Annotated in this window: 98 protein-coding genes, 4 tRNA genes and 1 other annotated feature (1 of these 103 running past the window's edge); of the genes, 46 read left to right on the forward strand and 56 right to left on the reverse strand. The window is 44.3% G+C overall.

The window, feature by feature from the left end; translation table 11 throughout:
* Window positions 1-67: 67 nt before the first annotated feature.
* A protein-coding gene (locus WJM94_RS15605) for an IS3 family transposase (protein WP_444492974.1) occupies window positions 68-1,227 on the forward strand; the annotation gives its coding sequence in 2 pieces (ribosomal slippage) (window positions 68-326 and window positions 326-1,227; 1,161 coding nt in all).
* Here WJM94_RS15605 and WJM94_RS15610 read toward each other — a convergent pair.
* The 3 genes from WJM94_RS15610 to WJM94_RS15620 all read right to left on the reverse strand — a co-directional run bounded on the left by WJM94_RS15610 (window position 1,158) and on the right by WJM94_RS15620 (window position 4,681).
* Window positions 1,158-1,976: a hypothetical protein gene (locus WJM94_RS15610; protein WP_444495120.1), complete on the reverse strand. Its 819-nt coding sequence runs from the start codon at window positions 1,974-1,976 to the stop codon at window positions 1,158-1,160. The genes WJM94_RS15605 and WJM94_RS15610 overlap by 70 nt on opposite strands.
* A 779-nt stretch (window positions 1,977-2,755) precedes the next feature.
* A complete protein-coding gene (locus WJM94_RS15615; RefSeq protein ID WP_444495121.1) occupies window positions 2,756-3,313 on the reverse strand; it encodes a hypothetical protein in 558 nt (185 codons plus the stop codon).
* Between the two features lie 180 nt (window positions 3,314-3,493).
* Entirely contained in the window at window positions 3,494-4,681 is a 1,188-nt protein-coding gene (locus WJM94_RS15620) for a hypothetical protein (protein WP_444495122.1), read from the reverse strand.
* 267 nt (window positions 4,682-4,948) lie between these two features.
* Here WJM94_RS15620 and WJM94_RS15625 point away from each other — a divergent pair, with 267 nt between their 5' ends.
* Window positions 4,949-5,911: an integron integrase gene (locus WJM94_RS15625; protein WP_444495123.1), complete on the forward strand. Its 963-nt coding sequence runs from the start codon at window positions 4,949-4,951 to the stop codon at window positions 5,909-5,911.
* 52 nt (window positions 5,912-5,963) lie between these two features.
* Here the strand turns inward: WJM94_RS15625 and WJM94_RS15630 are convergent, their stop codons facing one another.
* The 8 genes from WJM94_RS15630 to WJM94_RS15665 form a co-directional block, all read right to left on the reverse strand.
* Window positions 5,964-6,437 (reverse strand): DUF2947 domain-containing protein, encoded by a 474-nt coding sequence (locus WJM94_RS15630; protein ID WP_444495124.1) that lies wholly within the window; start codon window positions 6,435-6,437, stop codon window positions 5,964-5,966.
* A 13-nt stretch (window positions 6,438-6,450) separates the two neighbouring features.
* Window positions 6,451-7,038, reverse strand: a complete 588-nt coding sequence (locus tag WJM94_RS15635; protein ID WP_444495125.1) for an HD domain-containing protein — start codon at window positions 7,036-7,038, stop codon at window positions 6,451-6,453.
* A 4-nt stretch (window positions 7,039-7,042) separates the two neighbouring features.
* Window positions 7,043-7,624 (reverse strand): ribosomal protein S5-alanine N-acetyltransferase, encoded by a 582-nt coding sequence (rimJ, locus tag WJM94_RS15640; RefSeq protein ID WP_444495353.1) that lies wholly within the window; start codon window positions 7,622-7,624, stop codon window positions 7,043-7,045.
* A gap of 34 nt (window positions 7,625-7,658) precedes the next feature.
* Window positions 7,659-9,200: a transcriptional regulator TyrR gene (gene tyrR / locus WJM94_RS15645; protein WP_444495126.1), complete on the reverse strand. Its 1,542-nt coding sequence runs from the start codon at window positions 9,198-9,200 to the stop codon at window positions 7,659-7,661.
* Between the two features lie 101 nt (window positions 9,201-9,301).
* Complete coding sequence (locus WJM94_RS15650; protein ID WP_444495127.1) at window positions 9,302-10,342, reverse strand: YcjF family protein; 1,041 nt, start codon at window positions 10,340-10,342, stop codon at window positions 9,302-9,304.
* Entirely contained in the window at window positions 10,339-11,715 is a 1,377-nt protein-coding gene (locus WJM94_RS15655) for a YcjX family protein (RefSeq protein ID WP_444495128.1), read from the reverse strand. Before WJM94_RS15655 ends, WJM94_RS15650 begins: the two co-directional genes overlap by 4 nt.
* A 178-nt stretch (window positions 11,716-11,893) precedes the next feature.
* Window positions 11,894-12,079, reverse strand: coding sequence for a hypothetical protein (locus WJM94_RS15660; protein ID WP_014232347.1), 186 nt, complete (start codon window positions 12,077-12,079; stop codon window positions 11,894-11,896).
* Window positions 12,080-12,255: 176 nt separating this feature from the next.
* Window positions 12,256-13,773 carry a fumarate hydratase gene (locus WJM94_RS15665; RefSeq protein WP_444495129.1) on the reverse strand — a complete coding sequence of 506 codons (1,518 nt, stop codon included), beginning with the start codon at window positions 13,771-13,773 and terminating at the stop codon, window positions 12,256-12,258.
* A gap of 289 nt (window positions 13,774-14,062) precedes the next feature.
* On the opposite strand from WJM94_RS15665, the gene pabB reads away from it, so the two are divergent.
* The 4 genes from pabB (at window position 14,063) to WJM94_RS15685 (ending at window position 19,254) form a co-directional block, all read left to right on the forward strand.
* Complete coding sequence (pabB, locus tag WJM94_RS15670; RefSeq protein WP_444495130.1) at window positions 14,063-15,424, forward strand: aminodeoxychorismate synthase component I; 1,362 nt, start codon at window positions 14,063-14,065, stop codon at window positions 15,422-15,424.
* Between the two features lie 185 nt (window positions 15,425-15,609).
* On the forward strand, window positions 15,610-16,209 hold the full coding sequence (locus WJM94_RS15675; RefSeq protein ID WP_444495131.1) for a CoA pyrophosphatase: 600 nt from the start codon (window positions 15,610-15,612) through the stop codon (window positions 16,207-16,209).
* Window positions 16,210-16,540: 331 nt separating this feature from the next.
* Window positions 16,541-17,794: an aromatic amino acid transport family protein gene (locus tag WJM94_RS15680; protein ID WP_444495132.1), complete on the forward strand. Its 1,254-nt coding sequence runs from the start codon at window positions 16,541-16,543 to the stop codon at window positions 17,792-17,794.
* A gap of 98 nt (window positions 17,795-17,892) precedes the next feature.
* Window positions 17,893-19,254 (forward strand): L-serine ammonia-lyase, encoded by a 1,362-nt coding sequence (locus WJM94_RS15685; RefSeq protein ID WP_444495133.1) that lies wholly within the window; start codon window positions 17,893-17,895, stop codon window positions 19,252-19,254.
* Between the two features lie 133 nt (window positions 19,255-19,387).
* Here the strand turns inward: WJM94_RS15685 and queD are convergent, their stop codons facing one another.
* Window positions 19,388-19,750: a 6-carboxytetrahydropterin synthase QueD gene (gene queD, locus WJM94_RS15690; protein WP_444495134.1), complete on the reverse strand. Its 363-nt coding sequence runs from the start codon at window positions 19,748-19,750 to the stop codon at window positions 19,388-19,390.
* Between the two features lie 525 nt (window positions 19,751-20,275).
* Here queD and asnS point away from each other — a divergent pair.
* Window positions 20,276-21,676: an asparagine--tRNA ligase gene (gene asnS, locus WJM94_RS15695; RefSeq protein WP_444495135.1), complete on the forward strand. Its 1,401-nt coding sequence runs from the start codon at window positions 20,276-20,278 to the stop codon at window positions 21,674-21,676.
* A 66-nt stretch (window positions 21,677-21,742) separates the two neighbouring features.
* Here asnS and WJM94_RS15700 read toward each other — a convergent pair whose 3' ends face one another.
* Window positions 21,743-21,970, reverse strand: coding sequence for a hypothetical protein (locus tag WJM94_RS15700; protein ID WP_444495136.1), 228 nt, complete (start codon window positions 21,968-21,970; stop codon window positions 21,743-21,745).
* Window positions 21,971-22,056: 86 nt separating this feature from the next.
* Window positions 22,057-23,454 carry an aminotransferase-like domain-containing protein gene (locus WJM94_RS15705; RefSeq protein WP_444495137.1) on the reverse strand — a complete coding sequence of 466 codons (1,398 nt, stop codon included), beginning with the start codon at window positions 23,452-23,454 and terminating at the stop codon, window positions 22,057-22,059.
* A gap of 174 nt (window positions 23,455-23,628) precedes the next feature.
* On the opposite strand from WJM94_RS15705, the gene WJM94_RS15710 reads away from it, so the two are divergent.
* The 3 genes from WJM94_RS15710 (at window position 23,629) to WJM94_RS15720 (ending at window position 25,748) form a co-directional block, all read left to right on the forward strand.
* Window positions 23,629-23,889: a hypothetical protein gene (locus WJM94_RS15710; protein WP_444495138.1), complete on the forward strand. Its 261-nt coding sequence runs from the start codon at window positions 23,629-23,631 to the stop codon at window positions 23,887-23,889.
* 81 nt (window positions 23,890-23,970) lie between these two features.
* Complete coding sequence (locus WJM94_RS15715) at window positions 23,971-24,156, forward strand: hypothetical protein (RefSeq protein WP_444495139.1); 186 nt, start codon at window positions 23,971-23,973, stop codon at window positions 24,154-24,156.
* A 401-nt stretch (window positions 24,157-24,557) separates the two neighbouring features.
* Window positions 24,558-25,748 carry an amino acid aminotransferase gene (locus tag WJM94_RS15720; RefSeq protein WP_444495140.1) on the forward strand — a complete coding sequence of 397 codons (1,191 nt, stop codon included), beginning with the start codon at window positions 24,558-24,560 and terminating at the stop codon, window positions 25,746-25,748.
* 77 nt (window positions 25,749-25,825) lie between these two features.
* On the opposite strand, the gene WJM94_RS15725 is transcribed toward WJM94_RS15720, so the two are convergent.
* On the reverse strand, window positions 25,826-26,467 hold the full coding sequence (locus tag WJM94_RS15725; protein WP_444495141.1) for an outer membrane beta-barrel protein: 642 nt from the start codon (window positions 26,465-26,467) through the stop codon (window positions 25,826-25,828).
* A 194-nt stretch (window positions 26,468-26,661) separates the two neighbouring features.
* Here WJM94_RS15725 and WJM94_RS15730 point away from each other — a divergent pair, with 194 nt between their 5' ends.
* The gene (locus WJM94_RS15730; protein WP_444495142.1) at window positions 26,662-28,551 is read left to right on the forward strand and encodes a putative nucleotidyltransferase substrate binding domain-containing protein; all 1,890 of its coding nucleotides are present in this window, start codon (window positions 26,662-26,664) and stop codon (window positions 28,549-28,551) included.
* A gap of 8 nt (window positions 28,552-28,559) precedes the next feature.
* Complete coding sequence (locus tag WJM94_RS15735) at window positions 28,560-29,279, forward strand: 3'-5' exonuclease (RefSeq protein ID WP_444495143.1); 720 nt, start codon at window positions 28,560-28,562, stop codon at window positions 29,277-29,279.
* A 67-nt stretch (window positions 29,280-29,346) separates the two neighbouring features.
* Here the strand turns inward: WJM94_RS15735 and WJM94_RS15740 are convergent, their stop codons facing one another.
* Together WJM94_RS15740 and WJM94_RS15745 are read right to left on the reverse strand one after the other, a co-directional pair.
* The gene (locus WJM94_RS15740; RefSeq protein ID WP_444495144.1) at window positions 29,347-31,230 is read right to left on the reverse strand and encodes a methyl-accepting chemotaxis protein; all 1,884 of its coding nucleotides are present in this window, start codon (window positions 31,228-31,230) and stop codon (window positions 29,347-29,349) included.
* Between the two features lie 207 nt (window positions 31,231-31,437).
* The gene (locus WJM94_RS15745) at window positions 31,438-33,009 is read right to left on the reverse strand and encodes a BCCT family transporter (protein WP_444495145.1); all 1,572 of its coding nucleotides are present in this window, start codon (window positions 33,007-33,009) and stop codon (window positions 31,438-31,440) included.
* Window positions 33,010-33,401: 392 nt separating this feature from the next.
* Here WJM94_RS15745 and WJM94_RS15750 point away from each other — a divergent pair, with 392 nt between their 5' ends.
* Entirely contained in the window at window positions 33,402-33,878 is a 477-nt protein-coding gene (locus WJM94_RS15750; RefSeq protein WP_444495354.1) for a MarR family winged helix-turn-helix transcriptional regulator, read from the forward strand.
* Window positions 33,879-33,929: 51 nt separating this feature from the next.
* Here WJM94_RS15750 and WJM94_RS15755 read toward each other — a convergent pair whose 3' ends face one another.
* From WJM94_RS15755 to WJM94_RS15780, 6 genes are all read right to left on the reverse strand, one after another.
* Window positions 33,930-34,565, reverse strand: coding sequence for a response regulator (locus tag WJM94_RS15755; protein ID WP_444495146.1), 636 nt, complete (start codon window positions 34,563-34,565; stop codon window positions 33,930-33,932).
* The gene (locus WJM94_RS15760; RefSeq protein ID WP_444495147.1) at window positions 34,558-35,913 is read right to left on the reverse strand and encodes a cache domain-containing protein; all 1,356 of its coding nucleotides are present in this window, start codon (window positions 35,911-35,913) and stop codon (window positions 34,558-34,560) included. The genes WJM94_RS15755 and WJM94_RS15760 overlap by 8 nt, the downstream gene beginning before the upstream one ends.
* A gap of 98 nt (window positions 35,914-36,011) precedes the next feature.
* A complete protein-coding gene (locus WJM94_RS15765; RefSeq protein ID WP_444495148.1) occupies window positions 36,012-37,298 on the reverse strand; it encodes a TRAP transporter large permease in 1,287 nt (428 codons plus the stop codon).
* Between the two features lie 12 nt (window positions 37,299-37,310).
* The gene (locus WJM94_RS15770; RefSeq protein ID WP_444495149.1) at window positions 37,311-37,850 is read right to left on the reverse strand and encodes a TRAP transporter small permease subunit; all 540 of its coding nucleotides are present in this window, start codon (window positions 37,848-37,850) and stop codon (window positions 37,311-37,313) included.
* A 116-nt stretch (window positions 37,851-37,966) separates the two neighbouring features.
* Window positions 37,967-39,055, reverse strand: coding sequence for a TRAP transporter substrate-binding protein (locus WJM94_RS15775; RefSeq protein WP_444495150.1), 1,089 nt, complete (start codon window positions 39,053-39,055; stop codon window positions 37,967-37,969).
* Between the two features lie 535 nt (window positions 39,056-39,590).
* The gene (locus tag WJM94_RS15780; protein WP_444495151.1) at window positions 39,591-40,004 is read right to left on the reverse strand and encodes a MarR family transcriptional regulator; all 414 of its coding nucleotides are present in this window, start codon (window positions 40,002-40,004) and stop codon (window positions 39,591-39,593) included.
* A gap of 259 nt (window positions 40,005-40,263) precedes the next feature.
* Between WJM94_RS15780 and WJM94_RS15785 the strand changes: the two genes are divergently transcribed.
* The gene (locus WJM94_RS15785) at window positions 40,264-40,929 is read left to right on the forward strand and encodes a DUF2982 domain-containing protein (protein WP_444495152.1); all 666 of its coding nucleotides are present in this window, start codon (window positions 40,264-40,266) and stop codon (window positions 40,927-40,929) included.
* 17 nt (window positions 40,930-40,946) lie between these two features.
* Here WJM94_RS15785 and WJM94_RS15790 read toward each other — a convergent pair whose 3' ends face one another.
* The 9 genes from WJM94_RS15790 to gyrA form a co-directional block, all read right to left on the reverse strand.
* Window positions 40,947-41,603, reverse strand: coding sequence for an MBL fold metallo-hydrolase (locus WJM94_RS15790; protein ID WP_444495153.1), 657 nt, complete (start codon window positions 41,601-41,603; stop codon window positions 40,947-40,949).
* Window positions 41,604-41,692: 89 nt separating this feature from the next.
* Window positions 41,693-42,241, reverse strand: coding sequence for a DUF882 domain-containing protein (locus WJM94_RS15795; protein WP_444495355.1), 549 nt, complete (start codon window positions 42,239-42,241; stop codon window positions 41,693-41,695).
* Window positions 42,242-42,552: 311 nt separating this feature from the next.
* The gene (locus WJM94_RS15800) at window positions 42,553-44,097 is read right to left on the reverse strand and encodes a L,D-transpeptidase family protein (protein ID WP_444495154.1); all 1,545 of its coding nucleotides are present in this window, start codon (window positions 44,095-44,097) and stop codon (window positions 42,553-42,555) included.
* A 150-nt stretch (window positions 44,098-44,247) separates the two neighbouring features.
* On the reverse strand, window positions 44,248-45,330 hold the full coding sequence (locus WJM94_RS15805) for a DUF1513 domain-containing protein (protein WP_444495155.1): 1,083 nt from the start codon (window positions 45,328-45,330) through the stop codon (window positions 44,248-44,250).
* A complete protein-coding gene (locus WJM94_RS15810) occupies window positions 45,311-46,348 on the reverse strand; it encodes an imelysin family protein (protein ID WP_444495156.1) in 1,038 nt (345 codons plus the stop codon). The genes WJM94_RS15805 and WJM94_RS15810 overlap by 20 nt, the downstream gene beginning before the upstream one ends.
* 10 nt (window positions 46,349-46,358) lie before the next feature.
* Window positions 46,359-47,756 carry a di-heme oxidoreductase family protein gene (locus WJM94_RS15815; protein WP_444495157.1) on the reverse strand — a complete coding sequence of 466 codons (1,398 nt, stop codon included), beginning with the start codon at window positions 47,754-47,756 and terminating at the stop codon, window positions 46,359-46,361.
* Between the two features lie 83 nt (window positions 47,757-47,839).
* Entirely contained in the window at window positions 47,840-49,102 is a 1,263-nt protein-coding gene (locus WJM94_RS15820; RefSeq protein ID WP_444495158.1) for an imelysin family protein, read from the reverse strand.
* A 175-nt stretch (window positions 49,103-49,277) separates the two neighbouring features.
* Window positions 49,278-49,925 carry a GTP cyclohydrolase II gene (locus WJM94_RS15825; RefSeq protein WP_444495159.1) on the reverse strand — a complete coding sequence of 216 codons (648 nt, stop codon included), beginning with the start codon at window positions 49,923-49,925 and terminating at the stop codon, window positions 49,278-49,280.
* A gap of 1,126 nt (window positions 49,926-51,051) precedes the next feature.
* Entirely contained in the window at window positions 51,052-53,757 is a 2,706-nt protein-coding gene (gene gyrA, locus WJM94_RS15830) for a DNA gyrase subunit A (protein ID WP_444495160.1), read from the reverse strand.
* 298 nt (window positions 53,758-54,055) lie between these two features.
* Here gyrA and ubiG point away from each other — a divergent pair, with 298 nt between their 5' ends.
* The 4 genes from ubiG to WJM94_RS15850 all read left to right on the forward strand — a co-directional run bounded on the left by ubiG (window position 54,056) and on the right by WJM94_RS15850 (window position 59,031).
* Window positions 54,056-54,763 (forward strand): bifunctional 2-polyprenyl-6-hydroxyphenol methylase/3-demethylubiquinol 3-O-methyltransferase UbiG, encoded by a 708-nt coding sequence (gene ubiG, locus WJM94_RS15835; protein WP_444495161.1) that lies wholly within the window; start codon window positions 54,056-54,058, stop codon window positions 54,761-54,763.
* Window positions 54,764-55,252: 489 nt separating this feature from the next.
* Window positions 55,253-57,535, forward strand: a complete 2,283-nt coding sequence (gene nrdA / locus WJM94_RS15840; protein WP_444495162.1) for a class 1a ribonucleoside-diphosphate reductase subunit alpha — start codon at window positions 55,253-55,255, stop codon at window positions 57,533-57,535.
* Window positions 57,536-57,619: 84 nt separating this feature from the next.
* Window positions 57,620-58,753 (forward strand): class Ia ribonucleoside-diphosphate reductase subunit beta, encoded by a 1,134-nt coding sequence (nrdB, locus tag WJM94_RS15845; RefSeq protein WP_444495163.1) that lies wholly within the window; start codon window positions 57,620-57,622, stop codon window positions 58,751-58,753.
* Window positions 58,753-59,031: a 2Fe-2S iron-sulfur cluster-binding protein gene (locus WJM94_RS15850; protein ID WP_444495164.1), complete on the forward strand. Its 279-nt coding sequence runs from the start codon at window positions 58,753-58,755 to the stop codon at window positions 59,029-59,031. The genes nrdB and WJM94_RS15850 overlap by 1 nt, the downstream gene beginning before the upstream one ends.
* Window positions 59,032-59,124: 93 nt before the next feature.
* Here WJM94_RS15850 and WJM94_RS15855 read toward each other — a convergent pair whose 3' ends face one another.
* Window positions 59,125-60,357, reverse strand: coding sequence for a CinA family nicotinamide mononucleotide deamidase-related protein (locus tag WJM94_RS15855; RefSeq protein WP_444495165.1), 1,233 nt, complete (start codon window positions 60,355-60,357; stop codon window positions 59,125-59,127).
* Between the two features lie 290 nt (window positions 60,358-60,647).
* Here WJM94_RS15855 and WJM94_RS15860 point away from each other — a divergent pair, with 290 nt between their 5' ends.
* Together WJM94_RS15860 and WJM94_RS15865 are read left to right on the forward strand one after the other, a co-directional pair.
* On the forward strand, window positions 60,648-61,550 hold the full coding sequence (locus tag WJM94_RS15860) for a DUF3943 domain-containing protein (protein WP_444495356.1): 903 nt from the start codon (window positions 60,648-60,650) through the stop codon (window positions 61,548-61,550).
* Between the two features lie 209 nt (window positions 61,551-61,759).
* Complete coding sequence (locus WJM94_RS15865; protein ID WP_444495166.1) at window positions 61,760-62,272, forward strand: glycine cleavage system protein R; 513 nt, start codon at window positions 61,760-61,762, stop codon at window positions 62,270-62,272.
* A gap of 92 nt (window positions 62,273-62,364) precedes the next feature.
* On the opposite strand, the gene nspC is transcribed toward WJM94_RS15865, so the two are convergent.
* The 10 genes from nspC to uvrY all read right to left on the reverse strand — a co-directional run bounded on the left by nspC (window position 62,365) and on the right by uvrY (window position 72,466).
* Window positions 62,365-63,498 carry a carboxynorspermidine decarboxylase gene (nspC, locus tag WJM94_RS15870; RefSeq protein ID WP_444495167.1) on the reverse strand — a complete coding sequence of 378 codons (1,134 nt, stop codon included), beginning with the start codon at window positions 63,496-63,498 and terminating at the stop codon, window positions 62,365-62,367.
* Between the two features lie 188 nt (window positions 63,499-63,686).
* Window positions 63,687-64,931, reverse strand: coding sequence for a carboxynorspermidine synthase (locus WJM94_RS15875; RefSeq protein ID WP_444495168.1), 1,245 nt, complete (start codon window positions 64,929-64,931; stop codon window positions 63,687-63,689).
* Window positions 64,932-64,950: 19 nt separating this feature from the next.
* The gene (locus tag WJM94_RS15880) at window positions 64,951-67,827 is read right to left on the reverse strand and encodes a pyridoxal phosphate-dependent class III aminotransferase (protein WP_444495169.1); all 2,877 of its coding nucleotides are present in this window, start codon (window positions 67,825-67,827) and stop codon (window positions 64,951-64,953) included.
* 748 nt (window positions 67,828-68,575) lie between these two features.
* A tRNA-Gly gene (locus WJM94_RS15885) sits at window positions 68,576-68,651 on the reverse strand.
* A gap of 10 nt (window positions 68,652-68,661) precedes the next feature.
* Window positions 68,662-68,748 (reverse strand) — tRNA-Leu (locus WJM94_RS15890).
* A 77-nt stretch (window positions 68,749-68,825) separates the two neighbouring features.
* Window positions 68,826-68,901: transfer RNA gene (locus tag WJM94_RS15895), tRNA-Gly, on the reverse strand.
* 3 nt (window positions 68,902-68,904) lie between these two features.
* Window positions 68,905-68,978: transfer RNA gene (locus WJM94_RS15900), tRNA-Cys, on the reverse strand.
* A 405-nt stretch (window positions 68,979-69,383) separates the two neighbouring features.
* Window positions 69,384-69,941, reverse strand: a complete 558-nt coding sequence (gene pgsA / locus WJM94_RS15905; RefSeq protein WP_444495170.1) for a CDP-diacylglycerol--glycerol-3-phosphate 3-phosphatidyltransferase — start codon at window positions 69,939-69,941, stop codon at window positions 69,384-69,386.
* Window positions 69,942-69,987: 46 nt separating this feature from the next.
* The gene (uvrC, locus tag WJM94_RS15910) at window positions 69,988-71,820 is read right to left on the reverse strand and encodes an excinuclease ABC subunit UvrC (RefSeq protein WP_444495171.1); all 1,833 of its coding nucleotides are present in this window, start codon (window positions 71,818-71,820) and stop codon (window positions 69,988-69,990) included.
* 1 nt (window position 71,821) lies between these two features.
* Window positions 71,822-72,466 (reverse strand): UvrY/SirA/GacA family response regulator transcription factor, encoded by a 645-nt coding sequence (uvrY, locus tag WJM94_RS15915; protein ID WP_444495172.1) that lies wholly within the window; start codon window positions 72,464-72,466, stop codon window positions 71,822-71,824.
* Between the two features lie 470 nt (window positions 72,467-72,936).
* Between uvrY and WJM94_RS15920 the strand changes: the two genes are divergently transcribed.
* A complete protein-coding gene (locus WJM94_RS15920; RefSeq protein WP_444495173.1) occupies window positions 72,937-75,300 on the forward strand; it encodes a DNA polymerase II in 2,364 nt (787 codons plus the stop codon).
* A gap of 13 nt (window positions 75,301-75,313) precedes the next feature.
* Here WJM94_RS15920 and WJM94_RS15925 read toward each other — a convergent pair whose 3' ends face one another.
* The gene (locus WJM94_RS15925) at window positions 75,314-76,081 is read right to left on the reverse strand and encodes a nucleotidyltransferase domain-containing protein (RefSeq protein ID WP_444495357.1); all 768 of its coding nucleotides are present in this window, start codon (window positions 76,079-76,081) and stop codon (window positions 75,314-75,316) included.
* Between the two features lie 192 nt (window positions 76,082-76,273).
* Here WJM94_RS15925 and efpL point away from each other — a divergent pair, with 192 nt between their 5' ends.
* Both efpL and WJM94_RS15935 read left to right on the forward strand, forming a co-directional pair.
* Entirely contained in the window at window positions 76,274-76,840 is a 567-nt protein-coding gene (efpL, locus tag WJM94_RS15930; RefSeq protein WP_444495174.1) for an elongation factor P-like protein EfpL, read from the forward strand.
* Between the two features lie 2 nt (window positions 76,841-76,842).
* Window positions 76,843-77,163: an HI1450 family dsDNA-mimic protein gene (locus WJM94_RS15935; protein WP_263837078.1), complete on the forward strand. Its 321-nt coding sequence runs from the start codon at window positions 76,843-76,845 to the stop codon at window positions 77,161-77,163.
* 135 nt (window positions 77,164-77,298) lie between these two features.
* On the opposite strand, the gene rluB is transcribed toward WJM94_RS15935, so the two are convergent.
* The 3 genes from rluB to rnm form a co-directional block, all read right to left on the reverse strand.
* Complete coding sequence (rluB, locus tag WJM94_RS15940; RefSeq protein ID WP_444495175.1) at window positions 77,299-78,237, reverse strand: 23S rRNA pseudouridine(2605) synthase RluB; 939 nt, start codon at window positions 78,235-78,237, stop codon at window positions 77,299-77,301.
* 264 nt (window positions 78,238-78,501) lie between these two features.
* Window positions 78,502-79,122 carry an L-threonylcarbamoyladenylate synthase gene (locus WJM94_RS15945; RefSeq protein ID WP_444495176.1) on the reverse strand — a complete coding sequence of 207 codons (621 nt, stop codon included), beginning with the start codon at window positions 79,120-79,122 and terminating at the stop codon, window positions 78,502-78,504.
* Between the two features lie 38 nt (window positions 79,123-79,160).
* A complete protein-coding gene (gene rnm / locus WJM94_RS15950; protein ID WP_444495177.1) occupies window positions 79,161-80,039 on the reverse strand; it encodes an RNase RNM in 879 nt (292 codons plus the stop codon).
* Between the two features lie 96 nt (window positions 80,040-80,135).
* On the opposite strand from rnm, the gene WJM94_RS15955 reads away from it, so the two are divergent.
* The 8 genes from WJM94_RS15955 (at window position 80,136) to WJM94_RS15990 (ending at window position 88,330) form a co-directional block, all read left to right on the forward strand.
* On the forward strand, window positions 80,136-80,261 hold the full coding sequence (locus tag WJM94_RS15955; protein ID WP_444495178.1) for a Trp operon leader peptide: 126 nt from the start codon (window positions 80,136-80,138) through the stop codon (window positions 80,259-80,261).
* Window positions 80,208-80,311 (forward strand) — a sequence feature (Trp leader region). (Overlaps the previous gene by 54 nt.)
* Before the next feature lie 125 nt (window positions 80,312-80,436).
* Window positions 80,437-82,017 (forward strand): anthranilate synthase component 1, encoded by a 1,581-nt coding sequence (locus WJM94_RS15960; protein WP_444495179.1) that lies wholly within the window; start codon window positions 80,437-80,439, stop codon window positions 82,015-82,017.
* A 6-nt stretch (window positions 82,018-82,023) separates the two neighbouring features.
* Window positions 82,024-82,614, forward strand: a complete 591-nt coding sequence (locus WJM94_RS15965; RefSeq protein WP_444495180.1) for an aminodeoxychorismate/anthranilate synthase component II — start codon at window positions 82,024-82,026, stop codon at window positions 82,612-82,614.
* Between the two features lie 19 nt (window positions 82,615-82,633).
* Complete coding sequence (trpD, locus tag WJM94_RS15970) at window positions 82,634-83,632, forward strand: anthranilate phosphoribosyltransferase (RefSeq protein ID WP_444495181.1); 999 nt, start codon at window positions 82,634-82,636, stop codon at window positions 83,630-83,632.
* A 13-nt stretch (window positions 83,633-83,645) separates the two neighbouring features.
* On the forward strand, window positions 83,646-85,085 hold the full coding sequence (trpCF, locus tag WJM94_RS15975) for a bifunctional indole-3-glycerol-phosphate synthase TrpC/phosphoribosylanthranilate isomerase TrpF (RefSeq protein WP_444495182.1): 1,440 nt from the start codon (window positions 83,646-83,648) through the stop codon (window positions 85,083-85,085).
* A 39-nt stretch (window positions 85,086-85,124) separates the two neighbouring features.
* Window positions 85,125-86,315, forward strand: a complete 1,191-nt coding sequence (trpB, locus tag WJM94_RS15980; protein ID WP_444495183.1) for a tryptophan synthase subunit beta — start codon at window positions 85,125-85,127, stop codon at window positions 86,313-86,315.
* Entirely contained in the window at window positions 86,315-87,121 is an 807-nt protein-coding gene (gene trpA, locus WJM94_RS15985; RefSeq protein WP_444495184.1) for a tryptophan synthase subunit alpha, read from the forward strand. The genes trpB and trpA overlap by 1 nt, the downstream gene beginning before the upstream one ends.
* Window positions 87,122-87,637: 516 nt before the next feature.
* Window positions 87,638-88,330 (forward strand): Crp/Fnr family transcriptional regulator, encoded by a 693-nt coding sequence (locus WJM94_RS15990; RefSeq protein WP_444495185.1) that lies wholly within the window; start codon window positions 87,638-87,640, stop codon window positions 88,328-88,330.
* Between the two features lie 101 nt (window positions 88,331-88,431).
* On the opposite strand, the gene WJM94_RS15995 is transcribed toward WJM94_RS15990, so the two are convergent.
* On the reverse strand, window positions 88,432-89,973 hold the full coding sequence (locus WJM94_RS15995; RefSeq protein ID WP_444495186.1) for a long-chain-fatty-acid--CoA ligase: 1,542 nt from the start codon (window positions 89,971-89,973) through the stop codon (window positions 88,432-88,434).
* 543 nt (window positions 89,974-90,516) lie between these two features.
* On the opposite strand from WJM94_RS15995, the gene WJM94_RS16000 reads away from it, so the two are divergent.
* The 7 genes from WJM94_RS16000 to WJM94_RS16030 all read left to right on the forward strand — a co-directional run bounded on the left by WJM94_RS16000 (window position 90,517) and on the right by WJM94_RS16030 (window position 97,120).
* Window positions 90,517-91,782 carry a dicarboxylate/amino acid:cation symporter gene (locus WJM94_RS16000; RefSeq protein WP_444495187.1) on the forward strand — a complete coding sequence of 422 codons (1,266 nt, stop codon included), beginning with the start codon at window positions 90,517-90,519 and terminating at the stop codon, window positions 91,780-91,782.
* Window positions 91,783-92,201: 419 nt separating this feature from the next.
* Entirely contained in the window at window positions 92,202-94,739 is a 2,538-nt protein-coding gene (locus WJM94_RS16005) for a hybrid sensor histidine kinase/response regulator (RefSeq protein WP_444495188.1), read from the forward strand.
* A 121-nt stretch (window positions 94,740-94,860) separates the two neighbouring features.
* A complete protein-coding gene (locus tag WJM94_RS16010) occupies window positions 94,861-95,103 on the forward strand; it encodes a hypothetical protein (protein ID WP_444495189.1) in 243 nt (80 codons plus the stop codon).
* A 132-nt stretch (window positions 95,104-95,235) separates the two neighbouring features.
* Entirely contained in the window at window positions 95,236-95,799 is a 564-nt protein-coding gene (locus WJM94_RS16015) for a septation protein A (RefSeq protein WP_444495190.1), read from the forward strand.
* A gap of 125 nt (window positions 95,800-95,924) precedes the next feature.
* Entirely contained in the window at window positions 95,925-96,320 is a 396-nt protein-coding gene (yciA, locus tag WJM94_RS16020) for an acyl-CoA thioester hydrolase YciA (RefSeq protein WP_444495191.1), read from the forward strand.
* Window positions 96,321-96,433: 113 nt separating this feature from the next.
* Entirely contained in the window at window positions 96,434-96,730 is a 297-nt protein-coding gene (locus WJM94_RS16025) for a YciI family protein (protein WP_444495192.1), read from the forward strand.
* Window positions 96,731-96,733: 3 nt separating this feature from the next.
* Window positions 96,734-97,120 carry a GspS/AspS pilotin family protein gene (locus WJM94_RS16030; protein ID WP_444495193.1) on the forward strand — a complete coding sequence of 129 codons (387 nt, stop codon included), beginning with the start codon at window positions 96,734-96,736 and terminating at the stop codon, window positions 97,118-97,120.
* Window positions 97,121-97,237: 117 nt separating this feature from the next.
* Here the strand turns inward: WJM94_RS16030 and metE are convergent, their stop codons facing one another.
* A complete protein-coding gene (metE, locus tag WJM94_RS16035) occupies window positions 97,238-99,520 on the reverse strand; it encodes a 5-methyltetrahydropteroyltriglutamate--homocysteine S-methyltransferase (protein ID WP_444495194.1) in 2,283 nt (760 codons plus the stop codon).
* 258 nt (window positions 99,521-99,778) lie between these two features.
* On the opposite strand from metE, the gene WJM94_RS16040 reads away from it, so the two are divergent.
* The gene (locus WJM94_RS16040; protein WP_444495195.1) at window positions 99,779-100,690 is read left to right on the forward strand and encodes a LysR substrate-binding domain-containing protein; all 912 of its coding nucleotides are present in this window, start codon (window positions 99,779-99,781) and stop codon (window positions 100,688-100,690) included.
* A gap of 55 nt (window positions 100,691-100,745) precedes the next feature.
* Here the strand turns inward: WJM94_RS16040 and WJM94_RS16045 are convergent, their stop codons facing one another.
* The 3 genes from WJM94_RS16045 to WJM94_RS16055 all read right to left on the reverse strand — a co-directional run bounded on the left by WJM94_RS16045 (window position 100,746) and on the right by WJM94_RS16055 (window position 103,579).
* Window positions 100,746-100,946 (reverse strand): DUF4250 domain-containing protein, encoded by a 201-nt coding sequence (locus WJM94_RS16045; RefSeq protein WP_014232424.1) that lies wholly within the window; start codon window positions 100,944-100,946, stop codon window positions 100,746-100,748.
* A 98-nt stretch (window positions 100,947-101,044) separates the two neighbouring features.
* On the reverse strand, window positions 101,045-101,731 hold the full coding sequence (locus WJM94_RS16050) for a hypothetical protein (RefSeq protein WP_444495196.1): 687 nt from the start codon (window positions 101,729-101,731) through the stop codon (window positions 101,045-101,047).
* Window positions 101,732-101,818: 87 nt separating this feature from the next.
* The gene (locus WJM94_RS16055; RefSeq protein WP_444495197.1) at window positions 101,819-103,579 is read right to left on the reverse strand and encodes an EAL domain-containing protein; all 1,761 of its coding nucleotides are present in this window, start codon (window positions 103,577-103,579) and stop codon (window positions 101,819-101,821) included.
* 350 nt (window positions 103,580-103,929) lie between these two features.
* Between WJM94_RS16055 and WJM94_RS16060 the strand changes: the two genes are divergently transcribed.
* The 4 genes from WJM94_RS16060 (at window position 103,930) to WJM94_RS16075 (ending at window position 109,461) form a co-directional block, all read left to right on the forward strand.
* On the forward strand, window positions 103,930-106,278 hold the full coding sequence (locus WJM94_RS16060) for a YgiQ family radical SAM protein (protein ID WP_444495198.1): 2,349 nt from the start codon (window positions 103,930-103,932) through the stop codon (window positions 106,276-106,278).
* Between the two features lie 199 nt (window positions 106,279-106,477).
* The gene (locus WJM94_RS16065; RefSeq protein WP_444495199.1) at window positions 106,478-107,155 is read left to right on the forward strand and encodes a response regulator transcription factor; all 678 of its coding nucleotides are present in this window, start codon (window positions 106,478-106,480) and stop codon (window positions 107,153-107,155) included.
* Window positions 107,152-108,432 (forward strand): sensor histidine kinase, encoded by a 1,281-nt coding sequence (locus tag WJM94_RS16070; protein WP_444495200.1) that lies wholly within the window; start codon window positions 107,152-107,154, stop codon window positions 108,430-108,432. The genes WJM94_RS16065 and WJM94_RS16070 overlap by 4 nt, the downstream gene beginning before the upstream one ends.
* A gap of 132 nt (window positions 108,433-108,564) precedes the next feature.
* Window positions 108,565-109,461, forward strand: a complete 897-nt coding sequence (locus tag WJM94_RS16075) for a 1-aminocyclopropane-1-carboxylate deaminase/D-cysteine desulfhydrase (protein ID WP_444495201.1) — start codon at window positions 108,565-108,567, stop codon at window positions 109,459-109,461.
* Window positions 109,462-109,479: 18 nt separating this feature from the next.
* Here WJM94_RS16075 and WJM94_RS16080 read toward each other — a convergent pair whose 3' ends face one another.
* Together WJM94_RS16080 and WJM94_RS16085 are read right to left on the reverse strand one after the other, a co-directional pair.
* Window positions 109,480-110,022: an isochorismatase family protein gene (locus WJM94_RS16080; RefSeq protein ID WP_444495202.1), complete on the reverse strand. Its 543-nt coding sequence runs from the start codon at window positions 110,020-110,022 to the stop codon at window positions 109,480-109,482.
* 127 nt (window positions 110,023-110,149) lie between these two features.
* On the reverse strand, window positions 110,150-111,010 hold the full coding sequence (locus WJM94_RS16085; RefSeq protein WP_444495203.1) for a LysR family transcriptional regulator: 861 nt from the start codon (window positions 111,008-111,010) through the stop codon (window positions 110,150-110,152).
* A 100-nt stretch (window positions 111,011-111,110) separates the two neighbouring features.
* Between WJM94_RS16085 and WJM94_RS16090 the strand changes: the two genes are divergently transcribed.
* The 3 genes from WJM94_RS16090 to WJM94_RS16100 all read left to right on the forward strand — a co-directional run bounded on the left by WJM94_RS16090 (window position 111,111) and on the right by WJM94_RS16100 (window position 114,104).
* Window positions 111,111-112,175, forward strand: a complete 1,065-nt coding sequence (locus WJM94_RS16090) for an HlyD family secretion protein (RefSeq protein WP_444495204.1) — start codon at window positions 111,111-111,113, stop codon at window positions 112,173-112,175.
* Between the two features lie 8 nt (window positions 112,176-112,183).
* Window positions 112,184-113,203: a DUF2955 domain-containing protein gene (locus WJM94_RS16095; RefSeq protein WP_444495205.1), complete on the forward strand. Its 1,020-nt coding sequence runs from the start codon at window positions 112,184-112,186 to the stop codon at window positions 113,201-113,203.
* 367 nt (window positions 113,204-113,570) lie between these two features.
* Window positions 113,571-114,104, forward strand: coding sequence for a hypothetical protein (locus WJM94_RS16100; RefSeq protein WP_444495206.1), 534 nt, complete (start codon window positions 113,571-113,573; stop codon window positions 114,102-114,104).
* Window positions 114,105-114,159: 55 nt separating this feature from the next.
* Here WJM94_RS16100 and WJM94_RS16105 read toward each other — a convergent pair whose 3' ends face one another.
* Window positions 114,160-114,675 (reverse strand): protein disulfide oxidoreductase, encoded by a 516-nt coding sequence (locus WJM94_RS16105; protein WP_444495207.1) that lies wholly within the window; start codon window positions 114,673-114,675, stop codon window positions 114,160-114,162.
* Window positions 114,675-115,343, reverse strand: partial view of a protein-disulfide reductase DsbD family protein gene (locus WJM94_RS16110; RefSeq protein WP_444495208.1) — the 3' portion only. It continues 1,440 nt past the right edge of the window; the window shows 669 of its 2,109 coding nt (coding positions 1,441-2,109); its start codon lies beyond the right edge, outside the window — the gene reads right to left on this strand; the stop codon is at window positions 114,675-114,677. Before WJM94_RS16110 ends, WJM94_RS16105 begins: the two co-directional genes overlap by 1 nt.

Below are 115,343 nucleotides of genomic sequence, written 5' to 3' on the forward strand. Positions count from 1 at the left end.
TGTAGTGGTTTAATGATCCCGGACACCAAATTAGGTGGTAAAGTCTCCACCATAAATGAGGTGTTCCATGACAAAACGACAACGACGTACATTTTCTGCTGAATTCAAAATGGATGCTGCAAGCTTGGTGCTTGACCAAGGATATTCGGTACCTGAAGCAGCACGCTCCATGGATGTTGGTGAAACAGCTTTACGACGTTGGGTCGACCAACTCAAGATTGAGCGTGGTGGTACAACTCCGGCGGCCAAGGCCCTTACGCCTGAACAACAAAAAATCCAGGAATTAGAAGCCAGAATTAGTCGATTAGAAAGAGAGAAAGCCATACTAAAAAAGGCCACCGCTCTCTTAATGTCGGACGAACTCGAACGTTCTCGTTAATTGATCAGTTAAGGGAGCATGAGTCGGTCAAGATGCTTTGCGAACTGTTCAATGTGGCTTCTTCCTGTTACTACGAGTTTAAACAGAGAAAGCCGGACGCTAATCGCATTCGGCTAGCAAGCCGAATTAAAGAGCTCTTCAACATGAGCCGAGGTGCTGCTGGCAGTCGTGCCCTTGTATCCATGTTACGTTCAGAAAACATCGACATCGGGCGATTTAAGGTGCGGAAGATAATGCAAGAAGCCGGTCTGATGAGCAAACAGCCAGGCTCGCATCGATATAAGCAGGCCAAATCAGAGCGGTTGGATATCCCGAATCTGCTGAAGCGTGAATTCTCTGTGGTTGCTCCAAATCGAGTGTGGTGCGGTGACATTACTTATATCTGGTCAGGTTCTAAGTGGAGTTATCTCGCCGTGGTACTTGACCTCTTTAGCCGGCGCGTCGTGGGTTGGTCTCTATCGGATAAGCCTGATGCTAAATTAGCTTCTAAAGCCCTAGATATGGCCTGGGAGCAAAGGGGGCGGCCTCAGAACGTGATGTTCCATTCAGACCAGGGATGCCAGTACAGCAGTCGTAAGTTTCGTCAAAGACTTTGGCGATATCGCATAACCCAAAGCATGAGTCGTCGAGGTAACTGTTGGGACAACGCTCCAATGGAGAGGCTATTTAGAAGCCTAAAAACTGAATGGGTACCAGCAACGGGTTACTTGACCCAAACTCAAGCGAAGAAAGATATCAGCTACTATTTGATGGACTACTATAATCGGCAACGGCCTCATCAAGCCAATGATGGGCTGTCGCCAGTCAATGCCGAAAATCGGCTTAAATCTGTGTCCGGAATTTGTTGACCACTACAAAATGACTTTAATGCTTGGCTCTTACCTAGCCCATTCTTTCCTATTAAAACGTTTATTCTTTTGGGTATGATGCTTTGATGGTCGTATTTTAAAGGGATTGTATGTTGATTCTTAAACCCGTCTAAAGAAAAATTTAGATCCAACTCTTGTGATATCCCACCAAAGACTTCATCTTGAACACCTGCTAACAAGCTGTCTGCATTATTGAATGCAAAGAACCCTTCGGAATGTCGCATGAACCCTAGTTGGAACACTTCAGACCTTGTTGCAGCATCAACCCATTTATCAGATGAATCCTTATGGAGCACCATGTCGTTAATCGCTTGTAAAACAACTTTTAATTGCACTGAACCCAGAGCTTCAACAACCATCCGATAGTCAGCCATACTGGGTAGCATTGTAAAAAACTGCATACTATCGATATAGGAGTTAAACGCCTCAGGATCTTTTGAAAACCTCTTAGATAAGTTTCTCGACTCCTCATTCATTTCCTTGTGGGTTTTACTGTTTACTTGGTTTGAATCCAAAGACAGAAAGCCAATATAAGTACCAAAGGTAAATGTGCTATCAGTTAGCGTGTTGAATATAGAACAGGTACATTTGATCTTAAATCCAAAGTCATTCCAGTTATCAAATGACGGATAGATCAAAACTTCTCCAGGTAATACTGAAGCCCTCTTTAGACCAAATACTACTCTTAGTTTTTTATCACTTTCCATTTCAGAATATTCAAACTTCACAACCTACCAACAAGATGCATATTATGAATCAAATATACCACCTCAGTAAATATAACTTTTACAATTGGTTAAGAGTGGTAAGCCCCTTAATCCGCAGACTCACACAAAGTATGAGAAAACGTAGGTCAAGCCACCTCACAGAGGTTTGAAATGTTGAGTGTGGTTGGCACGAATTAGACAATTTGGTAAAACTCTATATCCTTAGATACTCCTAAGGTATGAGAAAAAATAGGGCAAAATTACCTCACCGTGGTTTGAAAGGTTGAGCGTCGCTAGCACGAAAAGGGGCAAAGACTTATAAGCTAGTGGCTTGCACATTTACCCACTACTCTAAATAAGTTGTTTCAATTAACCTATAGCCGTAAGGCAGTTAACTAGCTAGCTCATTTCGGGGCAGAGCTTGTCACAGTTACAGCGGACGCAACAACTAAAGAATTGCTTTGAATTGGAAAGCAACTGGTAAGGGTTTCTTACTTGTTGCCAGCACGAAATGGGGCAAGAGCTACCGCTTTAAAAAGCTTGGGCGCTATCTTAAAAAGTATCTCGAAGCCTGAGATTAGTTCCACAAACTTGAATTGCTCCTCTTGAGCACATTTTGCTCTGAGAGGCTATTCGGTGAAGAGCCGAAACAAAAATAAACAAAAATAGTGATTTAAATCACAATTAAGAGTTATTTTCCGCAGTTCCCCTCAATGTTCCCCCCAGGGGTGGCATCAAGAAAAAAGAACTTATAAAACAGCGCTTTATGGTAAAACTGAGAATCCCTCTTAAATGCTTTGTTATAAGCCGTTTTCTACTTGATAGTCGGCTATTAGCCCTACATTTTCTATCGGTGTTGGCATAATATCATCCAATGTATTAATTACTCCGTCTCTTCCATATGACCGAATATGATAGTGATTTTCATCAATAACAACATAGTAATACAGTGTCTCTCCGGAAATACTTACTTCTGCTGCATCGTTTAGAGATACCAAGCTGCCTTGTGGTAAAGAGTTTTGTAAAAGTTCTAATGATGTCGGGTATACACCATTTTGAACTTTGTATAATTCAATAGCTTGTACTGCACTTGTCAATTGTACTTTTACTAACTCAGATCGCAGATCATCGTACACTCCTCCTTCTTGTACAAAACCCAAGTACGCAAGCGTCCCATACAAGATAAAAGTACAACTAATACCGCAAAGACCCACTAATTTCAGCTTTGTACTTTTTGAGTTGAAACCCCAGATAATTGCTACAATTCCAAATACAACGCCAATCAAAGGAATGAACGACATTCCACCAATTACAAATCCAAGACAGCCAGGTCCTTTTTGTTTCTCTGTATTTTCCAATGTTCAATATCCTATGTAGTACTTTAAGGCTTGTAACGCCCAATTAAGGTGTGAAGCACGCGACCACGACACTTAATTTGACCACCGTAATCACTGAACTCAACCCAAACCAAAAATGCCAAGCGTGCTGAATCACTCTTAAATTGTTTGTTATGTTGTTGGTACGGTACACAGAGAATTTTACTTAACCATCATTATCAATTCATTGTTCTTTAAAGTCTCTGCTTTAAAGCCATTTTTCTCTATAAATAGAACACTTACATTTGAGTTGATATCTAAAGACTTTGGAATATCTTTAACATTTAAGTGTTGAAGGTATTTACTATAAAGTTTGTTGTAACTATCAAACTGATGAAACGATATCTGTTCACTACTTGGTCCGTAAGCGATATTTGCAGAACCTTGGACAACCTCACAGTAATCACTAGAAACTCCGCAGTATATTTTTGCATGAGATGCCTGTAATTTTGAAGCATTATCAACACTAGGAACCCCGAGAGCATATTCATTTAAAAAACTGTAATCATGAATTTGATTGCTAAATGCTTTCTTAAAAATGTTAAGTGTGGCTGTGCGGGTTATTATCTTTGATCTATCTGGGTTAAGCTGATTTATTATACTAAACCATGTGTCCAATAATTTTTCTTCTGGTAGATGTTGATAACCAAAGAATGGCGTAATTACATAAACTGAATCAAATAAAAAATCCCAACGGATAAGGCATTTCTTTAATATTTCCATACACTCAGTTTTAGACTTTGTACCATCAATATCATTATCAAGGGCGTCGCCACCAGTTATTGCACCTAACTTAAAGTCCGCTAATTCATAACCACTATGATCGTATTTCTTAAAGAAATAAGTATCATATTCTTTTTGACAAGAACACGTTATAGTGTTTGAAATTATGAATTTATCAGCGAAGTTAGCATAACCCTTAATTACTAAACTCGTATAATTATTCTCTTCTTTTATAACGGCTAAAAAGGACCCTTTTAACTTTATGAAAGCTAGTTCATCCAACCTATCTCCACAGCTACTACACGAATAAATGGGAGTTGTTGTTAAATTATATTCTGGCTTCGGAACATTTAGATTACTTTCGAATTGGATTATTTCTACTAAGTGAGCATGACTAGTAGGTTTAGAAATCTCGTAGTCAACATAATCCTCTTTGCTTGCACCAAGAGTTATATATGACTCCATAGGGTTTATAGTAGGTACTTTCAACTTTTTTTCGCATTTTGAACACTCTGCTATCATTTCTCCTCGATCATTATCAAGAGAGAACTGCACACTGTTATATTCGATTACATTTTTACAGCTAGGGCACTTTCCCCTAAAGACAAACTTTTGATGTGGAATCATAAATACAACCATAATAATTAAATTAAAAGTGAGAGTTGCTTATGCAACATAACGCTTTCTATACGGCTTTTTGCCGTCTTTCAGACGCACTACAGCCGTTTTTCTAACATAAACAAATATGAATACTAGCACTTATCTGTATGAAACATATAGAAACGAGGTATGGATGTGAGTGCTGACACGCGCAATTAGACGGCTAAAAGCAGGTTAATTAACTGTAGGGTGCTAAATTAATCAACCTGTATAAATAACCAGGCCACTACCACCATGAAATCCCAATTTTTACTTAGTGTAAAAGAACATATGATACTGCGTCACTATTCGAATAAAACGATCGAAAGCTACCTATTTTGGATCAAACGTTATATCGTTTTTCATGAGTTTGCTCACCCCTCTAAGTTATCAGAAGACGACGTGGTTCAGTTTCTTGGCCACCTTGCCATTAAAGATAAAGTCGCAGTAAAAACACAAGCTTTAGCACTCAATGCGATAGCCTTTCTATACAGAGATTTTTTCCAAACACCTCTATCGCTAGATATGAGGTTTCAAAAATCACTTACTGAGAGAAAACTCCCAGCCGTTTTAACTCGGGATGAGATCCGCAGATTTATTTTACATATCGATCCGAAATACAAACTACACACACTTCTACTCTATGGTTCTGGGCTTCGGGTGATGGAGTGCTTGAGATTAAGAATTCAGGACATCGATTATGATTATGGCGCTATTCGTGTTTGGCAAGGCAAAGGTGGTAAGAACCGTACAGTGACCTTGGCGAAAGAGCTATACGAACCACTTAAAATACAGATGAATATAGCAAGAAATTATTTTCTTAAAGATCGCCATGTAGCGGGCTATGCTGGTGTTTACATTTCAGAAGGTCTACAACGTAAATACCCTAATGCCCAGTTAGACTTTAATTGGCATTTTCTGTTTCCCTCAACAAAACTAAGTGTTGATCCGGAAACAAGCGAGTTGCGAAGGCACCATATCAACGAAAGTGCAATTCAAAGAGCAGTCAAACGCTCGGCTAAAGACGCGGGTATTGAAAAGTCGGTAACCTGCCACACTCTAAGACACAGCTTTGCGACACATCTGCTAGAATCGGGAGCCGATATAAGAACAGTACAGGAACAGTTAGGGCACTCAGATGTAAAAACCACTCAGATATACACCCATGTTATAGAAAGAGGAGCGAGTGGAGTTCTAAGTCCACTATCAAGCCTATGATAGACAAAAACCACCAAATCGGTGGTTTCAGATTTTATTCGCAGCATGTTACCTAGTTACGTTCGCCCAGCCTAACGTTGCCCTTTGAATCGAACCAAAGTGCTTGTGAACGGCGGCGGCCGATTAGCATAGGGCCATCGTCATAGAATAGGAAGTTCTTCCAATGCTTCTTGAAAATTGACCATTTGGTTTCGATGACGTTGTATTTCTCGTAGCAGAAATAAACGGTCACATCATCTTGCCAATCGATATGTGCTTCCACTTCCGCAGGCATTTCTGGCTCGTCCGATTCCCATGCTGCCATCCAGTCGACAGTATCTGACCAATTGGATTCATTCATCGGCCAATCTTGAGAGCTCAAACGATCCATATCAGGGCTTTGAGCACTGATATTTTCTTTCCAGAACTGAGCGGAACGTGCCTGACTCATCGGCTTTATCTGCACTAAGTCTTCTTCCGGCACTGGCATCGACTGGTGAGTAAAAATCCATTTTCTTTGGTATTCGTCCAAAGGCAAATAAGACATTCAGTCTCCTTTATTACGACTTCAGCCAACCTCTTTCGGTGGCATCTTCAATCATTTCTTTCGCTTTGTCCCACAACGTGACAGAGCCAAGTTCAATTCTTTTATTAATAGTAAGCGCTTGTTCGCGCGTTACGCCATGTTCTTTCCAGCTTTGACCGTTATTATGATAATTCAGAAGCATCGGTATTAAACGGTCGAGCGCTTTTGCATACTTTGCGTCGTCGGTCTGCGCGGCTTCGAATTCGTGCCACAACGCTAAAAGTTCTGTACCTTGCTCACTTGGCAACATACCGAATAAACGCTCTGCGGCTTTGATTTCTTTCTCTGCCTGCTCTTTAGAAGCGGCGGTATCATAAACAAAGGTGTCGCCCGCGTCGATCTCGACAACATCGTGGATCAACAACATTTTCATGACACGGCTAATATCGACAGGGGCATTCGCATGCTCTTCCATTAACACGGCCATTAAAGCAACGTGCCAGCTGTGCTCTCCACTGTTTTCCAGACGGCCATCCGCGCTTTTAATCCGAGTACGACGAAGGACACTTTTTAACTGATCCAGCTCTATCAATAACTTTAGCTGTTTTTCTAATCTGTCCATATCATCATGCCCTCGGTTGCCAGTTAGGTTTAGTCAGAGACATTAAGATATGATCTCGCCACTCTCCGTCTATCAAAAGATAGTCCTTCGCGTAGCCTTCTTTGTTAAATCCGACGTACTCCAGGACCGCTTCACTGCGTTTATTGTGCGGCATGTACCCTGCCTGAATACGATGCATGTTTTGCACATCAAACATGTATTCACAAGCCATTTTTAAGCCGCGACGCATGTACCCATTACCTTGCGCTGTTTGAGCAAGAGAATAACCAACACTGCATGAGTGGAATGGGAAGCGTACCAGACCGCTGAATGAAATCGTGCCTAACATACGCTGGGTTCGAGTATCGATGAGAAGGCAATAATAACCTAGCCCCTGACGATGGAGTTCATTGAGTTTGATAAGCTTTTGTAGCCAACCAGTTACAGTAAAAAAGCCCTCTTCACGTGTTGGCTCAAACGGCTTTAAGTACTCGCGATTCACCTGAAAGTATTCGGCGATCATATCTGCGTCAGCGATTTCAGCCGTGCGTAGAAGTAAGTCGCCGTCCAACTTGTGAACGGCGATGGATGAGCTTTTATCTTCCATTACAAATGACAATTCCGTTTTCCTTAGCTCCGTCTTAGTTCTTACGAATCCCGTAGTCACGCAATTTATTGGCAATCGATGTATGAGAAACATTCAGACGCTTTGCCAGCTTGCGGCTTGATGGGAATGATTGATACAAACGCTCAAGCACTTGTGACTCGTAATCACGCATGATCTCATCAAGTGAACCATCTATATTAATCGTCGTACTACCGCCTACCGATTGTGGCTGAGGTAAATTGAAGTGTTCAGCCTGTAGCAAATGGCCATCCATTTCAGTCAGTGCGCGCAGTACCATGTTGTCAAGCTGACGCATGTTACCCGGCCACTGGTAATTAGCTAAGGCATCCACCAGACCTTCGTCCAGTTCTGGCTTGTCGATACCTAATTTCTGCGAGTGCTTAGTAACAAACAGATCTAGCAGTGGGGCGACGTCATTAGAACGCTTACGCAGAGGAGGAATGCTCAACGTCAGCACGTTGAGGCGATAGTACAAATCTTCACGGAACTGGCCCGCTTCTGAGAGCTCAGCAAGATTGTGTTTGGTAGACGCAATAATGCGCACGTCAACGTGCATTTCATCTTCTGCGCCAACACGACGGAAATTACCATCTTGAAGGAAACGCAGTAGCTTGATTTGCAAGTGTGAGCTCATCTCACCGATTTCATCAAGAAATACGGTGCCGCCGTTCGCTTGCTCAAAAATACCCTTGTGCCCTTGCTCGTGATTAAATGACCCCGGAGCATGACCAAACAGCTCTGTCTCAGCAACATCATCAGGCATAGACGCACAACTCAATACCAAGAAAGGCTTACTCGCTCGCCCAGAACGGCTATGGCATGCTTTTGCCAGCATTTCTTTACCTGTGCCTGTTTCACCTTCAATTAGTAACGGCTGATCAAGAACGGACAACTTCTTGGCCTGATTCATCAGCGCCTTATGACGGTTAGATAAGCCGACAAAATGCTCAAAGCCAAGCGGATTATGCAGTGGCACGGTCTCTTCAATTTTTGAAACTTGCTGACTGGAGCGAATCGTGATTAACGTACTCGCTAATGTCGAGTTTTGCGCTTCATCTTTAATATAAACCGGCATTAACTCAAGAATGTAATCCAAGCCATCAATGACCAGATTTTCACGCGTTCTGGCGTTCACGCCTTCTGCCCAGCGGGAAAAGCGCATACTTGGTAGCAGCGTGCCAATTTGAGTGCCGATAACTTCTTGCTTATGCAAACCCAGCAAAGACAAAGCTGACATGTTTGCCATATCCACTGCGCCTTTCAGGTCGATAGCGAAGACTGGATCTGGCAAGTTATCCACCAATGAAAGAAGCTCTGTATTGTGGCGTTCCATTGGCATAAATTGAATTTTACGTACGTCTTTAACCCCCGAAATACGACGGATTTCGGCCATTAATTCACTAAAGGTATCAAAATCAATATCTGGGCAATTCAAGTAAATAATGCCACTGATATCGATCTCGATACCGCGCAAATCGATACTCTTAGACGCTAAAATATCGAGCAGCTCTCGGGTAAGACCGAGTCTATCTTCACATAAGACTTCAAGACGCACTGAAAATATCCCAATTAACAAACTGTCAGGAAAAGTTGACAGTAGTTTCTATCAACCTTGTTATGGCGTCAAGCAATCCTATCTTTCAAAGGTGATATTAGTTACGGTTTCATCGTGATTGATGCAACTTTAGCCGCTACAGCTTTGCGAATCGTACCCAGTTTGACTTGACGATCAGGATACCAAGGTAATGGCCGCAGCAGAGCCATGGCTTTCAAGCCCAAACGCGCAGTAAGAATACCGACACCAAGCCCCTGCCCAGCTCGCGCTGAGATCTTGCCCGCGAGATCCATCGACATCAAATCCATACCCGCATCGATGGCTAATTCGCTGGCACCAGCAGCAGCCATGTTCACAAATACTGCTTTCAGTAATTTAAGCCTCGACGCATAGCCCAACTCGACGCCATAGACTTTCGATAGGTTGTCGATCATTTTGAAATTACGCCACGCTACCAACATCATATCTGCAGCAGCAAGTGGGCTCACTGCCACCAATGCAGCACACTCGGTAGCATGCTGAGACACCACTTTAGTCGCGAGTTTGTCTTGCTGACTGACCACCATCGAGTCGTACATATCCAGAATTTCAGCGTCGCTGTGCGCTGGATTTACACTGTTTTTCCAACGGTCAAAGCCCGGATTTTCAGCCAACACCCCACTTTGTTCGGCCACTTTTTCACAAAATGCCTTACCCTTACCAACGCTGTCACTGTTAACAAGCAACTCGCTTTCTTCCTGAATGCTGAAGTGATTTCTTAGTTTACGCAGCTTCAATAACTCTTTACCAATCGCCCCCAAACCGAACGATGCGATTGTTGTGATAAAACCGACCCAGCCTAACGCTAGCCAGTCGGATGTTTGTACTGCAGTAACGAGCGAATCCACGGCCTGCCAACCAACAAGACCAGAAAACGTAGCCAGCATACCGGTCGCTAACCATTTACGGCTGGGTTTAGGTCGAATCACATGCTCAAGTTGTAACTCCTGCTCCGTTTCTGGCGGCTCTTCTTGTACCGCAACGGGCACAAAGGTTTCTTTATCAGTAAAGGCTTGTTGCGCGGTTAAATCTTCAAATTCCGTATCCTGTTCTTTCTCTAAAACCTTGTCGGAGAAAACTTGCTTTGGTTTGAATTCACTCATTTCAGCTTATCTCCGATCAGGTAATCCAGTGCTTTGTCTAAACGTATGTGTTTCATCGGCTCATCACTGGCGGACGGCATCGGGCGGAAAGAGGTAAAATCAAAACCGCTGTTTTGCCAGTATGCAGCATTAGGTAATTTCTTTGGTACCTCACCAGGGAACATCGTCATCGGTTCGCCCTCGAGCGTTGTCCCTTGCAGTGCCGGAATGGTCTTCTCACCAGAAGTAATAAACCCAGGCGTTGTAGCCTGAATCGATGCGATGCTCATACAGCTCATCTCGATATTCTCATACGCGGCCGTTTGCCATGCGGGATGCACCATCTGCTGCAGCAAAGAGACCAGATTCGAGTGTTGTTCTGGCGTAACATGATCCGCTTTGGTTGCAGCAAAGAGGACTTTGTCGATCTTTGGCGAGAAAAGTCGACGAATAAAACTGCTCCGTCCGTAGCGAAAGCTATGCATGATTTGCTCTAACGCCTGGCGCATATCGTAAAATGCCTCATCGCCGGCATTTAAAGGCTGTAAGCAGTCCACCAGCACGATCTGGCGATCAAAGGTCGCAAAGTGATGCTTATAAAACGCCTTCACCACTTTTTGCTGATATTCACGAAAACGGGTTTCCAGCATGGCTAAGTTACTGCCTTTAACTGGCTTAACATCCGCGTCAATACAACACGGGAAAAACTGCAGAACTGGCGCTCCGGCTAACTCACCCGGCAGAACAAAACGTCCCGGTTGTACCCAATGCAGACCTGACTCTTTACAAGCGTGAAGGTATTCTGTGTACGCATGTGCAACACTTTCGAGCTGCTTTTCATTCACACTTTCATTAAGGTCGAGGTTTTCCAGTTCTGTTAACCACAAATTTGCTAACTCACTGCGCTGGCCTTTTAGTGCATTAAACTGTGTTTGTGACCATGTCGCGAAATCCATATCCAACAGGGGTAAATCTAGAAGCCACTCGCCCGGATAATCGATAATATCCACGTTAAGCACCGCGGTTTTGCTCAATAACTTTTTGGTGGTTTTGTTAGGCTTATACTTAAGCGCCAAACGAATTTCACTCACATCTCGCGTCGGTACTGGCCATGCTGGCGGCGTTGCATGAATTTGATTTATTGCTTCATCATAAGCGAAACGCGGAACCATCATATTCGATTGCGGTTCCCGCTTGGCTCCAATAAGACGTTTATCTCTGGCTGCAGACAGTAATGGCAGATTGTCGTGTGTCGCCGTATAAAGCAGTTGATTAACCAGAGAAGTAATAAAAGCGGTTTTACCCGCTCGGGATAAGCCAGTAACGGCAATTCGGACATTAGAATCCATGCCACGGCTGATAAAGTCATTCACTTCTTTTGTTATTCTTTTCATGCTTTTTATTTATCTCATTAGTAAACGACAAAGGTATGAGTCTAATTTTACATACATTAATCCAAGATGAACAAAGTACTCTCAGCAAAAAGCACTGCCAAAAAACACAAAAGCCCCTGAGTATTCTCAGAGGCTTCGGTGTTCTAACTATCAATCAAACGATTTAAGCCTAAGCGGTCTAATCTTCTTCAATCAGTTTGTAGATAACGAATAGAGCAACCTCTAGAACTACCCACAATACACACGTAATCGTGACGTATTTTTCATCAAAGATACTGATACCGTGAAGAATCAAGTCATAGCCAACAAAGCCACCCACCACAACAGCAAGAATAATTTGTAGAATTTGAATAAAACGAGGCATGCCGTCTCCCAATTATTATTGTTCGCATAACGTCTGTTGCTATGCCCAAAGGTTTATATACCCTAGTATATAGACAAAAAGTGCAGTTTTCGCTGCACTTTTGTCAATTGTTTGCTAGGTAAATCAGCACCTTGTCACATTCTCATGGCTGAGACGTTCTTAAAGTGCCGTTTATATTAAGCTTCCATCTCTTGAATTTTCACTTTCCAAGTGTCAGGACCAATCTGGTGAGCATTCACACCGTTAGAGTCTACCGCAACAGTCACTGGCATGTCTTCTACTTCAAATTCGTAGATCGCTTCCATACCCAGATCTTCAAACGCTACCACGCGCGCTTTTTTGATTGCCTTAGCAACCAGATAAGCTGCTCCGCCAACCGCCATTAGATAAACCGCTTTGTGCTTCTTGATAGATTCTACCGTCGCAGGACCACGTTCCGCTTTACCGATCATGCCCATAATGCCTGTTTCATCAAGCATCATATCCGTGAACTTATCCATACGTGTTGACGTTGTTGGACCAGCAGGACCAACGGCTTCATCACCCACCGCGTCTACTGGGCCTACGTAGTAGATAAATTTACCTTTGAAATCGACTCCTTCAGGTAACCCCTCACCATTTTGCAACATCGTCTGGATGCGTTTGTGTGCCGCATCGCGACCAGTAAGAATCTTACCAGAAAGAAGAATTGTCTCGCCTGTCTTCCACTGCTCGACATCTGCTTGTGTCACTTCGTCTAAGTTAACACGACGGGCATTCGCGCCCGCTTCCCAGGTGATATCGGGCCACTCTTCAAGCTTAGGCGGCGTTAAGTCTGCCGGACCGGAGCCATCTAGCGTGAAGTGTACGTGACGAGTCGCTGCACAGTTCGGGATCAAACATACTGGCTTAGACGCAGCGTGCGTTGGCGCTGTTTTGATCTTAACGTCAACTACCGTAGTCAGGCCGCCAAGACCTTGCGCACCGATACCAAGTTTGTTCACGCGATTGAAGATATCAAGACGAAGCTCTTCTTCTGCGTTTTGTGGGCCGCGATCGATAAGTTCTTGAATATCGATATGTTCCATTAGCGATTCTTTTGCCAGTACCGCTGCTTTTTCAGCCGTACCGCCAATACCAATGCCAAGCATGCCCGGTGGACACCAACCAGCGCCCATTGTTGGTAGTGTTTTTTCTACCCATTCAGCAATATCGTCAGATGGATTTAACATCACCATCTTAGTTTTGTTTTCACTACCGCCGCCTTTTGCCGCGATCTGAATTTCAACTTTATCCCCCGGTACCATATTGATATGTACTACCGCTGGCGTGTTGTCTTTGGTGTTAATACGTTTACCAGCAGGATCCATCAGAACCGAGGCACGCAATGGGTTATCTGGATTCGTGTATGCTTGTCGAACGCCTTCATCTACCATTTGCTGAACAGTCATGTCCGTTGAGTCCCACTGAACACCCATGCCGATGTTGACAAAACAAGTCACGATACCTGTGTCCTGACAGATTGGGCGATGGCCTTCTGCTGACATACGGGAGTTAATTAAAATCTGCGCAATCGCGTCTTTCGCGGCTTGGCTCTGTTCGCGGTGGTAGGCTTTTTCAAGGGCTTGAACAAAGTCTAGCGGGTGGTAGTAAGAAATGTACTGTAGCGCATCAGCAACACTGCTGATGACATCCTGCTTGCGAATTACCGTCATTACATGCCTCGTTATAGTTATGCTTCCATTACTGGCTTGGCTTCAATCGTGTCTGTTGAGCTAATTGCTCTCTTGAGCTTCATTTTTTATAAACACATTTTATAAACCGATGTCGAATGGCTGATATCGACATACGAGTTACTGAAGTCGCCTTCTTGTATAGTAAAACTTCCTCAGGACCCTTTGTATAGAGGAAGTTTGGCTATACGGTGGAATATGATACTCTTGCTGCCCATGACATGCCATGCAGTGAACGATCTCTTTGTCACAAATTACACAAATGAACAACATGGATAATCAATTCATTGATTTTAAAGCGTTGGAATACGCACCAGACATAGCTCTTCGCCTTTTTTCTCGTATTCAGCACCAGCCATGGGCGATGTTGCTGCGCTCCGCATCTGAGACCCATATCGACAGCCGATTTGATATTCTCGTAGCGAATCCCGTAGCGACGATAGAAACTATTGCCGATAACACACACATTAAAACGCCTTCAGACGATTATGTATCGAATGAGGACCCGTTTGCCCTGCTCGACCAATTGCAACAGCAATGGCTACCGAGTGTAAACCTAAGCTCAGAATGGGACTTACCGTTTGTTGGCGGCGCACTGGGTTACTTTAGCTACGATTTAGGTCGCCGCGTTGAAACCATGCCGGAACTTGCCGAAAAAGATCTGCAGACAGCGGATATGGCTGTTGGCCTGTACGAGTGGGCGTTCGTTGTCGATCACAAGCTCAAAAAAGCGTGTATGGTTGGACAAAACATTGTGCAAGCCTGGGATTGGCTCAATAAACAAACGGAAGTGCAAGACACTGAGTTTAGTTTGACCGGGCCTTGGAAATCAAACATGACTGAACAGTCGTATGCCTCCCGCTTTGATAGCGTGCAGGAATACCTGTTAAGCGGTGATTGCTACCAGATCAACTTAGCCCAGCGTTTTAATGCGCCATATACCGGCAGCGAATGGCAAGCCTACCTAAAGCTGGAATCGGCCAACCAAGCGCCTTTTTCTGCGTTTATTCGTATGCCTGAGTCTTCAATTTTAAGCATCTCGCCAGAACGCTTTCTGGAACTAAAAGACCGGGGCATCGAGACCAAACCGATCAAAGGTACGCGCCCTCGCAGCCTCGATGCAGAGCAAGATCAAGCAAATGCACATGATTTGCAAACTGCAGAGAAAGATCAGGCTGAAAACTTGATGATTGTAGACCTGCTTCGTAATGACATTGGCCGCGTCGCATCACCGGGTAGCGTTCATGTTCCAAAGCTGTTCGATATTGAAAGCTTCCCGGCCGTTCATCATTTGGTAAGCACGATTCGAGCGGATTTGGACGAACAATACTCCCCAGCGGATTTATTGCGTGCGTGCTTCCCTGGTGGTTCAATCACTGGCGCACCAAAAGTGCGTGCCATGCAGATCATTGAAGAGTTAGAACCACACCGACGCAGTGCTTACTGTGGCAGTATTGGCTATATTTCGCGTCATGGCCGCATGGATACCAGTATCACCATTCGTACTCTGGTCGCAGAAAAAGGCAACCTCTATGCGTGGGCTGGTGGTGGTGTAGTCGCAGACAGTGAGTGTGCGGCCGAGTATCAGGAGACACTGGATAAACTATCGAAAATTCTACCGGCATTACAGTAACGACATCGGTACTCTTCAAACCATATCTCAACGCCTCCGCAATTTGGGGGCGTTTTTGCATTAGCGTTCTTACCCTAACGTCTGATTTACTCCCGGTGACTATCGGTATAATCTCAAAGAGACGTTTAGCGAGATGGCCGAGCCTCTCTATAATTATCAATAGGTGTTAGACAAAAGGACGCAATTTGGTCATCGACAAAACAAAATTACTGCAAAACTTTCAGTTGCAGTTACCTACCGGTTACCACCAGGAGTCACTTGCCCGCTTGAACTTTTTAAAAGGAAAGCCTTTGCGTGACGCTGCGGTATTGATAGGTTTTGTCGAACGTCCACAAGGACTACAGGTTATTTTGACTAAAAGAGCGGAGCACTTGCGCCATCATCCGGGGCAGATCAGCTTCCCCGGCGGCAAATTTGAACCTGAAGACATTCATCTGGTGAATACCGCGCTTCGTGAGACTCAAGAAGAAGTCGGCATCGAAAAACAATACATAAACATATTCGGTCAATTACCTAAACTGCCTACCATTAGCCGTTTTAATGTCACCCCTTTTCTGGCATTTGTGTCCCCAGATTACAAAACTCAAATTGATCCCAATGAAGTAGAGTATGTCTTCGAAGTTCCGGCCAATCATATTTTGAATCCGGATAAACTCTACAGTACGAAGTTCGAACTTAAGCAGACCAGTCATCGTGTGTTCGCTATCCCATACGGCCAACATTTCATTTGGGGCATGACCGCTCAAATCATTGAGTCGATGCAAAAGCACATCATTTCTAAGTAACACAGTGCCAGATTTGGCACATCGCCTTAGCTCTCTGCTCAGTAAAGCAACACTTCTTAACTAACCGTTCACATTAGCTTAATTTATTATTTTCAACGTAAGCGATTGCGTTGATAAAAATATATACAAACAATCCTATCAATTAGATTTTCTAATTCGAGACATTAGCAATAATCACTAGTAGCACATCATTTTCGTGATAAAAAACAGGTTTTTGACATATTGTTCAATAAGCCCAAGAAATACATGACCTAGATCTAATTTTATCAATGCAAAATTTTGCAAAATTGCACCCGACTTATTTCCTGTTCCCAAAATGAGTAAACAAAAAATGAATTCAGTTAATTCAGCGGTTACTACCGCACAATCGTCTAGTAAGTTTTCTTACAAAGACTTCACCTGGTGTCTGTCCCTGTTCGGTACAGCAGTAGGTGCAGGTGTACTATTCCTACCAATTAAAGCTGGTGCGGGTGGTTTCTGGCCATTAGTAATCCTAGCCCTAATTGCAGCACCAATGACTTGGTTTGCACACAAATCTCTGGCTCGCTTCGTTCTTTCAGCGAAGCACCCAGAAGCTGACATCACTGACACAGTAGAAGAGCACTTCGGTAAAACTGGCGCTAACCTTATTACTTTCGCTTACTTTTTCGCTATTTACCCTATCGTACTTATCTACGGTGTCGGCATTACAAACACGGTTGACTCATTCTTAGTGAACCAAATGGGCATGGAATCAATTCCTCGCTGGCTACTATCTGGTGCTCTTATTGCAGCAATGACAGCTGGCGTGGTATTTGGTAAAGAGCTAATGCTGAAAGCAACTTCAGCAATGGTTTACCCTCTGGTTTTCATCCTGCTAGCACTGTCTTTCTACCTAATTCCTGAATGGAATACATCAATGATGGAAGTCGCTCCAAACTGGGGTGAAATGCCGACTATCGTTTGGCTGGCAATTCCAATCATCGTATTCTCATTCAACCACAGCCCTATCATTTCTCAGTTCTCTAAAGAACAACGTCGCGTGTACGGTGAAAATGCAGTGAAGAAGACTGACGGTATCACTGGCGGCGCAGCAATGATGCTAATGGGCTTCGTTATGTTCTTCGTGTTCTCTGTAGTGCTTTCTCTGTCTCCAGAGCAACTAGCAACTGCACAGTCACAAAACATCTCTGTACTTTCTTACCTAGCGAACGTTCACGAGTCTCCACTGATCTCTTACTTAGGTCCACTGGTTGCGTTTGCAGCGATCACTTCTAGCTACTTCGGTCACTTCCTAGGTGCGCACGAAGGTCTGGTAGGTTTGGTCAAGTCTCGTTCTAACAGTAGCGTAAGCAAAATTGAAAAGACGTCTCTAATCTTCATCGTAGTAACCACTTGGATCGTTGCTATCGTGAACCCAAGTATCCTCGGCATGATTGAAACAATGGGTGCGCCAATGATTGCGGCAATCCTATTCCTGATGCCAGTTTTCGCTATGCAGAAAGTGCCAGCAATGGCGAAGTACAAAACTTCAGCACCTGTGCAAATTTTCACAGCAATCTGTGGTCTTGCAGCCATTAGTTCTGTAATCTACGGCGCTCTTTAATCACAGCTTAAAATCAAGCGTGATTAATTCAAAAATATAACGATAAAAATTAAGCCTCCCAGTACCCACTCGGGAGGCTTTCTTCTGAGGTAATCGATATGATTAGTGTTTTTGATATCTATAAAATCGGTGTTGGTCCTTCAAGCTCACACACTGTAGGCCCAATGAAAGCGGGTAAAGAGTTTATTGATGATCTTCGCGCAATGGGAAAATTACGCGACATCACTAAAATCACCGTTGACGTTTATGGATCGCTATCACTGACAGGGAAAGGTCACCACACGGATATTGCTATCATCATGGGTCTTGCGGGCAACACCCCTGAGAAAGTAGATATCGATTCTATTCCGGGCTTTATTGCTCGCGTAGAAGAAACTGAGCGTCTTCCTGTTGGCATGCACTGTCATACAGTATCTTTTCCTCGTGAAGGAGGGATGAATTTCCACAAGACTAACCTTGAACTTCACGAGAACGGTATGCAAATCCACGCTTGGATTGACGATGAAAAAGCATACTCAAAAACTTATTACTCTATCGGTGGTGGTTTTATCGTTGATGAGGAAAACTTCGGTAAAGAAATAGAGAACCCAATTAAGGTTCCTTACGAATTCATCTCAGCTGAAGAGCTTGTAAATCAATGTCGTGACAGTGGGCTTTCTGTTAGCGCATTGGTAATGAAGAACGAGAAAGCACTTCATTCTGACGAGGAAACTCGTACTTACTTTGCGAACATCTGGCGCACCATGCGCGAGTGTATGGATCGCGGCATGAATGAAGAAGGTATTCTACCGGGTCCATTGCGTGTGCCTCGTCGTGCAGCGGCACTTCGTCAGCAACTACTTACTTCAGAGAAAACCACCAACGACCCTATGTCTGTGGTTGACTGGGTAAACATGTTTGCTTTCGCAGTGAACGAAGAAAACGCAGCAGGTGGCCGTGTAGTTACAGCACCAACAAACGGTGCGTGTGGCATCATCCCTGCAGTACTGGCTTACTACGACAAGTTTATTCAAACCGTAACAGAGAAAGACTACATCCGTTACTTTGCAGCTTCTGGTGCAATCGGTGGTCTTTACAAACGCAACGCATCTATCTCTGGCGCTGAAGTTGGCTGTCAGGGCGAAGTTGGTGTGGCGTGTTCGATGGCAGCCGCGGGTCTTGCAGAGCTGATGGGTGGTAGCCCTGAACAAGTTTGTATGGCGGCGGAAATCGCAATGGAACATAACCTTGGTCTGACATGTGACCCTGTTGCAGGTCAGGTACAAGTGCCATGTATCGAGCGTAATGGTATCGCAGCAGTGAAAGCGATCAACTCAACTCGTATGGCGCTGCGCCGTTCGTCAGCTCCTACTGTATCTCTGGATAAGGTTATCGAAACCATGCTGGAGACAGGTAAGGACATGAACGCGAAATACCGCGAAACCTCACAAGGTGGCCTGGCCGTTAAAGTTATCTGCTAATCCCGATTCTATGTCTATCAAGCCTGAGCTAACTGCTCGGGCTTTTTTGTATTTGAGTCTTCTTTGTTTTTGATAGGTCAGATACAACAAAGGCAAGCGCTAGGCTTGCCTTTGTTCTCAACACTTGTCGCGATTACTCGCCTTTGTAGATACAACCTGCAGTGCAAGTCTCTTTGATCTCTACTTTGCTTAGTAACGGAAGGATTGGTTTCAGTTGCTGCCAAATCCATTTCGCTAGCACTTCGCTGGTTGGGTTCTCCAGACCTTCGATATCGTTTAGGTAGTAATGGTCTAAACGATTGTAAATTGGTTTGAAAGCCGCTTTGATTTCTGCAAAGTCCACAACCCAACCCGTATGCGGGTCTACCTCACCTTCTACATAAAGACGAACAAGGAAAGAGTGTCCGTGCAAACGACCACACTTGTGCCCTTCCGGTACGTGTGGCAAGTGGTGTGCCGCTTCGAACATAAACTCTTTGTACAATTCTGTTTTCATCTTGATTCTCAGGCTTTAAAAAAAACACGTAATACTAAGGAAATCACTGCCAAGAGACAAGTATTAGTCGGCTATTGAACGATATTTTCAGGTAGTTTACTTCACCATCGACTCTCCGAACGACGCATTTTTCTCACACACCAATCTTTTAACTACACAGCCCTCACATCACAATTACATATCCACAACAGACATGGTCACCCTATATGCATATAAGAGCTCTCAATCAACTTCCCATAAACGGAATAGCAGCGTTGACTTAGCATCGTTTTCAGAGCATTTAGATCATTTACCTAGCCAATTCACTCTTTCAGAACAACAAAGGAAGGCAAAATAGTCCATTTCTGACCGTCAAAGTGAATATAAAGGTTGAAGCTGACGAATTGACAGGTAATATGTCTCGTTGAATCTGTAAAATTCTACTCAACTCAGCGCTTTGCTTGTTTTTTAAACAATAACATTATGAAACAAGGACTTTTAAGAGTGTTGAGTTGAATTTTTACCTCTATGGAGAATATTGAAAACATGACTTACGCGCCTGTATCAGACGTTTTGAAAGGTCAGCTAGCAGTAGACAGTGAAGTTACTGTTCGTGGCTGGATCCGTTCACGTCGTGATTCCAAAGCTGGAATCTCTTTCCTTGCCATTTATGACGGCTCTTGTTTCGACCCGATTCAGGCCGTGGTCCCTAATAATCTTAATAATTACGACAACGAAGTATTAAAGCTAACAACTGGCTGCTCTGTTGAAGTAACTGGTAAGATTGTTGAGTCTCCTGCTTCTGGCCAAGATTTCGAGCTAGCAGCAACTGACGTTAAAGTTGTAGGCTGGGTTGAAGATGCTGAAACTTACCCAATGGCAAAAACTCGTCACTCAATCGAGTTCCTACGTGAAGTAGCACACCTTCGTCCACGCACTAACGTGATCGGCGCTGTAGCTCGTGTACGTAACTGCCTGTCTCAAGCAATTCACCGCTTCTACCATGAGCAAGGTTACTTCTGGGTATCTGCTCCGCTAATCACAGCTTCTGACGCAGAAGGTGCTGGTGAGATGTTCCGCGTTTCTACGCTAGACATGGAAAACCTACCTCGCACAGACGCTGGTAAAGTAGACTACAACGAAGACTTCTTCGGTAAAGAGACATTCCTGACGGTATCTGGTCAGCTAAACGCAGAAGCTTACGCTTGTGCACTAAGCAAGGTTTACACGTTCGGTCCTACATTCCGCGCTGAAAACTCAAACACAAGCCGCCACCTAGCGGAATTCTGGATGGTTGAGCCTGAAGTTGCGTTCGCAGAACTTGACGATGTAGCGAAGCTTGCTGAAGACATGCTTAAGTACGTATTCAAAGCGGTACTGGAAGAGCGTCGCGATGACCTAGAGTTCTTCGCACAACGCATCGACAAAGAAGCGATCACTCGCCTAGAGCAATTCGTTTCTTCTGATTTCGCACAAGTAGACTACACTGACGCGATCCAAATCCTTCTGGATTCGGGACGTGAGTTCGAGTTCCCAGTTGAATGGGGCATCGACATGTCTTCTGAGCACGAGCGTTTCCTAGCTGAAGAACACTTCAAAGCACCAGTAATCGTTAAAAACTACCCGAAAGACATCAAAGCGTTCTACATGCGTCTTAACGAAGACGGTAAGACTGTAGCGGCTATGGACGTTCTAGCACCTGGCATCGGTGAAATCATCGGTGGTTCGCAACGTGAAGAGCGTCTGGACGTTCTGGATTCACGTATGCGTGAGATGGGCATCGATCCAGAACACATGAACTGGTACCGCGACCTACGTCGTTACGGTACAGTACCACACGCAGGCTTCGGTCTAGGTTTCGAGCGTCTGGTTTCTTACGTAACAGGTATGGGCAACGTTCGTGACGTGATCCCATTCCCACGTACGCCTCGCTCAGCGAACTTCTAATCACTTTTTGGTGATACAGAATTGAAAAAGACCTCCCGAGTGGAGGTCTTTTATTTTGTCTTCTGATCATTTCAATTTAGTATTACTTTCTTCTTGATCTGCTTTCACAGCATACCTCACGCCCACAAAACACAGTCCAAAGATAACGAACGGGATCACCGCAGCGGTGTATTCGACCCATGCATAATGAGAGAACGATTTCGCCAAAATAAGGTGTGCAAACACCAATAAGAACGCGCTAAATATGGCCACAACGATCAGTTTTAATTCATGTTTTACCGACTGCTTGTCCATCAGTACTCCTAGCCAAGAGGTTGTTATCCCTAAGATTTAACCACGCTCTCACCGATGTGTACTGATACAGTTTTGATGAAAATCAGCTAAACAGTTGTCAATAAACCACCAATATTTTTGATTGCATTTTCTAGCTGAGCATCGACTGGCATGGAGGTATTGAGTCGCAAATAGTTTTCATATTTGTTATCGCTAGAGAATAGCTTGCCATATGCGACGGTTACTTGCTGTTGTAATAATGCCTGATAAATAGTCTTACTATTGGCGCCTTCTGGCAACTTCACCCATAAAAAGTAGCCGCCTTTTGGTACCGTATACTTCACTTGTTGGGGAAAATAGCGTTGTAACAAATCGACGAACAAGCTTTGGCGTTGTTGCATGATTTTACGCAGCTTTCTCAAGTGATTATCGTAGCTGTCATTTTGCAGATAGTGGGCGATACCTTGTTGAATCGGTGCACTTCCCGATAACGTAGAAATAAGCTGAAGCTTTTGAAGCTTCTCATTAAAGCGTTTGTTCACCACCCATCCAAGTCGATATCCCGGACAGAGACTCTTTGAAAATGATGAGCAATGAAGCACGCGTTCTTGCGTATCAAAGGTTTTCAGTGAAGTGGGCTTATTGGCAGAAAAATGCAGCTCAGAATACACATCATCTTCAATTAAAATTACATCATATTTATCAGCCAAACTGACTATGCGACTTTTTTGCGCATCAGAAAGCGATGTACCAGTAGGATTTTGAAAATTGACCATCAACCAGCAAGCGCGAACGTCATGGTCGGCAAAAATGGCTTCAAGCCTTTCAAGATCATGCCCTCTTTGTGCATCAACAGGTAATTCAATCGCTTTTAACCCGAGACGCTCAACAGCTTGCAGCGCGCCATAAAAGGTCGGAGATTCCACAACGACAGTATCTCCTGGCCGTGTAACCGCTTGTAAGCTCAGATTAAGCGCTTCCAACGCGCCAGAGGTAATTACGATATCTTCGTGCGTATTCGGAACTCCATGCTGAATGTAACGCTGAGCGATTAATCGACGTAAGGATTCGCTACCCGGAGGCAAGTTATTGAGTAAACTTTCCGGCCCCATCTTACGTCCGGAGCTAGCAAGGTTGCGGTTAAGCGCTTCCAGAGGGAACAACGCTGGATCAGGGAAAGCAGAGCCCAGACGAACAGCATCAGGTATGACTTGCTGTTTAAGATAATCATAAAGTTCATCATTGACAGTCGAATGGTAAATGTTCTTTGGCGCATCATTTGGCTCAAAGCGATCTAATTCAGCCGTGACGTAATAACCAGATTGAGGTTTCGCCATCACCCAACCTTGAGCCTCTAACAACTGGTACGCCTGCAATACCGTACCTGCACTTACAGAATGGTTACGGCCAGTGACGCGCACTGATGGAAGTTTCTCCCCTGCTCTCCACGTATTCTGCTGAATCTGTGATTTAAACAGTTCGGCTAATTGACGATATCGGTTCATCTGTCTCTCACTCTGATCTCGAGTCCACCTTAGCATACTTCAAGCCGACATTCTGGTAGCGTGTTTGTTGTTCTTGCAAGGTAATTAATCAAACTTGGTCATACGAATTCTTGATCCGAAATGGAGAATTATGTTCCATACTTTCAAAGGAATGACGATTTTTTGGAGGAAGTTATGAAAGTGTTTACTATGGATGACCTCTCATACCGAGGTGCACATAAAGGTGTCCATAGCTGGGATCACCCTGGTGCGGCTGATCCTTATTATTGGCATCCTGACTGGTTACATATTGCTGAAGACGCAATGGGTATGCACAAAATGGCAGATCTTGTTGTACCACCAGGTGAAGAAGCAACCGAAGAACATGCCAAAGAGGCAATTGTTAGACACCTAAACGAGGAAAACGCTAGCAAAGAAGAAAAGCAAGACGACTAGACGCACACATCGGTAATATTCTGTGCATCATCATTAGCTATCTGGCAAATTACCCGCCTCTCCTTTATTTGCTTAGTCAGTTTGAAAAATGATGATGCACTCCTCGATGTTCGTATCCCAGAAAAGAAACAACGCGCTTTTTGCTTTGGTCGAGATTTGGTCGAATTGCATCTTGATATCGCAATTTTGCTTCATATTGATGTTCGCGATATTGAAAAACAAGCATCAATTTTGATTTCGAGCCAAATAGAGCTAAACCCGCCATAAATGTGTAATCGTCTTATTTAACGATGAAGTAACAATTAGGACTTTAAACAACATTTATTAAATAACTTATTTGGGCTTTGGATTTTTGTTTTGTTAAGAGCCTGCTTGGGTTTTTGCTTAAAACGATCAAACCTATTTTTGAAACATTTTCATAACAATTCAATCCTACATTCCTCTTTTAGTAAACGATTGCATCCGATGAACAAAAGAGCATCATTTCGAGATAAAGCTCGCTTAGAACAGTAATTATAAGCACGGTTTGCATGGCAAAAGTCTGGCTTATCTTAGGTTTCCATTTCAAATCGCATCTTTTTTAAGTTTTCTTTTAAGTATGTGTTGTAACAAGTAATGCTGACAGGTATAAATACGAGCACACCCTTCGATTAACATGGATGAAGATTATGTTTGAAAAAGTAGTAGCCGCTCCGGCCGACCCTATTCTTGGTCTTACTGAAGAATTTAAAAAAGATCCTCGCACAGAAAAAATTAACCTTGGCGTAGGTATCTACAAGAACGAACAAGGCGAAACCCCTGTTCTTGCTACGGTAAAGAAAGCTGAAGCAGCTCTTATTGAGAGTGAAAAAACCAAATCTTACCTAACAATCGAAGGTACAGCGGAGTACGCCCTAGCAGTACAAAAACTTCTGTTCGGTGACGACGCAGAAATCGTTGCTGACAAGCGTGCAAAAACAGCTCAAGCGCCTGGTGGTACTGGTGCTCTACGTGTAGCAGGCGAATTCATTAAACGTCAGCTAGGCGATGTAAAAATCTGGATCAGTAACCCAACTTGGGCAAACCACAATGGTGTTTTCACTGCTGCAGGTCTTGAAACTGCTCAATACAGCTACTACAACGCTGACAACAAAGATAAAGACTTTGATGCGATGCTTAGTGATCTTCAAGCTGCATCTGAAGGCGACGTAGTTCTGCTGCACGGCTGCTGCCACAACCCAACTGGTATCGACCCTACTGCAGAAGAATGGGAAACGCTAGCTAAGCTGGTTGCTGAGAAAAAACTACTACCTCTATTCGACTTCGCATACCAAGGTTTCGCGAAAGGCGTTGAGGAAGACGCTTCTGGTCTTCGTACTTTTTCTAAGTACAACAAAGAGATCCTAGTTGCTAGTTCATTCTCTAAAAACTTCGGCCTATACAATGAGCGTGTAGGTGCGTTCACTCTTGTTGCTGAGTCTGAAGACATTGCGACAACTGCATTCTCTCAAGTAAAAGCAATCATTCGCTCTATTTACTCTAACCCACCAGCTCACGGTAGTGCTGTTGTAACACACATCCTAAACGATGCTGACCTTCGTGCAGAGTGGGAAGCGGAAGTAGCAGAAATGCGTGACCGTATTCAGGAAATGCGTGAGTTGTTTGTAGCAACGCTAAAAGAAGAAGGTGTAGACGCAGACTTTAGCTTCATCGAGCGTCAAAACGGCATGTTCTCTTTCTCTGGTCTATCTAAAGAGCAAGTAAACCGTCTGAAAGAAGAGTTTGCAATTTACATCGTAGGCTCAGGCCGAATCAGTGTGGCAGGTATGACGAAGTCAAACATGGGTCCACTGTGTAAAGGTATCGCAGCGGTTCTTTAACTTGCAACTATAAGATTGAGAAAAAGGTCAGCACACGCTGACCTTTTTGTTTTTCTAGCTGATTTCCGCTTATAAGATTAATAAACAAACTTAAGACTCAAACCCACTTCATTGATGTAATCTGAGCTTGCGTCCTTATAATCCGTATCCCGATACTGGTAGTAAAGTCCAGTACCAATGACATCATGCCATTGATAATTGAAACCTATTGTCATTTTGTTTTCATCGACGATATCACTGCGATTGGCTTCCAACTGGGTAATCAGAGTAAAGTTTTCACTCAACAGGTAGTTTACGCCCATTACAGCAGCGTGAAAAAATTCAGTTTCTGATACCAATGTTCTATCAGTGTCATTGTCAGTAGCCTTTACTTTGATGGCACCTAATCGGTATAAAGCGTACAGATCGAGTTGCTGAAGCAAGCCAAAACGGTAACCACCACCAAATGCTAAACGGTCAATTCGCAGCGTATAAGTGTCCGGGTGAAAAAATTGCGCCGAATAGTCACCATTCAATAACCAATTGTCCGTGAGTAAGTAGTTACCGCCCAAATCAATGGTAGTGACGTTAGAGTTCTCTAACCACTCTTCGTTAGTAGTGCCTGCGCCAACGTTCAGGTAGATATTCTCATACCCAAATTTTTCAGCTTGTTCCGCTTCAGAAGCACCGCTTACTGTAGAAGCAGCCAGGAGCGATACAAGTAATAAACTTCTCAACATTCGATATCCTTTCATGAGAATCAATAATAACTTAACACCCGTTTGATAAATTCGATATTAACTGAATGTCCTTACTTTTGTCGTGCGACACGTCGGAATCTTATGATTGACCGCCCAAATCCGTGATTGACTAAGACTCTGTTTTAAAACTAAGTTAAGATTACTTTATTACTTGAAAATCAAAAGGCAATCTCATGGAAGCAGAACTTATCGAGATTTATAACTTCCTCGCCAAGTACCCTCCTTTTAGCGAGCTACCTAAAGAAGCGCTGACCAAAGTAACAGAGAGTGTTGAGATCTCTTACTATCGACAAGATACCCCTATCATTCATTTCGGAGATGATGTTCAGGAGCTGTATGTCGTTCGTAGTGGCGTAGTAGAAGTCTACCGACGCAAAGGAGAACTCTATAGTCGGCTCGATAAAGGCGATATTTTCGGCCAGATGGGTCTACTCACCAATAACAAAGTTCATTTCCCAGTCAAAGCCATTGAAGACGCTTTGATCTACTGTATCCCCGGAGACGTCTTCCAAGAACTGTATGACAACTACGACTCATTCACGGAATTTGTTGAGGTTGGAAACAGTGCGCGTTTGCGCCAAGCGATTTCAGAAAACCAACACGCTAATGACCTTGCGACATCCAAAGTGATAACACTGCTGACGAGAGACGCGCCTACCATTGAACGCGGCCAGACTATTCAGCAAGCGGCACAAATCATGGCGCATGATAACGTGTCTTCTCTCCTAATCATCGACCCAAATTTTGTGCGAGACGAAGATGATCCGCAGTCTCCGGTATTAGGTATTATTACTGATAGAGACTTGTGCGCGCGCGTATTGGCTCAGGGGAAGTCGCCTCAAGACGACGTTGCCACTGTCATGACGACCGAAGTCATCTCACTCGATCACAACGCCTACATCTATGAAGCGATGATGAAAATGTTGCGCTACAACGTCCATCATCTTCCCGTGGTTAAAAACCAACAGCCCATCGGCATCATCGAAACTACAGATATTGTTCGTTATGAGTCGCAAAACTCATTGCTACTCGTAAGTAGCATCTTTCACCAACACACCATCGAAGAACTGGCTGTGGTCGCTGAAGAAGTGAAAAGCAGTTTTGTACGTCTGGTGAATGAAGACGCAAACTCTCACATGGTGGGGAGTGCAATGTCGGTGATAGGAAGAAGCTTTAAACAACGCCTGCTGGAATTGGCGGAAGAAGAACTTGGTTCCCCACCCATTCCGTATTGTTTCCTCGCACTAGGATCCATGGGGCGAGATGAGCAACTTCTCGTAACGGATCAGGACAATGCGATCATTCTAGACGAAAGCTACCGGGAAGAGAAACACGGCAAATATTTCGCAGATCTGGCTAAATTTGTCAGTGATGGTTTAGAAGCATGTGGCTATAAATACTGTACTGGCGACATCATGGCCACCAATCGTATGTGGCGTATGACACGTTCTGAATGGGAAGATTGTTTTGCCGATTGGATCGACAATCCGAACCCGAAAGCGCTGCTAAACGCGTCTATCTTCTTTGATTTGGATGGCGTATACGGCCGCTTGAAATGGGCAGAACAGCTTACCAGCTTTATTGTTCGCCGTGCTCGCAAAAATAATCGTTTCCTTGCCTGTCTGGCACGTAATGCACTTAACCGCACGCCTCCACTTGGCTTTTTCAAGAACTTTGTGGTTGAGAAAGACGGCCAGCACAAGAACTCGATAAACTTGAAACGTCGAGGCACTGCGCCTCTGGTTGACTTGATTCGCGTCCATGCACTTGCTGTTGGGTCACGCGCTCAAAACTCGTTTGAGCGTCTGGATGACATTATCGATGCTGGTATTTTGCCGAAAGGTCGCGCACAAGACCTTAAGGATGCTTTAGAGTTTATTTCGATGGTGAGGATTCAACATCAAGCTCACGATGTAGAAACGGGAATTGATCCTGACAACAGCATAGAGCCAGAAAAACTGTCTGACTTTGAGCGTAGAAACCTTAAGGATGCCTTCCAGATATTAAGTAATGGCCAGAACTTCCTTAAGTTTCGCTATCAAGCAAGCAAGAGCTTTAAGTGAGTCTCGACATGTTGAAAAAGCTCTTTCAGAAACCAACAATCCAGTGGCATGCAAAGTTTAAACAGAAGCGTGAGATGACATCCAATAAAAGTCTGGTTGCGTTTTATAGTACAGAACTCCCTGCCCCAGACACTCCGATATCCGACGTTGAATTTGTTGCACTGGATTTCGAGACTACTGGGTTAGATCCTGACAAAAACGATATCATTACCATCGGTCTTGTACCTTTTAATCTCAAGCGTGTCTTTTTGAGAAGTTCTCGTCACTGGAAAGTCAGACCTAAAAAGAAGTTAGATGAACACTCCGTCATCATTCACGGTATTACTCACAGTGAGCTCATCGACGCACCTGATTTGGAAGATATCCTTGATGAGCTCTTACCATGTTTAAGTGGCAAGATCATTGTGGTGCACTATCGTCGTATTGAGCGCGAATTTCTCGATAGAGCACTTAGAGACCGAATTGGTGAAGGCATTGAGTTTCCGGTGTTAGATACTCTGCAAATCGAAGAGGTTATCCAAAAGAAGCATACCGGAACGCTATGGGAAAAACTCAAAGGGAAAAAACCTGAATCGGTACGGCTCGCGAATTCGCGCCGACGTTACGGGCTACCGGACTATACACCTCATCACGCTCTGACAGATGCGATTGCAACGGCAGAGCTACTTCAGGCTCAAATTGCCCATCACTTCAGCGACAAAACACCAATTAGCGAGTTTTGGTTGTAGTATTTGTCGAACATACATACAGAAAAGGAGCCAACACGGCTCCTTTATTTCTTTTTAAAACAGAATACTACAGCTTAAAGCGTTTGATTTCTTGTTCAAGTTCATGTGACAACTCAGATAGATGAGCGGCCTGCTCTGCAGCATTATGCGCTTCTGCCGAAAGCTCATTGGATACATCGCGAATGCCTTCAGTATTGCGAGTGATCTCAGTCGTTACTGAAGCCTGTTCTTCTGCTGCCGATGCAATTTGCGTCGCCATATCACTGATCTGCTCTACCGCACTATGAATTTGTGTCAAACTTGCCGCTGCAGCGTTCGCGTCGTCAACGCTGGTATCAGCCAAACGACGGCTGTCACCCATTATCCCAACGGCTTTCTTAGTGGTGCCTTGCAGCATCTCGATGGTTTCTTGAATCTCTTTCGTTGAAGCATGTGTACGTTGGCTCAATACACGAACTTCATCCGCTACAACAGCGAAACCACGACCTTGTTCGCCAGCACGTGCTGCTTCGATCGCGGCATTAAGTGCCAGTAAGTTAGTCTGCTCTGCGATATCTTGAATGGTTGAAAGGATTGTATTGATACTATTACCGTGCGCTTCCAGATCTTGAATCACATCAGTAGCAACCTGTACCTCTTTAGCAAGGTTCTGGATTGAACTTTGAGTCTGCGCAACCTGGCTAGAACCGTGGGCACAAGCCTGTACGGCCTCTTCCGAATTACTCGCAGTGCTTTCTGCATTGCCTGCAATTTCTTGCGTCGCAGCCGCCATTTCGTTAACTGCTGTAGCAACCATATTGATTTCATCTTGCTGATAAGAAATACGCTGGCTACGCTCTTCCGCCTGTTGAGCAGTGGTTCGAGCCTGTTCAGACAGGGAAGAAGACACGTGACTTAATTTAGTCACCATTGTGTGCATGTTACCCACGAAGCGGTTGAAGTTTTCTGCGAGTTTACCCACTTCATCGTCGCTGCGCGGCTCTAGACGTTGAGTTAGATCTCCTTCACCAGAAGCAATTTCTTCTAATGCATGAGAAACGCGATTCAAGTCGCGGAACAAGAAGCCCACTAACCAAGAAACCGCCACAATCACAGCAATGGTGATCATTACAGCAGTGATCAGCAAATCACGTAGTAAAACTGCATTTCCCGCCTCTTCTGTTGCTCGATCCATTTCAATAGCGAACATCCAGTGCGTTCCAGGTACTTTGTGGAAGTAGTAAAGTTTTTCTACCCCTTTGATCGTCGTACTCTCAATTTTGCCATCAATTGCAGCTCGCTCTATCGCCTGTTTGGAAAAGTCGCTAGACAAGCTGGTGATTGGCTTAAGCGTTAAACTTTTATCAGGGTGCGCAAGGAAAGTACCTTCATTCATGTCAATTAACATGGCTTTTGCATTTTTACCCGCATCCAGGTTAATCACATCGCTGATAAGCTGATCGATAAGAACATCAGCACCCACTACACCAATAAACTGACCATTTTTCATAACTGGCTCAGCAATCGTGACTAAGAGTGCATTTGTAATCGCGTCCTGATAAGCCTCAGTGATAATCTGTTTACCCGCGACATTGGCATCTTTGTACCAAGGACGAGTCCGTGGGTCATAATCAGCACGGTTACGCTCAGGATGAGAACGGTACATTTCACCTTTAGGTGTACCAAGGAAGATATCATCAAAGCCGCCGGCTTTGCGGGCTTGCTGCAAGAATGGAACAACATCTTGCTCAGTCGAATAATCATTAAATGCAGTCGCAATTTCTTTCCGGATAGTAACCCAGTCAGAAATCCCTTCTGATGCAACCGTACTCAGGCTTTGTGCTCGTGCATAGACACCTGAAGAAGTCTGATCAAACAATTGACCAGCCGACAGCCAAGTCAGTGCTGCTGCCATAACAACAACGGCAGAAAGACTCGCGCCGATAAGTTTTTGTTTTAGTGAAAGTTTCATAATTATATTTGATTTGGAAAGACAACCTAGGAGCGTGGATATTACACATTTTTTTTCGACTATTCACTAAGTTTTAAACATCTAAATATCAGTCTAACTTATTGTAAAAACTACATTTTATAGTGTCATTATTTTGTCTAACGTCAGAAAAATCGCACAAAAAAAGCCAGCTAAGCTGGCTTCTTAATAACGTGTCGTTTAGCAGAGCTATTGACGTTCCGTTTTCATTCCCATCAGTAAGCTCACACACATTGCAAGTAAGATAATGGTGAATGGCAATGCCGTTGATATAGCCCCGGCTTGTAACGCCTGAACTGCCTCCGAGCCACCAACCCAAAGTAACGCAACCGCAATTGCACCTTCCATCACTGCCCAGAAAATTCGCTGCGGTACTGGTGCATCAACTTTACCACCAGCGGTGATACTGTCGATAACCAAAGAGCCTGAATCTGATGAGGTAATAAAGAATACCAGCACCAAAATAATCGCAATGAACGACAAGATTGTGCCATATGGCAGGACGTCAAACATTTCGAACATTGCGAGCGAGACATCGGTTAAACCATTCGCACCTAACTCACCCACTTTATTAACTACCTGATCGATAGCAAGACCACCAAATACAGACATCCAAACCACCGTAACCGCTGTAGGAACAAGCAGAACAGCGATAATGAATTGACGTACAGTTCGGCCACGCGATACACGCGCAATAAACATACCTACAAATGGTGACCATGAAATCCACCAAGCCCAGTAGAATACTGTCCAACCCTGGAACCATGCTTCGTCAGTACGACCAAACGGATTACTCAGAGGCAAAATGTTTTCTGCATACGCCATAATCGTAGTCGGGATTGAGCCTAAACTTGCAGCCCAACCAATCAAACCAACAAGAATAAGCAATAAGAAGGCCACGACCATGTTGATATTACTGATGACTTTTACACCACCATCAATACCACGAACTACGGATATGACGGCCAGTAATGTAACCACGGTAATAACGATCACCTGCAGCCCGATACCCGCTTCAACCCCAAACACATGGTGAATACCACTTGCAGCTTGCTGCGCACCCAGGCCTAACGATGTCGCCAGACCAAACAGCGTTGCTAGTACCGCTAAAATATCTACAACGTGACCTGCCCAGCCCCATGCTCGATCGCCCAATAATGGGTAGAAGATCGAACGCATCGACAGCGGGAGACCTTTGTTATAGGTAAAAAATGCCAAAGAAAGAGCGACAACCCCATAAATTGCCCAAGGGTGAAGACCCCAGTGGAACATGGTTGCACCAAGCGCAAGCTTCGCCGCTTCCGGAGTATTCGCTTCCACACCAAGTGGTGTTTCGTACCAACCAGTGAAGTAAGCTACAGGCTCTGCCACACTCCAGAACATCAGGCCTATCCCCATCCCCGCGGCAAAGAGCATTGAAAGCCAAGACATGAATGAGTAATCCGCTACGGCATCTTTACCTCCTAAGCGAATTTTCCCCAAAGGAGACACAATCAGAGCCAGACAGAAAATAACAAAAATGTTACCCGAGATAATGAATAGCCAATCAAATGAACCGATGATCTGCCACTTAATACCATCAAGTACCGTTTTAGCAGTATGCGAATCCAGTACTAACGCGGCGACAAGAAACAGTGCTATTAAACCCGCACTGATGCCAAACACAGGGTTATGAACATCAAACCCCCATTTTTGAACATTATCTTGACCAACCGTATAGTCGGTACTGTCGATACTGTACTTATCTATACCTTTTGTCATTTTTCCCCTCTATATCTTGTAATTTTTATGCATCAAACAGAAAAATAATTTGAACACGATGCATTTTACATTCTGTGAAAAACCCAAGATCCTAACATTTGAGGCCATTTTGTCTAGGTTTACCATAAATAAATCCATGTATTTAGTTTAAAAACAGAAACTTTCTCCTATAAATATTCAAATAACCGCATCAATCATTAGACAACAAACAATTCTTACTATAATAATTTTAGGAGGTTCTGCTTTACTTGCACGTCGTAAAGGAAAGAATTTCGCAAAGCCAAACAATTTGTGAGCAAATGCCGAGGTAATTTTGGATACACCCCTTTAACTAGACGTACTTTTGGGTTAGTGTCGCCCCGTTAATTGTTCCTACAGACTGGATGAATAAATTGGAAAAGTACGAAGAAGTATTGGTCTCGATTCGTCAGATCATCCGCGCTATTGATTTACATTCTAAAAAGTTAAATAAAGAGTCCGGCCTGACGGCCCCTCAGCTTATTTTAATGCGTGCAATCGATGAACTAGATAACGTCACTATCAAACAGTTATCTAGCCATACCAATATGAGTCAGGCAACGGCGACGACCATTCTTGACAGATTAGAACGCAATCAGTTTGTAGAACGTCGTCGTAGTAGTGAGGATAAGCGTAAAGTCCACGCGGTGCTGACAGAGAAGGGACAAGAAGTCTTAAAACAAGCACCCACACCACTTCAAGAACACTTCATTAACCGATTCCAAAAGTTGGAAGAATGGGAACAATCCCTGCTTTTGTCTTCAGTGCAGCGCATCTCAACCATGATGAATGCTGAAGACATTGATGTAGCTCCAATGCTTGAAATTGGTAGCATCACAAAGCCGGACTAATCATTAGGTTAAGTGCCTGTATCGGACAGGCACTCCTAACAGATACAACGCTTAGGTTAACCCTGTCTCAAAAGCATATTTCGCCAGTTCAGCTGTCGAATGCAGATCCAGTTTGTGTTTAATGTTATGACGATGAGTCTCAACGGTTCGATAACTGATATCCAATAACGTAGCAATTTTTTTGCTGCTGTGACCTTGTGCGACTAACTTCAGCACTGCTTCTTCTCTTCGGCTAAGAGGGTTTGGCCTTTGAGTTACCGGAACGATATCCTGAGTAAACAGTGTTTGCGTGACGGACTCACAAAAATACGTCGATCCCTGATTAACAGTTTTAATCGCTTGTACCATTTTCTCTGCTGAAATTTCTTTCAGCATGTATCCAACGGCTCCCGCTTGCATGACCTTCATGATGTACTCGCGATTATCATGCATCGTTAACATAAGAATTCGACTGTCAGGTAATTCTTCTTTGATAATTCCCGTGGCTTCAATACCATTCATAATTGGCATACTAATGTCCATTAGAATGACATCCGGATGAAGGTGTTTGGCCACTTCTATCGCCTCAACCCCATTACTGGCGGTACCAATAACCTCAATATCAGGCTCTAGTTCCAGACGTGCCATAAATCCATCTATTACAACCTGATGATCGTCGACGATCAGCACCCTAATCGCTTTATCCATAAATTATTTCATCCAAATTCAGCAGCACCGTAATCTCAGTCCCTAACCCAGGTTCGCTTATGAGTTCAAACTCGCCACCAATAAACTCGACGCGCTCCTGCATGTTACGAAGCCCAATGCCTTGACGATGTACTGCCTGATTGACGACAAATCCTATTCCATCATCACGAATGAGCAATTGCAGCATATTGCCCATTTTCTGCAAATTTACCGTTACTTTTTTGGCTTTTGCGTGCTTTTCAATATTGTTCAAGGATTCTTGAGCAACACGATAAAGTGTCGTGGCAAAGTCAGAGCTCAACCGCTGTTGTTGGGTATCAAAATGACTGTCGATATCTATACCGGAATGAGAGTGAAAATCCTGAAGTAAAGTGGCAAGCGCGGCTTCTAAACCAATGTCGTCCAGAGCACTTGGGCGCAGCTGATGAGAAATATGCCTGACTTCGTTAATCGCTGTGGTTAACGAGCGCTGGGACTTGTCTAAATGAAGCTTAAGCTTTTCGTCTTCCAAGCGATGACTCATCAAGTCTAAATGACATTTGCTTGAGACCAACAATTGATTGATGCCGTCATGTAATTCGCGGGCGAGGTATTTTTTCTCATCTTCCTGAAACATAACGGTTTTGTGAGCGAGTTCTTTGAGGTTTTTGTCGGCAAGACGATGTTCGTGCAAATTGATAGCAAGCGTTAAAACAATGATAACGGCCACCGTCACAACCAGAATTACTACGACAGAGAAGAAAGTCGTTTCGATATTTTTATTAACTGCGGCACGCATACTGGCCACTTCGTGACTGACATCTTCAATATAAAGCCCCGTACCTACCATCCACTCCCACTTATCTAACCAGCCTGAGTAGCTGAGTTTGGGAACAACTTCACCCGTCGAAGGTTTTCGCCACAAATACTGGTGAAAACCGCCGCCAGACTGAGCCTGATACAATAACGCTTCGATAAGCCGGTCACCATTCTCATCTTGAAGATCGAGTAAGTTCTTACCCACCAGTTCTGGTTGGACAGGATGGACAAGGTTAGTGCCAAATTTATCGTACGCGAAGAAGTACCCATCCGAGCCATAAGTTAAGCTATTCAATATCGCCTTTACCTGAGCTTTAGCCGTACGTTCTTCAATTGAAGGATCATTATAGATGTGAGCGATCGAATCAAAAGCTACATCCACAGTATCTTTTAACGAGGCTTCTTTTGACTGAATAAGATTGTTTTGGAAGATTTCTACCTCTCGCTGACCTAGCGTTTTAGCCTGATAGATAGAAATCCAACTGATACTTGCTGACACTAATACCACAGGTATCAGTGTCAGCAGAATTAACTTCGCTTTAAGAGGCATCCCTTCCCTCCAAGAAACCGCTGCCCAAATGGTCAGTTTATAGGCAGCTTATCAACTTGTTTCAAAAGGGGGAAACTCTCAGCTCACAAAATCTCGTTTTACCCCATTCCGTAGAAACTTGGCAAGAACAGTAGTGACGCCAGTACAAGAATCTGAATGGCGATAAACGGCATTACACCTTTATAGATATCTCGTGTTGTGACGCCTGCAGGAGCAACGCCTTTCAAGTAAAACAAACTAAACCCGAACGGAGGCGTCAAGAAGGAAGTTTGTAAGTTCATCGCAACAAGTATCGCAAACCAAGTCATGTTGATGCCAAGAGTTTCTGCAACTGGCGCAATAATAGGAACGATGATAAAACAGATTTCCACAAAGTCGATAAAGAAGCCCAGAACCAAGATCACAAGCATGGTGATGATGAGGAATCCCCACTTCTCCCCTGGTATCTTAAGCATCCATTCTTCAACTAAATAGTCGCCACCTGTATAGGTAAAGGCCATAGAAAACGCAGTAGCACCAAGCAGAATAGCAAAAACCATGGCGGTCACTTTTACTGTCTCTTTCGACGCATCGTAAACCATTGACCAACTAAATTGCTTGTACAGTAACGCAAGAACAATTGCACCTGCACCACCCAATGCCGCGGATTCTGTTGGTGTCGCAACACCGGCGAATATTGAGCCTAATACAACAATGATCAAAGCAAGTGGTGGCAATACTGCTTTCAGAGCACTAATCACTTCCTCTTTACGGCTGACAGACTCATCTCGCGCAATAGACTGAGCAGCGTGCGGGTTAACTTTCGCGTAGATAAGGATATAAATCACATATGCCACTACCAATGTGATTCCCGGCCAAACCGCCGCCTGGAAAAGATCGCCAACAGGAACGCCTAATACGTCACCAAGCAGAATCAACACTATTGATGGTGGAATAATTTGCCCTAACGTGCCTGATGCACAGATAGTCCCGCACGCAAGTCCTTTATCATAGTTGTACTTCAGCATCACTGGCAGTGAGATTAAACCCATCGCCACAACAGATGCTCCGACAACGCCTGTCGATGCTGCAAGCAACGCACCAACCAAAACCGTAGAAATCGCAATGCCACCTCGTGTTCCACCGAATAAACGCCCCATGGACTCGAGTAACTGTTCAGCAAGTTTCGTCTTTTGCAGAACCAACCCCATAAAAACGAACAGAGGTACAGCCATCAATACCGTATTTTGCATGATGGACTGGATGCGGTATGGCATAAAGGCAAACATATCAATGCCTTCTGCCCACACACCAAATATCAGAGCAATACCACCGAAAGTGAAAGCAACGGGAAACCCCAGAAGTAGCGCAAACAAGGCGACAAAAAACATCACTATACCGATCATAATAACTTCCTTTTACGACTTACCGTTGTTACCGGCATAGATGAGATGAGAATTAACAATCTTGTTGATAGAGTGCAGCAACAAACCGATGCCGCTTACTGCCATGAAAAAGAACGATACTGGGATCATGGCTTTAATAATCCAACGATAAGGAAGTCCACCCGGGTCGCCGGATGTTTCACCTAAGGCGTAACTCTCTTTGGCAAAATCAATACCGAACCATGCAACCAATAAACAAAATGGAAAGAGGAAAAGTAGCGTGCATATGATGTCGATGATGGATTGAGCTTTATACGACAAACGCTCATAAAAAATATCGACCCTCACATGAGCGCCGGATTTGATTGCATATGGCACACCAAGCAGGAATACCGAAGCAAAGAGGTGCCATTCCATCTCTTGGAAGGCAATCGAAACATCGTTAAATGCATAACGCATGATAACGTCATAAACCACGTTCAATAACAACACAATAAATAGGATGCTGGACAACCACCCTAAAAAGTCACTGAAGCGGTTAAACATTCGCTCAATATAAATTAGGCTTCTCATTCCTGACTCCGTGGAACGTGTGCATGGGCTCCGCTAATTTGCGGAGCATTATTGTTAAGTTATTCTTGGGCTTTATAACTGACCAAACCCATCGATTTGGCCAGTTTTATGGAGTATTAATCAGCTTGGCTGTTTAGGTAAGCTCGTTGTGAGATATTCGTCCATGGACGAACTTGTTTTAAGTAAGCGGCTTGTGACTCTTGGATTTCTTTCGCCAATGGATCTTCTTCCGCATTTTTTTTCAGAAGACGATCATTTGCATCTTTCATTGCTGCCATTACTTCTGGTGGGAAATCTTTCACTTCCACATTAGGGTATTCCGATTTGATTGACGCCCAGTTTTTACCATTTTCATGTTTAGACTGAGTGTACATATCGTAAGCAGCTGTTTTCATCGCCACTTGTAAGATTGCTCTTAGATCGTCAGGTAATCCTTCCCAAGTGCGCTTGTTTACCAGGAACTGAAGCTCCGTCGCTGGCTCATGCCAACCTGTATAGTAGTAAGGTGCGATTTTGTGGAAGCCCATGCGTAAGTCCAGAGAAGGTCCAACCCACTCCAGCGCATCAATGGTGCGACGCTCGAGCGAGGTGTACAGTTCGCCCGGAGCAATGTTGGTTGGTTTTGCTCCCAGCTCAGCAAGAATTTCACCAGCAAAGCCCGGAATACGCATTTTCAGACCTTTAAGATCCTCCAGCGTTTTGATTTCTTTTTGGAACCAGCCACCCATCTGCGTATCGGTGTTTCCGCCAGGGAAAGACAGCATATTATGCGGTGAGTACACTTTTTCCATCAGCTCCATACCACCACCGTAGTAAAACCACGCGTACTGCTCTGTAGGCAACATACCAAAAGGCATAGAAGAAAAGTAAAGAGTGTTAGGTACTTTGCCTTTCCAGTAATAAGACGCTGAATGCCCTAAGTCGTACTGGCCTGATTTTACCATGTCAAACACACCGAAAGGCGCTTTATGCTTGTTAGCAGAGTCAATACGGATTTGAAGACGTCCGTTCGACATCTCCTCGGCCATTTTCGCCATATTTTTAGTTGCATCACCGAAGATTGGGAAGTTAGGTCCCCAGGTTTCTGCAAGTTTCAGACGGTATACTTTCTCAGCTGCATTCGCAGAACTTGCTGCGAACGCCACTGCGGCAACCATAGCAGTCGCCTTAAGCACTCGTTTCAAAGATTGTTGGATTAGAATCATCGTTCACGTCCTTTGTCACCAAGGTTATTGTTATCATCCATTTCACTAGGATTTGTATTACTTCTAAGTAATCACAAAATGTGCATTGTCACTTCTGCTCTCGGGTCTCTTGTGACAACGACTCTTTGAGTTACTTTACGCAACTTGGTGGTAAAGATGTAACAATAATGTTGAATTCGAAATGGGCATGAACACGCAACTTTATCTGGACTAAAACGAACCACTAGCCTTAGGTATTACATATTTATACGTAGGATAATTTTCTTCCTATAATTTCTTTCTATAAAAATCATAAAATTAGAAAACGGCTCTCAAATAGGGTTATAAAAAACTACGTATGTATTAATCTTCCAAAAAATTTACAAAGTATTTAAAGAAATGTGACAAAAGCCTTTTTGCTAGGGTTAGAATCAGTGATGTGATAGAAGCGTATCGTCAACAGCGGATAAAAAAATACCCCGACAACAGTCGAGGTATAGGTGATTAGTATTAAGGTCTATTGACCCTAATAAAGCGTTCAGATTACAAGCAATACTTAAACTGCTTTGTAGATAACTTTGTTACCTGCTAACTGCTCTTTTTGAACCAGATTTTCTTCAAGTAGCTTTTTCAGTGCGCCAGTAGCCCAAGATGCCGCTTTTGTGTCCTCTTGACCAGCAGCCAGACCAATACCTTTAGGGTTGATGCCTTCAGCATTTGCCACAACGATGTCTAGCACTTGTTGCTGCTTAGGAGTAAGCGCGATATCAACTGTTTTCACTGCAGCCACTTTCTTCTCAGCTACTACTTTCTCTGCAACAGATTTTTCAGTAACAGAAGGTGCCACTGCTTTTGCAACAACAGGCTTCGCTGCTTTCTGTGCGTTCTGTACTGCAGCAATGTTTGCTACTGTCGCTTTAATGCGTTTTTGCAGTTTCATTTGCACTTTACGCTTATGAGCAAGTCTCATTGAATATTTCTCCAGTTCACTGCATCTCAGCAGGGATGAAAATTTGAAGCGCGTTTTATACCAAAATTCCCAAGCAATTTGTAGGTTTTAGCGGCTAAACGAGACGAAAAATGCGTTCATAGCGCAAAGCGTCTACTATTTAACCAGATAGTTTGTGAACAGATTTATTGAATACTGGGTATAAAAACAGAGGTTGCTGATTCACTAAACGCAATTTGTTTCACAGTAGAAAAGTCTGATATTCACTGAGGTTAACTGTATGGAAACTCTTCATCTGACTAACTCGCATTTTAAGTCTGATTCTCCTATCACTAGAATAACGCTAATGCTCGTTGCACTAATCACCTTGTTTCTGGTTCTGATAGCACCGGGGTGGAAGCAAGCCATGTTGTCCGTGATATTGATGTCTATCATCGTTGGCTTTGCCATATTGATGATAAAAAAAAGCCAGGTCGCCTTCACCCTAACCTCTACTCACTTTCAACAACACTTATTTAAAGGTGGATGGGTGGTTCGATGGCGCAACGTCGAATCGATTGGTATTTGTAGCTATGAGCAAGATGGATGGTACCAGCCACTACCTTGGATTGGAGTGCGATTAAAACACTACTCTCCTTACCTCAACGCGATTTGTCCCCGAATAGCGACAGAAATACTACTTAGTCAACGCGCATTGCTTTACTTAGGAGCAAGACAAAATAAGTGTGAAGAAAAATTTGAGGACATGGTGTTGGATCCCAGCCCCTATATAAGCAGTACTGGCGTTCGTTATGACGGTTTGCTGGCGATGTTAGCTAATAGAATGAAGTACCAGCGAAACTTTTATGGATACGACATATTCATTTCTACCAGCGATTTAGACAGGGAAGCGGACGATTTTGTAGGATTGACTCGGCGGTACTTAGCTGCCGCCGAGCCAGATTAAAAAGTCAAAGACGCTTGTTAGTAAAGCGGCATCTCATCTGCAACAAATGGATTGGTTTTTCGCTCGTAACCAAAGGTGGATTGCGGGCCATGGCCAGGAACGAAAGTAACATCATTACCAAGAGGCCACAGTTTCTCTTTGATCGAACTGATCAACGTGTTGAAGTCGCCTTTTGGAAAATCTGTACGGCCAATACTACCGTTGAACAGAACATCACCCACAAATGCTAAACGCGCTTCTTCGCTGTACAACACAACGTGACCAGGCGTGTGACCCGGCGTGTGGATTACATTTAAAACTTGATTACCAAATGTGACAGTGTCACCCTCATCTAACCACTGATGTGGTTCAAAAGCTTTGGTCAGTGGAAAACCAAACATTTTGCTCTGGCCTTCTAAGCCTTGTAGCCAGAAATTATCCGCTTTATGTGGGCCAATAATTTCTTTCCCGCCAAGCAAAGCTGCTAATGGCTGAGTACCACCAACATGATCTAAGTGACCATGCGTTAATACCAAATTCACCACATCAACACCCAGCTCTTTGATTAAAGCTGCAAGCTGTTTTTCATCGCCACCTGGGTCAATCACGATGCCTTTCATCGTTTCATCACACCAGACAATAGAACAGTTTTGAGAAAAAGATGTCACCGGGACAATCTGGTATTTCAAAGCCATAGATAACCTATTACCACGTAAATTTGCGTTAAAACTGCCGCAACTATGACACTAAGCCCAAGTGACTTCAAGACTTGGTTATACGTCTGCTACCAAGAGCGAACCGCACCCGTATCAATGTGGACAAAGTTACTGCCAGGGTAGTAACCGACACCACCTGCTTTCAAACTAAGTGCTGCGTCTCGAACGGTAGATAGCTTAACCCCGTCTAGACGGAAGTCTATTGCTTTGCCTTCCATATGAAGACTTTTTTTTGCGACACCAGAAGAGCCTTTGCGTAAAGATGAATTGGTAACCGGTGAACGATAACCCGAAATAACGATGACTTCGGATTCAGTACCAATAAGCTTTTGAATTTGAGTTATTTGATCAAACAAGCGTCGATCCATTGGAAAAGCTTCGTTACGTCGATGATCTCGACAGAACTGATTTAACCTTTGAAGCTCTTTCTTTACGTACCCTTCCCCGTCAAAGTAGCACGTTTCTAATTGTTCACCAGTATTGAGGTTATTCATCGCCAATACTCGAGGCTCATCAGGAAGAGAGGTCCACGAAAGGGTTGGCATAGCAGATGCTAAAACAACGCCCCCAGCAGTCATTTTAAGAAAATCACGACGAGAAAAATTACGGCTTACCATACAGAAATACTGCTCAAATACTACACGAGCAGCTGACATTAACCAAACTGGTGCATTTCGTCAAATGCATAAATCAGTCCGGAATGTTCGATTTGGTTACTTAATTTTGTTTACTTATTGAACAAAAAGAAGATTTTCAGAATTGTAAATTTATTTAAAGCTTTCGGCCCAATTAACATTCAAACACCAAAACCCGACGAACTTATACCGCCTCGCAGATTTGGTAACGATGATGAGATCCCGTGGTTCAAAATCTAAAATCGTTACCAGAGAATACAACTTCAGCTCCGAGTTAATCCCACCGATGATCTTTACCCTTGGTTATCGTAAGAGTAAATATCGTCACGGTAATAAAGCATCCCCTCTTCTAGCCATGCGGTCTGGTAGATGATATGCACCGGAATACGCTCTCCCAACGGCACCGAAGTGTTTGAGCGACGAGCACTTTCCCGTTTCTTTGCCAAACGCTCTTCCAGTCCCTGTGTTTTAAAGAGTAACTCTGCGAGTTGTTCAGCATTTTCCACTCGAACACAACCAGAACTATACGCACGACGGTCTTGCTCAAACAAGTTCTTGCTCGGTGTATCGTGCAAATATATCGCTTGAGGATTAGGCATATTGAACTTGTACAAACCTAGTGCATTTTGATCGCCCGAAGCTTGACGCATGCGATAAGGGAAAGTTCTCGGATTGACCTTTGCCCAATTTATCGTGGTAGGATCAATTATCTCCCTAGACGTCCATGAGCGAATAATCTGGATGTTGTTGTGAACCAAGTACATAGGGTTTTGTTTTACTTTAGGAATAATGTCTTTCACCATGATCTTCCATGGTACATTCCAGGTTGGATTCAAAATGACCGAATCCATTGTACTGGTCATGATAGGCGTCTTTCTCGAACTCTTCCCAACGACAACTTTCGACTCGAACAAAGGTTGGCCTTCGTGCCAGTATGTCACCTCATATCCCGGCACATTAACAAACACGACATTATCTCTTTCCTTCGCCCAAATTCTTGAACGCTCAGAATTCAACGCAAGTAGATGCAGGCGTTGCTTTGGAGAAAAATTAATCCAGCGAATAGTATTCGGTCCAATAACGCCATCTTGTTTCAAACCATGAATGCTTTGAAACTGTTTTACCGCCACTTCTAAATTTTCATCGTACAGCGGTTCGTCCAGAACAACATAGCTTACATCAACTCCCACGATCGCAATGCGGTCTACTAATGACGCTTTGTCGGCTATCGGATCACCTAAACGTAGTAACCCAGTTTGGTCATACAACGGATATTGGTGTTGAGAATGCTCCGACAAGGATGTAAATGCTGAACTAAAATAAGCATCCATTTGCAACGGGGAACGCAAACTTGCTAGGAAACTATCAAGCTTACCAACGGTGAGATCATCACTAAGCACAGTTAAGGCATCAATACTTGGAGGAGGGAGAGTTACCTTCGCTTTATTCGCAAACAACCAATTGACCCCTTCGTGAGGGAGTTGCTCAATATAGCTCATATACATCAGAAGTGAATCGGTCATAACCAAGTCAAAATCTAGGCTGTCCCCCTTCCATTTGATTTGATTAATTCGATGAAGCTGGTTATCAAACTCTTCGGTGACATCTGCAAGTGCTACGAGATTCAACTGAAAGATAAACTGCTCAACATCACTTTCATTTTGCCAATTCAAACGGTAATTGGTGCTCTGATACAACTGATCGATAACCGTTGGATAATGGATCATCTTTTCAACTGAGAGCTGTTTAACCGCCCCTTCCTGCTCCATTTGCGAGTCAGCATCGAGCGAGACCGTAGTAGAAAAGCTGCAAAACGGCACTAGAAGTGCCGTTATCATTAAAAACCTAGCAATCACTGAAACAACCCTTGTGCAACTTGCCAATATTAGAATTATGGCAAATATCTCACAGCTTGCTGGTTTAAAACTAAGAATCCGACAACATTATTTACGATAAGTTTCGCAAAAATTCGCCAGATTACTCACTTATTACACAACCCTAGCCCAATGATTGTCCCATTGTACGCCACTAGCGATTGTATTTTTAAATTCGTTTGGCATCTGTTCAACGATATTTCCTACACCAGAACTGACTCGGAACTCTTCTCCGTAGATAACCACTCCTGAAGCATCGGGCAAAGCATTAAGTTCCACCAGTTTACCCGTTTTCTTTGACCAAATACCGTAACAACTTCCTGGAGGTGAAGTGGCTAAGATCCAATCATCTGTTGCTGCAATACTTGCTACATAATGATTGAATCGAGCCCATTCTTCAGGTTCAGCGTGCAGCTGTTGCATTTCGCCGCCTCGCGTGTGCATCGCAATTAGGGCAGGATACTCGTCAGGCTCACCTCTGTATTGCTGGCCACAAAGCACCGTCTCAGAACCATCATGCGCCAAGTGACGGATACTGAGCTTGTGGTCTGGCAAAGATACTTTATCAAGCAACTCCCCATCTTGAGACAGGTAACTCAGACTAGGGGTCATAGTGTCAAGGTTTAAAGCTTCTCGCCCATTGGTGTGCACGCCCCCAACGCCAATCACTAAGGTACCGTCAGGCATCATTATCACTTCATGCGGCCCGATGCCAAAGCCAGTTAGTTCATCAACCTTCTGGTATCGCTTATGTACATCATAAACACCAATGATACCCCTGCTTGTTCCTCTTTCCCCTTCTGTTGCAAACAGATAGTTGCCATCGTGAGAGAAAACGCCATGGCCATAGAAATGGCGATCAGCTTGAGCAGGTTGTAGCTTGATGACTTGCTCTGTTCGATAATCGAACACCATAAGGAAGGTACCAGGACGGCGGCCAAAAACTACCGCATGGCCTTGTTGATTCGTCGCTACACCATGACCACGTTCGGGAATAGGCAGTTTGGAAATCGGCATACCATGCTCATCTGCAACAACAGCCGCGAACTTATCACGTCCAATAATAGAGCAACCAATTAAAGCTGGTGTACGCGGCTTAGTCGTCGCACAGCCAGACGGCAGCAGTGGCAGAGCCGTTCCAAACAGAGCGGCTTTGAGTAATGTACGTCTTGTTTTATCAGTCACCATCGGTCGCATTAAATCCTATTACTACACCAAGTTCGATCGCCACCTCTTCATGAATGAGGTACTTCAGTTGCTCTAACTTATTGTACTGAGCTAAAACCAAGCGATAGCCATCTACAGTTTGCAAGGCCGCAAATAAGCTTTGCTCATCAGGCCAAGTATCAAGAACCGTGTCAAACTGACGAGCGACTCGATCCGCTAGCGATTCCTTGCCCTGCTCTCTCAGAAGTGCGTCTAACCCCTTACCGTCTGCAAAGTACAATGCCTGCATGCTTTCAAGGTTTGCTTTTACATTCGCTAACGAAGTTTGTGAGCGCCAAGATTCAGAAAAGTACGGACGCGGATGACCAATACTAGAAAGAGGAAGACTCAATTTTTTCATGCTGTACTCAAGCTGGTTAGACAGCAATGAAATATACTCCGACTCCCATTCAGCCTTTTGCATCGACTTCCATGGGTTTTGTGCCCAAGAGTTAGCGATCACCTGAGCTTTGTTATTTAGATTTTGTGCGATGGCTACACTCGTAGAACAGGTAGTTGCATTGCTCTCTAACGTCGAAGTATTGTCGTAAAGCAGCCATTCAAGTGCGCCTAAACCTTGAACCGTCACACTTTGAATCGAAATTTGATCTGCATTCCAAGCATGATCCGCTTTGGTTAACACTGACATTTTTCGTCCTGTCGTATTCTTTTTATCAGGCCAAAATTGTACGTTCCAGCTCTGCTCTAAAGCTCCCGCTGGACCACGATCCTGACCTTGCAATGCCATCCAGGCACGCATTGTTTCGTGCCATTGCTGTTTAACCAAAACAGAGTTTTTAGTATCTGCTTTACAATAATCACTAAACGCTTGCACCAATTTATCGCTTTGATTTAACAAAGCGTGAGCATACTGATATTCCACTTCATATACGCTTTGCGAAATATGACTCGTTTGCTCTGCTTGGCTGGTTTCTGAACTCAAGGTTGACTGGCAACCAGTAAGACCGAGTGCAGTAACCACTGCACTTACTATTAATATTTTTTTCAATGTGAGTTCCTTATAAAGAATCCATGAAAGCAACCAGCGCATCGCGCTCTTTCTTGCTTAAAGCCAATACTTTTTGTTTAGAAGCTTCGGCTTCGCCACCGTGCCAAAGCACAGCTTCCATCACATTACGTGCACGACCATCATGAAGATAGTAGGTATGACCATTCACTTCCTCGGTATAGCCAATACCCCATAGCGGTGGTGTACGCCATTCACGACCATTCGCTAAATATTCAGGTCGATTATCGGCGAGCCCTTCGCCCATATCGTGTAGCAGGAGATCGGTGTATGGATGAATGTCTTGTTCTGAGAGTGCCGGTAATTCCGGACGCTTCGCTGTTTTAACATTGGTTTTGTGGCAACTTTCACAGCCAATTGAAGCGAAGAGCTGTTGGCCAAGTTGTACCTCTAAGTTCTCAACATTACGTCGGATTGGTACCGCTAAATGCTGACTATAAAACTCAACAAAATCAAGAATATTCTCGCTCACCTCAGGATCACCACCATTTGGAAGCTCGTTACATATTGATTGCTTAGATGTACAGTTTTCATCCGGAAACAAATGACTTGTCAGGCCAACATCACCATTAAAGGCGGCAGCATTCTGCTGCATCAACGTTGGTTGGCCCGCTTTCCAGCCAAATCGACCTAGAGCGAAAGCACCTGTTTCTATATTCCAAACTTTATTCACTTTTCCTGAAATACCATCGTTGTCATTGTCATTTTCATCAGACCACGCAAGCAACGTTTCATCGGGAATGCTTTCCAAAAGGCCCAAACCAATCATAGGCGGTGCGACACGGGCAGAAAACTCCGTATCGGGGTGCATAGGACCGTAACCTAAATTGGTAATACTAAGTGCTGGTTTTCGCAGCATTACAGTAGTGCCATCTTTAAATTGAACTGGCACTTCACTATACGTGATAGAAATTTTACCTTCTGGTTTTTGATCTTGAAGGGCAAAATCTTGCAACTGACCACCATATGTTGGTTCAGGAATACCTCCATCAATGATGTAAGCTTTTTTCTGCTCAGGCGTCACCGCCGGAATGCTTAGACGCACTAACATCGATACCGCGTGGATATCTCCATCTTCTGGAGGATGACCTCGGCCATCTTTTATATGGCAGTTTTGACAGCCATTGGTATTGAAAAGCGGGCCAAGTCCGTCACGAGCATCAGTAGACGCAGGCGCTTGTACCCAAGGATTTCTGAAAAAGCTATTACCAACGCTAAAATCTAATCGCTTACTCATTGGCAAGTTTGCAGCAGGAAGAGAGTACGCGTTAGCCCCGTCTTTATTGACACTGGTTTTACCGCCAGATCGAACATCATAAGCAAATGCAGTAGATGAAAATACAGCTGTAAGTGCTATCGCTAATTGGAAATGAGTAAAAGATGGCTTCATATCATTGCTCTTAAATGAATTACTAACCGCGAGCTCAAACAGTAAAGGGCTCAATCTAGGAGCCCTTGTTATAATAATTTTTCTTAGAACTCGTGGTCTGCGGTATCTGGGCTCAAACTGTCAATGCCCACGATGTTCGCAGCACGCTCAATCGCACCAGTTTGCGCGACTAGAGACATGATAGTTTCGTTGACTAAAGCGTTGCCTTGAATGTTATCCGCTGCAATAAGCTGATCGAAATGCTGGTTGTTTTGCTCTGCAGATTTAACAAGCTCACTGACCTGGCTGCGTGTTGCATCAAATTGCTTCTGAATTTCCTTCGCTGCTTGCTCATCTTTTTGAGCAACAAGGTCAGCAATACTCGGGCCAGTAATCAACGTGCCATCTTGACGATTGTACAAACCCATGTAGACGTTGTAGATGCCTTGCTCGTTGTAGAAATGAGAGTTGTGAGTGTTGTCAGAGAAGCAATCATGCTCGTCTTCCGTTGAGTTTGCTTCCAATGCGACCTTCATACGCTCACCAGCCAGTTCTCCTAGAGAAAGAGAACCCATGCCAAATAACATCTTGCGAAGACCATTGTCAGCAGAGTCAGCAAGTAGCTCTTGACGGTAGTTATCTTTCACGTCTGTAGACCACTGCTTTTCCATCCACTCTAGGTCTTGAACCAAAAGACCTGATGCCGCCTTTAAGTAATCACCACGACGGTCACAGTTGCCGTTAGTACAGCCAGAACCGACAACAAAGTCAGTGTAAGCACGTTGACCTGCTCCAGCATTCGTTCCATTAAGATCTTGGCCCCAAAGCAGGAATTCAATTGCATGGTAACCAGAAGCAACGTTCGCTTCAGAGCCCCCAACTTCGTTTAGGTCTGCAATCAGTTCTGGAGTAATTTTCGATACGTCCAGAGTAGTTGCACCGATGGTTAGGCTTGTGTTTGCTACGATGTTCGCAGCAGCGCCTTCGTTACCTAGTTCGTATTGATAATCGGAAGCAACGTAATCAATCAAACCTTCGTCTAAAGGCCAAGCATTTAGCTGGCCTTCCCAGTCGTCTACAACCGCGTTACCAAAACGGAATACTTCAGATTGTTGGTAAGGTACGCGTGAGTCGAGCCAAGCTTGTTTCACTTCCTCTAGCTTCACAGCTGAAGGCGCTTTTAAGAATTCTTCGATTTTAAAATTAAGAGTTTTTGCTGTTGTCAATGAGTCAGCAAATACTGCATGAGCCACATCTGCATAATGTTCGACAACTTGTTGTTTGGTTACTTGAGCAGCAACCGCTGTACCACTGGAAATCAATAGAGAAGCAGCAATAGCTTTAACTAAAACTGTTTTTGCGTTCATTCGAAGCATCCTTGTTGAGCAAATTATTTGTACATTCGTAGTGCTAATTATTCTTATTTGCACTACTAGTCGCGAAATAATACAAATTTACAATTTTTTTGCAACTTCAGATACGAAAAAAGCCTCATCAACGTGAGGCTTTTAACATGAATAGCTGATAATTTTATCTTTAGGTCTAAACCTTCAGATTGTGTTTGCCGTGAGACGCTTTTGCTTTGAGGTAATTCTCGTTGCCATCTTTAACATGAGCAGAAGTGTTTACGACTTCTACAATTTCAATACCGTACTCTGCCAACTCGCGAATTTTCTTAGGGTTGTTAGTCACAAGTCGAATCTTGTTTACATCCAAAGCTTGTAGCATCTGCGCTGCTTCGGTGAAATCACGCAAATCATCATCGAAGCCTAAATGATTATTAGCCTCGTAGGTGTTCATACCCTGGCTTTGTAATCGATAAGCATCAATCTTGTTGTAAAGGCCAATACCACGCCCTTCCTGACGCAGATAAAGAATGATGCCGCCAGACTCACCCATGATCTGTATCGTTTCTTCCAACTGCTCACCACAGTCACAACGAGAAGAGTGAAAAACATCGCCGGTAAGACACTCTGAATGCATACGTACTAGTGGCGTCTCTTGCACTTGGTCCGCTTGCTTAAAGATAACTGCTACATGCTCTTTATCTGTCTTCAAACCACGGAAAGACAGGATTTCAGCATCGATATCACTCTTAGCCCCGACTTTAAAGTCTACTCTGGCTCGTACTTCCGCCATATCTATACTCACTCGATTTAATTCTTGATGCGTTTTTGTTATTACATTCATGGGATGTTCTCATTGCCCTTCAACTATGGGGACTGATACTGAATTTTTCAATACGCAGATCACATTTAATCTGAATCTACTCCCCTAAAGCTTACAAAGCCAACCGTACCCTTAGTCACGCCAATGAAGTGTTATATTATAACATTTTCATGAAACTACAATAAAAAACCCCAGACAAATTTTGGCTGGGGTTGATAAGTACTGGCGCATAACAACAGAATCAGTGTGACTGGCGACTTTTCCAAACAGCAAATTCTATCCAAACAGCTTCGAGTTCTTGAATTTCCTCGTCGGTTAAAACTGAGAGAGTCGAAGTGACTTGTGGCATCATAGGTGCCTGCAATGCGCGAATGTGCGCATAAAAGTCCTTTCTTAACTGCGATATAATTGAATCCACTCGTTCACCTACTTAGATCTTTTATTACTCATCCAGCTCAAGTATTGTGATTTTAATTGCTGGAACCTTCATAAATTCCGAAAAATAATAACACCCTGTTTGTTATTTGCACAGTTTATTTCAAATTATGGAATAACAATCACACTAATGACATCTAACTAATTCTCAAAAAAATGGAGAGAAATATTAATGCGAATTCGAAATAAGCTGTCCTGATAATTTGTTAATATACTGTACAAAAATAAGCCAACTCACTGTCAACTGAACAGCGTATCAACTGTGTGTCCAAACGCAGTGCAACGCTAATTGGTTAATAAATAACAGCAATATATGCAAGTAGACTAGTAAAATCTATTTACAGATTTTGTAAATGCAACGAAGAGTTTCAGTCTATATCTCAATCTATATAAGCACACTCTATTGCAGTTCAACAATATGCTTTATATCGTTAGTGTGCAGTTTTATTTATTCCACGATATGAAGATAATATAAATTGGAAGTATAAAGTATTATCAACATTTATTTTAATGATGACAGAATTCAATTCGGTAAATATTACTTAACTATATTCACCTATATGGTTCTATACACTAACTATATTTATATTGATACACATCGCAATATTGAACCATAACCAACTAATGAAATCGATTACCTCTACAATATAAGCAAATAAAAAAGCCGGGCATTACGCTCGGCTTCTCTATTATACGGTTCAAGACTTAGAAATTACTCTTCGGTATCTTCTGCTGAATCATCCGCTTCAGGTGCTTCTGATGCTTGCTGTTCTGCATTTGATGATTCTGTTGCTTCACCTTCTGGCAAATCTACTTCTTCAACTTCATCAATGCGCTGCAGGCCAACCACTGATTCATCATCAGCAGTTCTGATCAAGGTTACACCCTGTGTATTACGACCAACCTGACTAACTTCAGCAACGCGTGTACGTACTAGGGTGCCAGCGTCGGTGATCATCATCATCTCGTCGCCTTCTTCTACTTGTACCGCGCCAACGACAGGACCGTTACGCTCAGAAACCTTGATAGATACTACACCCTGTGTACCACGACCTTTTGTCGGATACTCATTAAGCGTTGTACGTTTACCGTAACCGTTTTCTGTAACCGTTAGGATGTCACCTTCGTTTGATGGAACGATAAGTGATACAACCTGGTCGTTTTCAGCCAGTTTCATACCACGAACACCAGAGGCAGTACGACCCATAGGACGAACACCTTTAAACTTAATTTCTGGTTGACCGTTCTCATCAAGAACTGGATTACCATTTTCATCAAGTACTGGAATCTCTTCCGCTTCTTTAAAGCGAACCACTTTACCCGCTTTAGAGAACAGCATGATTTCGTTTTCGCCATTGGTGATATCCACCCCAATTAACGAATCATCTTCACGTAGGTTCACCGCAATCAGGCCATTTGAACGAACGTTTGCAAATTGGTTCAACGGAGTTTTCTTAACCGTACCGTCACCCGTCGCCATAAAGATAAACTTATCTTCTGAGAACTCATCTACACGCAGGATAGCCGTGATTCGTTCACCATCTTCCAGAGGAAGAATGTTAATGATAGGTTTACCACGAGCAGTACGGCTCGCTAACGGCAACTGGTAAACTTTCAGACGGTATGTCTTACCACGAGTTGAGAAACATAGAATGTTGTCGTGCGTATTCGCCACTAGAAGACGCTCAATGTAGTCTTCATCTTTCATTCGAGTGGCACTCTTACCTTTACCACCACGACGCTGAGCTTCGTAGTCGCTTAGGATTTGGTACTTAACGTAACCTTCGTGAGACAGTGTCACTACTACGTCTTCACGAGCAATCAGCTCTTCCATGTCGATGTCATGGCTAGCTGCAGTGATTTCAGTACGACGTTCATCACCGAAACCGTCGCGGACAGCTTCTAGTTCTTCACGAATCACTTCCATCAAACGTTCAGTGCTTGCAAGGATGTGCATTAACTCAGCGATTACGTCCAGAAGCTCTTTGTATTCACCAAGAATCTTCTCGTGTTCTAGACCAGTCAGTTTGTGTAGACGTAGATCTAGGATTGCTTGCGCTTGTTGTTCAGTCAGGAAGTACTGGCCGTCACGAATACCATATTGAGGCTCAAGCCACTCTGGGCGAGCCGCGTCAGTACCAGCACGCTCCAGCATTGCTGAAACGTTACCAAGATCCCAACCACGTGCGATAAGACCGGCTTTAGCTTCTGCTGGCGTCGGTGCTTTACGAATCAGGTCGATGATTTCATCGATGTTCGCAAGTGCAAGAGCAAGACCTTCAAGAATGTGCGCACGCTCGCGAGCTTTACGCAATTCAAAAATAGTACGACGAGTAACGACTTCACGACGGTGGTCCACGAAGCACTTCAACATATCTTTCAGGTTGAATAGCTGTGGCTGACCATTGTTCAGCGCAACCATGTTGATGCCGAAAGTCGTTTGTAGCTGAGTCTGAGCGTAAAGGTTGTTAAGAACCACTTCGCCTACAGCATCACGCTTACACTCAATAACGATACGCATACCATCTTTATCAGACTCGTCACGTAGCGCACTGATGCCTTCTACTTTCTTATCTTTAACCAGTTCCGCGATCTTCTCGATTAGACGAGCTTTGTTCACTTGGTACGGAATCTCGGTAACAACGATGGTTTCTTTACCGTTTTTCTCTGTTTCGATCTCCGCTTTTGAACGCATGTAGATCTTACCGCGACCAGTTTTGTACGCGTCTACAATGCCTTTACGGCCACTGATAAGTGCTGCCGTCGGGAAATCTGGGCCAGGGATGTAATCCATTAGTTCATCAATAGTGATCTCTTCATTATTGATGTATGCAAGACAGCCATCGATCACTTCACCAAGGTTATGTGGCGGGATGTTGGTTGCCATACCTACCGCGATACCAGAGGCACCGTTTACCAATAGGTTTGGAATTTTTGTTGGAAGAACCGCTGGAATCTGCTCAGTACCATCATAGTTAGGTACGTAGTCTACGGTTTCTTTATCTAGGTCAGCCAAAAGTTCGTGGGCAATTTTTGCCATACGTACTTCGGTGTAACGCATTGCCGCAGCAGAGTCGCCATCAATTGAGCCGAAGTTACCTTGACCATCGACCAGCATGTAACGAAGTGAGAACGGCTGAGCCATACGTACAATTGTGTCGTACACAGCACTATCACCGTGTGGGTGATATTTACCGATTACGTCGCCGACAACACGGGCTGATTTTTTATATGGTTTGTTCCAATCGTTGCCTAGTACGTTCATCGCGAATAAAACGCGGCGGTGTACTGGTTTTAGGCCATCACGCACATCCGGAAGAGCACGACCCACGATTACTGACATCGCGTAGTCTAGATATGAACCTCTAAGCTCGTCTTCAATGTTTACGGGCGTGATCTCTTTAGCTAAATCGCTCATAGAGCCATTATCCCTCTATTATCTGATCGTAATTACGATACGTTTAAGGTGAAAAAATATAACACATATTTCATCACTTCGGCATCCCTTTCCCTCTCCTTTTATCAGGTTGTGAGCTTTGTTGAGATTCAAACGTCGAGAATTTGCACACTCATCCGATATCCTTATGAAAAGTGACTACATTTCGGTCAATATTGAGCAAAAATAGAATTCTGGCGAACAAATCGGGGATTAATCGGTTTAATACTGATAAAATGCGCTATTCTAAAGGACTCAGATTGAATGCAGTACAACCATTATGACTAAATCACAAAACGTCGACCCTAGTGAAATTAAGAAATTCGAGGACATGGCTTCTCGTTGGTGGGATTTAGAAGGTGAATTCAAGCCACTTCACCAAATTAACCCGCTTCGTTTGAACTATGTGCTAGAAAAAGCGGATGGTTTATTTGGAAAACGAGCACTGGATGTCGGTTGTGGTGGTGGTATTCTGGCGGAAAGCATGGCGAAAGAAGGCGCTATCGTAACGGGTCTCGATATGGGTAAAGAACCCCTAGAAGTTGCACGTCTACATGCTCTGGAAACGGGTACTAAACTCACCTATATCCAAAGTACGATTGAAGACCATGCATTGGAAAACGTGGGGACTTACGATGTGGTGACTTGCATGGAAATGCTCGAGCATGTCCCAGACCCACTTTCAGTTATTCGCTCTTGCGCCGCCCTAGTTAAACCCGGTGGCCACGTGTTCTTTTCTACTCTGAACCGAAACGTTAAGTCTTACCTATTTGCAATCGTCGGTGCAGAGAAACTGCTTAAGATTGTGCCTGAAGGTACCCACGACCACGAGAAATTCATCAGACCAGCAGAAATGATGAAGATGATTGACCAAACAGACCTGACCGAACTGGGCATTACGGGTCTGCATTACAACCCACTTACTGACAGTTACAAACTCGGTCGTAACGTAGATGTAAACTACATCGTTCACACTACAAAATACTAAACGCTCTAACGCTAGAAAATCGTATTTCTATTGACCATTTAGTTAAGAAATTGACCAAAAGCGGTAGCACAAAGTTGCCGCTTTTGTGTATATGATTTGTGCTCTGGATTACATTTTGACCAACCTATTTTTGGCAAATAAAAATGGTCAAAGATCAAGAAAAATATTTTTCAGTGCGGTTATTTCTAAACCGATCTGAAAACTGCATTTTTAGCTATTCAAGTGTGCCCTTTTCTCATCGGTTAGTATCCACTTACTGATTTTTTTTATTTCGTAAGTTATCCACAAGTCATCCCAAACATGTACCTTGATCAATCCGAGCAATAGCACTATCTTGTAATCCGCAAACAATTGAACCCCTATATATTGTGTTTAAGCTACAATATGTAGATAGACTTCGATCACAAAGCCACCGCAAGATTTAAATGTTTTGCATATAAATAGACAAAAACACGGCTTTAATCAGTTTTCTTAGGGAAATAAAGCAGAATGAACCAACAACTCACTGTCACCAAGCGTGATGGCCGTAAAGAAATTATCGATCTGGACAAAATTCACCGCGTTATCACATGGGCTGCAGAAGGCCTAAGTAACGTTTCCGTCTCTCAGGTAGAATTGCGCGCTCACATCCAGTTTTACGATGGTATTACGACGTCAGACATCCACGAGACTATCATTAAATCTGCCGCTGACCTGATTTCAGAAGAGACGCCAGATTACCAATACCTAGCAGCTCGTTTAGCAGTATTCCATCTACGTAAAAAAGCTTACGGCCAATATGAGCCACCTAAGCTGTATGATCACGTAGCTCGACTTGTTGACATGGGTAAGTACGACAAACACCTGCTAGAAGACTACACAAAAGCAGATCTAGAATTACTTGATTCGTACATCGACCACAAGCGCGACCTAAACTTCTCATATGCTGCCGTAAAGCAGCTGGAAGGTAAGTACTTTGTACAGAACCGTGTGTCGGGTCAAATCTACGAGAGTGCTCAGTTCCTGTACATTCTTGTGGCAGCATGTCTATTTGCTAAGTACCCAAAAGAGACGCGTCTTGATTACATCAAGCGTTTCTACGATGCGACGTCTACATTCCAGATTTCGCTACCTACGCCAATTATGTCTGGTGTACGTACGCCTACCCGTCAGTTCAGCTCATGTGTACTGATTGAGTGTGGTGATAGCCTGGACTCTATCAACGCGACGGCGAGCTCAATTGTTCGTTACGTATCTCAACGCGCAGGTATCGGTATTAACGCGGGTCGTATCCGTGCTCTAGGTTCGGAAATCCGTGGTGGCGAAGCATTCCACACAGGTTGTATTCCGTTCTACAAGTACTTCCAAACTGCTGTTAAGTGCTGTTCACAAGGTGGCGTGCGTGGCGGTGCTGCGACTGTGTTCTACCCAATGTGGCACGGTGAAGCACGTTCCCTGATGGTACTTAAGAACAACCGTGGTGTTGAAGAAAACCGTGTTCGTCATATGGACTACGGTGTACAACTGAATAAACTGATGTACCAACGCCTTGTTGAAGGTGGCAACATCACGCTATTCTCACCTTCAGACGTACCAGGCCTATACGATGCATTCTTCGAAAACCAAGCGGAATTCGAACGCCTATACGTGAAGTACGAGAATGATCCTTCAATTAAGAAGGAAACGGTAAGAGCGGTCGAAATGTTCTCGCTACTGATGCAAGAACGCGCTTCAACAGGCCGTATTTACATTCAGAACGTTGATCACTGTAACACTCACAGCCCATTCGACTCTGAAGTAGCACCAGTTCGTCAGTCTAACCTATGTCTGGAAATTGCACTTCCAACAAAACCACTGACTAACGTTGAAGACGATTCAGGTGAAATAGCACTGTGTACGCTTTCTGCGTTTAACCTAGGTGCAATTACGTCTCTTGATGATTTCGAAGAGCTTTCTGATCTGGTTGTTCGTGCTCTGGATGCACTATTGGATTACCAAGATTACCCACTACCGGCAGCATACAAATCGACAATGAACCGTCGTACTTTGGGTGTTGGTGTTATCAACTTTGCTTACTACTTAGCGAAGAATGGTGTGAAATACTCTGATGGTAGCGCAAATGGTCTGACTCACCGTACGTTTGAAGCAATGCAGTACTACCTATTAAAGGCGTCGGTAGCATTAGCAAAAGAACAAGGTAAATGTCCTTTGTTCCATGAAACAAACTACGCGAAAGGCCTACTGCCAATCGATACGTACAAGAAAGACATCGACCTGATTTGTGACGAAGCGCTGCACTACGACTGGGACAGCCTACGTAAAGAGATCATGGAACATGGCCTACGTAACTCAACATTGACTGCGCTAATGCCTTCTGAGACCTCTTCTCAGATCTCTAACGCGACAAACGGTATTGAGCCACCACGTGGTTACGTGTCTGTAAAAGCGTCAAAAGACGGTATCCTGAAGCAAGTTGTGCCAGAATTTACTGAGCTGAAAGATAACTACGAGCTACTTTGGAACATCGGTTCCAACGACGGTTACCTTCACCTTGTCGGTATCATGCAGAAGTTCGTAGACCAAGCTATCTCAGCGAACACAAACTACGATCCATCGCGCTACGAGACAGGTAAGGTACCAATGAAGAAACTTCTGCAAGACCTACTTACTGCGTACAAGTTTGGTGTAAAAACCCTTTACTACCATAACACTCGTGATGGTGCTAAGGATGAACAGAAAGACGCAGTTCAGCCGGAAGAAGACGATTGTGCAGGCGGCGGTTGTAAGATTTAATTTTCACCACCCAGGCAACCCGTAGAAACAGAATATCGAACACCTCCCCTCCTTGTGGGGAGGTCTAAAAGGAATTGAGGCATCATGGCTTACAGTACTTTTAACCAGAACAAAAACGACCAACTAAAGGAACCAATGTTCTTGGGTCAATCCGTAAACGTTGCTCGTTACGACCAACAAAAATTCGAAATCTTCGAAAAGCTTATCGAAAAGCAGCTTTCTTTCTTCTGGCGTCCAGAAGAAGTTGACGTATCTAGCGACCGCATTGATTACAACAAGTTGCCAGATCATGAGAAGCATATCTTCATCTCTAACCTGAAGTACCAAACGCTTCTGGATTCAATCCAAGGACGCAGCCCGAACGTGGCATTGCTTCCTCTTGTTTCTCTGCCTGAGCTAGAAACGTGGATTGAAACTTGGTCGTTCTCTGAAACGATCCACTCTCGTTCGTACACGCACATTATTCGTAACATCGTGAACGACCCAGCTGTAGTATTTGATGACATCGTTGAAAACGAACACATCCTTAAGCGTGCAAAAGATATCGCGCACTACTACGACGATCTGATTCAAGCGACAAATGATTACCACCGCTACGGTGAGGGTGAGCACGTCATCAACGGTGAAATAGTTAAGGTAAGCCTTTACGATCTTAAGAAGAAACTGTACATCTGTCTGATGTCTGTGAATGCACTAGAAGCGATTCGTTTCTACGTAAGTTTCGCATGTTCATTCGCTTTCGCAGAGCGTGAGCTAATGGAAGGTAACGCGAAAATCATCAAACTGATTGCTCGTGATGAAGCGCTTCACTTAAACGGTACTCAACACATGATCAACCTGCTACGTAACGGTCAGGATGATTTCACTTTCATGCAAATCGCAGAAGAAGCAAAACAAGAGTGTTTTGAACTTTTCAAAGAAGCGGCAGAGCAAGAGAAAGAATGGGCAGAGTACCTGTTTAAAGACGGTTCAATGATCGGTCTAAACAAAGACATCCTGAGCCAATACGTAGAGTACATCACAAACATTCGTATGCAGGCTGTAGGTCTACCAGCCGCATACCCTAGCGCAACAAGCAACCCAATCCCATGGATTAATGCTTGGCTGTCTTCAGATAATGTTCAGGTTGCTCCTCAAGAGGCAGAAATTTCATCTTACTTAGTTGGTCAGATTGACAACGAAGTACACGAAGACGACTTTGAAGGATTTGAACTGTAATGCCGACAATTAAAATCAACAAACTCGTCAGCATTGAATCCAACCCTTCAAATACGATTTTGGAGACCATGGAAAAGGCAGGTCTGCTACCGGAATATAACTGTCGTGATGGCCACTGCGGGGCATGTCGCTGCACATTAGAATCTGGTGAGATTGAGTATGTTGGTTTTAAGATGGCTTACACGGAAGGCGATGAAATATTGCCTTGTATCTGTAAAGCAAAATCAAGTGTGACACTCAGTCGTGTCAACTATGCGATGAAAGAAAAGCGCGCATAACGTCAGTTGAAAGACAAAGTGTTCTCAAAGCCAAGGTAGATACCTTGGCTTTTTGTTTGTTGGGATTAACGCTTTAATACAATTAGCACACTCCTAAAGTGCGCTGCCTGGGATGTGCATCTCTTTGACTTTTTCTAAGAACATATAGTGAGCAAACATCGGTTTACGTTCCAGATAACGACGTAACAGATCAAGCGCTGCAGTACTAATAACTTTAACCTGATCATCTCGCTGATATTTTCGAGATAATTTGTATAAAACGCCCCATTCCCCCGCAGGCGTCGAAAGAGCAATAGAAAATACACCCTCTTCAATTTTACCGGTCACCAACGCCAAGTCTGCCCGACACTTTTCGCGGGTCGCACCAGCTAGGGCAAACGCAGCGGCCAGAGGGTCGCCATCGTCTTTAAGAGCTTCGCTTTTACCCGACAATACCCAGCTGTGACTAAGCTGCTGTTCAGCATTTTCGTCACCGTTCAGCCAGTAAGTCAAATACCCTGCACTGCTCTTTTCTGATACCGCCAGCGTTAGTTTCTCCGCCTTCAATAACTGACCAACATGCTCAACCATTGGCAGGTCTACACTAACTGTATTTGTCTCCAGATGTTGGTTCATCAACTGCATTATCTTTGATCGCTGCTCGAACTGGTCTGTCGGTCCAAACAGTTTCACTTCGATGAAAGGTAAATAGGATCGATAGCCAAGTTCATAACCTTGTGGCAACTTAATCGGGTCTAATTTGTCTGAAATTCCAGATTCTGAAAGGCCAAATGTGTAAATACGGCTACACGAGGAACCTTGAACGTCTGGAAAAGAACGTTTCAGATCAGGTAAAATCTGCGTTTCTGCCATCAGCTTAAATTCACTGGGTACACCAGGCGTAAAATAGAAAACCGCGTCGTTAATCAACATCTTAAAACCACAGGCAGTACCGATTGGGTTATCTAGTATTTGAGCAGTTTCAGGTAGCATAGCTTGTTTAAGGTTACTATCTGGCATAGGTTTGCCACGTCGCGCATACATGCTCTCTAACTGTTCCAGCCATTCCTTAAACAGCACCAACTTACAATCAGCTGCTTTTGCTGCTGCCGCGGCACTCAAGTCATCAGTTGTCGGGCCTAGGCCACCATTGACGATAACCACATCATTATTGAAACTGAGCATCAAGAACTCTTCAATCAAACTGGAAAGTTTATCTCCAACCGTCGAACGTTTTGTTAAGCCAAATCCTTGCTGATAAAACAAACTGGACAACCAAGCAGCATTTGTATCAACGATATCCCCGTGAAGGACTTCTTCTCCGGTACTAAGCATTGCTATTTTCACAACTGACTCCTGAACATGAACGCAATTCTATTTTTTGTACGCTGCGCCCACATCGTTTTCTGTTTATTGAATAAATCACTAATTTTATTTGGATAATACACAAATAGCTTCAAGGGAAGTGCTTCATAGAAATCTCTACGTTTGAACATACCGTAAGCCTCTGAATCCTTAACAATGAAACCATTTGTGTATAATTTAAGATCAAGTATTTAAATGGTTTTTCTTTTAGGGGATAATTGTGCACTAGATCATCAAACCTTTGATTCGGAGACCTTGTGTCAAAATCATCCATGTTTAAGAAGACTCTGGCTGGACTGTGTCTTGTGACGACAACGGTTGCAAACGCAAACCAATACGATATGACCAGCCATAGTGAGTTTTCTTACGCGCCAGATTGTCTTTCAGGTTACTGTGAAACGACTAACCTGTACACCTTCGAAGCACAAAATCGTAAGTTTGCTTTTGAAGAGAGTGAGGATGATTCTTTACAACTTGACGCAGGGCTTCAGCCTAAACATCTCATTGTTCCTAAGGACAAAGATTGGGATTACCTGATGGGTCAAACCTATACCATTCTTGGGTTAAGTATCGCGACTGTCGGTTTGATGACATTCCTGCCAGAAAGCATTACTAAGTGGGATGAAGAAGACCGCGATATGAGTAAGCTGGGCAAAAAATGGAAAGACAATGTCTCCGATGGCCCGGTTTGGGATCGAGATGAACATGTCCTTAACTATGTCATGCACCCCTATTTTGGTGGCGTATACTATACCGCTGCTCGCCATGCTGGTTACAACGAATTCGAGTCTTTCCTGTACTCCACCACTATGTCTGCATTCTTCTGGGAGTATGGCGTAGAAGCTTTCGCTGAAGTTCCATCCTGGCAAGATCTTTTCATCACTCCATTCTTTGGCGCGGTAGTTGGTGAAATGATGGTAACTGCAGAGCAAGACATCCTGGCAAACGGCGGGGAGGTATTAGGCTCAGAGATGGTAGGCGGGGTGTCACTGTTCTTCCTTAATCCTGTCGGCCATGTTCACTATTGGGTCTCAGAAGCATGGGGTGGTAGCGCTGAGCTTCAATTTAACTCATCACCTTGGTTTGGGAATCAAGACGTAGCCAAATTCGCAATGAATGCTGGAGCAGGTTACGACTCTCAGTTCTATGGCGTCGAATTAAAAGTTACGTTCTAAACTCAAGAAAATCTAAAGCAGCCGAATGGCTGTTTTTTTGTGGCTCAAAGTTGGTTTTAGATATTTGTGTCGAGAATAAGCTAGAAAAATTGACCTTCATCAAACTTATCCCTCCCCTAACACCTACACTAAATAAAAGGATTTATTCCAATAACTTAAGCGCTACGTAATCCCGTGCCGCGTCCAAACCTTTTTCAGGAGGGGACCATATGAACACTGTGTTTATCGTCAATTTTGTTGGTCAAGCATCGCCTGCGACCATTAAAGAACTCGCTGCCATTACCCATGAAAATGGCGGTAAATGGTTAATCAGTAAAGTCAATTTTATTGAAGACCAAGTCGCAGGTGTGATTAAAATTGAGTTACCAAAAGAAAAAGCCGACATCGTCAAAGAGGCATTCTCTACTTGTCAGACTCTTGTCGTTAAGTTCGTAGATTCAGAGCCGTATTCTCATAGTGCAGACACTATCTTCCAGCTAAGGCTTGATGCCAATGACAGAGCAGGTATCGTCAATGAGATAACTCATGTGCTTGATGCTCAGGGAATTTCTATTTTAGATATGGATTGCCAACGCGTGTTTATCGCTGGCGGTGGCGGCGTCAGCTCAAGCCTGTTTAGCGCAAAAATCGCGATTAAACTACCTAGTGAAATGGAAATAGAAGATGTCGCGAATGAGCTTGAAGCATTGAGCGAAGACACACGCGTAATCATAGAAGAATAAATGCCATCATTTTCTCATGTTAAAAGAGCAGCCTTAGCTGCTCTTTTTTCGATGAGGTGAAGTTAAATCACTCGCTTAATTTAGCGGCACGCTTATTTAACCGACCATTGTGACAATGAACGTTTAAAGTCTGAGTAATCAAACTCGTTTAGCTTTTGAATCTCACCGTTTGAACGCTCGCAATAAACAGATGGCATACGCAGGCCGTTAAACCAGTTTAGTTTCACCATCGTGTAACCCGCACTGTCCAGAATATGCAGACGCTGACCAATTTCTAATGGCTGTTCAAAGGTCGCCACGCAGAATTGGTCGCCAGCAAGACATGAACATGAACCGACTACGTATTCGTGCTCGCCTTTTTCTGAAGCTTCAAGAATAGAAGCAGGTTCATTGTAAATTAGCGTGTCTAGACGGTGTGCTTCGGTCGCCGAGTCAACAATTGCCGTTTTCTTCACGTTCTCTACGATATCTACCACAGTTACGACCAGGTCAGTCGTCTTCGTGATGATCGCTTCGCCAGGCTCAAGGTACATTTGTACACCGTGCTTTTCAGAGAAAGCTTTTAGTGCAAGGCCTAGCTTTTCAATATCGTAACCAGGCCAAGTGAAGAACACGCCACCGCCCATGCTAACCCAATCTAGCTTATTCAGATATTCACCGAACTGTTCAGAGATTGCATCCAACAGACTAATAAACGCGTCTACATCTTTGTTCTCACAGTTCATGTGGAACATCACACCATCAATACCGTCAAAGACTTCTGGTTTGATGTGATCTGCTTGAACACCAAGGCGTGAGAATTGACGTGCAGGGTTTGCTAAGTCCTGGCCCGCGTAACTTACGCCCGGGTTTAGACGAAGACCAATCGACGCTTTGCCTTCAACGATATGGCGGTAAGCTGCAAGCTGAGACTGAGAGTTAAAGATCATCTTGTCGCAGATATCGGCCACTTCACGTACATCATCTTCACTGTAGCCAACGCTGTATGCGTGAGTTTCGCCACCAAACGTTTCGTAACCAAGTTTTACTTCGAACGGGCCAGAACTTGTCGTACCGTCCAAATAAGGTTTGATGATGTCGAAGACACCCCAGGTTGAAAAACATTTAAGTGCAAGAACCAGCTTCACACCTGAGATTTCTTTTAGCTGCTTCGCTTTCTCTAGGTTCGCAATCAGCTTGTCTTCATTAATCATGAAGTACGGAGTTTTTAGTTCGTTGTGTCGCATTTTATTACCTTGAGTGAGGCCACTCTAAAATCGAACAAAGCCGACGCTTACGCATCGGCTTAATAATTACAGAAATATAAACCGTCATTTCCGATAACGAAGAAAGAGTGTGTTGCGGCATCTCTTGCTTATGACTAAGAGATTCCTTATCACGCTCGCTCCTCGTTATACAGAATGGCGCAATGTTATTATTTCAACTTATGGATCACAGGCTGCCCTGGTACTAGCTCCTGAACATGCCAGTCTAAACCGATAGATGGCATTGTCTCCAGGAACGGATCAGGATCTAACTGTTCCATGTTGAACACACCTTTATCTGCCCACATGCCATGGAAGAACTGTAATGCCGCAGTGATCGCTGGTACACCTGTAGTGTAAGAAATCGCTTGGTGCTCTACGTCTTCGTATGCAACTTCGTGGTCCGCATTGTTGTAGATAAATACACTGCGTTCTTTGCCATCTTTCTTGCCTTGTACCCAGGTACCGATACAAGTTAGGCCAGTATAGCCTGGTGCTAGAGACGTTGGGTCAGGCAGCAGCGCTTTAAGTACGTGCAGTGGTTGTACAACAGTACCATCTTGTAGTGTTAGCGGATCTGGGTTCAAGAGGCCAATATCACGCATAACATTAAAATAGTTTAGGTAGCGGTCACCGAAGCCCATCCAAAACTCAATACGTTTAGCTGGGATAAACTCTTTCATAGAACGAACTTCGTCGTGAGCCATAGAGTAAACTTTATGCGTACCACAGTTCGGGAAATCGAACTCTAACATACGAGAGTGGCATGGCACTTGTTTCCAAGCGCCATTTTCCCAGTAGTAAGAGTCACCTTGGATCTCTAGCATATTAGTTTCTGGGTCAAAGTTTGTAGCAAACTTCTTACCGTGATCACCAGCGTTAACGTCCATTACATCGATTGTATCGATTTCATCGAACAAGTGCTTTACTGCATAAGCCGCAAATACAGACACTACGCCTGGATCGAAACCAGCGCCTAAAATACCAGTGATACCCGCTTCTTCAAACTTTTCACGGTAGCCCCACTGCCAGTCGTAAGCCTGAGGGACTTGCTGACCTTCAGAACAAAGGTCTACCGCTACTGATGTATCTAGGTATGAAACTTTTGCTTGGTAACACGCTTCCATGATTGGCATATTTACCCATGGAGGACCTGCGTTGATCACAAGGTCTGGTTTCACTTCTTTAATAAGAGCAACAAGAGAATCTACGTCGTCAGCATTTACTGCTCGAGCTTCTAGTTTCTTAGTTGAATCTTTCAGATTGTTTTTCTTCTGAATAGATTCGATGATCTTCTCACACTTACCTATGGTACGTGATGCGATAGTGATATCACCCAGAACGTCGTTGTTTTGTGCTGCTTTATGTGCAACTACCCAGCCAACGCCGCCTGCACCAATCTGTAGAATTGCCATAGTTTTTCCGTTACCTCCTTTAGACTAGCTCTACCGCTAGCGTTTGGATTTTTGAGAATAAAGATTCAAAATCCGATGCCGTTAAACACGGGTTCAAAATCGTAAGCTTAAGTGCGGTTTTGCCGTCAACAATGGTTTCACCCAATACTGCGACACCGCGAGTCAGCGCTTCTAAACGCAGCGCTTTATTTAGTTCGTCGAGGTCAGCTGAGTCATGCGTTGCACGGAACAGAACCGTCGACAGTGATGGTTCTGCTAACAACTCAAAGTGATCGTTGTTACGAACCATGTCCGCTACTTCAAGCGTTTGAGCCAACAAATGGTCGTACATATCGCCTAATGCTTTCGGTCCCACGTTTTGCATTGTCATGAAAACTTTTAGGGCATCAAAACGCTTAGTCGTAGCGATAGATTTGTCGACAAGGTTTGGTAGCTCATCGTGCTCACGGTTCAAGTAATCTGCATGATGTAGAAGGAACTTCAAGTTCGACTTGTCATTGACAAGAAGTGCACCACAGCTGATTGTTTGGTAGAACAATTTGTGGAAATCAACACTGATAGACTGAGCACGCTCAACACCTTTCAGGCGAGGTTTGTGACTGCTTAGAATCAACGCACCACCGTACGCGCCATCAACATGCATCCACATATCATGTTTTGCAGCCATATCCGCGATGAAGTCTAAATCATCGATCGCACCGTGGTCAGTTGTACCTGCTGTACCAACGATCGCGAAAGGAATCAAACCTTCTGCTTTTGCCTGTGTTAACACTTCATCCAGCTTAGTCACATCCATAGTGCCGTCTGAATTAGCATCAACCGTCATCACTGCTTTTTCACCAAGTCCCATCCAAGATGCTGACTTTTGAACAGTGAAGTGTGATTTCTTCGAACACACAATGCGTAGTTTGTCTGCGTACTCAGGAAGACCTAGCTTCTGAATTGAATGAGAACTTAATTTGTCCGCGATCCAATCACGTGCCAGCATCAAGCCCATCTGGTTACTTTGAGTACCGCCGCTAGTGAAAATACCGTCAGCTTTCTCACCCAGCTCGTACTTGTCGCACAGCCAGTTCACCACTTTTTGCTCAACATAAGTCGCAGATGAAGACTGATCCCAAGAGTCCATTGACTGGTTCAATGCCGCGATCATCGTTTCTGCCGCAATTGCAGGCATCAGTGGAGGCGTGTGTAAATGAGCAATACAGTCTGGGTGTTGAGTGAAGATAGAGTTCTTCGCTACTAACTCAGCTGCCTCATCAATCACCTCTTTTAGTGGCGCGTTTTTGTTGTCTAGATCAACAGCGTAAATTGCTTCTTCCAGCGCTTTAGGATCCATACCTGAATATGGTGCGTTCACTTGCTCAAACACAGATTTCATTGCAGCTGTTGCGTGATTCATTACAGACGCAAATTCAGTGCTGCCAAACTCACCAGTGTGAATGAAGTGCTTTTTCCACTCTTCTTGTGGTGAAGCTTCAACATGACTACCGCCAGCAGCAAGAATCGCTTCTTCAAGTACACGTAGAGCAAAGTCAATTTGTTCAAACGAGATAATCAGTGGAGGAAGGAAACGAATAACAGAACCTTCACGGCCACCCTTCTCAACCATCAAACCACGCTCTAGTGCCGCACGTTGAATAGCAAGAGTCAATTGACCATCAGCAACAGGCTCACCGAACTTATTCAGTGCACCGTTAGGATTCTTGATTTCAACACCAAGCATCAAGCCCTTACCACGAACTTCTGCGATACAGTTAACACGTTTCTGAATACCTTCAAGACCAAAACGTAGGTACTGGCCAGCAATGTTTGCATGCTCAACAAGGTTGTCACGTTGGATAATCTCAAGGGCCTTCGCACCACTTACCATCGCAAGCTGGTTACCACGGAAAGTACCAGTGTGTTCGCCTGGTTTCCACGTATCGTGCTGCTTGTTGATCACAAGAAGCGACATAGGCATACCGCCACCGATCGCTTTAGACAAACACAATACGTCTGGAACGATACCCGCTTCTTCGAAAGCAAAGTTGTAACCAGTTTTACCAACACCACATTGGATTTCGTCGAAGATTAACAGAATGCCGTGCTCATCACAGATACGACGTAGCTCTTGTAGCCAGAAAGCAGGAGCTGGGATTACACCACCTTCACCTTGCACCGGCTCAACGATGATAGCAGCAGGCTTCATGATACCTGCTTCGTCGTCGTTCAATAGACGTTCGATATAACGAATGCTTGCTTTCGCACCCTCGTCACCGCCTAGGCCAAACGGACAGCGTAAGTTGTATGGGTAAGGCATAAAATGCACGTCTGACATTAAGCCAGTACGACGCGCCTTAGTACCTAGGTTACCCATCATACCCATTGTGCCATTCGTCATACCATGGTATGCGCCACGAAACGCAAACATGGTGTTACGACCTGTAGTTTGTTTCGCCAGTTTGATAGCGGCTTCTACCGCATCAGCACCAGATGGACCACAGAATTGAATTACGCAGTTATCACCCAATTCTTCAGGAAGAAACGACTTCACAGACTTAATAAAATGGGTTTTCGCTGACGTCGCAATATCAAGAGTCTGGTAAGGCAAACCAGAATCTAACTGATCTTTTAACGCTTGATTGATTTCTGGATGGTTGTAACCCAATGCCAGCGTACCCGCACCCGCAAGGCAATCCAAAAAGATCTGGCCTCGTGTATCTTCTACCAAGCAACCAAAAGCTTGTTTAATCGCAATCGGCAAACGGCGAGGATAAGAACGAACCTGAGATTCATGTTCAGCCTGATCAAGAAGAACTTGATCTGGAGTTAAGTCGTACGTTCCCTCAACAACTGGAACCTGAGATGAAAAAATGTTTGCGATAGTGTTATCGACTTCAAAGGCAGTGGTCATACTAGGTAATCCCTTGAAATATAAAAGTTACCATCCTGAACTAATCGTCATTTGAATTGAGTTGCAGGAGAAATAAGTAAACCTCCGCATTTGTCATTTCTTAAAACGACAAATACAGATAATCCTGTCACGAGATTCGTGACTTCTAACCGTGCTGGGGCGTAATCAAGGTTCCGTAATGCACCTGTTTTGTAGAACAGGACATTTCGGCAGTATGAAGCTGATTAGTGTGTGTTTGTTCAAAGGTTTCAATGTTGGGTTTCCCATTAACATGCTGCCGTTACAGCATTAGTATCCCGTCTATCAACAAATGGCTTTGCCGATACCTACCCTACGTAATGTCACAATCAGCCTGAATGTTCACTACGCGTATCCCCCAGAGAACAACCGTCATAAAATAAGCTCCGAGATTGCGCGCGAATTTATCACAAAATAAATTCTTCTGGCAATGATTTTTGATAATTGATTCACTCTTCTCAATAACATTTATTCAGCTTCAAATCGTATCTAACCGAGTCTTGTTGCGAATCCAGTAAATCGGCTTTATACCCTGGGACGCTCAATACTCTGATATACATAGATATTTTTGATGACAGGTGCTCGTTGAATTGAATTACACCAAGATGCCATGACGGGATTTCACATTCGAATTGGAGATAACTGGAATGTAAAATTAATTGTCGGAGAAACGATTGGCCAGAAAACAAATACGAAAAAGCCCAGCATATTCATGCTGGGCTCTTACGTTTGGAGCGACACACGAGGTTCGAACTCGTGACCTCAACCTTGGCAAGGTTGCGCTCTACCAACTGAGCTAGTGTCGCAATGTTAAGATGGTGCCCCGGGCCGGACTTGAACCGGCACAGCGCGAACGCCGAGGGATTTTAAATCCCTTGTGTCTACCAATTCCACCACCAGGGCACACAAATATTCTTTGTGATGCCGTTTAGTACGATAAACACCATCTTTGATACCGCTTCTGCGTTATCTTTTTAATTTGGAGCGACACACGAGGTTCGAACTCGTGACCTCAACCTTGGCAAGGTTGCGCTCTACCAACTGAGCTAGTGTCGCGAATGGAGGCGCCTCCCGGAGTCGAACCGAGGTCCACGGATTTGCAATCCGCTGCATGGCCACTCTGCCAAGGCGCCTCAACGTTTGAAAAACTTAACTTTTCAAACCACCCTTTCAAGCTGTGCTCTCTTGGGTACGGGATGCATTCTACGGATTCGAGCAATCGAGTCAACACTATTTTTATTTTTTTAAATCGTTTGACTAGATTTTGTGCGAAAGACGGGGGATTGCTTAGTTTTAATACAAAATATCGCTCAAATACACTTGTTTATCATAAATTTTTGACTACACACCTTTCCTATAAACCGGAGAGTAAGCCTATATCAACGTCTCATATTGAGGTGAATCGTCTTCCCAGTTGAAGAACATAAAGAAAAACAAGATCCTCATCACGTTTACTTTTAAATCGAAAATGCTAAGAGGCAAATGACAGATACAAAAAAGCAGGCTAGATAAGCCTGCTTTCCATAAAAATTTGATTATTAGTGGTGCTCTTCGTTGAGCAAGTCGTCTTTTGCAGCTGCAAGATATTGAATCATCGACCAATACGTTAGGACAGTTGCGATGTATAGCGCAGCAAAACCGACCCAAACCATCCATTCGTCATAACGCCAAATCAACACCCACAACGCGAACATCTGTGCGACGGTCTTTACTTTACCCACCCACGAAACCGCAACGCTGGCGCGCTTACCAATTTCCGCCATCCACTCTCGCAAGGCAGAAATGATGATTTCACGGGCAATCATTGTGACAGCAGGAATCGTTACCCAAATGGTGTGATAATGTTCTGTAATCAAAATCAGCGCTGTCGCTACCAGAACTTTATCAGCTACTGGATCGATAAACGCGCCAAAACGAGAAGTTTGGCCCAGTTTTCGAGCCAACATACCATCTAGCCAGTCTGTAAAACCCGCTACCCAAAACACCATTGCCGCAGCAAATGGCGCCCATGAATAAGGCAGATAAAAGACAACCACAAAAACTGGAATTAAGAACAGTCTAAGAAGAGACAGAATGTTCGGGATATTCAATCGCATTTTATTATTCTCTTACACATTGCGTGCTAATGTTGCGGGATTTTCCTTATTGTTTCAATGCTTGGAAAATAATTTCTGCTAAAGAGTGACTAATCCCCGGTACTTTGGCGATTTCTTCGACACTTGCACGCTTAAGTTCCTGCAATCCACCCATGTTTTTTAGCAACGCTTGTCGTCGCTTCGGCCCAACACCTTCTATTCCTTCCAAAGCACTTGTGCGTCGTGTTTTGCCACGTTTGGCTCTGTGACCTGCAATAGCATGATTATGGCTCTCATCCCGGATATGCTGAATCAGGTGAAGCGCAGGAGCGTCACTTGGCAGATTAAACTCATGCCCATCGACGGTAATTAAGGTTTCAAGCCCAGGTTTTCGTGTAACCCCTTTTGCAATACCTATCATCACAGGACGTTTCGGCCAATCGCCCCAATACTGTGAGATAATCTCATGCGCACGATTGAGCTGCCCTTTACCACCATCGATAAAGATAATGTCGGGGATTTTTTCCACATCTAACTGTTTGGAATAACGGCGTTCGAGTGCTTGTCCCATTGCTGCGTAATCATCGCCACCCGTGATTCCGGTGATGTTGTAACGACGATATTCTTGCTTTACCGGGCCTTCATTATTGAAAACCACACACGACGCGATAGTGCTCTCCCCCATTGTGTGGGAAATATCAAAACACTCCATTCGCGCAATAGACTCCATTCTCAGCGTTTCGCGTAGTTCATGAAAACGCTGATTGATCGTCATCTTATGATTAATTTTAGTGGTAATCGCTGTGAGTGCGTTGGTATTAGAGAGTTTTAGGTAACGCCCTCTCGCCCCAGTTGGTGATGTATGGAAATGAACCTTACGCCCAGCCACTTCACTTAGTGCTTTTTGTATAGGTTCGATATCATCTGCCAACTCTTGGTTGAATATAATCCGCGCCGGAATAGTACGAGCTTCATTATGGCTTAAATAGTACTGGGTTAAGAAGCTATCAAACACTTCCTGCTGACTGGTATTCTGGGGAATTTTAGGAAAATGACTTCGGCTACCCAGCACTTTGCCCTGACGAATCATCAAAATATGAATACACGCGATACCACTTTCTTGCGCAAAGCCCAGCACGTCCATATCGTCCATGCTGTCTTCAGACACATACTGCTGTTCCTGAACACGACGGATTGCCTGAATTTGATCACGAAACTTTGCTGCATCTTCAAAACGTAGCTGCTGGCTAGCAAACTCCATTTTTTCAATCAGCTGTTTGAGTACTTGCTGGTCTTTGCCTTGTAAAAACAGACGCACAAACCCCACCAGTTCGGCGTATTCTTCGTCTGAGATGATTGAGCTGACACATGGGCCTGCACAACGTCCAATCTGATACATCAAACATGGCCGGGTTCGGTTTGAATACACCGTATCTTCGCATTGGCGAACGGGAAAAATTTTTTGCAATAAATGCAAAGTTTCACGTACCGCACCTGAATCAGGATAAGGCCCGAAATACTCACCTTTGCGCTTTTTAGCGCCACGATGCATCGATAGTCTAGGGTGTTTGTGACCACTGATAAAGATGTAAGGATAGGATTTATCATCACGCAGGAGTACGTTGTATTTCGGTAAATATTGCTTAATGTAATTGTGCTCAAGGATCAGCGCTTCTGTCTCGGTGTGGGTCACCGTGACATCGATTTTGGCAATATTACTGACAAGTGCGCGCGTTTTTTCACTGTCGACTTTTTTGCGAAAGTAACTTGATAAGCGCTTCTGAAGGTCTTTGGCTTTTCCGACATAAATAACAACAGCCTCGGCGTTGTACATTCGGTAAACGCCGGGCTGATGAGTTACTGTCTTGAGAAAGGAAGCCGAATCAAAAGGAGGATTCACACTAAAGCGTCTCGGTGTCCAGCATTCCGTGACGAATCGCCAAGTGTGTTAACTCAACGTCGCCGTTAATGTCCAGCTTGTTGAACAGTCGGTAACGATAACTGTTCACTGTCTTTGGACTTAGATTAAGTTGTTCAGAAATATCCGTAACTTTCTGACCCTTAGTGATCATTAACATGATCTGCAATTCACGCTCTGATAAATCTTTAAACGGGTTTTCAGAGGCTGGTGAGAACTGACTCAACGCCATCTGCTGCGCTATCTCTGGCGAGATATAACGCTGCCCACTATTTACCACACGAATCGCATTAACCATCTCATCTGGCCCAGCGCCTTTGGTTAAATAACCAGAAGCACCCGCCTGCATCACTTTGGTTGGAAACGGATTTTCAGTATGAACGGTAAGTACGATGATTTTCACATCTGGGTTCACGCGAAGAATCTTCTTAGTAGCTTCCAAGCCACCGATTCCTGGCATGTTCATGTCCATTAAAACGACGTCAGCATGATTACTGCGACACCATTTTACTGCCTCTTCACCGCTGTCAGCTTCTCCTGCTACGTTCATTCCACGGACGTCTTCAATAATACGTCGTATCCCTGTGCGAACCAGCTCGTGATCATCTACAAGGAAAACATTTATCAAACTTGTATCTCCACACTTTACTATTGGTTCTGCACCCACATGATGTTCCATGTGGATATCAGTATGACGCCTAATACTAACGTATTTGACGAAAAATTGCTTTCTATGAATATGTGCTCAAACGCAAACTTTGGCAAGAACTTATTCATAAACCACTCTGTTATTTCAGCGCGTGCAGTGCAGAACCGAATTCTGATGGAAGTTAATTAACAACATTAAATTCGAGAAATCAAGCAACTAGATTGCATATTGCCCAGAGCAACTCAATATCAGCATCAAATGTTCATTCTGTGAGCGAAATAATGGGGCGCAGATGCATTCTGTGAGGCCTAAAGCCTCTCCTCAAATCATAAGGGCCTTGCTTTGTTTATTTATTCGCCAACAAAAATAACACTCTCGGTACAGTTCGTTTCCTTCCTGTTACATGATGCTAGAATACTCCCCTAAGTAATCGATAAGGTTTTTCTCACTTGAACATCCAGCAAGGCTTCCTACTTACTCGTCAGGCACGAGACATCCAAGGTCAAACTCAGATTGAGCTTTGGTTGTCGACAGAAGCTGGACCAACTCAACTACTGATCAATGGGGAAAAACCTGTCTTTTTTATTGCTCAAGACAATGTGGCGCAAGCGAGAGAACTCGCTCAGTCAAACGGCATTGCAGTCGAGTTCCGCTCATTAGAAATCAAAACGTTCGAACACATTCACCTCGCCGCTTGTTATACGCAACTTGCCAAAGATGCCTTAGCATTTCAGGGAGCGTTAACCCATCACGACATTGTGACTTATGAGAGCGACATTCGTCTTGCTGACCGCTATCTGATGGAGCGATTTATCCGCGGTAGTATTGAGTTTACTGGTAACCATCAAACCGCCAACGGGTATCAGCGAGTTCAAAGCGCCAAATGCCGATCCGGTGACTACGAGCCAAAACTGCATGTCGTTTCTCTCGACATAGAGTGCTCCGAGAAAGGTATTCTTTACTCTATCGGCTTAGATAGCCCGATGGACTCACGTGTCATCATGATAGGTGAGCCCGAAGCGGCAGATACTCCAATCCAATGGGTAAAAGACGAGAAAACCTTGTTGACCGCTCTGATGGCTTGGTTTAAGCAGTTTGACCCCGACGTAGTGGTCGGCTGGAACGTTATCGACTTCGATTTCCGCTTACTGCATAAACGAGCAGAATGGCACAAAATGAAGCTCAAACTAGGAAGAGCTGACCAGGCCAGTTTCTTCCGTAGCTCATCACAAAGCCAACAAGGCTTCATTTCTATTCCGGGTCGCGTCGTTATGGATGGTATCGACACACTCAAAACCGCGACCTATCAGTTTCGCTCTTGGTCATTGGAGTCCGTTTCTCAAGAACTATTAGGCGAAGGGAAAGAAATTCACAACGTGCATGATCGTATGGATGAGATCAATCGCATGTATCGCTCTGATAAACCCTCTTTAGCGAAGTACAATCTCCAAGACTGCGTACTGGTTAATAAGATCTTTGAGCATACTCACCTACTTGCTTTTGCAATAGAACGTTCCAGATTAACGGGAGTCGAGTTGGATCGGGTTGGTGGCTCTGTTGCGGCATTTACCAATCTCTACCTCCCGCAGATCCATCGCGCAGGGTACGCTGCGCCAAACTTACATCCGGAAAATTGGATTGCCAGCCCCGGCGGTTATGTGATGGATTCGATTCCGAACCTTTACGACTCGGTATTGGTTCTCGACTTTAAAAGCCTTTACCCGTCAATCATTCGTTCCTTTTTGATTGATCCAATGGGTCTGGTAGAAGGTCTGCGACTCGAGATCGGCAAAGAAGAGGATCAGGCTGTACCCGGTTTTCGTGGTGGTCAGTTCCACCGCACAAAGCACTTTTTACCGGAAATGATTGAAAAGCTTTGGGCTGCGCGTGACGTAGCGAAGAAAAACAATGAAAAAGCCTTCTCACAGGCAATTAAGATCATCATGAACTCATTCTATGGTGTGTTAGGTTCATCAGGTTGTCGCTTTTTCGATACTCGACTGGCGTCCAGTATTACTATGCGTGGGCACGAGATCATGAAGCAAACTAAAGTGCTGATTGAAGGCCAAGGTTATCAAGTGATATATGGGGACACGGACTCGACCTTTGTGTCGCTAAATAGACCTTATAGTCAGGTCGAAGCAGATAAAGTCGGGAATCAGCTAGTAGAATACATTAATAGTTGGTGGCAAGAGCATCTGCGCTCAGAATATAACCTCACTTCAATGCTCGAAATAGAATACGAGACTCACTATCGTAAGTTTTTGATGCCGACTATCCGCGGAGCAGAAACCGGTTCTAAAAAGCGTTACGCAGGTCTAATAGGCGAAGGCGATAAGGAACGCATCATTTTCAAAGGGTTAGAGAGCGCTCGCACAGACTGGACACCGCTCGCTCAGAGATTCCAAAATAGACTCTACGGAATGATATTCCATGGCGAAGATCCAAGTGACTACGTGCGGGAAATGGTTGAAAAAACCAATAGTGGTGAATTAGACGATCAACTGGTTTATCAGAAACGCCTGCGTCGCAAATTACACGAATACCAAAAAAACATTCCACCACAAGTGCGTGCAGCTCGACTAGCAGACGAAATCAATGCCCGACTTGGCCGCCCTTTACAGTATCAGAACCGTGGCCGAATTGAGTATGTTATTACAATAAATGGGCCAGAGCCTCATGAGTACCGCAATAGTCCTATTGACTATCAACACTATATTGATAAGCAGCTAAAACCGGTCGCTGATGCCATTTTGCCGTTTATTGGCACTGATTTTGAGACGTTGTCTGCGCCGCAGATGGGCTTGTTTTAACAACCGGCTTTAGCTAGCCAATTCGAAACTCTGTTTTTTGATACTGTTTGACCAACCAGTCGCCAAAGCTATCTAAAAGGCCTATCACCGACCGTTTAGGTATAGGCCGTCCCGAGAGTAAAATGCCCAGTCGTTCGATCTCCAATTGCTTTTCCGGATGATAGGTCAAAAAGACCTGACCGCACTCATCTGGGTCATCAAACCATCGCTTATCACGGTACATAATTAAAGAGTACGATGCTCGAAGTAACTTTTTGGCGATTGTCGTTTGAGCCTGAACTTGCTCCTCGGCAGTTTTTGCCTGTGCAATCTTAGTGCGATAGACCGAAAGCCACTCTTCTACGTCCATATTCCAATGTTTGGCGATCTCCCAACTCGGAACATAATCGCCAAAGCAATCCGCTAAATCATCACCATAGACGCAAACACAGCAATGCCTCAGCATAAAGCCCCAGGTAAAAATACTATCGAGATTAGCCACATCCGTGACGAGTGCGGTCCGTATTGAGACACCGTTTACTTGCGGGTGCCCTTGCTGTGCTCGCCATTTGATGGTGTTCAGCAAAGTGGCTTTGTTCGCCTCAAATCCGGTTTTAGTTACTATGATTAAATCTAGATTGGATGTACCAGATACTGCGGTTTTTCGAGCAACACTGCCATAGACATACATACTATGTAAGTTCGGTCCCAGTCCACTTTTAAGGCATGCAAGGACGTCTCTGATCAGAGGTTCGAATTCTTTTTGAAAAGGCTGTTTTGGGTCGATAACAGGAAGAGACATTGTAGATAACAGGAACTCGGACTTAAGACTCAAGGACGATATGATCCACCAGCACTGCTTTTGGATCAAGACTAATAAGGTGTTTAATCTTGAGCGTTAAGACGAATTTCGTCGATGAATTTTGATGCTTGCCAGACAACTTAACGCTATAATCACGGCGTTTTGCTTAATAAGTATGAATAGGAAAATACAATGCCAAAGGCAAGTGAAATCAAAAAAGGCTTCGCAATCGAGTCTAATGGTAAAACTCTTTTAGTTAAAGACATCGAAGTAACGACTCCTGGCGGTCGTGGCGGCGCTAAAATCTACAAAATGCGTTGTACTGATCTAACGACTGGTGCGCGTGTAGACGAGCGTTACAAGTCTGATGACGTTGTAGAAACAGTAGAAATGAACAAGCGTGCAGTCGTGTACTCTTACGCAGACGGCGATGAGCACATCTTCATGGACAACGCAGACTACTCACAATACACATTTAAACAAAGTGAAGTAGAAGATGAGCTACTGTTCATCAACGAAGATACTCAAGGTATCCACATTATCTTGGTAAACGGTTCTGCTGTAGGCATTGAACTGCCATCTTCTGTTGAACTCGTGATCGAAGAAACTGACCCATCAATCAAAGGCGCGTCAGCATCTGCACGTACTAAACCAGCTCGCTTTGCTTCTGGCTTGGTTATCCAAGTTCCAGAATACATTGCAACTGGTGATCGTGTAATTATCAACACAGCTGAACGCAAATACATGAGCCGAGCATAAGCATGTCTGATTTGATTTCTTACGACGACGTTATCGACGCAGCGTACGACATTTTTCTGGAAATGGCTCCAGATAACCTAGAGCCAGCTGATGTCATTCTGTTTACCGCACAATTTGAAGATCGTGGCGCCGCAGAACTTGTCGAAACCGGTGAAGACTGGGTTGAGCATGTTGGCTTTGAGATTGACAAAGAAGTGTATGCAGAAGTTCGAATCGGCCTGGTTAACGAGGAAAATGACGAACTTGATGACGTGTTCGCTCGTATGCTAATCAGCCGAGACCCAGACCATAAGTTCTGTCATATGCTTTGGAAGCGCGATTAACGCCTCCCTCACCATGAGTAAAAACACCAGCTTCCGTGCTGGTGTTTTTTTATATCTAAAGAGGCTACCATTGCCCGCTTTTCAGATAAGAAAAAGGCTTGCCAATTGGCAAGCCTTTGTGATTTTTAGTACCGATTAACGATTTTTGTTTCGGACGCCTTGCTCACCGGCACTTTTCTTTGGCTTGCGGCGAGAAGGGTTGTTGCTGCGACCTTTAGGCGTGTTTACACGCTCTTCGTGACGCTTAACTGCACGACGGATTTTTTGGCTACGAGCTCGCTCACGCTTACGTGAAGTGTTATCTTTGTTCAGATCAAGCATGGTCTCTTTCTCTGGACGAAGTTCGACAAGCTCACGCAAGTAGTTTACTTCCTTCAGATCCAGTTCCATCCAACCGCCACGAGGCAGTTTCTTGTCCAGGAAGATATCACCATAGCGAACACGCTTCAGACGACTTACCGTACAATCCTGAGATTCCCATAAACGACGAACCTCACGGTTACGGCCTTCATTGATTACGACGTAAAACGTGTGGTTCATACCTTCACCACCCGCGTAAACAACGTCTTCAAAGCGAGCCATACCATCTTCTAGCTCAACGCCTTTTACTAGATTACGAACTTTTTGTTCAGTTACTTCACCGAACACGCGTACTAGGTATTCACGTTCAACTTGACGGCTTGGGTGCATTAAGCGATTAGCCAATTCACCATCAGTAGTGAAAAGCAACAGACCAGAGGTGTTTGCATCCAGACGACCTACTGAAATCCAACGCGAGCCACGAATTTTTGGCAGGCGATCGAAAACGGTACGACGACCCTCTGGATCATGACGAGTACACAGCTCACCTTCCGGTTTGTAGTATGCCAGCACACGACAAATCACTTCATCTTGTATCTTCGCAGATACAATGTGACCGTCGATACGAATGACACTGCTCTCATCTTCAAGTCTTTCACCAAGTTTAGCTACCATACCGTTCACACTTACGCGACCGGATTTGATTAACGATTCAATCTCACGACGAGAACCGTGACCAGCACGTGCTAATACTTTTTGTAACTTTTCGCTCATTTATCTACCTATGTGTCGTCTTCACAGACGTCTAGACCAGGATTGGTCTGTATTTTGCTATTACCCATATGCATGGGATTTTTTGGTCGGACATTATAAGTGATTCTTACGTTTAATGTAAGCAAAATCCACTCTATTCTGCGCCAGTAATTTTTCATGTAATCCGGATTATATCTCGTACTTTACTTCTACTTTGAGCGAATTATCGTCATAAAAAAAAGGAGGCATTTCAGCCTCCTTTTGTTCATCTAACGGTAAATATACTTATTCAAATGGTGCCGGGTCACCCGAACCGACGCGAACCACGACTGGGTCGCCTTCGCTAAAATCGATAACCGTTGTCGGTTGCTCTCCGAGGAAACCACCATTAAGAATTACGTCAACAGCATGCTCCAACTTGTCACGGATATCTTCAGGATCCGACTCAGTGACATCACTGTTTGGAAGTATCAATGACGTAGACATCATCGGCTCTCCAAGAGCTTCTAACAAATCGAGAGCAATTTTGTTATCTGGAACACGGATACCGATCGTCTTACGCTTTGCGTTCATCAAACGACGAGGCACTTCTTTTGTGCCTTTGAAGATAAATGTGTAAGGCCCCGGAGTATTGTTTTTCAGTAATCGAAATGCACCATTATCCACACGAGCATAAAGTGAAATCTCTGATAAATCGCGACACAGCAACGTGAAGTTGTGCTTGTCATCTAAACGACGAATCTGACAGATACGTTCTAACGCCTGTTTGTTCTCCAGTTGACAGCCAAGTGCATAACCTGAATCGGTTGGATAAACCACGACACCGCCGTTACGAATGATTGCTACTGCTTGATTAATCAAGCGAGTCTGTGGGTTTTCTGGATGAACGTAAAAAAACTGGCTCATTGTAATTCCTCATTATCGAGCCTCTCGGCTCTATATATTTATGGAGCTTGAATGCCATCTTGTTGATCTTTAATCAACGAAAGTTCAATACCCCAATCTTTCCAAACTGGTTCTACGCCCGCTGGCAACCAGAGGTTTCTACCCAGTTCCATCCACGGAGATGGATAGTGAAAGTCGCTGCCTTGGGATGCTAATAGTTTGTATTGTATAGCATAATCCGCCAGATTGCGCCTTTCTTGTTGTGGTTGTTGTGGCTGCGCAACTTCCATCGCGTCACCGTTTGCTTCAACGAATGCCGCCAAAAGGCGTTTAATCCACTTCGCTGTCAGCTGATATCGGCCCGGATGAGCTAACACCGCATGGCCACCAGCGGCGTGGATTGCATCTACCGCATCTTTCATCGAGCACCAATTAGGTGGCACATAACCCGGGTTGTTACGCGTTAAGTATTTTTTAAACACCATTTGCATGTTTTTGGCAAAACCATTGTCAACCAACCACTTGGCAAAGTGAGCGCGTGTAATAGGTGCATCACCGGCGATAAGCTGTACTTCTTCCAATACTCCTTCACGAGTTGCTTTCTCGAGACGAGAAGCGATCAACTCTGAACGAGCAATTCGATGTTGTTTTTGTTGCTCAATGAGCGTCGTCAATGTCGAGTTATCAGGGTCAATATTTAAACCCACGATATGGATATCTTTATTTTGCCAAACCGTTGATATTTCGATGCCATTAATGATTTTTATCGGCAACTGGTTCTCTTCGACATACTGCTTTGCTGGTGCCAAACCATCTACGGTATCATGATCTGTAATCGCCAAAACTTCTATATCAAAACTCAGTGCCCTATCCACTAAATCTTTTGGTTCAAATCGGCCATCTGAGGCAGTGGTGTGGCTATGTAAATCAATTCTCATATTTTTTATCGTTTTAATGCTGTTTTGGGGTTGACTTTTTATCTCCGCACTAGTTAACTAGTACACAAATACAGAACACTTAATTCAAGGCTCACTATGTTACAAGAATTGACCCAAAACCAAAAAGCGAAAGTTACGGTTTGTCTTAGTAAGACAAACTCGTTGAATGTTGCTTGGTGGCGCACTTGGACAAGTTCTTGGTGGGCAAACGTGTACTTCTAGTTTAGAGAATCAAACGTTAAAAAGCCCGCTGCCAAAGCGGGCTTTTTAATTTGTCGCCCTTTTCAAGTTTAACTGCTTAAACATTAACCGGATATCGTAAACTCTTAATTGGGGCAACGCTTACTTTATGCCACTATGTGCAGCAGGAAGATTAAAACAGCTATAAGGAGGTCTTGTGAACAAGGCCATTGAAATCAAGAATCTTGGACAACTGGAAGTGTTAACTGCTTCTGTTCCTTACACTCAGGACCCGACCCGCTTGTTTCACACCCTATGTGAAAACAAAACGGATAGCTTACTTCTGGAATCTGCGGAGATTGATTCGAAACAAGATTTGAAATCTCTGATGATCGTCGACTCTGCGGTTCGAGTTATTTGTTATGACCATACCGTAAGCATGCACGCCTTAACGGAAAATGGTAAAAACTTGCTCGCGCATTTAAACCAGAACGTACGAGGCGGAATCGCTGCGCAATTTGATGGTGAAACCCTTACTCTGGAATTTACTCAACCATGCGACACCCTGGATGAAGATTCCCGCTTGCGCGAAGCTTCCACATTTGATGCGCTGCGCTTGGTTCAACATAGTTTCGATATTTCTGATAAAGACAAACATGCTATTTTCTTAGGTGGCTTGTTTGCCTATGACTTAGTTGCGAACTTCGAACCTTTAGGCAATGCAGAAGCAATCAACCAGTGCCCTGATTACGTATTTTACATCGCTGAAACCCTTCTTGTTGTTGACCATCAAACAGAATCTTGCCACTTGCAAGCTACCCTTTTTGTCGATGATTCACAGAGGGCAACGTTAGAAGAACGCATTGCTGAAATCAGAACACAATGTGCTTCGCCTAAGCATTTACCGAACGCAACGAAACTTGCCGATGTGACGGTAGAAACAAGCATTTCAGATGAAGATTTCTGCCAGATTGTTCGCGACTTAAAAGAGTACGTTGTGAAAGGCGATATTTTCCAGGTCGTCCCTTCACGTCGTTTTACACTGCCATGCCCTTCTCCGCTGGCAGCGTATAAAGAGCTGAAGAAAAGTAACCCAAGTCCATACATGTTCTACATGCAAGATGAGTTATTCACGCTATTTGGTGCGTCACCAGAAAGCGCTCTGAAGTACGAAACAGAAACCAATCAGGTTGAGATATACCCAATCGCGGGAACACGCCGCCGTGGCAAACGTCCAAACGGTGACATCGATTTTGACCTGGACAGCCGCATTGAGCTTGAACTGCGTACCGACATGAAAGAAAACGCAGAACACATGATGTTGGTCGACCTGGCACGTAACGATGTAGCGCGAATCTCTGAAGCGGGCACTCGCCACGTAGCTGACTTGCTTAAAGTTGACCGTTACAGCCACGTAATGCACTTAGTCTCTCGAGTTGTTGGCCAGCTACGAGAGGATCTAGACGCATTACACGCTTATCAGGCAAGCATGAACATGGGTACGCTTACTGGCGCACCGAAAATTCGCGCGATGCAGTTGATTCGTGACGTAGAAGGCGTTCGACGCGGCAGTTATGGTGGTGCGGTTGGTTATCTAACCGGAGAAGGCACGCTGGATACATGCATTGTGATTCGTTCAGCGTATGTTGAAAACGGTATTGCTCAAGTACAAGCTGGTGCAGGTGTGGTATTCGATTCAGATCCGCAAGCCGAAGCGGACGAAACCCGCGGTAAGGCACAAGCCGTTATTTCTGCTATTCAAGCAGCACATTCTCAACCTACAAAGAAGGAGGAGTAGCAGATTATGGCTAACATAGTATTTATCGATAACTTTGATTCCTTTACTTATAACTTAGTTGACCAATTTCGTTCACTTGGTCATTCGGTAACAATTTACCGAAATAACATCCCGGCAGAGAATATCGAACAGGCTGTAAATGAGCTCGATAATCCAGTGGTTCTTCTCTCTCCAGGCCCAGGCGCTCCAGCAGAGGCAGGGTCAATGCCAGACTTAATTCAGCGTATGAAAGGCAAAGTACCAATTATTGGAATCTGTCTTGGTCATCAAGCCATTGTTGAGGCATACGGTGGCACTGTTGCCGGTGCCGGTGAAATTATTCACGGCAAAGTATCGATGATGGAGCATCAAAACCATGCCACTTACGCCACGTTGCCATCACCATTGGCGATCGCACGTTACCACTCTTTAGTGGCAACCTTCGTGCCTGAAGAACTGACCATTACAGCTGAAGTCAATGGTCTGACCATGTCTGTCGTACACGAGCAAGATAAAGTTTGCGGATTCCAGTTCCATCCGGAATCCATTATGACCACCTATGGGGCAACTTTATTAGCCAATGCTATCGAATGGGCGCTTGAGAAAAGCAACGCATAAGGAAAATGGGAGAGGAATTATGGAAGCAATTATCAAAAAACTGTACGAACAACAATCTCTGACTCAAGACGAAAGCCAACAACTGTTCGATACCATTATCCGCGGTGAGCTTGACCCAATTTTAATGGCCTCAGCTTTAACGGCTCTAAAAATTAAGGGGGAAACCCCTGACGAAATTGCAGGGGCAGCAAAAGCACTTCTTGCAAATGCGAAGCCATTCCCGCGCCCGGACTACGACTTTGCCGATATCGTCGGTACAGGTGGCGACGGTCACGACACCATCAACATTTCAACAACATCAGCATTTGTCGCTGCGGCTTGCGGTCTGAAAGTCGCCAAACACGGTAATCGCAGCGTATCAAGCAAGTCAGGCTCTTCAGACCTATTGGACTCTTTCGGTATCAACCTGGCAATGAGCCCGGAAGATACACGCACAGCAATGGATGACATCGGTGTTGCCTTCCTGTTTGCCCCGCAATACCACGGTGGTTTCCGCCATGCGATGCCTGTTCGTCAAACTATGAAAACACGCACCATATTCAATATTCTGGGTCCACTGATTAACCCAGCACGCCCTAACATTGAATTAATGGGTGTTTACAGTGAAGAACTGGTTCGTCCTATTGCAGAAACCATGTTACAAATGGGTATGAAGCGCGCAGCAGTGGTACACGGTAGTGGTCTTGATGAAGTTGCCATTCACGGGCCAACCACAGTCGCAGAAATCAAAGACGGACAGATCGTCGAATACACACTGACGCCAGAAGACTTCGGTTTACAGGAGTACCCGTTAGAAGCAATTAAAGGTGGTACTCCGGATGAGAATAAAGCAATCATAACCAACATTCTGACAGGAAAAGGAACCGACGCTCAGCTCAGCGCTGTTGCTGCTAACGTAGCATTACTCATGCGTCTGTTTGGTCATGAAGATTTAAAAGCCAATGCTCAACAAGCTATTGAGGCAATGAACTCAGGTAAGGCTTATCAGTTGGTACAGCGACTTGCCGCACACGCTTAAGGAAATGATCAAGATGACGGACTTAAACACTCAAAAAGCTGACAACCTTTCTGAGCACGTGTCAAAGAAAGAAGCAGAAATGGCTGAAGTACTGGCTAAAATTGTTCGCGACAAATTCCAGTGGGTTGCAGAACGTAAAGCCTCTCAGCATTTGAGTACTTTCCAATCTGATTTAGAGCCATCCGATCGTAACTTCTATGATGCGCTCAGAGGCGAAAAAACGGTCTTCATTACTGAGTGTAAAAAAGCCTCGCCATCTAAAGGGCTCATCAGAGACGATTTCGATTTGGATTACATCGCATCGGTTTACAACAATCATGCTGATGCTATTTCGGTCTTAACTGACGAAAAATACTTTCAGGGCAACTTCGAATTTATTCAACAAGTGCGTAAACAGGTTAAGCAACCTGTGATATGTAAAGATTTTATGGTGGACACTTACCAAGTTTACCTGGCACGCCATTACGGCGCTGACGCTATCTTGCTGATGCTGTCAGTACTTAACGATGAAGAGTACAAAGCATTAGCTGAAGTGGCACACAGCCTCAATATGGGAGTCCTGACAGAAGTCAGTAACGAAGAAGAACTTCATCGTGCCGTAGACTTGGGCGCGCTCGTCATCGGTATCAATAACCGCAATTTGCGTGACCTGAGTACCGACTTGAACCGCACTAAACAGCTTGCGCCAATGATTCGAAAACTTGCACCTCAAGCAACGATAATTTCAGAGTCTGGCATTTACACCCATCAACAAGTTCGCGATTTAGCAGCTTACGCTGATGGTTTCCTGATTGGCAGTTCGCTGATGGCAGAGCATAATCTCGAGCTTGCGGTTCGCAAGGTAACTCTGGGCGAAAATAAAGTCTGTGGTCTGACTCACCCCGACGACGCAGCCAAAGCATATCAAGCGGGCGCGGTATTTGGTGGTCTGATTTTCGTTGAACAGTCTAAACGTGCCGTGGATTTAGAGACCGCCCGTCTGACGATGAGCGGCGCACCACTTCAATATGTTGGCGTATTTCAAAACCATGAAATTGATTTTGTATCCGCGATAGTCACATCGCTCGGTTTAAAAGCGGTTCAACTGCATGGTTCTGAAGATCAGCACTACGTTAACCAACTAAAAGCAGAGCTCCCTTCCGGCGTGGAAATCTGGAAAGCCTACGGAGTTCAGGACGTGCTGCCTACATTACTGGCTGAAAACGTTGACCGTCACTTGCTCGATGCGCAGGTCGGCAACCAATCCGGTGGCACCGGACAAGTATTTGATTGGTCACTGATTGGCGACCCAAGTCAAATCATGTTAGCGGGAGGACTCTCCCCTGAGAATGCTCAGCAAGCAGCAGCACTAGGCTGCTTGGGATTAGATTTAAACTCTGGCGTAGAAAGCGCGCCAGGTAAAAAAGATGCTCAGAAGTTGCAAGCCGCGTTTAACGCTATTCGCAACTACTAAAACTATTTCGTAGCAAAAAAGACGAGAAGGAATATCACGATGGCAAAACTGAATGCCTACTTTGGCGAATACGGCGGTCAGTACGTTCCGCAAATTTTGGTTCCAGCATTGGAGCAACTAGAGCAAGCGTTTATTGACGCACAGGAAGATCCAGAATTCCATAGCGAATTTATGACGCTACTACAAGAGTATGCTGGTCGCCCAACCGCGCTCACTCTTACTCGAAACTTAACCAAAGGCACAAAAACCAAACTGTACCTAAAGCGTGAAGATCTACTTCATGGTGGTGCTCACAAAACCAACCAGGTGCTTGGTCAGGCGCTACTCGCAAAACGCATGGGTAAGACTGAAATCATCGCGGAAACTGGGGCTGGCCAACACGGTGTAGCAACCGCCTTAGCCTGTGCGCTACTTGGCCTGAAATGCCGTGTTTATATGGGTGCGAAAGATGTCGAGCGTCAAAGCCCGAACGTATTCCGTATGAAGCTGATGGGTGCGGAAGTGATTCCTGTTTATTCTGGTTCAGCCACACTTAAAGACGCATGTAATGAAGCACTACGTGACTGGTCTGGTACTTATGAAAATGCACACTACTTATTAGGTACTGCAGCGGGCCCTCACCCGTTCCCGACTATTGTTCGTGAATTCCAACGCATGATTGGTGAAGAAACCAAAAACCAAATTCTCGCTCGCGAAGGTCGTCTTCCGGATGCAGTGATTGCTTGTGTCGGTGGTGGTTCGAATGCAATTGGCATGTTCGCTGACTTCATTGATGACGAAAGCGTACGCCTTATTGGTGTCGAGCCTGCAGGTAAAGGCATTGATACAGACCAACACGGTGCACCGCTTAAACACGGTAAGACTGGGATTTACTTCGGTATGAAAGCACCGATAATGCAAGATGAAAATGGCCAGATTGAGGAGTCTTATTCTGTTTCTGCGGGTCTGGACTTCCCATCGGTAGGCCCTCAGCACGCCTACCTGAATTCAATTGGCCGAGCAGAATACGCGAACGTCACCGATGATGAAGCGCTGGATGCGTTCCAGGAAATCGCACGTAGCGAAGGCATCATTGCGGCACTTGAATCCTCTCACGCACTTGCGCATGCACTGCGCATGGCTCGCGAAAACCCAGAAAAAGAACAGCTTTTGGTAGTTAACCTATCTGGCCGTGGTGACAAAGACATCTTCACCGTTAATGCCATCCTAGAAGAAAAAGGAGTGATCTAATGAGTCGTTATGAGAAGATGTTTGCGCGCCTGAACGAGAAAAACCAAGGTGCATTCGTCCCGTTCGTCACGGTTTGCGATCCAAACGCCGAGCAATCATACAAGATAATGGAAACACTTGTTGAATCTGGCGCTGACGCACTTGAACTAGGCATTCCATTTTCAGATCCACTTGCAGACGGTCCGACAATCCAAGGCGCAAACAATCGTGCATTGCAATCTGGCGCGACACCGGACATCTGCTTTGAGCAAATCGGTAAGATCCGTGCAAAATACCCAGAGTTACCAATCGGCCTGCTGATGTATGCTAACTTGGTTTTCTCCCGTGGTATTGAGGACTTTTATGAGCGCTGTGCTAAAGCCGGTATCGACTCCGTGCTTATTGCTGACGTACCGACTAACGAAAGCGCAGATTTTGTTGCAGCGGCAGAGAAGTTCGGCATTCACCCGATCTTTATTGCACCACCAACGGCCAGTGATGAAACCTTAGCGCAAGTTGCCGAGCTAAGTGGCGGTTATACGTACCTGCTTTCTCGAGCTGGTGTAACAGGCACAGAAACTAAGGCAAATATGCCAGTTGGGCAGTTGTTAGAAAGACTGAATCAATTTGATGCGCCGCCAGCACTACTTGGTTTCGGTATCTCTGAGCCAGCACAAGTTAAGCAAGCGATAGAAGCCGGCGCGGCAGGTGCGATTTCTGGCTCTGCTGTGGTTAAAATTATAGAGACGTACGTCGAGCAACCGCAAATTATGCTCGATAAGCTTGGTGAATTTGTGTCAGCTATGAAAGCAGCTACTCAAAAATAACTAACTTCTATAGAAATAAGCTAAACGCCCGCTGATTACTCATAGCGGGCGTTTTTTATTGAATGGAAAATAAGAATCCTTTCCCAATAGAGCATTTCAAAATAAGTCAGTTTGAGTCATATAGAGAGCCATCACAATTTCAGATCTTAAGCCATACACAAAGATAAGCTCGTTAAGTGCACCCAGTTATAAGGTGTTAATATACCCAAACAACCTCGAGATGCTAGGTTCAGCGAGAATGACTTGGTTTACAGACGCGGCAACGATTTGAAGGTCTAGTGGTTCTAAATCAAAAATCGTTAACAAAGGCTGTGAGCCAAGACAACTCGCCCTCCGGGAGCGTGTCACTCACATGATTTCTGCGTCAAATAACTTGGAAAGAGCTCGCTATTTCGCTGCGTGTTCTTTCCTTGAGAGTAGGCCTTGAACTTATGCCAGTGACAACGCTCTGAATCCTGCATCTTGAAGTCGCTTGGGTATATAACAAAATTAAAAGTTCAGCATTAAGGTACCGACATGGAAGAGTTAAAAAAGTTGTTGCTTCAATGCCCTGTCCTATCCGGATTACCGGAAGAAGGCATTAATGACGCGGTACAAATTGCGCGAACCCGGCATTTCGATGAGAAGGCACTCATCTGTAACAAAGGGGACAATCACTCCTCCTTGATGGTCATTGCGAAAGGTTCAGTTCGCGTCAACTCGATCAGTCCCAAAGGAAAAGAAGTCACGTTGATGATTTTTGATACGGGCGGTTGGTTTGGTGACAACGTTTTTTCACCAGGAATGCCACGAATATTTGGTGCAACAGCGCACTCTGATGTCACCCTGTTAGAGCTCCCTGGAGACAAGTTTCGTCAACTTCTGGCGAAGTATCCGCAAAGCTATCCTGTAATACTCGATCTGATGAGCCGTAGACTTTGGTCCGCAATATCCGTTATTGAGGATGATGCCATCAGAGGGATTGAAGAACGCATTGGCCGAAGATTATTGCTGCTCGCAACGTATCAGACCAACCAGCCTATCAATGCCGCCCCTTGTGTTGTACGTGTAACACGAGAGCACATCGCCAATATGATGGGGCTCACCAGACAAAGTGTGCACAAGGTATTAAAAAAACTAGAAGCATTGGGGACACTCACCCTAAGTTACGGAAGTATCACCATTCACAACCCGCTAGAAATGGAAGAGTATCTCAAGCAGCTTGAATAACGCTTCCGCTCTGAATGTTAAAAATGTTAGTAACCGCGCACGCAACAAAAAAGACCGCTAAGAAATTAGCAGTCTTTTTTCGTTTCTACGCTCGTTAAAACCTAAGCTACTTTGAGCTCAGATTTCAGCTCTCGTTTCAAAATCTTACCTGTAGCACTCATCGGAAGTTGCTCGCGAATCTCAACAAAGCGCGGATACTTAAATGCAGCTAACTGCTCACGTCCCCATGCTTGTAATTCTGCAGCTTCAACATCTTGATCTGGTTTAAGTACAACGTAAGCCTTAATTTCTTCGCCGTACTCTTGATGCGGAATACCAATCACTGCGACCATGGCGACTGCGGGATGTATCATAAACACTTCTTCGATTTCACGAGGGTAAACGTTAAAGCCACCACGGATAATCAAGTCTTTGATTCGATCCACAATGTACAAATTACCTACCTCGTCAAAACGACCGACGTCGCCAGTATAGAACCAGCCATCTTGCAGTACAGCTTCTGTCACTTCAGGGCGTCCTAAATACCCTTTCATGACATTGTGGCCACGTACGATGATTTCACCTTCTTCACCTACTGGTACGCAGTTGCCCTCTAAATCAACAAGCTTGACTTCCACACCCTGGACTGGCTGACCAACCGAGCCAGGAACACGCTCTTGATCTAAATGGTTAAAACAAGCAATCGGACTAGTTTCAGACAGGCCGTAACCTTCCAATATCGGCACATTGAATTTTTCTTCGAATGCACGGAACACTTCTGTTGGTAGCGAAGAGCCACCACTCACTGCAACTCGGAGTGAAGATATATCACGGTCATGTTTTGCGTGAAGCATGCCGATGTACATCGTTGGTACACCTGCAAAAAGGGTCACCTTATGTTTTTCAATCAGCTCGAGAATGTGCGTTGGTTCAAAACGAGGGACAAGTACCAGCGTGGCACCACTCAAAACACTAGCATTCAGGTGCACCGTTTGGCCAAAAGTGTGGAACAGAGGCAAAGTAACCAGGTGCACATCATCAGCTTGAGCGGCCATGAGATTCTGCCCGACCAGCGCATTCAATACGATGTTTTGTTGCGTTAGCTCAGCACCTTTTGGCATACCAGTAGTACCCGATGTGTACAGAACTACACAAGTATCATCAGCGTTACGCGGCACGTAATCAGCCAGTGGCTCAACGTCGCGAATAAACGCATTAAGAGTTGGTATACCACTCCATTCCAATTCAGTCTGCGATAGCGTCATCACGACCATGTTTTCACACGATTCAACTTCATTAAACGCTCTTACACCTTCTTTAGCCATTGGCAAGTCTGATGTTCCTTCAAAGCAGAAATAAAACTTAGCATCTGAGTCTTCTAGGTGATATTTGATTTCTCTCGCTTTCAAAAGAACGTTCAGCGGTACGGCAACTGCACCTGCTTTCTGGACTGCAAAATAAATAAAAGCAAAGAACGGCAGATTAGGGCAAGATAATGCAACTCGGTCACCCGGCTTAACACCACTATTGATCAAAGATGTCGCTATTTTGCCGGCAATTGCATCAAATTGAGCGTAGGAAATTTCCAAGTCACCGCATATCAACGCTGTCTTATCAGGCTTACTGGCAGCATTTCGCTGCAGAGCAGCAGCAAGATTCATCATAATGACTTCACCTCTAGATTATTGGCATTCACGTTGTTCTCAAGGATTTAACAACAAAAAATTAACGATATAGTGGCTTATACGGTTCTTTATGTCCTAAACCCCACCACTTGTTAACATTATATTTACAAGAGTTATCACCCCAAGAATGTAAAACATTTAACATTTATGAAGGTGAAATAATCAAAATGTGAGCTTGCATCCTAATTATTGTCAGAAATATCAAGCAACAACACAGTTCGAACACCACTCATAACAACAAAACAACCCATTAACATAAAGTTAACCCAGACAATTTCAATTCATTAACTACATTAATAAAGACTCCGAGATCCCATAGAAATCACGAATAGCAAACGTTTGCTATTGAGTAAAAAATTAGCTTTCGTCAATGAAATATCGATTTTTTCATCAATAACCCTATTTCGTATATTGCCAATTGTGAATGATACGTGTAAAAAGCAGGGGCGAAATTATTATCCATGAAATAAATTTTGATTGGTGTGTAATTTCAGGATTTGATATTTAGTTAGCACAGAGGTTATGGAAGTGTTAAAAGAAAAGAGTTTACTAAACAACATTGGCGTGCAAGTCGTCATCGCAATGATCGTGGGTACAGCCGCTGGTGCCCTGATGGGTCACGACGCAACAGTATTCGCGCCACTAGGTGCTATCTTTATTAACCTGATCAAGATGCTAGTAATCCCATTGGTTGCTGTTGCTCTGATTTCTGGTGCTGCTGGTCTTGGTAACAGTCAGTCAGCAGGTAAAGTTGGCGCGGTAACACTAGGTTTCTTTGGTTTAACATCAGCTCTGGCAGTAGCACTTGCTCTGTTTATGGGCGAAGTATTCCAACCTGGCATTGGCATCGACGTTTCTGGCGTTGAAGGCATGTTCTCAGCAGAATACGCTTCTAAAGGTGAACTACCTACTTTCTGGGCAACCATTACTGGTATGATCCCAACTAACGTTTTCCAATCACTGAATGATGCGAACATCCTGCAAATCCTAGTATTCTGCATGTTCTTTGGTATCGCAATTTCTCAACAGTCTAAAGAGCGCCGTGACCCTATCATTAATGGTGTGAACTGCATTGTTGACGCGATGGTTTGGATGATCAACAAGGTTATGATCATTGCGCCTATCGGTGTATTTGGTCTGATGGCTGAAGCAGTAGGTACGTTTGGTTTTGGCGCACTGATGGTCGTGTTTAAGCTATTCGTTGTCTACACCGCAGCTATTCTGATCTTTGGCTTCATTGTATACCCTGCAATGGTTCACGTTTTCACTAAGACTTCTGCGAAGAAATTCATTTCTTCGATGAAGAAGCCACAAGCAGTTGCGCTGTCAACAGCATCATCAATGGCAACATTGCCTGTAACGATGGACACGTGTGAGAAAGATCTTGGTGTTAGAAACTCAACAGCATCATTCGTTCTGCCTCTAGGCGCAACGATTAACATGTCTGGTAACGCGATCTACTACGGCTTGGTAGCAATCTTCTTCGCTCAACTGTTTAACATCGATCTTGGCATGGGTGCTTACATCGCGATCATCGTGACATCTACTCTAGGTGCAGTTGGTCAGGCAGGTGTACCTGGACCATCATTCCTGGTTGTTGCGGTTCTGCTAGCGGCTGGGATTCCAATTGAAGGTCTACCACTACTGTTTGCTCTAGACCGTATCTTTGACATGATTCGTACTGCCCTAAACATCACTGGCGATGCTGCGTGTGCTGTTATTGTTGACTCTCTTGTAGAAGAAGAGCAAGCAGAGAAAGAAGTAGAGCTTAATAAGCAAGAAGCTTAAGTTTTCTTCGAAATTTTTAAGAAGCCGCTCTAAACGAGCGGCTTTTTTTTATCCAACTTTTGCATTAGGTAACCATACTAACAGAAACTGGTAGCATAATTTATTCAAAATGATATAACGCACCTATAAACATAAAAAAACGTCTGTTCTAGGTTGTAACATGAGTCTAAAGTTGTCTTTAGATCTTATCTCCCATGCGGATTGGTCTATTCATAAGAATCAAAGAGTTGTAAACAACAGCGTTCTTAACAGAACCAACTGTCACTTGCTGTCTGGCTTGTTTTTACCAAGCGTAGATAAGGCTAACCATGCCCGTTTTTTCGCCTGCGAGTTACACTCAGAATCTCACACTTTTAGCGTAGCTAGTGGTGGTAAAAGTCACCTCCAAACATTTCGACTCATCTCCAAGGTGAAGCGTAATGTTTGATTTTGGTTTGGCAGGTCTGCTTTACCCAAAAGCCATCACACTATATGCCACGGTTGCCGTTGTTCTCTTCTGGCTGCTGTATTACTGCTATCGCCTAAGAAAAAGGAATGAGGCAGTTTTTGGTTCCCACCACGCGCCATACATCGCGTACTCTTCATGCATCATTCTCTGGATTAGCAGCAATGCATATTTTCATACTGATCTATTAGTGATATTTGGATCAAAGGGCGGCATCTTCATGGCTAAACTAGCTAATTTAGCTTCCTTCTTCTCATTCGCCTTTGCTTACTACTTCTCATGTCACTTACTTGCGGAACAAAAAAAGATCTACGTAAAAAAATGGCAGCAAGTGCTGTTTATCCTACTATCCGTGTACTCATTGCTCATTAACTCACGTCCTGGGTTGACAGTAGAAAACGTGATGATCAGCGGACCTAGTGAGTTTGTCATTGAGTTTGGCTCACATACCCCCTATTTCTTCACTTCTATCTTGGCGTTCATTGTGCTGACACTCGTCAATCTTATCCGCATGCGGGCCAGCAGCAGTAAACTAGCGCTAGCCAAAAACAACTATATGATCGCCGGTATCTTGGTATTCATGCTTTCAACAACCGTCATTCACTTAGGATTAACGTATTTCCTTGGTGACTTCTCACTGACATGGTTACCGCCGGCTCTGTCCATCAGTGAGATGCTCTTTGTCGGTTACGCGTTGTTGACTTCACGTTTCTATAGCGCGAAATATCTCGCTTATTTAACCATAACAGCACACATAACATGTGCGCTATACGTCATGCCTCTGGGATCCATGTTGATACCTATTTCTTATAGTAATCAATGGATTGTTGCAATACCAATGTGTGCATTGGTAGGCATTACATGGCGCTGGGTCTTTCGATATGTGGGGTATTTTGTTAGCTATTTAATTTACTTTCGTAAATACACTCCGGTACAACAAATACTTGCTTTAGAAGGCGACTTTAAGAGCTCCATCGATAATGCAATGAGTAAGCTTGGTACCTTACTCAACATTCCCGAAAACAAGCTGCAATTGGTGAGCAGTCACTATACTCAGTCGTTTTACGAAGATTACCTGAACTCAGACAAATCGGTTCTACTGGTGGATGAAGTATCTGAGGAAATCAACTATGCATCTTCAAATAGAAGCTCTCTGAGAAAACTCTATCGACGAATGCGATCTAACGATACCGCGTTAGTGATGCCCCTGTTTGGTCAGAGTAAATCCGTTTCCCACCTTTTGATCTCTGCGCATAAAAGAAATCATCAACTGTTTTCTAACGAAGAGATTTCAGCCTTACAAACACTACTGACTCGCGTACAAAGCACTATCGAAACAGACAGAGAAGTACGTCAAAGTCGTGCACTCGCCCACTCCATCGCACATGAAATGCGTAACCCTCTGACTCAGGTACAGCTGCAGTTTGAAGAACTCGCACAACATATCGAGTCTGGGACATCACTGAAAGAACTCAAAGGTGACATTGATAAAGGGCAAGCTGCAATTCAAAGAGGGCGTCAACTTATTGATATCATCCTGAGAGAAGTCAGTGACACATCGCCGGAGCAGGAACCTCTTGCGGTAACCTCCATGCATAGGGCCATTCATCTGGCTGTTAGCCGCTATGGTTTCGAAAATGAAAAGATAATTGAAAGAATCCATCTACCTCAACATCACGATTTTGTTGCCAAGCTCAATGAAACACTCTTTAGTTTTGTCATTTTCAATCTGATTCGCAATGCCGTTTACTACTTTGACTCTTATCCTTCAAGCCAGATTGAGATCAGTACTCAAACCGGAACCTACGAAAACATTTTAATCTTCAGAGATACTGGACCAGGAATAAACAGCGGTATCCAAAATAAGATCTTTGATGACTTTTTTTCGTATCAGAAGAGTGGCGGTAGCGGCCTTGGCCTGAGTTACTGCCAGCGGGTAATGCGCTCATTTGGCGGGCGAATTGAATGCCACTCTGTTGAGGGAGAATTTTCAGAGTTTTACCTCTATTTCCCTGTTGTTCCTAACTCGCCAAAAGCGGAAACATTAAGATCTCCGGATATTGACTGGAATAACCCTCAAAGTGATATAAGAAAGATGCGTTTAAGTCATCTACAAATGGGGGAACCTGCACCAACAGTGCTCATTGTCGATGATAAAGAGGTGCAACGTACGTTGGTCCGACTGTATTTAAAACAGCTTGGCGTCGATAGCTTACAGGCAAACAATGGCGCAACCGCAATCGAGATAGTGAAATCCTGTAAAGTAGATTTAGTCTTAATGGATGTACAGATGCCTGTAATGAACGGTTATGACGCGAGCCAAAGCATTAAGCAGATATCCCCTTCAACTATCGTGATTGCCTTATCAGGGGAATCTGGTACATCAGAATTAGAGCGGATCGATACACTGATGGATGACCGTTTGCTTAAGCCAACCACCTTAAACGCACTACGAGACATGTTGAATAAATGGCTCGGTCAAGACAGCAATACCGCATCAAGCTCTTTTTAATGCACCTGCAACTAGTTGGCCTATTTTATGCTTAATTTTATGCTTAAAGGATAAGTAAATCGAATTATCCAAATCGTTATTCTTCAAACGAACAGCCAAAAAGTTTGACAGGGAGATGGGCATGTTAGCCTGTAGACAAACTTATCACCGTCTGATTCATCACGGCGTTAAAGCGTTACTATTAGACCGTGTAGGATACTACACCGAAGAAAAGTACCACCAATATCTTAGCTTGATGACAGGTAAGACTTCGTGTTTTAGCATGAGCGATGAAGAACTTGCCGCCACTGTAGATAATCTACTGGGCGAAGGTTATCTGGAAGAGGTAAAAACACGTATTCCCAAGTTTCAAGATGTAGCCTAAACTTGACTTAAGCGACAGTAAATTGCCGCCCAAATTGCGGCAATTTTTGTATCGAATTGTCTCGAAGTATTCACATTATTCGAGATTCCGCTAGACTGTCTGCAACTCAATAACTAGGTAGTTTTCTGCAACATGAAGCAAATTCTTGATTTTATTCCACTCATTGTCTTCTTTGCCTTGTATAAGATGTATGACATTTACGTTGCGACTGGGGCTCTTATCGTGGCGACGGCTATTCAAATCGTTCTGACATACGCGCTTTACAAAAAAGTGGAAAAGATGCAGTTAATCACATTCGTGATGGTGGCTGTGTTTGGCGGAATGACCATCTTCCTTCACGATGACAACTTCATCAAATGGAAAGTAACCATAGTGTACTTGATCTTTGCTATTGGTCTTGCAGTCAGTCATGCAATGGGTAAATCTGCAATTAAAGGAATGTTAGGTAAAGAGCTCTCTCTTCCGGAGCATATCTGGACTCGTATCAACTGGGCTTGGGTTGGCTTTTTCTCTTTCTGCGCTGGTTTAAACATTTACGTTGCGTACCAGTTACCACTAGATGTTTGGGTTAACTTCAAAGTGTTTGGTCTGCTAATAGCGACATTCAGCTATATGATCGCAACAGGTTTCTATATATACAAACACATGCCAAAAGAGCAGAAAAATAACTCATCCGATGTATCGGTTGATGATTAACAGCTCAGCTTTGCTATAATCCGCGCAAACATATATTAACAGCGACCTCCGGGTCGCTGTTTTGATCTAGTTCCAGTAAATGTTTGCGCTTAATTTGAGCGCTGCCGATAATTTAGGATGTCACAATGAGCCAAGAATTTAACTCTCCGAAAGGCCAACTTCTGCTTCGTACCCTTGCAATGCCCGCTGATACCAATGCGAATGGCGATATCTTTGGTGGCTGGATAATGTCTCAGCTCGACTTAGCTGGCGCTATTTTGGCAAAGGAAATCTCTTCAGGACGCGTAGTGACCGTTTCTGTTTCGAGCATTACCTTTAAAAAGCCAGTTAGCGTAGGTGATGTAGTGTGTTGCTACGGCGTATGTAAGAAAATTGGCCGCACTTCAATGAGTGTTGACCTCGAAGTTTGGGTTAAACCAGTGAAAGTTGATGGCATCGAAGATCGCTTTATGGTGTGTGACGCAACCTTTAATTACGTTGCGATCGACAGTGAAGGAAAGCCACGCCCAATCCAAAAATAATACCTAGACGTCCTAATCAGCGGAAAAATCTCACATTTTCCAATGTTAACTTGTGAGTAACGCCAAAAAGTCGTTAAATTAGGACTCCAACCTACCAATTAAGGAACTATGCTATGTGGTACGTCATCTTTTCTCAGGATATCGAGAATTCGTTAGAAAAACGCATGAGTGTTCGCCCTCAACACCTTGAACGTTTACAGAAACTTCAGGATGAAGGCCGACTTCTGACCGCGGGCCCAATGCCAGCGATTGATTCTGATAATCCAGGAGAAGCCGGGTTTACAGGTTCGACTGTCATAGCTGAGTTTAATTCTTTGGAAGATGCGAAAGCATGGGCAGATAAAGACCCTTACGTGGCAGCGGGCGTTTACGAAAACGTGATCGTAAAACCGTTCAAAAAAGTGTTCTAATTTATGAAAAAATTACTGTGTTTCTTCCTAGCGCTTAGCGCGCTAGCGGGTTGTACATCTAGTAGTGAGAAAGAACATCAGTTGGAGCTTTTGGCATCTAACCGAGCTGGTGTTTTATCCTCTGGTCTACCGTTAGAGTACGGACCATTAAAAATCATGCGCGTTTCTTCTAACAAGAATGTGATTGAGATGATGATGATCTACAACGATGCTGCTGTTGGTGCAAAGCCGTTAGCCCAGGTACTCAATTCCAGTATCTACACTTTCTGCAACAAGCCTGACATTCGGGACCAAATCAATATGGGTTTGATGTATCGAATCAAAGTTCGTAACTCTCGTGGGCAATTAATGGCAGACGAATTGATTTCAGAACAACGCTGCAACAATTAACCACAGTAATTTGGCAAGCTAGTTCAGCATTGACTCAAGTCCAAGTATCGCTGCTGAATAGCAAGTTAAAGACACATAAAAGCAGGGATTCAAACCCTGCTTTTTATTTCTGCTCGTTTATGCCAGTTCAGCACGAAGCTTTTTCGCCGCTGAGACTAAGTTGGCTAACGCTGCCTCCGTCTCCGCCCAGTTACGTGTTTTTAAACCGCAATCTGGGTTCACCCACAAACGCTGTACCGGAATTTTTTCAGCCGCTTTCTTGATAAGTCCTTCAATCCACTCTTGTGTCGGAATGTTTGGCGAGTGAATATCATACACACCCGGACCAATTTCGTTCGGGTAGTTAAACTCTTCAAACGCCTTCAGTAACTCCATATTAGAGCGCGATGTTTCAATCGTAATCACATCTGCATCCAGCGCCGCAACAGAATTGATGATTTCATTGAACTCGCTGTAACACATATGAGTATGAATTTGTGTCTCCGGCTTCGCGCTACCTGCAGAAATCTTAAACGCATCCACAGCCCATTCCAGGTAAGATTTATGATCACGCTTTTTGAGTGGAAGCCCCTCACGTATCGCAGGCTCATCAATCTGGATGATATTTATGCCAGCATCTTGCAGGTCAGAAACTTCATCACGTAGTGCTAATGCCAGCTGTTGTGCAATCTCCTGACGCGTGATGTCTTCACGTGGGAATGTCCAACACAGAATCGTTACAGGGCCGGTTAACATCCCTTTCATTTGTTTACTTGTTAGTGACTGAGCATAGATAGACCATTCAACCGTGATTGGTTTTTCTCGTTCAATATCCGCAACAACGATGGCTGGTTTCACACAACGTGAGCCATAGCTCTGTACCCAGCCGAATTTAGTGGTTTGGAAACCAGCCAGATTCTCTGCAAAGTACTCCACCATATCGTTACGCTCAGCTTCACCATGCACTAACACATCCAGATCCAGCGCTTCCTGACGTTTAACAGCATCAGCGATATGCCCTTTCAGTGCTTGAATGTATTCAGATTCAGAAAGCTGACCGGCGCGGAAAGCACTTCGCTGAACTCGGATTTCACCTGTCTGAGGGAAGGAGCCGATTGTTGTGGTAGGCAATAAAGGCAAGCCTAATACTTCCGCCTGATGAGCCGCACGTTCTGCGTAAGGTGCACTACGCTCTGCAAGTGACGATGTAATACTATTGATACGCGCCTGTACTTGAGGCTTATTAACATGCGTTGCTGTTTTGCGCGCTTTGATCGGCTGGCTGTAAGTATCACATGCCAAAATTGCGTTTTGATCTCCATCCAAAGCTTTACCTAACAGTGATACTTCCTTAACTTTCTGCTTGGCGAAGGCAAACCAACTTTTCACTTCTTCGCTAAGCGTCGGTTCAAGCTCAAGGTCGACCGGGCTATGTAGCAGAGAACATGAACTTGCGATCCAAAGTTTATCACCTAACTGCTCTTTGACAGGCTGTAAACGTTCTAGCTGCGCGCCTAGGTCTGAACGCCAAACGTTACGTCCATTTATAACGCCAGCAGACAGAACCCAACCTTGTGGTAACTTGGCGACAACTTCATCCAACTGTTCAGGTGACGCAGAAAGGTCGATGTGCAAGCCGTCAACGGGCAGCTCGACAATTTTGTTTAAAGTATCTGTTACCGAATCAAAGTAAGTCGTCAACAGGACTTTGACGTCACTGCGGATTACCTGATACGCCAGTTTAAAGGAATCAGCCCATTTACTTTCAAGTTGAAGAGATAAAATTGGCTCATCGATTTGAACCCATTCCACACCTTGGCTGGCCAGTTTTGCCAAAATCGCCTGATACGCAGCCAGCAATCTTGGTAGCAGTGTCAGACGGTCAAAATCGTCTTCAACTTCTTTACCCAAATAAAGGTAACTCACAGGACCAAGTAGCACAGGCTTTACTTGATTCCCTGTTTTTACCGCTTCGTTCACTTCTTCAAATAGCTGCGGCCAGCTCACCTCAAACGTATCGTCTTTACTAAATTCTGGCACGATGTAATGGTAGTTAGTATTGAACCATTTCGTCATATCAGAAGCGGCGGTACCAGCGCAGTCGCAAACGGTCTGGGATTGACCGCGGCCGACTTTAAACAGGGTGTCGAGATTAGGAAAACCATTAGCATGGCGTTTTGGTACGTGTCCCAACAACAGCGTTGTAGTGAGTACGTGATCGTACCATGCGAAATCGCCGGCAGTGACGAAGCTCAGACCTGCGTCCGATTGTACTTGCCAGTTCTTCGCTCTCAAATCTGCACCTACCTGTTTCAACTGCGCTTGATCAATCTCTCCATGCCAGTATTTTTCTAGTGCAAATTTCAGTTCACGTTTTTCCCCAATGCGTGGGTAGCCAAGTATGTGCGTTGTTGTAGCCATTTCCAGATTCCTTCTTCAATTTGTTTGGGTCAGAGCATCTTGCACTTAATCACTAAGATGTCTGGATGGCTAAACTATCTCTCTACAGAACAAATTGAACAACATCCAAATATTCAACTTGTTTATTAAAAAAATTCATAACGTAACCTTCTACTAAATCAATTTCTTAAATAAATAGACGTCTAGACGTTTACATATCCATGTTTTATGGTTAAGTTAGTAAAGTTCATGACGAGCTAGAAAGGATGAAAGAGATTCATGATAGAGCTAAAACATTTGCGTACCATTACCTCGCTTCGAGATACAGGCTCATTGACGGCAACCGCAACCGCATTGCATTTGACTCAATCGGCTCTTTCGCACCAAATTAAAGATCTCGAATCGCGGATTGGCGGGCAGTTATTCCTTAGAAAAACCCGACCGGTAAAGTTCACCTCTGAAGGAGAGATTCTGTTGCGTCTGGCAGAAGAAATTTTGCCTAAACTGGCAAGAGCAGAAAATGAACTGGCCAGTTTGAAAGAAGACGTCAACGGCAGATTACACATGGCTATTGAGTGCCATTCCTGCTTCCAGTGGCTGATGCCTGCATTGAGGGAGTATCAGCTGGCGTGGCCAAGTGTGACACTGGACTTCTCTTCTGGTTTTGGATTTGAACCTTTACCTGCCCTGCTCGCCGGGGAGCTTGACCTTGTCATAACATCCGATATTCAGCCTCGCTCGGAAGTACATTATGAGCCCCTGTTTGATTTTGAAATGCGCTTGATCACTTCCACCAGCCATCCACTAGCAGACAAGGCGATCATCGAGCCACTCGATCTGGCAGATCAAACCATGTTGTCTTATCCCGTGCAGAAACAGCGGTTAGATGTGGTAAAACACTTCTTACAGCCAGCTGGCGTCGAACCAGCAAAATGGAAACAAGCTGACAATACGTTGATGCTGGTGCAAATGGTATCGGCGGGATTAGGGGTTGCAGCGTTACCAAATTGGGCAATATCAGAGTTTTCACGTCAGGGATTGATCACCAGTAAGCCTTTTGGCAAAGGATTATGGCGCCGCCTGTTTGCTGCTGTTCGAAACTCGGAGAAGGATAAGCGTTATTTACAGGCATTCTTTGCAACTGCAAAACAGCAATGCAAAAGCCACCTTGACGGAATCAAGATGGCTTGACGCTTCGTGGAGATTACCAGACTGCGTAGCGAACTCGAGCTTTCGTTAGATTTAACTAGCGTTCGTAAGATTTAAATTGATTGGTGAGAGGGTCGTATTGGTAGCCAAGCATATCAAGCTTGCCTACTACCGACTCTGTATCCATCTCATATGTCGAGACCAATTCGTCAAAACTGTCACACTCTAAGCGTAGTTTTTCGTTGACGATGCCTAATAAAATAATGCTATCCAGATTACCTACATTGCTTAAATCCATCGCGACACTCCTCTTCGACAACGTATATATACAGCGTAGACACAATTTCGCGATTTTAAAGTAAGTCCAATCTAGATCGTGAGCTGATTGGCAGGCAGTTAGGCTACCAATGTAAATAAACCTTGCAGGCTGGTCATGGATGCAAGAGCAAGCAGAAAAGCGACCGCAAGCTGCGCTTTTTCAGGCTTTTTGTGAGTAAAAATATGCCAACACCAAACCACAATTGAAGAGATGAGCGTCACTAAGGCAACTAGGATAGGTTGAGTAGCGGTAAGTAATGCCGCCTCATCTAGCTGATAAGACGAAAACAGCGTCGCGATAACCAACAACATGCCAGACACAATACCAGCCACTGGCAAAATTCGGTGAAAGGCTTGCAAACGGCTGCGTGCAATCGTAAGAAGCAATTGAGAAAACGAAGCACCCAGGAAGAAGATCATTAACGTCATGGCTGCCGCTGCTGGCCAGTTAGTTTGTTCAAAGACTTGAATAGCCACATAAGCAAACGCCAAACCATTCGCCAAATGCAGTACCCACAACGGTCCTTTCTCACGCGTTTTTTTGGTTTGAACCTGAGAGTAGAAGTAAAAAATTGCAAACACCACCATAAATGCTTCAATACGAAGTGATGCCACCGCCAGCCACATGACCCCAATTGCAGGTAACATTTTGTGAAGACGACCTCGCTGACCCGGACAGATATCGCCCTTAATCAGAAGCAAAGTCAGTAGCGCTTGTGCGCCAAATAACATCGGTGGGAAAGTAACCAGCAATTGTTGAATCATAGTGAATGCAAGCTCTAAGTCGTTTGGGATGGCGATAATAGCAAATCACCCATCCCCAAACCACCTAAACCCGATGTGGCTTTTGCCCTAACATGATGCCAGATATTTCAATACGTCCTCTTGAGTCAACAAGCCCCTGTATTTCTCATCCGAATCACATAATATCCACGGAAAAGTGACTTCTGCTTTAACGAGGTCTCGAATGACGGATACGGGCAAATTCGAATTTACTTGAACAAACACTTTATTCATCACTTGGTTTACAGAGTATTCGGCTATTCTATCGCTTCCCTGCTCTACCTTAACTGAAGATATCATATGCAGATTCAATTGTTCTTTGGTAATGACACCGACGCAACGATTGTCACTCACTACGACTAAAGGAAAATCCGATGACAGGTCTATAATATCACCCAGTGTAGATATTGGGTCGTCTGGCTCCAGACATCTTACGTCTCTGCGAGTCAAAGATTGCAACGTCATTTCTTGAGTCGCCGCGACGGTTACTTCTTTAAACAAACTCTGATGATATTGAGGTTGCTCTAGCCAAACAGCTGGTACGGCTTGTGAAAATAAGAATCCTTGCAGATAATCCACACCGATCTCTGTCAGTGCATGGCGCTCTTGCTCTAATTCCACCCCTTCCGCAATCACTTTCAATCCCAAACGGTGAGCAAGCTCGGTTATCGCTTTGACAATGTAATAGCTGCTGTTGCTCTCATGAATATTCATGACAAACTTACGATCTATTTTTAGAAGATCGAATTGTCCTTTTTCCAAGTAAGAGAAAGACGCATATCCAGTACCAAAATCATCTATAGCGATTTTAATGCCTTCTTGCCTGATATGCTTGAGAGCCTGTGTGTGCTCTTCGTCTTGTTCAAAGTACGTGGTTTCCGTTAGCTCTATCGTCACCAGCTCAGGATTAATACCACTTGATTTAATCAGATCCATTGAACGCTGAAGAACCTGTAATGAATCTAACTTAGTACTCAGAGATCGGTTGATCGAGAGCCCAATATCTTGCTCATAAACACACTGAAGATTGGACCATAACGTAAGCGCGGTTCGACAGACCAAGTCGTCTAACGCTGCAATGAGTTCAAGGTCTTCGATGATTGAAATCATCTCCTGCGTGCTATAGCTACTATTTTCATGATGAAATCTCGCCAACGCTTCAAACTTGGCAACTTTGCCTGTCCGCGTTTCTACAATTGGCTGAAAATAGACATCCACCAACTCACTATCTATCTGCTTTTTTAGGAATATTTCTAAGTGCTGACGTTTCAATAATTCAGCATGCAATTTACTGTTATAAAAATTGTAATAGCCACTTTCACCCACTCTGGACGACACCATGGCCTGAACGGCAAGCGAGAGTGCCTTTTTGGGGTTGCTTGTATCGTAGCCAAGTACAGACACGCCGGTTTGACCCTCCACAACGGTGGCGTACATTGTGGCCCCCAACTCACTCTTTAGTTCAGCGAAGAAGCCTTTGATCGCAATTTCAATTGATTTTATAGAACTTAACCATTGGCAATGAGGCGTTTGTAAACAAACCACGAACACATTTCGTGTCAACTGACCCGTCAAGCTTGCATAGCGGCTACGCATAATGAAGTCAGCAAAGCCTAATTGCTGCTCCAGCAAACAGTGCTGATTGAAGTTAGGCTTCAAAGTCATAACTATATTGAGACCGTTATAACCGCGCTCCTTTGCGAGACTATCCAGCTTAATTTCAAACTCATCTTTTGTTGGTAGAAACAAGAGCCAGTCATGTTCCTGTTCGCTGCGATTTTGCATCCACATCAATACTCTTCTATGTGCTGTCTTTGCCGACTCACTCATTACTTGGCCCTTCTTTCTTACACCCTAACTTCGACTGCCGTAGCTAAATGCGACTGATGTACCTTGCGAGAATAACACTCTATTGCAGTGCACTAAATTGATTATAAATGCATTTTCCCATACGAACTTACTTGCTTATAGGTTGTATTAATAATGGGACATGTGATGGTCACAATCGTAATAACCACAAGGTGTTCAAGGTAATATCAGATAAAAAACCATCGATAATTCATCTACATTTTTACAATCTAAATAAAACTCGATGAACTAAGCTTGAATAGACAAGTTTGGTATAGATACCTGATCCTCAAATCGCTATAATTCGCGCTCCCTGGAACAGAGAGCAAAATATGACCAATAACATCACTCCTATTCATGAGTACAAAAAATACTGGGCCGAGTGTTTTGGTACGGCACCTTTCTTGCCGACCAGCCGCAAAGAAATGGACGCCCTAGGATGGGATAGCTGTGACATTATCATTGTTACAGGTGATGCCTATGTGGATCACCCGAGTTTTGGTATGGCTATCATTGGCCGTCTGCTGGAAGCACAAGGTTTCCGAGTAGGTATCATTGCTCAACCAGAATGGCAGAACAAAGATGCCTTCATGCAGCTTGGTAAGCCAAATCTGTTCTTCGGGATCACTGCAGGTAACATGGACTCCATGATCAACCGTTACACTGCGGATAAAAAACTCCGTCACGATGACGCGTACACACCAAATAATGAAGGTGGCAAGCGACCTGACCGCGCCACACTGGTTTACTCTCAGCGTTGTCGTGAAGCCTACAAAGAAGTGCCTGTCGTACTGGGTGGTATTGAAGCCAGCTTACGTCGTGTTGCTCACTACGACTACTGGTCTGATAAAGTTCGTCGTTCCGTACTGTTTGATGCTAAAGCAGACATTCTGCTGTTTGGTAACGCAGAACGTGCTCTGGTTGAAGTAGCACACCGCTTAGCTGATGGCGAAGACATTTCGACCATGACTAATATTCGTGGTACTGCGGTGAACCTGCCAGCAGAGCCAGAAAACTACACGATTATCGATTCTTCTCGTATTGAAAAGCCTCGTAAAGAAGCCTTCGTACCTAAGAACCCTTATGAGGTAGAAACGCAGTGTGAAACCAAGAAAGATGAGCCTGCATCAGCTCAGCCTATTACGATTCGTCCTTCTCGTCATGACGCAGCGACCACAGCGGTACGTCTGCCTCCATTCGAAAAGCTGAACAACGACCGTATTCTGTATGCGCATGCAAGCCGCGTAATGCACTTAGAAACCAACCCATATTCTGGGCGTGCACTGATTCAGCGCCATGGTGACCGTGAACTTTGGGTCAACCAGGCTCCGATTCCACTGGCAACTGAAGAGATGGATTTTGTCTTTGGTTTACCTTATGCGCGAGTTCCTCACCCGATGTATGGTAAAGCGAAGATCCCTGCGTATGAGATGATTAAAACCTCGGTTAATATCATGCGCGGCTGTTTTGGTGGCTGTTCTTTCTGTTCAATTACCGAGCATGAAGGCAGAATCATTCAAAACCGTTCGAAAGAGTCGATCATCAACGAAATAGAAGAAATACGAGACAAAGTTCCGGGCTTTACTGGCACAATCTCCGATCTTGGTGGTCCAACTGCGAACATGTACCGCCTAGGATGTAAAGATCCAAAAGCAGAAGCGAACTGTCGTCGTCCGTCTTGTGTGTTCCCGGGTATCTGTCACAAGCTGAACACTGACCACAAACACACCATCGACCTATACCGTGAAGCACGCAAAGTGGAAGGCGTGAAAAAGGTAATGGTGGCTTCGGGCGTACGTTACGATCTCGCGATTGAATCACCGGAATACGTGAAAGAGCTGGTTACTCACCACGTTGGTGGTTACTTGAAGATTGCACCTGAGCACACCGAGAAAGGCCCACTGGATCTGATGATGAAGCCAGGTATGGGCACGTACGATCGCTTTAAAGAGATGTTCGAGAAGTACAGTGCAGAAGCGGGTAAGAAACAGTATCTGATTCCTTACTTTATTTCTGCTCACCCGGGCACTGAAGATGAAGACATGCTGAATCTTGCACTTTGGCTGAAGAAGAACGACTTCGAGTGTGATCAGGTTCAGAACTTCTATCCATCACCGATGTGTAACGCGACCTCGATGTACTATTCAGAGACTAACCCTCTGAAACGAGTGAAATACAAGCAGCGTGAAGATGTTCCTGTCGCTAAAGGTGAACGCCAGCGTCGCCTGCATAAAGCACTGCTGCGTTACCATGATCCGGCTAACTGGCCGATGATCCGTGAAGCGTTAATCAATATGGGCAAAAAGCATCTGATCGGAGATAAACCAACCTGTTTGGTTCCGGCTGAAGATGTCGATACACAAACACCGGCTCAGCGCCGAAAATCAGGCCGCCATGGGGCGAACCGCTTTGCGACTAAACATACCAAGAACCAACCTGGTTTTGGTGGACATCTTGAGAAACGCTCTGAAGGCGGTTCTCGCGACGGAAAACCTTCAGGAAACCGTAACGGTTCGGGTAAAACACAAGGTGGTCAAGGTCGTGGTAATACTGGTAATAGCAGCGGCCAGCGTGCAAACGGTTCGAACTCAAACCGTCCAAATGGTGGCAAGCCTCAAGGTGCAGGTCGCCCACAAGTTCAGGGCAAACCAGCTGGTCAGCGTAAACCTAAACGCGGATAATCGATAACGGCTAAAGTTATTAAAGGGCTCCAGAAGCAATTCTGGAGCCCTTTTGTTTTGCGTGTTACGCTTTCAATCAGTGACTTATACTTGCGAAACGACAAACTCCTTCGGTTAACATTGACAACTTTTTCACACTTAAAGTGAATAATGTTGTTTAAGGGCAACCTTCGAACTTGCCGAGATTGGATAAGAATTAATGAAACGTGTACTTTTAGTGGAAGATAATCGAGAAATAGCGGGAATGTTGTTCGATTATTTCGAGTGCGCCGGAATGCAGCTTGATTACGCTGACAACGGTGAGCTGGGCCTCAAGCTTGCTCTGGATAACTCTTTCGACATTATTTTACTCGATTTGATGTTGCCGCGTATGGATGGTTTAACTCTGTGTAACAAGTTAAGGGACGCAGGAAACAATACTCCGGTATTAATGCTAACCGCACTCGATAGCCGTGACGACATGTTGAAAGGATTTGCCCACGGTGCAGACGACTATCTGACCAAACCGTTTGACCTCGATATTCTCGAAGCGCGTATGACTGCCCTGATCAAACGTTATCGCGGTACGGTCGCGTCTAGCAAGCTCAAATATGGCGAAGTCACCATCGACCAAAAAACACATCAGGCTTATCGTCAGGACAGACTATTGGCTCTGAATCCCACCACCTACACGATTCTTGAAATGCTAGTGCAAAGTGCACCAGAGATAGTGACCAGAGAAGACATTGCGTATCGGTTATGGCAAGAAAACGAGCCAAACAACGACGTGCTTCGAAGTCACATCTATCAGCTTCGAGGACAACTGGACAAACCGTTTCAAGAACACCTGCTCAAAACCATTCCTAAAGTCGGTTTCCGTTTGGAGCCGGGGGCATGATTCATCGCTTACTGGGTAATACTAAAAGTATGACTGGTCGCCTTGAGCTTTTTTTCTTGTTGGTGTCCGTCGTGATTGGCCTGCTCTGCTTTGCTCTCGTTAGCGGCTCATTGTTATGGTCAGAAGATCGTGTCGGTGAGCGTCGAATTATGATCGACAAAAAAGAAGCCATTGAGTTCTTTAAAAGCTCTCCTGCTGAAGGTGTTGTAAAGCTGGATCTTCTGACAACGGCATATAATGACATTAACCTGATCCCCGAGTTTTACCGTCCGTACTTGCAAGATAAGCAGTATTTTTTGGGTGAAATTGGCGAAGAGCCATACACTCGCATGATTTACATGAGCAACTATACGCACAATGGTGTGGAGTATCCTATCATTCTGATTTCGCTAATCAACGAAATCGAAATCACGTGGAGCGAGTTTTTCTATGTGATAGGACTTGTACTTGCGGTCGTTCTCGCACTGATATTCCTCTTTGGCAATTTACTACTTCGGTTATCACAGAGCTTGATCGAACCAATCAACACATTGAAAGCGCAACTTGATGAGCACCAAGGTGACACAACGAAGAAGTTCGTTGTCCCACCGGGTTCAGCTAAAGAGTTCGAAACGCTTGCCGCACAGCTCAATGAGTATCGCAACGAAATCAATCAGGTCATTAAGCGAGAGCAAGCATTTGCGCGCTACGCCAGTCATGAGCTCAGAACACCTTTAACGGTGATGAAAGGCTCCAGTAGCTTATTAGCCCGAAACTCTAGTACGCCGTTTCAAGAACGTCAGATCAGCCGTATTCAGGATGCCACACAGCAAATGTCGACAATGGTTGATGCGCTGCTTGGATTAGTCCGCTATGAGCGAAATTCGGATGATAGCCCTGAACGTAAAATATCTGATCAAGAGTTAAACCACATCGTTTCTCTCAGCCAGGCGCAAGCAGACGAAAAGTCTCTTGAATTTGATGTGAAGGTTTCAGGTAATCCCCTTACGAAAGCGACCACCGCCGTACTTAATATCGTTCTGAGTAATCTGATTCGTAATAGCATTGCCGCAACGTCAAAAGGCAAAATCCACATTGAGATGACCGATTCTTGTTTGTCGGTGCGGGATGAAGGGGAAGGTTTTTCTTCGGTCCCAGATTCTGACGGTCACGGCTTAGGGCTAATGATCGTAGATGACTTATGTCGACGCTATGGCTGGCAATTTACGATAGACACACATCCTTCTGGGGGATGTGAGGCCATCATCAATTTAGCAACCGAAAATACCGATGATTAAAGTAACCTTATAGAAACCCTATATAAACAAGGTTCTTTTACTTCCCCCTACTTTTGTTCTCCATACTAAGACGGTAAACTGTGCCACCTTTTTAATGACCAAGGTGACACGGTTTACTTTGTCACAATCAGCATGAAACTCTCAGAAAGCCCAATCACTCAACACAGCTTTAATGGTCACAAATTCTTTCTAAAGCGAGATGACTTGCTTCACTCCCACTTTTCCGGGAACAAAGCACGTAAATTCACGATGCTTCTTGAAGAACAAAACCCGGACATTACGACGCTTGTCAGTTATGGTTCGGTTCAGTCCAATGCCATGTACTCTCTGGCTGCACTCGCGCAAATTAAAGGTTGGGCATTCGAGTTTTATGTCAATCACATCCCTTCATGGCTAAAAAGCACGCCAATAGGTAACTATCGAGGCGCAGTTGATTTGGGCATGCAAATAACCGCAATGCAGGATGTCGGCAGCAACCTTCACCCTAGTCAATACATCACTGATGTCCGAGGTTTGGACAACACGACGCTTTTTATTCCCGAAGGCGGGAGAACTCAGATCGCGGAAGGTGGAGTAAAACAACTCGCGCGGGAGATTCTTGACTGGACTCGTTTTAGTGCTAAAAAGCAGTTCACTGTTGCCCTCCCTTCAGGCACTGGTACAACAGCGTTGTATCTGCACAAACATTTAAGTCCACATGGAATTGAAGTGCTGACCTGTCCCTGTGTAGGAGACAGAAACTACTTAATTGAGCAGTTCAATATACTTGAAGAGTCAAGTCATCCTACGATTTTGTCAGTGCGTGATAAGCACCATTTCGGACGTCTTTATCAAGAAGATTATGAGACCTGGAAGACCTTGCACGCGCAAACAGATCAGGAATTTGATCTCTTATACGACCCGTACATGTGGCAGTGTTTAGCACCTTGGTTACAAGAGAATCAAGATAAGACGCTGATCTATATCCATCAAGGTGGGTTACTTGGCAACGAATCGATGTTGCCAAGATATCAGCGAGAGTTTGACTAACGCGGCTATAAGTGGGAGCTATTTAATCAGCGCCAGAATATCCTTAAATTCTGGTGCTCGGCAGTCTTCTACCATTTCGTACAAGCACATTTCCAAACCTGTCAGAAGCACACCATTCGCCGTTAATTTAGCTAAAGCGAGCGCTTTGTTCGCAGCGGTGCGAGAAGAGACGCAGTCGGTCACCAGCTCAACTCGATACTCCAATTGGCGCAAAGAGAGTGCGGTTTGGTAAACGCAGATATGTGTCTCGATTCCACAGACTAACCAAGTGTCGACTTTCGCGTTTTCTACCGCCAGTTTAAACCTTTCCTCTTTACAACCATCAAATGTGTATTTGGTAATTGGCAAAGTATCTTTCTCCAACGCTTGTCGGATAGGATCGGACGTCGAACCTAGTCTCTCTGGGTTTTGTTCCAACCACAGAACAGGTAAATTCAACGCTTTCGCACCTTTGACCAGCTTAGTGATATTGTCAATGAGCGTGTCACTTTCATGCATTAATGTCGCGAGTTTGCCCTGCACATCGACGACGATCAAACCCGTATTGGCTTTCGATAACATCCTATCTCCTTTACTCGGCGTTCGTTCTCAAGTGAAACTTGATGAGTATCGATAATGGCTCAATACTCGCTTTGATTGGAGTGTCCGAGATGCAAAGCTAAAGTTCGCTCACACTATTAATCACAACTCATTTGAATTTCTCTCTGATCAATTCTATCAGCGCGATAACTTTGTTTGGCAAAAACAGAGATGAGGGATAAATAAGTGTCAGATGCTGCGTAGGGTGAGCCACTTCTGGTAACACTTCAACTAGCAAGCCGTCTTGTAACGCTGGTTTCGAATGAGTTTGAGGTATAAAGGCAATTCCATTACCCGCGATCGCCATTGAACGTAGAAGATTGAGGTCATCAGACTTCAATGCAACGTGTAAGGTGGAATCAAGCAAGTCCGCGTTATAACGGTTGGTAAGTAAGCGATGATGCTTCAGATCCTCGATGGACGCCACGACCGGGTGGGATTCAAGATAAACTTTTGACGCGACAAAGTTGCTGGTATACGGCAGAAGACTGAATTGTACGTAGCTATCGTCGGTCACTTTAACCACGCTCGGTAAAAGCTGAAGATCAAAAGACTGACGCTTTAGATCAACGCTCTCTTGGTGATTCTCTATCTCCACCGATATATCCGGATAACGCTGAGTATATTCGGAAATAATTGAGCCAAATGCCGCAGAACTCATCAAGGCTGATGGGATGGCCAATCGAACTTTACCTGAAAGTTCCTGTTGGTATTCATGCATAGCACTAAGGCTTTGTTGAATATGGTCTACAGATTGTCCCACCAACTCAAATAAGCGTTTACCGTGCGCTGTTAGCTCAATGCTACGTGTCGTACGGATAAGCAATTGAACACCCAAGGCTTTTTCCAGTTCCTGTAATCTACGGCTCACCTTGGAGCGTTGCAATTGATTCGCCTCAGCCGCTGCACTGATCCCACCATGAACAACAGTCTGGGTGAACAAATATATATCATCAAAGCTAACGTTCATTGTCCTATTTATAGGTCATTCATGTTTGTATTATCATTCTACTTAATTGTCCGCTAGTTATCTATAATCGTTTCTTTTAATCAATTAACAAAAACTTAAAATGACAGCTGACCAACAATTCAAACACTGGATGCGAACATTAATTGTCCTGTTTATAGTGCTATTTCTATATATCGTCATTGCCGACCGTCATGCACCTTTAACCACCGAAGGCCGAGTTCAAGGGTATGTTGTGCAGGTCTCGCCAGAGGTTTCCGGTAAAGTCACTGACGTTCTTATTACCAATAACCAAGCGGTCCATAAAGGGGATGTTCTGTTTAAGATTGACGATCGAAAATACAAAATAGCCCTTCAGCAAGCTAAGCTGTCACTGCAATCCGCGAACGAAAAAGAAGCGACCCTTTATTCTCAACGAGAAGCAGCGCTCGCTAACATTGCAAGAGCACAAGCCACGTTTGACAATGCGCATCGCGAATACGTTCGCCTGCAAAAGCTATCGAGCAAGAAAGTGATTTCTCAGTCGGCACTCGACGATGCCTACGCTCAAGATCAGGTATCTAGCGCGGCACTTAAAGCTGAGAACCAGAACCTGAAAGTCATTGAAGCACAACTAGGTGAGAAAAAAGGCCAGAGCTCTGCGGTGCGTATCGCTCAAAATGGCATCGATAAAGCGATGTTAGATTTGACCAATACTGAAGTACTTGCGCCAAGTGATGGTGTGGTAACCAACTTGCAGCTGGAAGTCGGCACCATGGCGAACAGCAATATGCCATTACTGACGTTCGTCCCGACTGGTTCTATGTGGGTCGCAGCAGACTTCCGTGAAAAGTCGGTCGCTAACGTTGATAAAACCTATCACGCCTTAGTGACATTCGATGCAAACCCAGGGACGGTTTACGGTTTTGAACTGTCTAGCCGAGATTACGGCGTAGCCGCAGCGCAGCAAACACCAAATGGTGCATTAACCAAAGTAGAAGTAAACAACCGCTGGGTTCGAGATGCACAGCGCACGCGCGTTAACCTGACCAGTGACGAACAGTTGCCATCCGCGCTTTTTGTCGGCTCGCGCGCAACCATCGTTTTATATCCTGACAACAACCTTTTCTGGCAGTTAATGGCGAAGGTACAGATTCACATCGCGAGTTGGTTCCACTTCATCTACTAGGCAGCGACATGAAAGTCTTACGAATTTGGTTCGGCTGCTCTTTAGGTCTTGCTTTGAGTATGCTGTTTAATTGGTCATACGGATTCTTTGCCATCATGGTGCCCTTGTTTATTTTGGGAAGAATCGACCGTTTTAACCTTCCGTCTTTGCTGATGGTATTTTTCTCCGCAGTATGGACAACTCTGCAGGCCACTTTCTTACTGGAGTACTTACAATTTCATCCCACGCTCATGATTGTCGCTGTCGGAATCATGATGCTGTTTAAATGCATTGCGATGATGAACCCAAAAACCTTTCTGTTTGGTTATATGGGGTTATTGATTGGTTCCATTGTGTTGAACTTCGCAAGCTACGATTTTATGGATATTGAAGAGTTCAACGTCAACATATGGGTGATTACATTCTGCAATATTTTTGTTTGTGCATTAGCCTATTGGTTGTTTCCAGAGCCTAAATCTCCTGTCGAGCAAATAGAAATAGCAACACCAGTTAAAAGAGATATCGATTATATCAGCCAAGTTGCTATGGGTTGGGTGGTAGCGATGGCTGCATTTATCATGTTCCAAGTGGCTGACTTGTATGATTCTCTCTCCGCACAAGCGTCAATCTTGATCATCCTGACACCGATGACACTAGCCGGTTCACTGGGTATGGCGAAGATCCGCATTATAGGCACAGCATTAGGCTGCATCGGTGGTATGACTGTGCAGTTGATACTAGGCAGTTGGTATGGCCATGGATTACTTTTCTGGCTGGCTTTTACCATTGCGATGGGACCATTCTGTCTTTGGTTAACTAAGGGACAAATTAAATCAGCGATTGCCTTTTCTGCGATGTCAGCGCTATCGGTGCCATTAACGACCTCTTTAGTTCCTGAGCAAAAAGACGCCTTTTTCTCCATCCTGTATCGTTTCAGCTCAATCTTTGTAGCCGTATTGTTCACAGCGATGGTGATTTGGGTCGTCCATCACTGGATTCGAGTGATGCTATTGAAGCATCCAGAAATGCGCCAAGCTAACGCTGAGTAGTGTGAAACAAACGAAATTTGGTATCTAGATACCCAACCACCTATCAGCGTAGTCTTGTGGCTTAGCGCTGATAGGTGGGAAAATCGCCTGTTTCACTCAATGATCATTAACAAGATAACACTTGGAAATGAGCTGATAATTGTAAAATACAATTAATTCAGCATGAATAAAATTAGTTAAAAATCAAAATGATTTAATAAGTTAAATTATCCAACTAATGTTTCATATGTATATATGACCAATATTTAAATTATCACAATGAACTTATCACTTATAAAAGTTCCATAAAATAAATTACCCATTTATGATATTAATCTATAATTAAGTCACTCTAATTCTCATGTTGTATTAACTTGAGGCAAAATTTATGAAGTCAGCTCTTTATTTATCAACTCTTATTTCGGTAAGCTGTGCTTTTAGTGTATTCGCAGCAGATGATTCACAAGCTCTATTGGAAGATGCGCTGAGCGCGGCTCCTCCAACAATTCGCGACAAAGTGACGGTGATGGACTGGAACAAAAATGTTCTTCAAGAAGGATCCAGTCAATATACCTGCTTCCCAACCCCACCTCAGTTAGAGGGCGTCGCACCTATGTGTATGGATGGTCCTTGGATGGAATGGGCTGATGCCTGGATGAATAAGAAGCCTTTCCAGGCTAAAGCATTGGGTATTTCTTATATGTTAGCGGGTGATGGCGGAGCAAGTAATACCGACCCTTATGCCGAAGGTAAAACCGATGATAATCAGTGGATAGTCGAAGGCCCACACTTGATGATAATTACCCCTGATCAAGCGTTACTCGATTCATTACCAACCGACCCGGAATATGGTGGTCCTTACGTGATGTGGAAAGGTACACCATATGCCCATATCATGATTCCAGTCGGAGCCAGACCGTAAATCTTTATTTAAACCCGATATTTCAAAATTGGAATATCGGGTTTCTTTGAAATAATTAACTGGCTAACCAAATTCTCGCTAATATTCCTATCGGCGTCGTTACGCCAGTTGTAATAGACATTATCTCGCCATTTTTTAATACATAAATGGTAGGTGTTACGGCTACTTTCCATCTCTGCATAATGTGGCTTTTAGGATCGTTGATATTTTCAAATCGATAATCTTTATAACGCATAAATTGTTCAACACGTTCATTATTTCCGGAAGAAGCGGAAACACCAACTACCGTGTAATAATCGCTTAACCAACTCACACTTGGACTGACGAATTTACATGCCGGACACCATGTCGCCCAAAAATAGACAACGACTGGTGCTTCATGGCTTTTTTCAATCACGTCAACATATTGTCCATTATTCATTAAAGCCCTTAATGCGGGCGGCTCTTGCTCAGGAATATCTTTGGTGCGATACCAATCCATTGCCACTGAAACGACAGTGACGATAAGTATGATTTGTACAAGTTGGCTAAGCCAATATTTCCATGACTTACGATTTTTCACAGAAGTCATTACATGCTTACCCCACTCGCTTGTTTAATCGCTTTAACGACCACATCTTCAGTTAGAATCACAGGTAGTGGGATACCCTTTGGTGCAGCAGGTCCATAGACAATGTTAAAAGGGACACCGTAACGTCCATGTAGACGCAGGAAATCCGTCACAGAGCTTTCAGGGTGAGTCCAATCTCCTTTTAATGTTGCGATGTTTGGACTTTGCAACAACGAATAGACCGGCTCTTGCCAAACCACCCCTATCTTGTTGGCTTTACAGGTGACGCACCAGTCAGCCGTGACATCCACAAATACGACCCTGCCGATTGCAACCTGAGAATCAATCTCCGTGTTCGACAGCTTCTGCCATTTAAGATCCTGTGGAAGCGGCGTCGCCCAATGACTGGCTGTCACACTGCCGAGAAGTAATCCACCAGCAATCAAAAAGATGGAAACGGCCCCCGTTACCGCCAGCATTCTTTCTCCATAAACCCTTTTGACACGTGTCATGATAAAAATGAATGCGGCCAAGCCAATTAGGATGACCCAGAACAGCGGCAAGTGATTAGCCATCAATGACAGTAGCCAAATGCTGGTTGCAAGCATCATCACGCCAAACGCACCCTTGACCACATTCATCCACTTCCCTGGCTTTGGTAAGCTAAGGGCAATTCTCGGGAAGGTGGC

This window comes from Vibrio sp. YIC-376 (assembly GCF_052353105.1).
Lineage (GTDB): Bacteria > Pseudomonadota > Gammaproteobacteria > Enterobacterales > Vibrionaceae > Vibrio.

Bases quoted from the DNA above. Each gene is read 5' to 3' on its own strand.
- WJM94_RS15620 (WP_444495122.1), bottom strand. From the start codon at position 4,681: ATGATTCCACATCAAAAGTTTGTCTTTAGGGGAAAGTGCCCTAGCTGT.
- WJM94_RS15625 (WP_444495123.1), top strand. From the start codon at position 4,949: ATGAAATCCCAATTTTTACTTAGTGTAAAAGAACATATGATACTGCGT.
- WJM94_RS15630 (WP_444495124.1), bottom strand. From the start codon at position 6,437: ATGTCTTATTTGCCTTTGGACGAATACCAAAGAAAATGGATTTTTACT.
- WJM94_RS15635 (WP_444495125.1), bottom strand. From the start codon at position 7,038: ATGGACAGATTAGAAAAACAGCTAAAGTTATTGATAGAGCTGGATCAG.
- rimJ (WP_444495353.1), bottom strand. From the start codon at position 7,624: ATGGAAGATAAAAGCTCATCCATCGCCGTTCACAAGTTGGACGGCGAC.
- WJM94_RS15650 (WP_444495127.1), bottom strand. From the start codon at position 10,342: ATGAGTGAATTCAAACCAAAGCAAGTTTTCTCCGACAAGGTTTTAGAG.
- WJM94_RS15655 (WP_444495128.1), bottom strand. From the start codon at position 11,715: ATGAAAAGAATAACAAAAGAAGTGAATGACTTTATCAGCCGTGGCATG.
- WJM94_RS15660 (WP_014232347.1), bottom strand. From the start codon at position 12,079: ATGCCTCGTTTTATTCAAATTCTACAAATTATTCTTGCTGTTGTGGTG.
- WJM94_RS15665 (WP_444495129.1), bottom strand. From the start codon at position 13,773: ATGACGGTAATTCGCAAGCAGGATGTCATCAGCAGTGTTGCTGATGCG.
- pabB (WP_444495130.1), top strand. From the start codon at position 14,063: ATGGATAATCAATTCATTGATTTTAAAGCGTTGGAATACGCACCAGAC.
- WJM94_RS15680 (WP_444495132.1), top strand. From the start codon at position 16,541: ATGAATTCAGTTAATTCAGCGGTTACTACCGCACAATCGTCTAGTAAG.
- WJM94_RS15685 (WP_444495133.1), top strand. From the start codon at position 17,893: ATGATTAGTGTTTTTGATATCTATAAAATCGGTGTTGGTCCTTCAAGC.
- queD (WP_444495134.1), bottom strand. From the start codon at position 19,750: ATGAAAACAGAATTGTACAAAGAGTTTATGTTCGAAGCGGCACACCAC.
- asnS (WP_444495135.1), top strand. From the start codon at position 20,276: ATGACTTACGCGCCTGTATCAGACGTTTTGAAAGGTCAGCTAGCAGTA.
- WJM94_RS15700 (WP_444495136.1), bottom strand. From the start codon at position 21,970: ATGGACAAGCAGTCGGTAAAACATGAATTAAAACTGATCGTTGTGGCC.
- WJM94_RS15705 (WP_444495137.1), bottom strand. From the start codon at position 23,454: ATGAACCGATATCGTCAATTAGCCGAACTGTTTAAATCACAGATTCAG.
- WJM94_RS15710 (WP_444495138.1), top strand. From the start codon at position 23,629: ATGAAAGTGTTTACTATGGATGACCTCTCATACCGAGGTGCACATAAA.
- WJM94_RS15720 (WP_444495140.1), top strand. From the start codon at position 24,558: ATGTTTGAAAAAGTAGTAGCCGCTCCGGCCGACCCTATTCTTGGTCTT.
- WJM94_RS15725 (WP_444495141.1), bottom strand. From the start codon at position 26,467: ATGTTGAGAAGTTTATTACTTGTATCGCTCCTGGCTGCTTCTACAGTA.
- WJM94_RS15730 (WP_444495142.1), top strand. From the start codon at position 26,662: ATGGAAGCAGAACTTATCGAGATTTATAACTTCCTCGCCAAGTACCCT.
- WJM94_RS15735 (WP_444495143.1), top strand. From the start codon at position 28,560: ATGTTGAAAAAGCTCTTTCAGAAACCAACAATCCAGTGGCATGCAAAG.
- WJM94_RS15740 (WP_444495144.1), bottom strand. From the start codon at position 31,230: ATGAAACTTTCACTAAAACAAAAACTTATCGGCGCGAGTCTTTCTGCC.
- WJM94_RS15745 (WP_444495145.1), bottom strand. From the start codon at position 33,009: ATGACAAAAGGTATAGATAAGTACAGTATCGACAGTACCGACTATACG.
- WJM94_RS15755 (WP_444495146.1), bottom strand. From the start codon at position 34,565: ATGGATAAAGCGATTAGGGTGCTGATCGTCGACGATCATCAGGTTGTA.
- WJM94_RS15760 (WP_444495147.1), bottom strand. From the start codon at position 35,913: ATGCCTCTTAAAGCGAAGTTAATTCTGCTGACACTGATACCTGTGGTA.
- WJM94_RS15765 (WP_444495148.1), bottom strand. From the start codon at position 37,298: ATGATCGGTATAGTGATGTTTTTTGTCGCCTTGTTTGCGCTACTTCTG.
- WJM94_RS15770 (WP_444495149.1), bottom strand. From the start codon at position 37,850: ATGAGAAGCCTAATTTATATTGAGCGAATGTTTAACCGCTTCAGTGAC.
- WJM94_RS15775 (WP_444495150.1), bottom strand. From the start codon at position 39,055: ATGATTCTAATCCAACAATCTTTGAAACGAGTGCTTAAGGCGACTGCT.
- WJM94_RS15780 (WP_444495151.1), bottom strand. From the start codon at position 40,004: ATGAGACTTGCTCATAAGCGTAAAGTGCAAATGAAACTGCAAAAACGC.
- WJM94_RS15785 (WP_444495152.1), top strand. From the start codon at position 40,264: ATGGAAACTCTTCATCTGACTAACTCGCATTTTAAGTCTGATTCTCCT.
- WJM94_RS15790 (WP_444495153.1), bottom strand. From the start codon at position 41,603: ATGGCTTTGAAATACCAGATTGTCCCGGTGACATCTTTTTCTCAAAAC.
- WJM94_RS15795 (WP_444495355.1), bottom strand. From the start codon at position 42,241: ATGGTAAGCCGTAATTTTTCTCGTCGTGATTTTCTTAAAATGACTGCT.
- WJM94_RS15800 (WP_444495154.1), bottom strand. From the start codon at position 44,097: ATGATAACGGCACTTCTAGTGCCGTTTTGCAGCTTTTCTACTACGGTC.
- WJM94_RS15805 (WP_444495155.1), bottom strand. From the start codon at position 45,330: ATGCGACCGATGGTGACTGATAAAACAAGACGTACATTACTCAAAGCC.
- WJM94_RS15815 (WP_444495157.1), bottom strand. From the start codon at position 47,756: ATGAAGCCATCTTTTACTCATTTCCAATTAGCGATAGCACTTACAGCT.
- WJM94_RS15820 (WP_444495158.1), bottom strand. From the start codon at position 49,102: ATGAACGCAAAAACAGTTTTAGTTAAAGCTATTGCTGCTTCTCTATTG.
- WJM94_RS15825 (WP_444495159.1), bottom strand. From the start codon at position 49,925: ATGAATGTAATAACAAAAACGCATCAAGAATTAAATCGAGTGAGTATA.
- gyrA (WP_444495160.1), bottom strand. From the start codon at position 53,757: ATGAGCGATTTAGCTAAAGAGATCACGCCCGTAAACATTGAAGACGAG.
- ubiG (WP_444495161.1), top strand. From the start codon at position 54,056: ATGACTAAATCACAAAACGTCGACCCTAGTGAAATTAAGAAATTCGAG.
- nrdA (WP_444495162.1), top strand. From the start codon at position 55,253: ATGAACCAACAACTCACTGTCACCAAGCGTGATGGCCGTAAAGAAATT.
- nrdB (WP_444495163.1), top strand. From the start codon at position 57,620: ATGGCTTACAGTACTTTTAACCAGAACAAAAACGACCAACTAAAGGAA.
- WJM94_RS15850 (WP_444495164.1), top strand. From the start codon at position 58,753: ATGCCGACAATTAAAATCAACAAACTCGTCAGCATTGAATCCAACCCT.
- WJM94_RS15860 (WP_444495356.1), top strand. From the start codon at position 60,648: ATGTTTAAGAAGACTCTGGCTGGACTGTGTCTTGTGACGACAACGGTT.
- WJM94_RS15865 (WP_444495166.1), top strand. From the start codon at position 61,760: ATGAACACTGTGTTTATCGTCAATTTTGTTGGTCAAGCATCGCCTGCG.
- nspC (WP_444495167.1), bottom strand. From the start codon at position 63,498: ATGCGACACAACGAACTAAAAACTCCGTACTTCATGATTAATGAAGAC.
- WJM94_RS15875 (WP_444495168.1), bottom strand. From the start codon at position 64,931: ATGGCAATTCTACAGATTGGTGCAGGCGGCGTTGGCTGGGTAGTTGCA.
- WJM94_RS15880 (WP_444495169.1), bottom strand. From the start codon at position 67,827: ATGACCACTGCCTTTGAAGTCGATAACACTATCGCAAACATTTTTTCA.
- pgsA (WP_444495170.1), bottom strand. From the start codon at position 69,941: ATGCGATTGAATATCCCGAACATTCTGTCTCTTCTTAGACTGTTCTTA.
- WJM94_RS15925 (WP_444495357.1), bottom strand. From the start codon at position 76,081: ATGTCTCTTCCTGTTATCGACCCAAAACAGCCTTTTCAAAAAGAATTC.
- efpL (WP_444495174.1), top strand. From the start codon at position 76,274: ATGCCAAAGGCAAGTGAAATCAAAAAAGGCTTCGCAATCGAGTCTAAT.
- WJM94_RS15935 (WP_263837078.1), top strand. From the start codon at position 76,843: ATGTCTGATTTGATTTCTTACGACGACGTTATCGACGCAGCGTACGAC.
- rluB (WP_444495175.1), bottom strand. From the start codon at position 78,237: ATGAGCGAAAAGTTACAAAAAGTATTAGCACGTGCTGGTCACGGTTCT.
- WJM94_RS15945 (WP_444495176.1), bottom strand. From the start codon at position 79,122: ATGAGCCAGTTTTTTTACGTTCATCCAGAAAACCCACAGACTCGCTTG.
- rnm (WP_444495177.1), bottom strand. From the start codon at position 80,039: ATGAGAATTGATTTACATAGCCACACCACTGCCTCAGATGGCCGATTT.
- WJM94_RS15955 (WP_444495178.1), top strand. From the start codon at position 80,136: ATGTTACAAGAATTGACCCAAAACCAAAAAGCGAAAGTTACGGTTTGT.
- WJM94_RS15965 (WP_444495180.1), top strand. From the start codon at position 82,024: ATGGCTAACATAGTATTTATCGATAACTTTGATTCCTTTACTTATAAC.
- trpD (WP_444495181.1), top strand. From the start codon at position 82,634: ATGGAAGCAATTATCAAAAAACTGTACGAACAACAATCTCTGACTCAA.
- trpCF (WP_444495182.1), top strand. From the start codon at position 83,646: ATGACGGACTTAAACACTCAAAAAGCTGACAACCTTTCTGAGCACGTG.
- trpB (WP_444495183.1), top strand. From the start codon at position 85,125: ATGGCAAAACTGAATGCCTACTTTGGCGAATACGGCGGTCAGTACGTT.
- trpA (WP_444495184.1), top strand. From the start codon at position 86,315: ATGAGTCGTTATGAGAAGATGTTTGCGCGCCTGAACGAGAAAAACCAA.
- WJM94_RS15990 (WP_444495185.1), top strand. From the start codon at position 87,638: ATGGAAGAGTTAAAAAAGTTGTTGCTTCAATGCCCTGTCCTATCCGGA.
- WJM94_RS15995 (WP_444495186.1), bottom strand. From the start codon at position 89,973: ATGATGAATCTTGCTGCTGCTCTGCAGCGAAATGCTGCCAGTAAGCCT.
- WJM94_RS16000 (WP_444495187.1), top strand. From the start codon at position 90,517: ATGGAAGTGTTAAAAGAAAAGAGTTTACTAAACAACATTGGCGTGCAA.
- WJM94_RS16005 (WP_444495188.1), top strand. From the start codon at position 92,202: ATGTTTGATTTTGGTTTGGCAGGTCTGCTTTACCCAAAAGCCATCACA.
- WJM94_RS16010 (WP_444495189.1), top strand. From the start codon at position 94,861: ATGTTAGCCTGTAGACAAACTTATCACCGTCTGATTCATCACGGCGTT.
- WJM94_RS16015 (WP_444495190.1), top strand. From the start codon at position 95,236: ATGAAGCAAATTCTTGATTTTATTCCACTCATTGTCTTCTTTGCCTTG.
- yciA (WP_444495191.1), top strand. From the start codon at position 95,925: ATGAGCCAAGAATTTAACTCTCCGAAAGGCCAACTTCTGCTTCGTACC.
- WJM94_RS16025 (WP_444495192.1), top strand. From the start codon at position 96,434: ATGTGGTACGTCATCTTTTCTCAGGATATCGAGAATTCGTTAGAAAAA.
- WJM94_RS16030 (WP_444495193.1), top strand. From the start codon at position 96,734: ATGAAAAAATTACTGTGTTTCTTCCTAGCGCTTAGCGCGCTAGCGGGT.
- metE (WP_444495194.1), bottom strand. From the start codon at position 99,520: ATGGCTACAACAACGCACATACTTGGCTACCCACGCATTGGGGAAAAA.
- WJM94_RS16040 (WP_444495195.1), top strand. From the start codon at position 99,779: ATGATAGAGCTAAAACATTTGCGTACCATTACCTCGCTTCGAGATACA.
- WJM94_RS16045 (WP_014232424.1), bottom strand. From the start codon at position 100,946: ATGGATTTAAGCAATGTAGGTAATCTGGATAGCATTATTTTATTAGGC.
- WJM94_RS16050 (WP_444495196.1), bottom strand. From the start codon at position 101,731: ATGATTCAACAATTGCTGGTTACTTTCCCACCGATGTTATTTGGCGCA.
- WJM94_RS16055 (WP_444495197.1), bottom strand. From the start codon at position 103,579: ATGAGTGAGTCGGCAAAGACAGCACATAGAAGAGTATTGATGTGGATG.
- WJM94_RS16060 (WP_444495198.1), top strand. From the start codon at position 103,930: ATGACCAATAACATCACTCCTATTCATGAGTACAAAAAATACTGGGCC.
- WJM94_RS16065 (WP_444495199.1), top strand. From the start codon at position 106,478: ATGAAACGTGTACTTTTAGTGGAAGATAATCGAGAAATAGCGGGAATG.
- WJM94_RS16070 (WP_444495200.1), top strand. From the start codon at position 107,152: ATGATTCATCGCTTACTGGGTAATACTAAAAGTATGACTGGTCGCCTT.
- WJM94_RS16075 (WP_444495201.1), top strand. From the start codon at position 108,565: ATGAAACTCTCAGAAAGCCCAATCACTCAACACAGCTTTAATGGTCAC.
- WJM94_RS16080 (WP_444495202.1), bottom strand. From the start codon at position 110,022: ATGTTATCGAAAGCCAATACGGGTTTGATCGTCGTCGATGTGCAGGGC.
- WJM94_RS16085 (WP_444495203.1), bottom strand. From the start codon at position 111,010: ATGAACGTTAGCTTTGATGATATATATTTGTTCACCCAGACTGTTGTT.
- WJM94_RS16090 (WP_444495204.1), top strand. From the start codon at position 111,111: ATGACAGCTGACCAACAATTCAAACACTGGATGCGAACATTAATTGTC.
- WJM94_RS16095 (WP_444495205.1), top strand. From the start codon at position 112,184: ATGAAAGTCTTACGAATTTGGTTCGGCTGCTCTTTAGGTCTTGCTTTG.
- WJM94_RS16100 (WP_444495206.1), top strand. From the start codon at position 113,571: ATGAAGTCAGCTCTTTATTTATCAACTCTTATTTCGGTAAGCTGTGCT.
- WJM94_RS16105 (WP_444495207.1), bottom strand. From the start codon at position 114,675: ATGACTTCTGTGAAAAATCGTAAGTCATGGAAATATTGGCTTAGCCAA.